The organism is Archangium violaceum Cb vi76 (genome assembly GCF_000733295.1).
GTDB lineage: Bacteria > Myxococcota > Myxococcia > Myxococcales > Myxococcaceae > Archangium > Archangium violaceum.
Window position 1 is genome coordinate 1 of record NZ_JPMI01000004.1, and the last position, 104,085, is coordinate 104,085.

The window sequence follows — 104,085 nt, forward strand, 5'->3', positions numbered from 1 at the left end:
TGCCACGCATCCCAGGTTGAACCCCCTGTCCCCAGGGTGGGCCACGGATTGAAGAACGGGCACGGATACCCTCACCCTGACCCTCTCCCGGAGGGCGAGGGGACAGTGCTCACACCCCGGGCCACAGCGGGGTCGTGGTGCGCAGCGCTCCATCCTGCTCACGCAGCAGTGCCACCAACCGGCCGCGCTGAAGGGCGAGCACGGGTGCTTCCGGATCCGGGAACCCCTCGGGCAGGCGCCAGTCCGGGGGCCGCACTTCTCCGCTGGGAATGGAGCGCCCGTGCTTGAGGTCGTTCACCTCGTCGCCCGAGATGACACGGGAAGAACACCAGGGCAGCACCGCGGAGCCGTGCAGCCAGACGCGCCCTCCCGGGCCCGGGTCCTCCCAGGGACCGATGTCGGTACGGTGCAGCCGTGACAGGTGCGCCCCACAACCCAGCGACCGGCCGAGGTCCCGCGCGAGCGCTCGCACGTAGTAGCCACCGCGGCAGGTGATGCGCAGGCGGCTGCGGCGGGGCAGTTCATGCGAGAGCCAGCGCGCCTCGTGGAGATAGACGCGCGAGGGAGGAAGCTCCACGGCCTCGCCCCGGTGGGCCTTCTTGTACGCGGGCTCGCCACCTACCTTCTTGGCGCTGGTGGCGGGTGGCACCTGCTCCCTCCAACCAAGGAAGGGAGCGAGCGCGGCGTTTAGAATATTGTCCGACAGGACAGACGTATCACCTTCATGGGTGACCTGGCCGAGCAGGTCTCCGTTGTCCGTCTCCACGCCCCAGATGACCTCGGCCTCGTAGGTCTTCGGCACGGCGTGCAGCAGGTCCATCAGGTGCGTGGCCGGGCCCGCGAGCAGGAGCAGCAGGCCCTCCGCGAATGGATCGAGCGTGCCGCCATGGCAGACGGGAAGTTGTTTGCGCGTGAGGCCCGCCGCCTCCACTTCGCCCATGAATGTCCGCACCAGGGCGAAGCTGGTGGTGCCCACCGGTTTATGGGCCAGATAGAGGCCGGGCTTCATGCGTCGGGGTCCTCGGAAGTGCTTCTGGATGTAGCGCATGCATACCTTTATTTCCGGGGATGACTCGATGGTGGAAATGGGACGGGACAGGGCGGGCGAGTCACGGGCGGAGGTGTGGGGCCGTGCCTTGCTGCTCTTCGCCGCCTTCTGCGGGTTGAAGGCGCTCAGTGCCTTCTTCGTCTTCCCTCCCCTCGAAAGCGCCTCGGTGTGGCTCCCCAGCGGGTTGACGCTCGCCGTCTTCCTGCGCGCGGCCCCGCGCCGCTGGCCCGTGTACCTGGCCGCCGTCTTCGCCGCGGAAGTCATGTTGGTGCCCCTCTATGGGGACCCCTTGGACATGGCCCTGCTCTGGGGACTGGGCAACTGTCTGCGCACGGTGGTGGGAGCCGGGCTGATGCGGCGCTGGTTGGACGGGCCGGTGACGTTCTCCCGGCCCCGGGAAGTGGTCGCGCTGCTCCTCGCGGGAGGGCTGCTCGCTCCCCTGCCTGGTGCCACCCTGGGGATGGGAGCCGTGGCGCTTCTCGGCCCGGGGCCGCTGAGCACCGGGGACTTCTGGCACGGCTGGCTGGGCTGGTACCTCTCGGACGGGCTGGGGGCGGTGCTGTTCGCCCCCCTGCTGCTCACCTGGCGCACTCCGCGCCCCGTGCCCCGCCGCCCACTGGAGGACGTGGAGCTGGTGGGGATGATGCTGCTGTTGGCGCTCGTGGCCCATCTCGCCTTCGGCCTGCCCGAGCCCCGGGGCATCCTCATGTCGCTGCCCTACCTGTGCCTGCCCTTCGCCCTCGCGGCGGCGCTGCGGCTGGGCCCCCGGGGCGCGGCCACCGCCGCCATGGTGCTTGGGCCCCTCGCCGTCTGGCACACCGCGGCCCGGCGCGGGCCCTTCGGGGTGATGGACGCCACGCTCCCGGAGCGGGTCATCTCCGTGCAGCTCTTCCTCGCCGTGGCGGGCCTGTCCACCCTCCTCCTCGCCGCCATGGCCTGTGACCGCCGGCGCGTGGAGCGGGAGCAGCGGCTGCTGGCCGAGTCCGGCGCGGTACTCGCCGAGTCGCTCGAGCCCCGGGAGACGCTGCCGCGTATGGCCCGGCTCCTCGTGCCGGAGCTGTTCTCTGGCTTCGCCGTGTGGCTGTTGGAGCAGGACGGGAGGCTCGTCCCGGTGGCGCGGCTGGGGCTCTCGGAGGAGGCGGAGGGGCGGCTGCGAGAGGACATCCGCCAGCTGTCCGAGCCCTCCCGGCGCCGGCTCGGCCCCGAGGGCGCCTCGGTCCTGGCGCGCATCCAGCACCAGGGCCGCCTCCTGGGGGGGCTGGCGCTGGTGCGGGCCGGGCACACCCACGTGGCCCGCTCGCGGATGATGGCCTTCGCCGAGGACCTGGCCCACCACTGCGCGCTCGCGGTGGAGAACGCGCACCTGCTCGGGCAGTTCCAGTCCGCCATCCACGTACGTGACGAGTTCATCACCGTCGCGGCCCACGAGCTGCGCACCCCGGTCACCGCGCTCAAGCTCCAGCTGCAGAACCTGCAACGCCCGCTGCGCCAGGGGGCCGCCAGTGAGTCCGTCCTCGCGCGCTTCCAGGCGGTGTCCCGGCAGGTGTCGCGCCTGGGGCGGCTGGTGGAGGGCCTGCTGGACGTGGGGCGCCTCAACACCGGCCGGTTGCCGCTGGAGCGCGAGCCGGTGGAGCTCGGTACCCTGGTCCAGGACGTGGTGGAGCGTTTCTCCGAGGAGCTGGGGCGCGCCGGTTGCGAGGTGGTGCTGTCCCTCCAGCCGCACGTCACCGGCATGTGGGACCGGGAGCGGCTGGAGCAGGCCCTGGGCCACCTGTTGGGCAACGCCGTGAAGTTCGGGGGGGGCCGGCCCATCCGGCTCCAGGTGTCCCAGTGGGACGGCACGGCCCGGCTCGTGGTGGAGGACCAGGGCATCGGGGTCTCCCCGGAGGCCCTGGAGCGCATCTTCGGCCGCTTCGAGCGGGCGGTGCCCGCGCGGGAGTATGGCGGCCTGGGGCTCGGCCTCTTCCTCACCCGGCGGATTGTCGAGGCCCATGGCGGCACCCTCCACGCCACCAGCCAGCCGGGCGAGGGGGCCACCTTCGTCCTGGAGCTGCCCGCCTCCCCCCTGGGCACCTACCTGCCCGGCCCCTCCCCCTGGCCCCACCCCCCGCCCGCCGGCTCGTACCCACGTGAAGGACGGTCGACATCGGGGCGGCCGCCCCCTCCCCCCGCTGTCTTCCAGCCAACCGATGTACGGAAATGTTTCCGACCGCAACTGGATGGCATACAATCCGGTGTCGAGCTGTAACCGTGCGATCTTGCTGGGGCGTCGTCTAAAGGCAGGACGTCAGACTTTGAATCTGATCATCAAGGTTCGAATCCTTGCGCCCCAGCCACCCTTCTTCCCTCGAGGACGGTGGACCGATGCCGCAGCCGCAGAAGGTGCTCCTGCTGGTCCCCATGGGGAGCCCGACCCCGGTGCTCCTGAAGGAGCTGGAGGGCCCCATCTCCCTGCAGCTCGGCCTCGCCTCGGTGGTGAGCAAGGCCTTGCTGCCGGCGCCGGCCTACGCCTTCAACAAGGACCGGAGCCAGTACCACTGCAACGCCATCATGCGCCGGCTGGCGGGGATGCTGGAGCCCGGGCAGTCCATGGTGCTGGGCGTCACGGACGTGGACCTCTTCGTGCCGGACACCCCCTTCGTGCTGGGTGAGGCGGACCGGGAGTCCAAGAGCGCGGTGATGAGCCTGTTCCGCCTGCGGCAGGGCGCGGACGGTGAGCAACTGCGGCGCCGGCTCCAGGTGGAGGCCGTGCACCAGGCGGGGCACCTGCTGGGCCTGTCCTACTGCGAGGACGCCCGCTGTGTGATGTTCTTCGCCCAGACGCCACAGGACTGCGATCGCAAGCAGATGTCGCTGTGCAACAACTGCCGCAACGAGCTGAACAAGCTCACCCGCTAGCCTCGCCGGCCGTCCGCGCGCGTCCGCTCCCCACTCGTGTTTGAATGCCGCGCCCGCATGGACGTCTCCATGCGCGGGGCCGGAAGGAACAGGAGCACGAGCGTATGAAGCTGTTGCGGATTCTCGGGTTGGCGGCGGTGGTGGGCCTGTCGGGGTGTGATGGCTTCACGCTGGACCCGGATGGTGGTGGCGGTGGTGGCGCGGGTGGCACCTTCAGCCGTGGCTTCGTCTTCGTGCGCACCGGCACCAGCGGCCGCAACCTGTACGCGGTGGACGACAACGGGGACCCCAACTCCCCGCTGCAACTCACCACCCAGGGCAACGCGTACTACCCCACGGTGTCGCGCAACGGACGCTCGGTGGCCTTCGTGTTCCGCTCCGGCTCCGCGTCGGAGCTTCGCACGGTGCCCACCACGGGCACGGGCCAGCCCTCCACGGTGTTCTCCAGCGCCAGCACCGCCTGCTCGGGTTGCAGCAACTTCCGCTTCCCCGCCTTCAACCCCAGCGGCAGCACCATCGTCTTCACCCTGGACCAGGGCGGCTACGCGAAGCTCGCCCGGGTGAACGCGGACGGCAGCAGCTTCCAGCTCCTCACCAACGGCAGCCCCTACGTCTACGGCGCCGCCTCCTACTACCCGGATGGCCAGTACGTGCTCGCGTCGGCCGGCTACACCGCCAGCCAGCTCAACTTCCTCGTGAAGGTGGGCGTGGCGACCGGCTCCATCGACGTCGTCTCCTTCAACCTGGGCAACACGGCGCAGGTGGTGGCGACGCGCCCCGCGGTGTCTCCGGACGGCACCAAGGTGGCCTTCGATGGGCGCACCAGCAGCGGCACGCAGATCTTCGTGGCGCTGCTCGGGCAGACGCTCACCAACGTGACGCAGCTGTCGTCGCACACGGGGGAGTCCGGCGTCCAGGACACCTGGCCCAGCTGGCGCGGCAACACCGAGGTGGCCTTCCTCTCCAACTCGGGCGGCAATGACAACGTCTACCGCCTCGGCATCGCCTCCACCGGCGCGGGGACCCTCGTGGTTCCGGGCGCCATGGAGCCCTCCTACGGCGGTATCTGAGTTTCTCGTTGGATGAACGAAGGCCCGGGACCCTCTGTCGGGGTCTCCGGGCCTTTGTGTTCCAACTCGGGGTCCTCGACACCCTCACCCCGACCCTCTCCCAGGGGGAGAGGGGATGTTGCTCGGGGTTGTTGATGGGTGCTCGAGTGGGCTGGTGGAGTGGGGCAACTACTCGGGCTTGGCGTTCACGGCGACGCTCGGCGCCACCGTGCCCGTTCCCTGCTTCACCTCCAGCGCATCCGCCACCAGCTCGGTGATGTCCTTCACCTTGATGCGCTCCTCGCGGCCCGTGTCGTTCACCGCGTCGTTCAGCATCGTCGAGCAGAACGGGCACGCCACCGCGACAATCCCCTTGCCGCCCGGCTCCTTGTACTCGCCCACCAGGCCCGGCTTCTTCCTGTCCGTCGCGTCCGGGTACGGCGTGCTGGGGTCCTCCGCGTGCTTGAGCGTCAGCGCCGCCTCGTTCAACCGGTTGTGGTTGATGCGCGTGCCGATGTGCTCCTCCATCCACATCCGCCCGCCACCCGCGCCGCAGCAGAAGCCCTCGCGCCCGCTGCGCTGCATCTCCACCACCTCGAGCCCCGGAATCGCCTTCAGCACCTCGCGCGGCGCGTCGTACACCCCGTTGTGCCGGCCCAGGTAGCACGGGTCGTGGTACGTCAGCTTCTGGTTCATCACCGCGGAGAGCTTGATGCGCTTGTCCTTCAGCAGCTCGTTGATGAGCTGCGTGTGGTTGATGACCCGGTACTCACCGCCGAACTCCGGGTACTCGTTCTTGATGGTGTTGAAGCAGTGCGGGCACTGCGTAATCACCGCCTTGACGCCCATCGCGTTCCAGCTCTCGACGTTCGTCTTGGCCATCGTCTGGTACAGGTACTCGTTGCCCAGGCGGCGCGCCGTGTCGCCGTTGCACATCTCCTGCTTGGACAGCGTCGCGAAGCTCACCCCCGCCTCGCGGAGAATCTTCACCAGCGCCCGGCTCACCTTCTTCTGCTTGTCGTCGTAGCTGCCCGCGCAGCCCACGAAGAAGAGGTACTCGTACGTCCCGCCGTCACCCCACGTGGGCAGCGCCAGGTCCTCCGCCCACTCGTCGCGCCGGTCCTGCCCCAGGCCCCAGGGGTTGCCCTGGCGCTCGATTCCCTCGAACACGCGCTGGATTTCCGCCGGGAACTCCGCCTTCACCTGCACCTGGTAGCGGCGCATGTCGATGAGCCGCGGCACGTTCTCGATGAACACCGGGCACGCCGTCTCGCACCAGCCGCAGCTCGTGCACGCCCACACCGTCTCCGCCTTCAGCGCGCTCCCGATGATTTCAGGCAGCGGCTCCACCGTACCCGACGGGCCCCGGCCCTCCTCCACCCACATCTCGTGCTCCCAGATCCAGTGCTTCAGGTCCTGGTTCACGCCCTTGTGGGTGAGCGGCTTGCCCGTGATGTACGTGGGGCAGTGCGTCTGGCAGCGGCCGCACTCGGTGCAGGAGTACAGGTCCAGGCCCTGCTTCCAGGTGAGGTCCTTCACCGTGGCCGCGCCGAACTCCTCCTTCTCCAGGTTGGGCGTGGGCAGCTTCGCGCTCTGCGTGTTGCGCTGGCCCTGGCCCAGGCGGAGGAAGAAGACGTTGAAGAGGCCGGTAATCACGTGGAAGTGCTTGCCCACGGGCAGGAAGTTGAGGAACGCCAGGACGATGGTGAGGTGGATCCAGAAGCCCGCCACGCCCAGCACGTGCGCCGCGGTCCAGCCCAGCGGCTTCATGGCCATGCCCACCAGGCTGGTGACCGGCTCCCACCACACGAAGTTGCTCGTGGCCAGCGGCATCGTCTGCTCGCGGGGCACCATGTGGCTGCCACCGAAGAGGAACTCCGTCACCATCAGCCCCGAGATGAAGCCGAGGATGAGGTAGGCCTCCCACGAGGGGCTCATGCGGTCCGGCTTCACGCTGGCGCGCATGTAGACGAAGTAGGCCGCGCCCAGCAGCGCGCCGGCCGCCACCAGGTCCTTGAGCAACAGGTAGACACGGTAGAGGCCGAGCAGCGCCGGGTACGCGCCCCAGAAGGGGTCCGTCAGGTCCGTGAGCACCACCAGGGCCGTCTCGGAGAAGCCCATCACGAACAGCATGATGGTGCGCACCGCCAGCACCATGAACGCCGCGAAGATGAACACGTGCATGAGGCCCGGGGTGAATTCCTCCCGGTCCACCATGCGTTTCTGCCCCAGGCCGAAGCTCAGCAGCGCGGTGGCTCGCTGGGGGAGGTTGTCCAGCCGGTTCTCGTGCTTCATCGCCAGCAGGACGCCGATGCGTCCGGCCATGGTCATGACGAAGATGGAGACTCCGACGGTGAGGAGGAGGCCTGTAATGATGGGACTCATGGCGGTTCGGTGAACCTCGCGATGGGGCGCGGTGGGGAGGTCCGGATGCCGCGCTGCGGCACTGCTGTCACCCTGCAACCCTAACAAGGTTGATTCGCGAATCAAGCACCTGTCCGGGACAGGCGTCGCGGTGTTTCTACTCGGGGCGAAGCCCGCACGTACCTCAGGCAGGTCAACGTTGACAGCGCGAACGTGCCTCTCCTCCCGATAGCGGACTCGCGCCGTTCGAGGACCTGCTCCTGCTCGCCTGGCCGTCCCCCGGCCGGGCCCGGATGCGCAGGAGCTGAAAACACGGCCCGCCCGGTCCCTCGAAGGGGGTGCTCCGGGCGGGCTGCCACAAGAGGCTGTGTAAAAGCAAGCAGGCGTGCACTACACGACGTAGTTGGCTGCTTTGAGGCACAAGGGCTTTACAAGACGTCCCACAATGGCCAACCTGGACGGTAAATCGGTCAACGCGTTGAACGGGGCACCACATGGGGTGGGCTCCAGGTGACCGAGAGGGGGGCGCGCGTGTGAGGCGTCGAGCCCACGGGCCGGCGACCTGAGGCCACACGAAGAGCGCCCAGGAGGAGCCATGGTGCACGACGACACGACGTACCTGGACGATGAGGGGCTGGCCTACGTGGTTCCGGGCGGTGAGGACGATGAGTCGGGAACCATCATGCCGGTGAGGGTGACGACCGGCGGACGGTTGTGGGGGGCGGACGAAGCGTACGGCGGGTACGACGCCGAGTAGTGCCATGGCCCCCGCGTCCAGGGGATGAGACGCGGGGGCGCGAGTGTGACGCGGAGGGACGCGTCTCCCTGTCGAGCCGGTGCCTGGCACCCGTTCCGGGGATGGAATCCGCGGCTCCGTGTATCTTCACCCCACGTGGGTTCTCCGAGCCAATCGAGCGCAAGTGAAGCGGTCCCCCCGGTGCATCCCGAGGAGGAGCTCGCGCGCTTCGACCGGCTGCTGCCCGCCCTGAAAGAGGCGTACCAGCTCCACCACGGCAAGGCGTGGACGGCCGCGGAGCTCGGCGCGCTGTCGGGCCTGCCCGCGGTGGAGGTGGCCCGCACGCTGGAGCGGTTCGCCCCGGAGCTGGAGCTCGCGGAGGTGCTCTTCGGGGAGGACGGAGGCCTCGTCGACGCCATCCAGCTCTCGCCGGCCGTGCTGGAGACGGAGCCCTTCGAGGTGGTGCGCGCGCGGCTCGCGGCCCAGGGCCCGCTGGAAGCGCCCCTGCGGCTCACGCACCTGCGCGTGGATGGGTACCGCGTGCTCGAGGGCCTCGACGCGCGGCTCGGCGCCCTGACGGTCCTCACGGGAGAGCCGGGCTCGGGCAAGTCCTCGCTGCTCGACTGCCTGGCGCTGCTCGCTTTCGCGGTGGAGCATCCGCTGCCTCCGGGCGTGGATCCGCGCGGCACCGGCCAGCGGCTGTTCCACGCCGGCGCGCCCGAGCGGCTCCACCTGTCCCTGCGCGTCACCAGCGGCTCCGGCCACGCCTTCCGGTACTCGCTGGGCCTGGGCGGTCCCGAGAGCGCCCCCCGTGTCACCTCCGAGCGCTTCGCCTGCGTGCGGGCGGACGCGAGCGGCCAGGAGTCGGAGTCGTTCACGTTCTTGGATTTCGAGAATGGCCGGGGGACGAGCCGCACGGTGAGCTGGACGACGCCCCGGCCCCGGGTGCTCGCGGCGTCCCACGTGCTGCCTCCGGACAGGCTCGTGCTGCGCGGGGACCTGGAGCCGGCCCTGCGTTCCGTGGCCAGCTTCCGGGCGTTCGTCTCGGGCTGGCGCTTCTACCCGGGCTTCGACGTGTCGAGGAGCGCGGCCCTCCGGCGGCCCGTGCTCTCGGAGCCCGAGCCCCTGCTGGCGGCGGATGGCGCCAACCTGAGCGCCGTGCTCTTCCACCTGATGGTGGAGCACCCCGAGCGCTGGCGCGAGCTCGAGGCCACCCTGCGCGAGGCCTGGCCCTCCTTCCACTCGCTCTCGGTCAAACCCCGGGGCGGGCCGGGCACCGTGCTCGGCGTGTGGCGCGAGGCCGGCGCGGGGGGCGAGCTGACGCTGGCGGATCTCTCGGACGGGACGTTGCGCCTGCTGTGCCTGGCGGCGCTGTGCCTGTCGCCCCGGAAGGCGCCGCTGGTGGGGCTCGACGGGCCCGAGCTGGGACTCCACCCGCGTGTGCTGCCGGTGCTCGCCCGGCTGCTGCGGCGCGCTTCCACCGAGACCCAACTGCTCGTGGCCACGCAGTCGCCCGCGCTCCTGGCGGGGCTGCCCGCCGAGGCGGTGGGCTTGATGAAGCGGGTGGAGGGGCGCGCGGTGTGGGAGCCCGGCGCGGGGCCGGGTGGGGTGGAGGGGACCGGTTCTTGAGGTTTCGCGGAGTGTCCGGGTCCTGCATTCCGGGAGCGGGTCCTCGAGTCCGGCGGACGAGCGTGGGAATGGGCGCGCCTTCGGGTTGCGGCCGTGGGGGCCAGTGGGGCGATACTGAGGGGACGCGGCGGTACCGGGGCACACGAGCGTGCCTCGCACGGAGGATGAAGCAATGAAGCTGACGGCCTGGGCGGTCGAGCGCGATGGTGAGCGCGGCCGGGATGTACATCTGCTCGTCACCGTGGAGGCCGAGTCGGACGCGCCGCGCGCACCCGTGGCGATGAACCTGGTGTTGGACCGGAGTGCCTCCATGCGGGGCGCGCCGTTGGCCGCGGCGGTGGAGGCGGCGCAGTTGCTCGTCGAGCGCGCGGGGCCGAAGGACTACCTGGGGCTGATGGCGTTCGACGGGGCGCCGGAGCAACTGGTGCCGATGAAGCTGATGGACGCGGAGGCGCGCACGGAGCTCTCCGAGAGCCTCTCGGCGTTGCAGGCTGGCGAGGGCACGGCGCTGCACGAGGCGGTGGACTCGGGGGCGGCGGCGGTGCGCCGGCTGTTCATCCCGGGGGCGCGGCCGAAGATGCTGATGCTCACGGATGGCGAGCCCTCGGTGGGCCCGCGCTCGCTGGCGGACTTCCGCACGTTGGGCTCCAAGGTGGCCGAGTCCGGCATCACGCTGCACGCGTTGGGACTGGGGCGGCACTACCTGCCGGAGATTCTCGAGGCGCTCACGGCGCCCGCGGGCACGGGCTTCACGCACGTGGATGATGCCGAGGGCCTGCCGGTGGCGGCGGCGGCGCTGGTGGCCGAGCTGTTCGGCGAGGTGGGGACGGACGCGCGCGTGTTCGTGAAGCCGATGGGCTTCACCGAGCTGCAGTGCCGTCACCGCTACATGGCGCGGGTGGAGGGAGATGCGTTGAACGTGGGGCTGGGCTCGCTCTCGCACGCGTTCGCGCGCCGGGCGCTCTTCACGGGGCGGCTGGAGCTGGCGGACTGGTCGCTCGGGGTGACGACGACGTGGACGGAGAATGGGGACACGCGGCGGGTGGCGGTGCCGGTGCAGCGCGTGTTGCCCGACAGCCCCGAGGGCCGTTTCATCCGCGCGGTGGGGACGGAGTTGGAGCTGGTGGCGGCCGAGTCGTCGGCGTGGAAGTCGCTGGTGCGGCGCAACCCGATCGCCGCCGAGCAGTCGCTGAAGGTGGCGGAGGAAGCGCTGCGCGAGCTGGTGCGGCTGGCGGTGGAGGCGGTGCCGGCGAAGCGACACGTGGAGCGGCTGGCGGACTTGAAGGTCGCGGTGGGCCGGCGCGCGGGCGAGCTGCCGGCGCTGATGGTGCGCCGCGCCCGGGCCGCCGACGCGCACACGGGACTGAGCATCATCCAGCCCGCCATCCCCTTCCGGAAGGCGGGGAACTGAGCGGCTCCTGAACGGGTCATCCGGCGCAACCGCTCCGGCTAATGCATCTCGAGAGCGCGATCCCAGTCATATAACTGCCCGATCAGATCCGCGGTGCATTCGCCGGAGACCCGCGCAGATGCGCGTGCATCGAGCATGGCGAGGCGCTCGCGTTGGAAGGGAGAGATCGGCCAACACCTTCCGGTGCTTCAAGCTGCGCGAAGAGGAGAGTGCGCGTGGCTTCTGCCGGAGGATGGCCTCGATGCAGTCCTCGCGTGTTGCATGCGCCATGCGCTCGGCGGCCCAGCCGCAGGCGGCCATCATCAGTTCATCCAGCGTGTGCGCCGCTCCCAGGTGCTTGAAGAGGTAGCGCACGGACTGGAGCGGCACCCTGAAACGCAGCACTGCCCGCAGTCGCACCGCCGTGTGCTCCGCGCTCTCCGGGCCCGTTGAGCGAATGGCGAAGTACAGCGCGCCCCAAGCAGCTTCACGGAAGAACGCTTCATAGGCATCCCAGTGCCCTGGCGGTGGGGTGGTAACGCGCGGGGAGGTATCAACACACGCGCGCAGCGTCTTCGGTGACAGGCTCGTAGCGCTCCCCCTGAGGGCCCCTTGGGGTTCGAGTGAGGTCGGCTAAGTTCTTGAGATTACTGGGCTGAGGAACTCCTTCGTGTTCACTGGAGACTGACCGATTGCGTACCAATTACGCACTGTGCTTTCCCGATGGGGGAGGTATGGCCGGAACATTGTGAGGTCTCTGCCAGCTCCCCTGTCCTCAGTCTGTTAGTGGCGGACGTCCTACAGACCTTCCTGCAGTGGCTCTGTTTGGATGCCCGGAATCCAACGGAGAAGGGCGGTGGCTGCTTGCCACGAGACAAAGGAAATGGTCGGGGTCCAGGCAGGCGTGCATGAAGTCGTGCTATTTGGCGAAGATGTGCTATTTTCGCACTATGGCAAAGGAGTGGTTGGATACATGGCAAGAGCTGGGGGCGCGCTTGGCGGAAGCGCGGAAGACAGCGCGCCTGAGCCAGGCGGACTTGGCCGCAGCGGTACAGCTCGACCGGACTGCCATCACGAAGGTGGAAGCAGGTGAGCGCAAGCTCGATGCTCTTGAGCTGTCGCGCCTCTCGGAGGTCTTGAAGCGACCCATCGAGTGGTTTCTCACCCCGTCACCTCCCGCGATCTTGAGTCGGCGAAAGGGCCGCGACTTCGAGGGAGATTCACAAGCAGACGTGTTGTTGGAAACCCTTGCTCGTGACGTGAACCTCCTGGTTGAGCTGAAGACCCTCACTCCACCCTCGCCCCCGCGTCCGAGGAAAATCGATTCCGTTGTGAGCGCTGAAGCAGCGGCGCGAGAACTTCGACAGAATCTGGGCCTCGATACTGGACCCATTTGGGATCTCCAAGCCATTGCAGAACAGGTAGGTCTCTACGCCTTCAGCTTGGACCTGCAGGAAGAGTCTCTTCATGGTTCCTACCTGCGACTTGAGCGAGGTGGTGTCGCTGTCGTGAACGGGCGTGCTCAGTCGGGCCGTCGCCGGTTCACCTTGCTCCATGAACTCGGCCACCACGTTTACTCTGACGATGTCTCCTCGGAGTGGATCATCGGATCGGATGGTGATGACCGGGAACGGCTCATCGACGCGTTCGTCATTCACTTCTTGATACCAAGGGAGGCGGTGCGCTCGCGCTGGCCGACGCTCCTTGAACAGGGCGATGAGCGCCAAGCCGCTATCTCGATCGGAGTGCAGTTCGGCGTCAGCTGGACGGCGGTTGTCGGGCACCTTTGTAGCCTCGGATTCATTGATGACGGGATGCGTGCGAGATTGGAGGTGGAGCGCCCCCGCAGAGCGGATTACCTTGAGGGAGGTTTGAGCTTGCGTGAGGAACTGGCGCCCCCCGCTATTCCTCCTCGCTTCACTCAAGCTGTCGTGCGTGCTTACAAGGGGCACAAGGTGAGCGCCGAGAGGGCGCTGCAATTGTTGCGTGGCACTGTTGTTGCCACTGAGCTCCCTCCCGAGGATCAAGTGCCAGTCGAGTCGATGCTCTCGCAATTCGAGCTGGACTGACGCATGGCGGTCTTCGTGTTCGACAGTGCGCCCCTGAGCTGCTTCGCCAGGGCAAAGAAACTCACGTTGCTCGAACAACTCACGTCTGGTCATGAGCGGGTGACGACCCGTGCCGTACTTGAGGAACTCGACGCAGGTGTGCGCGACTATCCCTTGTTGCAAGAGGTGCACACACTGGAGTGGCTCCGGATCGAGCCCGTGGATGGGCTGCCAGAACTGCGGCTCTTCGCTGAGTACGCACGGCCTCTTGGCGCAGGGACGCACAACATTGGCGAGGCCACGGTGCTTGCCTGGGCGGAGTTCCATCGTGCCACCGCGTTCACTGATGACGAGGTCGCGGTCCAACTTGGCCGCAAGCGAGGCGTCACTGTTCGACGAACCTTGGCGCTCGTGGCGGAAGGTGTGAAACGGGGCTTGCTCTCGGAACTTGATGCCCAGGTTCTCGCGGATGAGTTGGTGGGAGCAGGTGCGCGCTTTCCCTTCGGCCCTGGCGCATTCGTTGCCTGGGCCAAACGACACGGCCTATTGTAGGACCAAGGGGAGGAGTTCAGCTCGGCACGGACTTCGTGGGTTTCCTCACTACCGACAGGTGGAGCGCCTACGAGTGGGTGGACCTGGGGCTGCAGCAGTTGTGCTGGGCTCTTCTCACACGCAACTTCCGGGGCTTCATCGACAGGGGGAGAGGCGAGGTGGCCCTCGCGGCGGGCTCAGCCGAGCGGGAACCGCTCGCGCACCGGGCCCTGGCGCCACTCCGCCGCCGTGATGCGGAGGAGGACGTGCGGCAGGTCCGCGTGGGTGATGTCCCGCTCGTAGCGCATGCCCAGCTTCTCCATCACGCGCCGCGAGGCCTTGTTGGTGGTCAGCGTGAAGGCCACCACGTCCTCGAAGCCGAGCCGCTCGAAGCCCACCTCCAGCGAGGCCGCGGCCATCTCCGTGGCGAGCCCCTGTCCCCAGGACTCGAAGCGCAGCGCGTAGAGCAACTCGAGCTCCTCCTGGCCCTCCACCGGGTAGTGCCGGAGACCGCAGTGGCCGATGAGCCGTCCGTCCGCGGGAGCACGCCACATCCAGACGCCGAAGCCATGGCGCGCCCAATGCTCCAGGATGGCGTCGAGATCCCTCCGGAGGCGCTCCTCGGGGCGTAGCCCACCCAGCGTGGCCGCGACCCGGGGGTCCTGGCGGAGCTGGCACCACTCCAGGAAGTCCCCGGGGCCCGGCCGCTCGGCGAGCATTCGAGCCGTACGGAAGGTATCCACCCACATCACCCCAACCCTCCCCCTGTAACCTGGGAATGGCGGCCCGCGTATCACCCGTACCACCAGGGCGGGGCCGTTGGGGAATGCCTGCCCGCCTGGAGGGTTGAGGAGAGCCCATCCACGGGCATCCGGCTGGCGAACGGCGGGCCGGTGGGTTAACGGGAGGCGCATGAAGCAGCGGGTACGACGTTCGAGCTGGGGAGCCCTTCTCTTCCTCGCGGTGCTGGGGCTCTGCCTCGGCGCGGCCGAGGCCCGGGCGCAATTGCCTTCCACGGCCGTGGCCAGTGGCGCGCCGGACGAGGGCAATGACCGGGTGGAAGCCGCCCTCCTGACGGACGTGGCCCAGGTGAAGGCGGGAGACGCCTTCCGCGTGGGCGTGCGCTTCCGGATGGACCCGGGCTGGCACATCTACTGGAAGAACCCGGGCGAGTCGGGCCTGGCCTCCGAGGTGACGTGGGACACGCCGGGCACCACCGTGGGCGAGCTGCAGTGGCCCGCGCCGTCCACCTTCCGCACCTCGGACGGCTACATCACCACCTACGGCTACGCGGAAGAGGTGCTCCTCTTCGCGGATGCCCGTGCCTCCGAGAAGGCCGAGGGCTCGCTGCAACTGTCGGCCGCGGCGGACGTGCTGGTGTGCGAGGTGCACTGTCTGCCCGCGCAGCTCATGCTCACCCGCAACATCTCCGTGGGCCCCGAGACGCGGCCGGACGCCGAGCATGCGCTCGTCTTCGCCGCGGCCCACGCGCGCGTGCCCGTGGCGCCCGAGAGCTCCGGCCACGCGGTGACGCTCGCGCTCGACACGAAGCCGCTCACCGCCGGCCAGCCCTTCACCGGCACGCTCACCGTGACGGGCCCCCGGGGTCAGCCGGTGCCCGCGGTGGACAAGGACTTCTTCGTCCCCGAGCGCATCCCCGGCATCGCGCGCCTGGCGCTGTCTGCCGTGGCGGGCCGTCCCGGCACCTTCAAGCTGGAGGGCCAGGCCGCTCCGGACGTGCCCGCGCAGGAGCCCCGCTTCGCGGGCGTGCTGCACCTGGGTTCCTCCGCGCTGACGGTGAGCCTGCCCATGGCCTCCGTGGTGGCCGCCGCGCCCGGCGCTCCCGTGGCCGCCGCGGCGGGGAAGCCCGTGGCCGCCCAGGCGTCCGCGGTGGCGGCCCCGCCCGTGGCCGCGGAGTCCTCGCTGTCACTGGGACTGGTGCTGCTCTTCGCCTTCCTCGGGGGCGCGCTGCTCAACCTCATGCCGTGCGTCTTCCCGGTGCTGGCCCTCAAGGCCTACGGTTTCACCCGCACCGTGCACGCCGAGCGCGGCCAGGTGGGACTGCACGCGCTGGCGTACGCCGGTGGCATCGTGGGCTCCATGCTGGTGCTCGCGGCGGTGGTGCTGGCCCTGCGCGCTGGCGGCAGCAGCGTGGGCTGGGGCTTCCAGTTCCAGGAGCCGCTCTTCGTGGCCGCCGTGGCCGCGGTGCTGGTGGCCTTCGCGCTCAACCTCTTCGGCGTCTTCAACGTGGGCACGGACGGCACCGCGCTGGTGGAGAAGGTGGACTCGAGCCACGGCTTCGCGCGCAGCGCCGGTGAGGGCGTGCTGGCCGTGGTGCTGGCCACGCCGTGCTCGGCGCCGCTGCTGGGCACCGCGGTGGGCTTCGCGCTCGCGGCGGGCCCGGCCACGGTGCTGGCCACCTTCCTCATGCTGGGCCTCGGTCTGGCGCTGCCCTTCTGCCTGCTGGTGCTCGTGCCCGGGCTGACGAAGCTCCTCCCCAAGCCGGGCGCGTGGATGGAGCGCGGCAAGCAGCTGCTCGGCTTCGCGCTGCTGGGCACCACGGTGTGGCTGGTGTGGGTGATGGGGGGCCTCACGGGCGTGGACGGCATGGCGCGGCTGCTCGCCTTCCTCGCCGTGGTGGGCCTGGGCGCGTGGCTGTACGGCCTGGTGCAGGGAGACTCGGGCGGCCGCAAGGCGGCGGGCGTGGCGGCGGTGGTGGCCATCCTGGTGGTGGGCGGTGTCCTCTCGCTGCGCTTCGAGGAGGCGGGCCCGGCCGTGCGCAAGGCCTCCATGGTGGCCGAGGCTCAGCCGTGGGACGAGACGGCGGTGGCCGCGGCGCTGAAGGCGGGGCAGCCCGTGTTCATCGACTTCACCGCGGACTGGTGCCTCACCTGCAAGTTCAACGAGCGCACGGTGCTCACGCGCGAGGACGTGCGCGCCGCCTTCGCGCAGCACAAGGTGGCCTTCTTCGTGGCGGACTGGACGCGGCGGGACGAGCGCATCAGCGCGAAGCTGGCCGAGTTCGGCCGCGCGGGCGTGCCCATGTACCTGGTGGTGAGCCCCGCGGCGCCCGACAAGCCCGAGGTGCTTCCCGAGCTCCTCACCGCCGATTCCGTCACCGACGCCGTGCGCCGGGCGGCCGAGCGGGTGGCCGACGCGCGATAGCCACCGCCCACGAGTTGTTTCTTCCGCAGTCCCCTCACCAGGAGCGCAGAGCGAATGAAGCCTTTCTTCACCGCAGTGGCCCTCGCTGTGATGTTGCCCGTGGCGGCCCTCGCCGCCGACACCGCCGAGGTGGGCAAGCCCGCTCCGGCCTTCACCCTGAAGGACGAGGCCGGCAAGGAGCACACGCTGTCGCAGTACAAGGGGAAGGTTGTCGTGCTGGAGTGGACCAACCCGGGCTGCCCCTTCGTGCAGCGCCACTACACGGCCGACACCATGCAGAAGACGTTCACGGGCGTGGATGCGAAGAAGGTGGTGTGGCTGGCGGTGGACTCCACCGCGAGCAACACGCCGGACAAGTCCGCGGCCTGGAAGAAGACCGAGGGCTTCACCTACCCGGTGCTGCAGGACGCGAGCGGCACGGTGGGCAAGGCGTATGGCGCCAAGACGACGCCGCACATGTACGTCATCGATGAGCAGGGCGTGGTGCGCTACGCGGGCGCCATCGACGACGACGCTCGCGGCAACAAGAAGGGGGGCACCACCAACCACGTGAAGACGGCGGTGGACGCGCTCCTGTCCGGCAAGCCCGTGCCGACCTCCACCACCGAGCCGTACGGCTGCTCGGTGAAGTACAAGAGCTGAGCCCTTTCGCCGTGACCATGAGGCCCTCGTTCCCGGAAGGGGACGGGGGCCTTGCTATTGGGAGGCTCAGTCGCGGCGCCGGACGTGGGAGATGAGGCGCCTCAACGTCCGCAGCCAGGAGGCACCCAGCTCTCGCACCGAGTGGAGCAGCCGCCTGCTCCGTGACGAATCCCGCTGGGAGGGCGGCGGAGGCATCCACGCGGAGTCGATCCCGAGCAGCTCATTCGAGGGGACATGCAGCACCAGACTCAGGCGCCGCAGGGTGATGATGCTGGGGAGCAGCGACCCTCGCTCGATCCGGCCGTACACCTCCTCGTGAAGCTCGAGGCGCTCGGCCACATCCGATTGTGAGAGACCTGCTCGCAGCCGGGCTTCGCGGGCCGTGTCGCTGAGTGTCTTCGAGAGGAGATTCTGCTCGGTCACGTTCCACCCCAAAGGAGCGATGCTCCACCATGGGTTGCCAGACACATCGGGGAGCGTTGAGGTGGCAACCCGCCTACGTCGTGAGTCCGTATAGGAGCATGACTTTTCCGGTCATGCAAGCGCGCTATGGCCCACGTTGTTTGAGGCGCTCCAGTTCGGCCAGGGACTCCGCGAGGCGCCGCTCCAATCCCTCGCGCCGCTGCGTTTCCTCCTCGCGCCGCCGTGTTTCTTCCGCCAGCCGCTGCTCCGTTTCCTGGCGCAGTCGCTCCGTTTCCTGGCGCAGCTGCTCCGACTCCTCCAGCTGACGGGCATCCGCGTCCGCTCGCTGCTGCAGCCCCTTCATCGTCTCCCGCATCCGGTCGATGAGCTCCTCGTACTCGAGCAGCAGTGCGCTCCCCGCCCAGAAGCGCAACCGCCCCTCCTCCACCTGCAGCTCCAACCCCAGCACCTCCGAGCTGAACCGGCCTCCCTCCGAGGCAATGGGGACGTACTCCCGCGCCTCGGGCGAGGGCAGCCGGTACCCGTACAACCGCTGTCGGGCCCGGTCGTAGATGAAGTATTCGGGAATGCGCACCCGGGCGTAGCGCTTCACGTTGTACTCGGCGTCCTTCTTCCGGTCGCCGCCGACGTGGACCTCCAGCACCCAGTCCAGCCCCTTGCCCTCGTGGCTCACCACCCACTTGCTGCGCAGGTGCGGCTCCGCGTCCAGGACCACCACCAGATCCGGCGCGAAGCGGCGCTCGGCGGGGTAATACACCGGCAGCTCCGAGCCCACGTACACCCGCCGCTGTTGCCGCGAGAAGTACCCCTTGAGTGCCTGCAACGCGCCCATCTTCGCCTGGGAGTGCAGGTCTCCCTCCGGCATCGCCATCTCGTCCCACGTCACCTCCCCGGGCAGCTCCTCCACCACCCGGGCCCTCTCCGCCTCGCTCATCCTCGCCCACTCTTCCCGCGAGGGCGCCCGGGGATGGACGTCCTCTCGCGTCTCGTCGTCGCGTGCCATGTTCCTCAGGGTGCGGCACATGACCTGTCCGGTCAATCTCCCCGACGCAACCCCATGAGCAAGCGGTGGGCCAGATGACACAGGCACACCGCTCCGAGTGAGCGAGGGCTCGGAGCGAGCCGCTTGTCGTCCCTTCCCGGGCCGGTGTGTCTCACACCCTGGATGCTCGAACCCTTGGAGAGCGCAGCTCGTTCCGAGCCCTGCGACCCGGACGCTCCCCGCTCCCTCGTGCTCAGAGCCGCAGCACGGGGATGGGCGAGAAATGAGAGGACAGCGACGGCTCCCCGAGCTGGCCACTGTTGTTGTTCCCCCAGGCCCACAGCGTGCCATCCGCGCGCAGGGCGAGAGCGCCGTTGGAGTCGGCCAGCGCCACCACCCCGCTCAGGCCCGGTACCTGCGTGGGGGCATGCTCGGAAGCCGTTGATGCCGTGATCAACGCCCGGAAGGAGATGGAGGCGGGTTGCCACCTTTACGACAACCAGCTCCTGCTGGATGCGCTCAAGCTCCAGGCCCTCGCGAAGAAGAAGGGCCGGAACAAGCTGCGTCCGCATTACAAGGCGGTGCTCGAGGCGTACGAGGCCGAGTTCGAGCGCGGGCAGGGTCTGCGCAACCGGGAACTCATCGCCTTCTTCGACACCTACGTTCACGACTCCCTGGCGGGGTTCGCCAAGGACGCCACCCTGCCTTCCGATCCGCGGGTCATCTACATGGGCGGGGATGACAAGCTGCAGTACGCCATGAACCCGCCGGCGGGACGGGGTCTGCCGGCCACCGCCCTGGGCTGAGTCCCTGGTGTGGCCGGGCGCGGCGGGCGCCACGTCTGGCCGTGCCATGGCCGAGGGCTGGCCACTCCGCGAGTCAGCTGTCGGAATGAATTCGCGCTTCACAGGTGCATTCCCGCCTGTCTGACCGGCTCTCGGACGAGCGGAGGGCGAGCGGCGGGGCGTGTGCTGGTCCCTTGTCGGGTGGCGGGACGCTTCGGACCTTTGCCTCATCACCGGGCCTCGTGCGGTGGCGCGCGAGGCTCCTCTGAGATGGGAGCGAGCGATGGCGCAGAATCAGGGCCGGCCGGACAAGAGCACCCAGAATCCACGTGCGGACGAGGATGCGGAGAACCTGCGGAAGCAGGCCCGGCACGAAGAGGAGGTTAAGCCGCGTCGTGACGCGGCGGACGCGGAGGTGGGCGCCGACGGCATCCAGAAGAAGGGCGTCGGTGGCTACGGCGCGGATGATTCGAGCGTGAGCAAGCGTGAGTCGCCGCCGCTGAAGGACAACGACTGAGCGCATGCCGACCCCATCCGCGGAGTCCTTCTGGCCCTGGCCCGAGGGAGACACGGCGCATGTACCGTACCGTGTCTTCACGGACCCGGAGCTCTTCCAGCGCGAGCAGGAGCGCATCTTCCAGGGGCCCACGTGGAGTTACGTGGGTCTGGAGGCCGAGGTGCCGGAGGAAGGCTGCTTCCGCACCACGCACATCGGAGACGTACCGGTCATCCTCTCGCGCTCGAAGGACGGGCAGGTGCATGTGCTCATCAACCGCTGCTCGCACCGGGGCGCGCTGGTGTTGCACGAGGCTTGTGGTCAGCACAAACGCTTCAACTGTGTCTACCACCAGTGGGGCTACGACCCGGACGGGACGCTGCGCGCGGTGCCCTTCAAGAATGGGGTGGAGGGCCACGGGGGCTATTGCGGCGTGGACATGGACATGAAGGCGTTGAGCCTGCGGCGCCTGCGGGTGGAGGTGCTCAACGGGCTCGTCTTCGCGAGCTTCCGCGAGGACACGCCGCCGCTGCGCGAGTACCTCGGAGGCGTCTGGCCGCAGCTCACGCGGGTGTTCGATGGGAGGAAGCTGCAGGTGCTCGGCTACCTGCGCCAGCGGGTGCGGGCCAACTGGAAGCTCTATTTCGAGAACGTGAAGGACCCGTACCACGCGGGCCTGCTGCACCTCTTCGTGGCCACGTTCGGGCTGTTCCGCTCGACACAGCGGGGCGAGACGCTGGCGGAGCCGAGCGGCTGCGGACACCTCGTCTCCTACAAGGGCGGCGCGGAGGAGCACCGCGAGGAGTACGAGCAGCAGGGAATCACGACGTACCAGAAGGGCTACCGGCTGCGCGCGCCCGAGCTGATGCGGAAGCTGCCGGACTTCAGGGACGACATCGCGGTCTCCATCCAGACGATCTTCCCGAGCCTGGTCATCCACCGCATCTCCAACAGCATCGCCACGCGGCACGTCCTGCCGAGGGACGTGAACGACTTCGATCTCATCTGGACGCTGCTGGGGTACGCGGATGACACGGTGGAGCTGCGCAACCAGCGCATCCTCCAGGCGAACCTGGTGGGGCCCTCGGGGTACATCTCGCTGGAGGACGTGGAGGCGCTGGAAATCGTGCAGCGGGGCATCCAGGGCGAGCGGGGGGACGCGGCGTTCGTGGCACTCGGGGGGACGCAGGTGCAGTACGGCGAGCCGGAGCGGGACCTGGCCAACGAGACGGCCATCCGAGGCTTCTGGAAGACGTGGCGCACGTTGATGGGAGTGTGACGAGCATGGGGGACCCGACCATCCGCTGCACCGTGGAGGACCTGCTCTACCGCTACGCCGAGGCGCTGGACGATGGCGAGTTGGAGCGCTGGCCGGCGATGTTCCTCGAGAGCGGGCAGTACCGGCTGATACCGCGGGAGAACCACCAGCGGGGGCTGCCGGTGAGCCTCATCCTGTGCACGAGCCGGGCGATGATGGAGGACCGGGTGGTGGCCATCCGCAAGGCCTGTGTCTACACGCCACACGTCTGCCGGCACCTGCACACGAACGTGCGGGTGGGCGAGGTGGAAGCGGGACACGTGGAGACGCGGGCGAACTACGCGGTGTACCGGACGACGGAGGACGGCGAGACGGTGCTGCTGAGCGTGGGGCACGTGGAGGCGCGGGTGGCGCTCGGGCCGGAGCCCCGCTTCGAGCGGATGGACGTGGTGTACGAGACGTTCCGGATACCGGGGCTGCTCGTGTACCCGATTTGAGCGAGGGGGGAGCCGGATGGCGCGGGTGTTCTACGACGCGGATGCGGACCTGGGGCGGCTGAGCGGGTTGACGGTGTCCGTGTATGACTATGGGAGCGTGGGGCGGGCGCAGGCGTTGAACCTGAGGGACTCGGGAGTGCGCGTGGTGGTGAGCGAGCGCCCGGGGACACCGGCGGCGGCGCGTGCGGAGGCGGAGGGCTTCGAAGTGGTGGAGGCGGTGGAGGCGGCGAAGCGCGGGGATGTGTTGGCGCTGCTGGTGGCGGACCTGGCGCAAGCGGAGCTGTTCCACCGGGCGGTGGAGCCGAACCTCACGCCGGGGAAGATGCTGCTCTACTACCACGGCTTCGCCATCCACTACGGGCTGGTGCGGCCGCCGGTGGGGGTGGACGTGGTGATGATCGCGCCGAACGGCCCGGGGGACCTGGTTCGCAGGACGTACGTGGAAGGGCAGGGAGTGCCGTGCCTGGTGGCGGTGAAGCAGGACGCGACGGGGCAGGCGCTGGAGCGGGCGTTGGCGTACGCGAAGGCGATGGGAGCGACGCGGGCGGGGGTCCTCGAGACGAGCTTCCGGGAGGAGACGGAGACGGACCTCTTCGGGGAGCAGGCGGTGCTGTGCGGAGGCGTCACGGAGCTGGTGCACGCGAGCTACGAGACGCTGGTGGATGCGGGCTACTCGGCGGAGGTGGCGTACCTGCAGGTGTTGCACGAGCTGAAGCTGGTGGTGGACCTGATGTACGAGCACGGCATCTCGGGGATGCGAGAGCGCATCAGCGACACGGCGGTATACGGGGACCTGACGAGGGGCCCGCGAGTGGTGGACGAGGCGGTGCGAGCGAGGCTGAAGGACATCCTGGTGGAGATCCAGGACGGCCGCTTCGCGAAGGAGTGGGTCGCGGAGAACGAAGCGGGCCGGCCGAACCACCGGAGGCTGCTCGAGGAAGGCAGACGCCACCCCATCGAGGAAGTAGGCCGCCGCCTGCGAGCGATGATGCCGTGGTTCCAGAAACCCTAGGGTCTTGCCCGTGTGTGTCCCCTCTCCCCCTGGGAGAGGGCTAGGGTGAGGGTATCGAGGCCGTGCACTCGGAGGGCCTCCCGAAAGGAACAGTGCCCATGGCTGGAATCCGCGAGGACTACATCGAGCGAATGATCGAGCGGCTGGTGGCGGCGCTGGCGGCGATCCTCAAGGCGGGCAAGAGCCAGAAGACGGAGGAGGCGCTGGACCTGGTGCACCAGACGAGCCTGTCGCTCTTCGGGATGGAGTACCGGATGCTCATCACCATCGACGCGGGCTCGGTGGCGGGGCTGCTGGAGCATCCGGAGAAGCTCAAGGCGCTGGTGAAGCTGGTGAGCGCGGAGGCGGAACTTCTCCAGCAGCGCGGAGACACGGAGGCAGTGGCCCACCGGCTCGGACACGCGCTCGCGCTGCTCCAGGAGGCGCAGCGCAGGAGGAAGAACCCCGACCCGGAGACGGAGGAACTCCTGCGGGACGTGCGGGACAGACAGACGCGGCTCGATGCGTCGTAACTCGTGGACGACCCTCACCCCAGCCCTCTGCCAGAGGGAGAGGGAGGAAGCGGGGTGTACCGGCTGGTACAGCGGGGTGTCCCGGATGGTGCACGCTCCGGTAGCGGACAGGCTGCCTCCAGGGGGACCCGCGTCCGGCACGGAGAATGCTACGCTCCGGGATGCGCCTTTCCCGGTGCGCGTCGTGGAGGCATGAATGCGCGGGCTCCTCATCCTCGCCGTCTCGTTGTGGGCCGCGGGCGCCATCGCCGAGGAACCGTCGCGCCGTCAGGAGCCCCGGGCCGCCATGCTCGAGGCGCTCGAGGCGCAGGCCACGCTGCCGGCGCAGCTCCCCCGTCTGCCGGATGAGTCCTCTCCGGTGGCCGAGCAGGCCCGGGACACCGCGGCCCAGGGTGCTCGCCGTGACGCGGCGGCCCGTACCCGCGGTGAGGCCGCCGACAAGGCTCGCGGCGAGGCCTCTCGGCAGGCCGCGCGGACGCCTCCGGGGCGGAGCCTCGAGGCCGCCCGGGCCGCCGCGTTGGGCGCCGCGGGCGGAGGCTCGGAGGCGCAGGATGCCGCGGGGCGCTCCCGCTCCGAGCACGTGCGCAAGAACAAGGATCCCAAGCCGGACAGCCCGGGAAACGGCCGGCCGAAGGAGCCGGGAGCCCTCCGCGGTCCGTGATAGAAAGCCTCGCGTGAAGCGTCTCGCGCTTTGCCTCGCCCTGCTCGGGCTCACGGCGGCCACTCCCCCGGATGCGACGCCCCACCTGCTCCAGGGGGCCCGCCACTTTCGCGAGGGCCGCTTCGCCAATGCCCTGGTGGAATTCAAGGTGGCCCAGCGGCTGGGCACCGACGGCGAGGCGGACTGGTACATCGCCGCGTCGCTGGTGAAGCTCGGCCGTGCCGAGGAGGCGCTGGAGGCCTTCTCCACCGCGCGCAAGCAGGCGCCGGACGCGCGGGACGCGCTGCTCGACTACTACCACGCGCTCGCCTGCTACGAGGCGCGGCTCTACCTGTGCGCGGACACGCTGCTGGACGCGGTGGGGGATGCCTCCGGGCCGCGCATCGGCGAGCAGGTGCGCAAGCTGCGCGCGGACATCGCCGTCCTCTTCCGCTCGGCGCCCACGCCGGGCTCCATCGACTGGTACCACGCACGGGCCGCGCAGGTGCGTGCCACGGGGCGTCCTGTGCTCGCCGCGCACTACCTGGAGGAGGCGGTGGGGCTGGCCGGCAAGCGCGAGGACCGGTACCGGCTCGCCGAGGCCCGTGCGGCGCTGGGGAAGCTGTCCGAGCGGCCCGCGCCCCTGGTGGGAGGAGCCAGTCCGTGAACCCGGGCCTGCTGGTGGCCGCGCTGCTCGCCGAGCCTGGCCTCTGCGGGCCGGTGACGCCGCTGGCCTCTCCGGACCCGGCCGCCGCCGCGCCCTACGTGGAGGTGGCCGAGGCCGAGCAGGCCGCGGGAGACACGGAGACGGCGCTCATCGCCTGGCGCGAGGTGCTGCGCAGGGAGCCGCGCCACGCCCGGGCGCGGGCGGCCTTGAAGAAGCTCTGCCAGGGGAACACGGCCGCGGAGGCGGAAGCGGAGGCCGCGGCGGCGTCGCTGCTCTCCGGCCTCTCCCTCCTCGAGCGAGGGGAGGACGTGGCGGCGGCGGCGGCCTTTCGCGAGGCACTCACGGAGCAGGAGTTGGTGGACACGGCCTCCTTCTTCCTCGGGGTGCTGGCGCTGCGCGAGGGCCGCGCGGACGATGCGGGCACCTTCTTCGACGCGGCGGCGACCTCTTCGGACGAGGGACTCGCCAGGCGCGCGGGAGCGCTGCGTCTGCGGGCCGCGCGCGAGGGGCGGGTGTCGCTCACGGGGAGGCTGGGGGGCGAGTACGACTCCAACGTGGACCTCGCGCCGGACGGCACGCGGCGGCAGGGCGGGAGCGGGGATGGCGTGAGCACGGCGCTCGCCGAGCTGAGCGTGCGTCCCTGGGGGCAGCGGGGGCCGTACGCACGCGTCAGCGGGAACTACCGGGGCCACCTGCGCTTCCCCGGCTTCGACCTGGCCGGGGCGGGGGGCGCGCTGGGCTGGGCGCACCTGGGCCCGGTGCTGCAGGGGACGGTGGAGTACGGCCTGGATTACCTGGCGCTCGGAGGGACGCCGTACCTGCTCGCGCACAGGCTGCGAGGAGCCGCGCGTGTGCCGGTGGGCCCGGTGGTGATGGAGGGCTCGGCGGCCGTGCGCCGCGAGGACTTCCTCGTCACCGCCTTCGAGGGCTACTCCGGATGGCGCGGCATGGCGCGGCTGGACGCGGAGTGGAGCCCCACCGAGAGCCTCACCCTGTCCGCGGGCTGGTCTGGCGGCGTGCTGAGGGCGTACGACCTGGCGCTCGGCTTTTTCGAGCACGGCCCGCGTGCCGGACTGAGCCTGGACTTGAACCCCGGGCTGCGCGTGCTGGGCGAGGTGGGCTACTCCCTGCGTGGCTACCAGAACTTCGACAACCCGCTGGGGGCCCGCCGCGAGGACGGCTACCTCGACGCGAGCGCGGTGCTGGAGTGGGACGTGGCGAGGCACTGGAGCATGCAGGCCTCGGTAGGCTGGCGCGGCGCGTCCTCGAACGTCCCCGAGCTCGCGTATGGACGCTTCACCGGTGGGCTGGCGCTGGTGTGGTCCAGGGGGTTGTTCTGATGGCGCGGCTCGCCTCGCGTGCACTGGGCCCGTTGGGGCTCGCGACGCTCGGGCTGGTGGGCGCGTTGGCGGCGACCCTGGCCCTCTACCGCGCGGGGAGCGCGGCGCTGGAGCAGGCGTTGGATGCGCGGTTGCGAGGCGCGGGCGAGTCCGCGGCGCTGTTGCTGACGGATGCACCAGCCTCACCCGAGCGTCTGGAAGCGCTGATGAAGGCCAACGCGCTGGACGGGGTGTACGTGGTGGACCGGAAGCTGGCGGTGCCGGCGGACGCCACGGGGCCGGCGCGCAGACGGGTGGACCTGTTGCGCACGGACCCGGCGGGAGTGGAGGCGGCGCTCGCGGGAGGGACGCGGGTGGGGCCGGGCTACGCGATGGGCGAGCTGCAGGTGACGGTGGGCTACTTCCCGGTGCGCGGGAGTGGGGGGCAGGTGGAGTCGGTGCTGGTGCTGGAGGCGGGGCGGGCCTTCTCCAGTGCGCGGGACTCCCTGCGGCGCGCGCTGTGGGGAGGGGTGGCCCTGTCGGCGGTGGGCGCGTTGGCGCTGGCGCTGGTGGCGGCGCGGTGGCTGCGGGACGAGCGGGCGCGGCGCGAGGCGGCGGCGAAGGCGGCGCGAGGCGAGGTGCTGACGAAGATGGCCGCGATGGCGGCGCATGAAATCCGCAACCCGCTGGGCGTCATCCGCGGCACGGTGGAGCTGATGCGCGAGCGCAGCGGGGCGAAGCTGTCCGAGCGGGACAGGGAGTCGCTGGAGGACGTGCTGGGCGAGGTGGAGCGGCTGCGCCGGCTGACGGAGGACTTGCTGGACCTGAGCGCGGACCGGCCGTTGGCGGCGCAGCGGGTGGAGCTGTCCGAGGTGCTGGAGGAGGCGGCGAGGGCGACGGAGGCGGCCTTCCCGGGAGTGAAGGTGCGCCGGAGCTTCGCGGAGCTGCCGCTGGTGGAGGGGGACGCGGGGCGGCTGAGACAGGTGTTCGCCAACCTGCTGCAGAACGCGGCGCAGGCCCAGGGGGAGGGCGAGGTACGGCTGGCGGCGGAGCCGGACGGGAGCGCGGTGCGGGTGCGCGTGGAGGACGACGGACCGGGAGTGCCGCCGGAAGTCCGCCAGCGGCTCTTCGACCTGTTCGTCACGGGGAAGGCGAACGGAACGGGGCTGGGCCTGGCGCTATGCCGCCGGCTGGTGGAGCGGCACGGAGGCACGGTGACGCTGGTGCCCGAGCAGCGCCAGGGCAGCACCTTCGAGGTGCGGCTGCCCGCGGCGTCCCAGGCTCGTTGAAGTCCGCCCCGTCGTGAGCCCGCCTCCCGGGCGCGCTTCGTATGAACTTGTCCAACTGTTGGACAAGTTCGTGAACAACGTGCCCGGCGGGGGCTTCGAGGCCAGGCTCCGCGCCGAGCGCTTCAGCCGTGCTGGGGCCCGCGAGGAGCGGGGCCTTCCTTCTGGAGGGCGTGGTACTCCTCGTCGGTGAAGACGCGCGAGCGGATGAGGAAGCGCACGCCCTCGGGCGCCTCCACGGAGAAGCCGCTCCCGCGTCCCTTCACCACGTCCACCGTGAGGTGGGTGTGCTGCCAGTACTCGTACTGGGCGCCGCCGATGTAGAAGGGCGTGTCCACGATGGTGCCCAGGAAGACGTCCTCCTGGCCCACCTTGAACTCGCCCCTCGGGAAGCACATGGGCGCGCTGCCGTCGCAGCACCCTCCCGACTGATGGAACAGCAGGGGGCCGTGAATCCCCTGCAGCTTGCGCAGCAGGGTCTCGGCTTCGGGGGTGACGGTCACGCGCTCGATGCTCATCGGCGGCTCCTGGCTTCAGGCCTAGAAGAAGCCCATGGGCTTCGGGTCGTAGCTCACCAGCATGTTCTTCGTCTGCTGGTAGTGCGAGAGCATCATCTTGTGCGTCTCGCGGCCGATGCCCGACTGCTTGTAGCCGCCGAAGGCCGCGTGCGCCGGGTACAGGTGGTAGCAGTTGACCCACACGCGGCCCGCCTGGATGGCGCGGCCCATGCGGTAGGCGGTGTTCGTGTCACGCGACCACACGCCCGCGCCCAGGCCGTACAGCGTGTCATTGGCCACCGCCAGCGCGTCCTCCATGTCCTTGAACTTCGTCACCGACACCACCGGGCCGAAGATCTCCTCCTGGAAGATGCGCATCTTGTTGGTGCCCTCGAAGATGGTGGGCTCCACGTAGTAGCCCTCGGCGAGCGAGCCGGCCAGGTTGGCGCGGCCACCACCGGTGAGCACCTTGGCGCCCTCCTTCTTGCCGATGTCGATGTACGAGAGGATCTTCTCCAACTGGTCGTTGGAGGCCTGCGCGCCGATCATCGTCTGGGTGTCGAGCGGGTTGCCCTGGACGATGCGCCTGGTGCGCTCGATGGCCTTCTGCATGAACTCCTCGTAGAAGCGCTCCTGGACGAGGGCGCGCGAGGGGCAGGTGCAGACCTCGCCCTGGTTGAGGGCGAACATGGCGAAGCCCTCGAGGGCCTTCTGGGCGAAGTCGTCGTTCTGCGAGAACACGTCCGCGAAGAAGATGTTGGGCGACTTGCCGCCCAGCTCCAGCGTCACGGGGATGAGGTTCTCCGAGGCGTACTGCATGATGAGGCGGCCCGTCGTCGTCTCACCGGTGAAGGCCACCTTGGCCACGCGCTTGTTGCTGGCCAGGGGCTTGCCGGCCTCGATGCCGAAGCCGTTGACGATGTTGAGCACGCCGGGAGGCAACAGGTCGCCAATGAGCTCGGCGAACTTGAGGATGGTGACGGGGGTCTGCTCGGCGGGCTTGAGGACCACGCAGTTGCCAGCGGCGAGCGCGGGCGCGAGCTTCCACGCGGCCATCAGCAGCGGGAAGTTCCAGGGGATGATTTGCGCCACGACGCCGAGCGGCTCGTGGAAATGGTACGCGACGGTGTGCTCGTCGAGCTCGGCGAGGCTGCCCTCCTGGGAGCGCAGGCAGCCGGCGAAGTAGCGGAAGTGGTCGATGGCGAGCGGCAGGTCCGCGGCGAGCGTCTCGCGGACGGGCTTGCCGTTGTCCCACGTCTCGGAGACGGCGAGCATCTCCAGGTTGGCCTGCATCCGGTCGGCGATCTTGTTGAGGATGTCGGCGCGGGCGGTGGGAGAGGTGCGGCCCCAGGCGGCCTTGGCCTTGTGGGCGGCGTCGAGTGCCTTCTCGACGTCCTCGGCGGTGGAGCGGGGGACCTCACAGAAGGGCTTGCCGGTGACGGGGGTGATGTTCTCGAAGTACTGCCCCTTCACGGGCGGGACGAACTCCCCGCCAATGTAGTTTCCATAACGGGGGAGGTACTGGACCTTGCTGCCCTTCTGTCCCGGCGCTTCGTAGACGGTCGACATTCGAACCTCGGCGTGAGTCGTGGGTTGAACTGGCAACGGCAGGGGAGAGGGCACGGAAGATAGACAGGTGCCGCTCCGCGTCATCGCCGGAAAGGAACACGGGAACGTTCGAAAATGATCAACCGGGCGGGGAAGGGGGCACTCGGGCACCCGGTCACACCCCGGAGGGAGGGGGTGATCAGCGCGTGAGGGTGGGGGTCCTCGGACGAGTGAGGTGAAGCATGGCGCAGGTGTTGGTGGTGGATGACGAGGTGAAGCTGGGGAAGCTGGTGGCGGAGGCGTTGGAGCTGGACGGGCACGAGGTGGTGCGGGTGACGGGGGGCCGGGCGGCGCTGGTGGAGCTGGCGCGGCGGGGCTTCGACGTGGTGCTGACGGATTTGATGATGCCGGAGGTGGGGGGGCTGGAGGTGTTGAAGGCGGCGCAGGCGCTGCCCACGCCGCCGGCGGTGGTGATGATGACGGCGTACGGCACCGCGGAGAACGCGGTGGCGGCGATGAAGGGAGGGGCGGCGGACTACCTCACCAAGCCCTTCGCGATGGACGAGGTGCGGCTGCGGGTGAGGCGGCTGGCGGAGCAGCGCGCGGCGGAGACGCGGAGCGAGCGGCTGGTGCGGCGGCTGACGCCGGAGCTGGTGGCGGAGAGCCCGCGGATGAAGCAGGTGCTGGCGTCGGCCACGCAGGTGGCGGCGAGCGACGCGAGCGTGGTGTTGTTGGGAGAGAGCGGGACGGGGAAGAGCCAGCTGGCGAGGCTCATCCACTATTCGAGCAAGCGCGCGGCGGGGCCGCTGGTGGAGGTGCACTGCGCGGCGTTGCCGGAGACGCTGCTGGAGGGGGAGCTGTTCGGGCACGAGAAGGGCGCGTTCACGGGGGCGACGGAGCGGAAGGTGGGTCACCTGGCGGCGGCGGACGGGGGGACGCTGTTCCTGGACGAGATTGGCGAGGTGACGCCGGCCACGCAGGTGAAGCTGCTGCGCTTCCTGCAGGAGCGGGAGTTCGTGCCGCTGGGGAGCACGCAGGCGCGCAAGGTGGACGTGCGGGTGATTGCCGCGACGAACCGGGACTTGGCGGCGGCGGTGCGCGAGGGACGTTTCCGGGAAGATTTCTATTACCGGCTGAACGTCTTCAGCATCGAGGTGCCGCCGTTGCGTGAGCGCAAGGAGGACCTGGTGCCATTGGCGCGGGCGGTGCTGGCGAGGAAGGGGTTGCCGGCGTCGAAGCTGTCGAAGGACGCGGAGGCGAGGCTGCTGGGGTACACGTGGCCGGGCAACGTGCGCGAGCTGGAGAACGCGATGGAACGTGCGCTCATCCTGTCGGGGGAGGGAGACATCCAGGCGGAGCACCTGGGAGGGGGAGGCCCGTCGCTGTCACGGGGAGGGGGAAAGGGAGTGCGAGCGGCGGACGTGCTGGGGGAGGGGTTCAACCTGGACGCCTTCGAGCGCGAGCTGTTGTACGCGGCGTTGGAGAGGGCGGGGGGCAACAAGACGGCGGCGGCGAAGCTGCTGGGCATCACGCGCCGGCGCCTCTACTCACGGTTGCAGAGCCTGGGAGAAAAGGTGACGGACCCGGAATCGGATTGAATCCAATCACCACCCAGCCATCCACCACCCAGCCATCCACCACCCAGCCATCACAAACCCAATCACCCCAATATCCCCTCTCCCCTCGGGAGAGGGACGGGGTGAGGGTACCCGGGTCCCAGGTTGAACCCCTGTCACCGAGAGCCCCTCAAGACCCCGAGTGCCACACTTCGGAAGAGGTCTCCGGGTCCCCACTTTCCGTGGATCTGGATCCTCCCACGACGAGGAACACCCCAGGGCCCACGGGGGCGAGCAGATGACCGGCACCCGCCGACGACGAGCACCCGCCCATCCGAGAGCGTCACACCCTTGGCCTCGTCGCGGGGCCGGGTCAGGGGTCCCGACATGCGCCAGGTGCGGCCGTGGGGCTCCCAGATCTCGGTGCCCTGATCCAGGGGAGGCGCGATGTGAACCCCCTCGATGATGGCGAAGCCGGAGCCATTGTCGCGGCCACCGGCGATGATGACGCGCTCGCCGCTCACGCACACGGGTCCGGGATGGAAGACGCGAACGGTCTGTCCGGCGGGCTCCCAGGCGTTGGCTCCGGGGCGGAGCAACTCCGCGCGGGTACCTGGATGGGAGCGGAGGACGAGGGGGCCATCCCCGCCTCGTACCCGCGTCGGAGCACGCATGACTGGTTGGAGTCCAGGCGGCCGGGCGTCCTGGCCGGTGGGGGGCCGCGCGGGTGCCTACCGTTGGGATGCCATCTGTCCCAAGGAGCCCGAATGGACACCACGCACCACGAACCGAAGCATCCGCGAGAGCTGGTTCACGTCCCCGCCTCGGTGAGTGAGCGCAAGGGCCTGTTCGACAAGAGCGCGGCCGCCGGAATCCCCGCGATGCCACTGCTGGGCAAGTTGCCCCTGCGCCGGCGCATCCCCCAGAACCTGCACTCGGTGATGGACTACAAGGGAGCGCTGTCGGTGGCCGGAGTCGGGCTGTTGTCCAACCCGGGGGCGTTCCGGACGGCGAGCCTGGTGCTGGGATGCTCGGGCCTGGGAGTGTCGCTGCTCACCGACTACCGGCTGAGCCTCTTGAAGCTCATCCCCATCGAGGTGCACGAGGCCATCGACTACGTGTGGAGCTTCGGCGTCATCGCCGCGCCCTTCCTCTTTGGAGGCGCGCGCCGCTGGCGGTTGGCCACCTGGGTACACGTCCTCGTGGGGGCGAGCACCATCGTCGCATCCCTCTTCACCGACTACCGGGCGCAGCGGGGCGTGCAATGGGTCCAGGGCCAACCGACGGACCTGGGCCCCGTGGGCGGCTGAAATCCCAGGAGGGCCAGCGCGTGGAACACCCGGCCGGTGGTGCGACCCGGCCGGGGCACATCTCCCTCACGGGCGGCTCATTTCATGGGCCCGTCAGGTTCTTCGCGTCGTTGATCGGCGACAGGTCACCCACGAACCGCAGCATGTCCGCCATGGTGAAGTGGCCGGGCCTGGTCGAGGGCAGCGTGGGCTTCCACTGCGGGTTGCTGGCGAGGAAGGAGCTGGAGTCGTGCTCGAGCAGGCCCACGAAGACCTCGGAGAGGATGCTGCTGCCCACGGGCCCGAGCCGCTTGCCGTCCCCGCGCTGCTCGGCCTCCTTGAGGATGTAGTACCAGAGCGGGGTCTCCAGGTGCAGGTTGTGCTTGGCGGCCACCTGCCCATCGGGCCCCTTGGCGATGTCCTCGGGGGACAGGGGCTTGATGCGCATGCGGCGGGCCACGTTCTGTCCGGAGGGCAGGCCGAGGCTGCGCCCGCGCCGGAGGTTGGCGATGGGCAGGTTGACGCCGGGCAGGACGCCGCCGTCGGGAATCTCGGAGAGGGTGGGCGCGAGGAACGGGTCGAGCCGGCGGCTGAGGCCCGCGGTCACCCCGTCTCCAGCGAACTGGAAGAAGCGCCGCCAGTCGATGATCCAATCGCTGGGGATGGGCACGTTGGTGCCCGAGCGCCCGGAGAAGCGGAACAGCAGCGCGAGTGAAGCCGTGGCCCGCCGGCGGGGCCCCGGCTTGAAGGTGAAGACCTCGTTGTAGTCGTAGCCCTCGCGCACCATGCTGTGGCCCAGGCGATACGCGGCGGCGGAGAACTCCACGGGGATGAAGGCGTCGCGATGCGGGCGGTAGAAGGCGCGGCCCTTCTCGAGCACGTCCTCGAGCACATCCTTGTCCACCAGCCGCTTCAGGAAGTCGTGCAGGACGATCCACTGGTAGTGCCAGATGACGAGCTGGCGGGCCTCCTCGAACAGGGGGCGTCGGGCGGCCGAGGGCGGTTTGACGGTGCCGTCCTTGAGGCCCTCGACGATCTTGTTGTGGAAGCGCATGAACGCCAGGTGCATCTGGGCGACGATGAGGTTCTCGTCGTTGCGCGGGTCTCCGATGACGGCCAGGCCCTGGGGGCCGCGCGGGAGGTCGAAGTCGAGCGACGGCTTGATGGTGGGGTCACCGCCGCCGGGAGTGGGGCTGGTCTTGCCAATGACGAAGAGGGCGTCGTTGGGAGCGAGCTGGTAGAGGAAGGGCTGGTCGGCTGGACCCCTGCCGTAGAGGGAGTCGAGGTCCAACGCGGGGGTGCGGAAGTTGTGGAGGGCGAGGGGGTCGACGAGCACCTCCTGGATGGGGGTGGTGTCGAAGGTGATGTCGTGGTCGATGTACTGGCCGAGGTAGGTGTAGCCAGCGGGGACGTCCTCGTTGTCACCCTTGGGGTCGGCGGGGGTGGCGTCCTTCATCGCGCGGCCGAGCTCCTCCAGGGCCTCGAGCGGTGGCGTCAGGGGTTGGAGCGAGGGGAAGATCCTTCCGAACTTGCCCGTCGGGACATACTGGCCCAACGGGGTCCCTTCCCCATTGCGTAGCAAGAAACCATGAATGGCTGGCATTGTGCTTCCCTCCACGTGGTGGTGCGTTCAGACAGACAGGGCTCGGCGCGTTTGTGAGCGTCACCGCGAGCGCGGCACATGGATTCCAGTTCGGCGCACGCGTCGCAATGCCCTGAAGGGCACGTGTCTGGAAGCGCGCGGGAGGCTCGGACTGGAGGGTGGGGCGGGAGGGAGCGGGCGAGCTCGGGTGAAGCGGAGCTGGGATGCGAGGCGAGCGCGCGCCCGTTAAGGGAAGGGCTCCATACCAACTTCTGCATCTACGATTGCCAGTACTGCATCAATCGCATCTCCAGCGATACGCCCCGGGCGCGCTTCACCCCCGAGGAGGTGGTGGGGCTCACGCTCGACTTCTACAAGCGCAACTACATCGAGGGACTGTTCCTCGGCTCCGGAGTCCTCAAGAGCCCGGACTACACGATGGAGGAGCTCGTCCAGGTGGCGCGGACACTGCGTGAGCAGCACCAGTTCCAGGGCTACATCCACCTCAAGGCCGTGCCGGGCGCTTCCCAGGAGCTCATCGACCAGGCGGGCCGGTACGCGGACCGCTTGAGCGCGAACATCGAGCTGCCCACGGATGCGGACTTGAGCAAGCTCGCGCCGGAGAAGAGCTTCGCCGTCACGGGCGAGACGATGCGGGAGATCCACGTCCGCGTGGGGGCCCGGTTTCCGCATCAACCTGAGCCGGGGGCAGGTGTTCGAGACGCCCTGGGCGAAGGCGTGGATGGCGACGTTCCACCCCTCGGCGCTGCTGCGGATGCCGGACGAGCGGAGCCGCGCCGAGGCTCGGGCTCACTTCGAGGAGGACCTGCGCAGGGTGGTGGACACCCTGCGCGCCCTGCCCGTGACTACTGGCAGGTGATGCCCGGCAGACCGCGGTACGCGCCCTGCGCGGTCCACAGCGAGATGGGGCCGCCGCACGAGCCGGCGTAGGGATCATCGGTTCCCCAGGTCGGATCCCAGAACTCGAAGTGCAGGTGCGGGCCGGTGGAGGCGCCGGACGAGCCCACGCGGGCGATCCAGTTGCCGCAGGGGATGGAGGCGCCGCGGGCGTACTGCTGGGTGCCCTTCTTCAGGTGCCAGTACTTGCTCTTCCGGCCATCCGCGTGCCGCATGATCATGTAGTTGGCCGTGTACAGGCCACAGGCGGCGTACGGGTCGTTCTGGTTCCAGTAGTTGCAGCGGTCGTAGTATCCGTCGACGGAGGACTCCAGCGTGCCGCCCGCGGCGGAGATGACCCACACGCCGTAGTCCATCTTGGTGAAGCCGCCCGCGAGGGCGTAGTCGGTGCCCGTGTGGCCGCCGTAGCGCACGGTGCCGCAGGCGTAGTCCTTGCCCGCGTGGTCCATGTACGCGCTCACCACGCAGCCGCCGTTGGCGCACTGGTCGGAGAGCATGGACATGGGGAAGCGGAACAGCGTTCCGGCCTGCGAGGCCAGCGGGAGCGCGAGCAGCGCGCCGGCCAGCGTGGCGCCGAGGGTCTTCAGCGTGCGATTCACTTTCCACCTCCCAGGTCCGGCGACGCCTCGCCGGTGCGGACGTTGAGCTTCCAGAACTCGCCGCCGCCGGCGTTGTAGCGGAGCGTGTCGTCGTCCACCCACTCCATGGCGTAGTTGGAGACGGGCGGAGGGACGAAGTCGGCGGGCTCGCCCTGGCTCAACAGCCAGGCCGAGAGGCCCTTGTTGGTGAGCTGCACGGGCTCGGCGCCGTCCACGGTGGTGCGGAAGAAGGAGGCCACCGAGGTGCGGCCGGAGACGAACACCACCGTCTCGCCGTCCGGCGAGATGCTGGGCATGGCGTCCACGCCGGGGCCATCGGCGAGCTCCTTCACGCGGCCGGTGAGGTCCACGATGCCGATGGACGTCTCGTGCGCCTCGTTGCCCGTGCGCGTCAGCGTGGCGAGCAGCGCGTCTCCCTTGGGCGTGGGGAAGAGGTCTCCCCCGACGCGTTGGGCCAGCAGCCGCGTGCGTCCGTTGGCCTCGCGCAGACGCAGGTCTCCGTTGGCCTCGAGCAGTGCCACCTGCGTGCCCACGGAGCGCGCCTCGCGGTACTTGAACTCGCGGTCCACCACGCGCACGGCGCCCGTGCGCTCGTTCCAGCCCACGATGGCCAGCAGCGGGATGTCTCCCGTGGCCTCCGAGGGCGGCTCGGCCATGATGCCGGCCAGCGCGTTGGCGCCGTGGCCATACAGGTGGATGAGCCGGGCCTTGGGCCCGAACTCCTTCTCGATGGCGGGGACGAGCTTCTCCCGGGCCGACTGCACGCGCCGGGCATCTGCGGGATTCATGCGGTCCGCCGCCGTGGCACTGGTCGCCGCCAGCACCAGGGTGGTGACTGCCAGGTAGAGCTTCCTCATGTCACCTCAGGGGGGAATGGGGTTGAACCACGTGTAACATTAGCCTTCTTTGAATTCAAGAATGACACGTATTCCAGGTTTGTTGGATTGATGCTGTGTTTTGGCAATGTTCGCGAGAGGACGGCCGGAGCGGCATAGAGTCGGCGGCATGAACCGTGCTCCGCTCCGCTTCTTCTTCGACTACGTGTCGCCGTACTCGTATCTCGCGTGGACGCAGCTCCCGGCGCTGGCCGCGCGTCATGGCCGCGGCGTGGAGCTGCTGCCCGTGCTCTTCGCCGGAGTGCTCAACACGCTCGGGACGACGGGGCCCGCGGAGGTGAAGCAGAAGCGGTTCTACATCTACAAGCACACGCGGCGGATCGCCCACGAGCTCGGGGTGCCCTTCGTCATGCCCGCGGCGCATCCGTTCAACCCGCTGCTCGCGCTCCGGGTGACGGCGGCCGTGCAGGAGGGGGACGCCCGGCACCGGCTCGTCTCCGCGCTCTATGCGGCGGCCTGGGGCGGAGGCGGCGGGTTGCTACAGCCGGAGCGGGTGGGCGAGGTCGTGGCCTCGGTGGGGCTTGATACCCAGGCGCTGCTCGCGGCCGCGCAGACGCCCGCGGTGAAGGACGAGGTGCGCCGCAACACGGAGGAGCTGCTCGCGCTGGATGGCTTCGGTGTCCCCACCATCGTGGCGGATGGGGAGCTCTTCTTCGGTGTCGACTCCCTGAGCCACCTGGAGCGGTTCCTGCGCGGAGAGGATCCCCTGTCCCGCGAGGAGCTGGAGCGCCTGAAGAACCTGCCCGTGGCCGCGTCCCGCATCTGAGGTGCGGAGGTGGCGCCGGGCCGCCAGGCTCCCTACCTTCTTCTCATGCAGTCATCCCGGAACGTTCCCATTGAAGAGCTGCTCCGCTCCGCCGAGGAGCGGGAGGAAGCGGGTGATGCCCTGGGCGCCGAGGCGCTGCTCGGCCGGGTCATCTCGCTCAAGCCGGAGTTCTCGCTGGCCTGGTACCGGCGCGGCATGCTGCGCCTCTTCGAGCAGGAGGCATTCGAGGAGGCACTCGCCGATCTGCGCCGCGCCGAGGAGCTGGGCGTGGACGGTGTCGGCATCCCGGTGTCTCAGCTCCACTATCTGCACGGGGAGTGTCTGTTCGGCCTCGGGCGGTTCGAGGAAGCCGACGCGCGGCTCGCGCAGGGGCTCATCGGCGAGCAGGATGAGGTGCTGAGGGCGGAGATCTACTACCGGCGCGCCGAGTGCGCCGACGAGCTGGAGCGCCCCGAGGCTTTGCGCGAGGCGCTCACGGGCTTCCTGGCGCACAAGGCCGCGTACCTGGACTCGGGCGGTGACGGCGAGCAGATCGAATGGGCGGAGACGCGGCTGGCCGGGCTCTCGGGCGGACGGTGATTCACCGGTAGACGGGCTCGGGGTTCAACTCGAGGGACGAGATACCCTCACCCCGTCCCTCTCCCGAGGGGAGAGGGGAAATCGGGACATGGCCTCACGGTGTTCCGCTGATGTTCGGCGGCGTGTACGTCGCCTTCGGGTCCACCTCGGCCGCGTAGGGGCTCGTCCACGTGTCCTGGAAGAAGCGCTCGAGCTGGTTCGCGAATGCCTCGCCCTCCACGATGACGCCCACGTTGCGGCTCTGTGTGAAGTAGTCCCGCTCCCAGTTGCTCGTGCCCACCCACGCCTGCTCCCCATCCACCACCATGTACTTGGCGTGCACCACGCGCGCGAAGGGGATGAAGCCGCCGGACCACCGCGGAATGGTGACCAGCTTCACCGTCAGCCCAGGCGGTGACTGCAGTGCCTGCAGGCCCTCGATGGTGCCCTTGCGCTTGCCCCAGTCCGCCAGCAGCAGTTCCACCTTCACCCCGCGCCCCGCCGCCCGCTTCAGTGCCTCCTCCAGCTCGGGGAAGGGGCCGCCGTCACGGCTCTTCGCCTTGTACGTGAGCAGCTGCACCCGCACCGAGCGCTTCGCCCCGTCGATGAGCTTCACCAGCTTCGGCAGGTCCCACGTGGCCGGGTCCGGCAGGTGGCCCTCGGGGCTGTGCGCCGGCGTCACCTGCACCGTGCTCCCCGCGTAGCTCGCCGGGAACGGGCCTCCCACCGCTTTCGCCGCGGGCGCCTGTGCTCCCACGGCCAGCGCCCAGTCCTGCTCGAAGATGTCCGCCATGGAGCGCACCACCTCGGGCACGCGGATGCGCAGCCCCAGCTCCTGGATGTGCTCCAGCGCGCGCCAGTCGAAGTTCTGGCTGCCCAGGTACGCCTCGCGCCCGTCCACCACGAAGTACTTCGCGTGCAGCACGCCGCCCCCGAATACCTTCGCCGTGTCCAGCCGGCGCACCTCGATACCTGGCCGCTTCGCCAGCCGCTCCAGCGTCTCCGGGTACTGCGCGTAGAACTTCTCCTCCGCGAGCACCCGCACCTTCACGCCCCGGTCCGCCGCCGCCTCGATGGCTCGAATCACCGGCTCCAGCCGGCTGCCCGGCGCGTTGCTCACGTAGAACTGCGCCACGTCCAGCGTCCGCGTGGCCCCGTTCACCATCTCTGGCCACACCTGCCAGGCGTCTGGAATGTCCGCGTGGTCCAGCGTCGTCTCCACCGGGCTGCTCTCCACCAACTCCAGTCCGGGACGCTCGGAGCCAGAGGCACGCACTCCCGAGCCGGGCGCGGCGCACGCGAGGGACAGCACGAGGGACAGCAGCAGGGCGTTCAATCGCAGGGGCATGGCGGGCACCTCTACAAAAAATCAAGGGCCCCCCGCGATTGCTCGCGGAGGGCCCCGGGTTCGACACCGTGTCAGCTGGCGCTGGTTAGAACACGTACCGCGCGCCGAGCTGGATGCGCCACCGCGACAGCGTGGGGGTGTACACCGTGGTCCGCACCGCCGTGGGCTCGGTGAAGCTGTAGATGGGGCGGTTGTTCGCCGTGTCGTAGCCCACCGCGCGCAGGAACGACGAGCCGTGGTTCTCGAACTGCGCCTCCTGCTCGAAGAGGCCCCACTCCGGGTTGAGCAGGTTCAGGACGTTGAAGATGTCCCCCTGCAGCTCCAGCCGCTGGCCCTTCACGAACTCCGGCGACGTCCAGCCGAGCCGGACGTTGAAGAAGTTCTGCCACGGGTTGCGGCACGCGCCGCGCTGGATGATGCTGCCCTTGGCCTCCCTCAGGCACTGCTGGCTGTTGATGAAGTTGTTCAGCGCCTCGTACTGCGAGGGATCCTGCAGGGAGATCTGGCTCGGGTCCGCCGGGATGAACGCCAGGTCGTTGCCGTTGATGCCGTCCGCGTTGACGTCACCGTTGACGGTCCAGCTGTAGGGCAGACCGGACTGGCCCGTGTAGATGATGCCCGCGTTGAAGCCGAGGGGCAGATTGCTGGTGGCGGTGAGGGTGACGCGGTGGGTGCGGTCGAACGCCGACGGCCGGAGGTTGCGGTTCTCCAGGCTTCCGTCCACCGGGGCGAACTGGAAGTTGGAGTAGGCCTGGGCGCTCGTCATCGAGATGAGATCCTTCGAGTCCGTGTAGCTGTAGGCCACGCTCAAATCCAGCATGTCCTGGATCTCCTTGCGCAGCTGCAGGGTCGCGTTGGCGACCCGCCCGCCGTTCTTGTTGAACACCCGGATGGCCTGGACGAGGTTGGTCGAGTCGCGGCGGGTGGGGCTGGCCCGGAAGCCCGTCGCGGCGAAGGAGCCGTACAGCGAGCGGCCCTCGCCGTTCTGGCCCTGGTTCACCAGGTTCTCGTCGGTGGTGTACCAGCCGTTGACGTCCTGGGTGTAGAGCAGGTCGGCGGTGGCGATGAGGCCCCAGGGCAGGCGGCGGTCCGCGCCGAGCGCCACGCGGAAGTTCTGCGGGTACCGGGTGCCCGGGTCGAAGTAGTCGATCTCCCCCTGGTTGGTGGGCGCCGTGGGCGGATTGGTGCCGCCAAGGCAGTCGAAGGGCTGGGCGTTGGGATCGGCGGTGAACGCCGGCACCTGCCGGGCGCCCGCGGTCCGCGAGCAGGTCAGCTCCACCTGGGAGAGCCCGTTGATGCTGTACGCGTTGGACACCCACACGTACGGCGGCCGGCCCGAGAAGATGCCGACGCCACCGCGCACGATGGTGTTGGAGTTGCCCTCCACGTCCCAGTTCACACCCAGGCGGGGCGACCAGAGGATGTTGCCGCTCGGCATCTTGCCCGTGTCGATGGGGAGCGCCTCGTTGTTCACGAGCCGCTCGTTGGTGTTGGCGGCGGACAGGAACGGCACGTCGATACGGATGCCGGGCGTGAGCGTCAGGTTCTTGAACGGCGTCCAGTTGTCCTGCAGGTAGAAGCCCGGCTGCACCACGGTGAACTCGGCCGTGCCCGGCTCCTGCAGGTCGCTGACGCCGAAGCGGCGCTGGAAGGCGCTCGCGTTGCCAGCCTCGAAGTCGTCCAGGCTGTCGAAGGTCCACACGCCGGTGGCCGCCTGGAGGAAGGCGTTGCGCAGCCGGAAGAACTCGGTGCTGGTTCCGGCGGTGAGCTGGTGGTCACCCAGCGCCAGGGTGAGGCTGTCCTGGATCTGGAAGATGTCCTGGTCCAGCTGGTTGAGCTGGGAGAAGCGCTCGGCGCCCGCCGCCAGCCACGAGTCGTTCGCGCCGAGCGAGCCGGCCTTGACCAGGATGAGCGGGATGTCCTGGGAGGGATCGCGGGCGTCGCGGAGGATGGAGAAGCCCGCCAGGAACTCGTTGGAGAGCTTGCCCTCGAGGAAGGTCGAGGTCAGCTTCGCCCGGGCGGTATGGGTGTTGACCGTCTGGGCGTAGCCGGCGTTGGACAGCTGGTAGCCGTCACGCAGGCGGTTGGGAATGGACGGCGAGGTGGGCGCGCGGGTCAGCGAGTCCTGCAGGGCGCCCACGAAGTTGTAGGAGAGCTCCAGGTAGCTGTTGGGGATGACGCCCGTGCTGATTTTGGCGAAGACGTTGCGGTCCGGGTTGCGCAGCTGCGTGGCCAGGGCCGTGCCCGGGTTGGGGACGCCGTACTTGTTGGTGAGGATGCTGCTGAACCGGTCGGCCTCGGCCTGGGTGAAGCCCGCGCGGGCCCGGTCCTCCTCCGCGTTCACACCGCCGATCTGGAACTGGTTGCCGAACGCCGAGTTGCGCTCCTGCAGGTCGGTGGCGATGAAGAAGTGCGCCTTGTCCTTGACGATGGGACCGCCGAGGCTGCCGCCGAACTGCCAGATGTTGTAGCCGAGGAACGTGGGATCATCCTGGCGGCCCGCGAGGCTCTTGTTCTGCGTGTAGCCGAAGAGCGAGCCGTGGAACTCGTTGGTGCCGCTCTTGGTGACGGCGTTCACCATGCCGCCGGCGAAGTTGCCGTAGCGCACGTCGAACGGGGACACCTGCACCACGAAGGTCTGGATGGCCTCGATGGAGATGGGCTTGGCGCCGGCCTGGCCGCCCGGCGTGCCGGAGCCCGACAGGCCGAAGATGTCATTGTAGGCCGCGCCGTCGACCTGGATGTTGTTGAAGCGGTTGTTCTGCCCGGCCATCGCGGTGCCGCTCACCTGGGGCGTGGTGGAGATGAGGTCCGTGAAGTTGCGGCCCTGGAGCGGCAGACTGGTCATCTGCTCGGACTCCATGGTCATCGAGGGGCCGGTGCGGCCCTGGTCCTGGAGCTCATCCGTCGCCTGGGCGGTGACGACCATCTCCTCCTGGAACTCCTCGAACTGGCGCAGCTTCAGGTCGATGTTGAAGCGCTGGCCCAGCACGAGCTGCATGCCGGTGCGGGTGGCCGGGTAGAAGCCCTCCATGTTGGCCGTGAGGGTGTACGGTCCGCCCGGGGGGAGGTTGTCGAGCAGGTAGTTACCCGACGAGCCGGTCACCGCGGTGAAGGTGGTGCCGGTGGCCGTGTTGCGCAGTTGCACCACGGCGGTGGGCAGCGGCTCGCCTTCCTGGGTGGTCACGGTTCCGGTCACCGCGGAGCCCGTGACTCCCTGCGCCATTGCCCCGGACGCGAGGAGGGTCGTGATGAAGACGGCTATCAGTCTGAGGTGGGATGGACGTACAGGATTCATGGAACCTCGCGAGACCTGCATGGGGGCAGTGCGAGGAGTCCAACCACTCGGAGGCGCCCACTTCTGGTTCGGCTGCTGCACGAGGGCCTCCCTGGGGGGAGAGTGAGGGGTTGGGCTCGCGACACGACGATCGTTGCCTGGCGAACGGCGGCCACTGCCGGGCGGCCGTCTATCAACATTTGAGGGGCCTTTCCAACCGGGGGCTCTATTTTCACCTTGAGTTCACAAAGATGACTCAGGCGGTAGGGGGGGGCCTCCGCCAGGTGGAGCCACCGGAATCCCGGAAAACGCTGACTTCGGGGAGGGCGCTAGCGTCCCTTGAGGTAGCGGCCGGATTGCTTGTCGAGCAGCTCCAGGCCCACGCGGGCCTCGCGGCACTCGGGCAGGAGCTGGAGGGCGCGCTCGAAGCTCTCGCGGGCGCGGTCGAAGAAGCGGGTACTGAGGTACTGGTGGCCGCGGCACACCAGCTCCATGGCCTGGTGGCGGGGTGTGGGGGCCACCTTGGCGGCCTTGGAGAAGAGGTCCAGCGCCTTGGCGTAGTCGAAGGACTCCAGGGCGACCATGCCCAGCTTGTAGAGCTGGAGCGCCACCGCCGCGGGCTGCACGCCGGAGGAGGGCCGGGGCCCGGAGGGGGCACCCGGGGGAGGCGTGGCGACGGGCACGCCGTGGACCGGGGTGAGGGCGGGGCGGGGCGCGACGGGCACGCCGTGCGCGGGCGTGAAAGCGGGGCGGAGCGGCGCCGGGGCGGCTGGGGCCTCGGGGGGCGGCGTCACCGGGGCGGCCGGGGTGCGCGGCTTCGTCCGGGCCATGCGCTCGCTCCACTCGCGCCGCTTGTCCGGCTGGGAGAGCACCTCGAAGGCCTTCTTGGCGCCGAGGAAGAGCTCCAGCGCCTGGGCCTTCTCCTCGGGGGACTTCATCCGGAGCCGGTCCGGGTGGGACTGCGCGGCGATGCGCAGGAAGGCCTTGCGGATGGCGGCCAGGTCCTCGGTGCCTTGCAGTCCGAGCACCTCGAAGGGGTTCCTGTCGTGAGAGGGGTCCTGGGACATGGGAGCACCCTCCTCAGGGCGAGGCGGCGGTGGGCGGGCGCAGCGTCACCTCGGCCTTGCGGCCGGTGGCGGGCTCGCGGGCGGTGACCTGGAGGATGCCATCCGCGTCGATGGTGAAGTCCACCTCCACGCGCACGGTGCCGGCGGCGGCGGCGGGAAGGCCGGCCAGTTGCAGCTCGCCGAGGTAGCGGTTGCCGTCCACGGAGGGGGCCTCGCCCTGGTACACCTCGAGGTCCACGTGGGTCTGCTGGTCGAGGGTGGTGGCGAAGACCTTCGTCTCGCGTGCGGGGATGGTGGTGTTGCGGGGGATGAGGACGCTGAAGCGGCCGCCCTCGGTGCGGATGCCGAGGCTGCGCGAGAGCACGTCCAGCAGCAGCACGCGGGGCAGCTCGGGCGAGGTGCCGGCGATGATGTCCGCCTCGAGCGCGGCGCCGAGGGCCACGGCCTCGTCGGGGTTGACGGAGCGCTCGCCGGGCCGGCCCAGGAGTTTTTCCGCGCGGGCGCGCACCGCGGGCATGCGCGTCATGCCGCCCACGAGGACGACGCGGTGGATGTCCTCCAGCTGGAGGCCGGCGTCCTGGAGGGCCTGCTCGCAGGGGGCGCGCAGCCGCTCCAGCTCGCGGTTGGCCAGGTTCTCCAGGAGGGTGCGCGAGAAGGAGGGGAGGGACAGGTGCAGGGGCCCCTCGGCGCCGGCGCCGAGGAAGGGCAGGTCGATGGCCGTCTGCTCCAGCTCGGAGAGGGCGCGCTTGGTGGACTCGGCGGCGTCCTTGAGGCGCCAGAGGGCCTCGGGGTTGTGGGCCAGGTCCACGCCGGTCTGCTTGAGGAAGATGCGGCGCAGCGCGTCCACCACGAGCTCGTCGATGTTGTCGCCGCCCAGGAAGTTGTCGCCGCTGGTGGCGAGCACCTGCACCACCTCGTCCTCCACGTGGAGGAGGGAGATGTCGAAGGTACCGCCGCCCAGGTCGAAGACGGCGATGTTCTCCGGGCGCGACTCGTCGAAGCGGCAGGCGAGCATGGCCGCGGTGGGCTCGTTGAGGAGCCGGTGCACGGTGAGGCCGGCGCGCTGGCCGGCGGCCTTCGTCTCCTGGCGCTGCACCTCGTCGAAGTAGGCGGGCACGGTGATGACGGCGCCCTCCACGCTCTGGCCCAGTTGGGCCTCGGCGCTCTCCTTGAGGTAGCGCAGCACGTGGGTGGAGACCTCGGACGGGGTCATCACCTGGCCGTGCACGCGCACCGCGGCGTTGCCGGAGGGGTCGGCCACCAGCTCATAGGGCAGCAGGCGGCGCAGCTGCTGCACGGCGGGGTCCGAGAAACGCCGGCCGATGAGGCGCTTCACGCCGAAGACGGTGTCGCGGGGGTGGAGCACGGCCTGGCGGCGGGCGGCGCTGCCCACGGTCACCTTGCCCGAGGCATCGAAGCCGATGACGGACGGAGTGGTGCGCTCGCCCTCGCGGTTGGGCAGGACGCGGGCGTGGCCCGTGGCGGGGTCGGCCACGGCCATGCAGCTATTCGTCGTGCCCAGATCGATTCCGAGAACGAGTCCCATACCACCGTCCCCCCCGCGCGCCTCAAGCCGCCAGGAGCCCTACCTCCGTGAAGAGCAGCGCCACACGGCGCAAGGCTACTTCATCCTCCGGACGCTTGAGTTCCGCAAGCGCGGCGGTGAGGGTATTTCCCGGCTTGTTGAGGAGGGAGGAGGCGCGCAGCTCGGTGGCCGAGAGCGCCAGGTCATTGGCCGAGACGGGAGGAGCCGGGTTGCGGTGGAGGGGCTTGTGGCGAAGGGACTCCTGTTCGCGCACCAGCCGCTCCAGCGGATAGTGCTCGCGCAGGCCCTCATTGAGCAGGGCGAGGCCGCCCAGGCGCTCCTCGGTGCCGTCGGTGATGGGGGTCTCGCCCTCGAAGAAGGCGTAGCGGCCGCCCGTCCAGCCGAGCAGGCTGAGGGCCACGGTGCGCCGGTGCTCGCGCGTCCACTCGGCCAGCTCGGCGGGAGAGAGGACGCGGGCGGCGAGCAGCGCGTCCAGGAGCCGTCCGGAGAAGGGGCGGGTGTGCTCCACGGCGCGCTGCCACTGCTCCACGGACAGCTTGCCCGTCTGGAGCAGGAAGGCGCCGAAGCGGTCCGTGGCGAGGCTGGAGCGCACGGCGATGATCTGCCCCGCCTTGAGGAAGAGCTCCTTGTGGGCGCGGTTCTGCTCGAAGTGGAGCCGGCCGGTGGCCTTGGCGAGCATCAGCCGGGCCATGACGCGCAGGGGGGCCACGCGGCCCACGTTGCCGGCGTAGCGGGGCGGTTTCGCCTTGGCGAGCCGGGCCTCGAGGCGCTCCTGGGCGGCGGCCGCGGTGGCGTTGAGGCCGGGGAAGGCGGAGGGGGGAAGGAAGGGGCCGCCGGACTGGGACACCTGGGCCTGGGGCGACAGCTTCCCGGAGGCGAAGAGCAGCCGCACGTCGTCCTCGGCCAGCTTCGTGAGGGAGAGGCCGCCGCCCGGCTCGCGCACCGCGTAGGTGGAGGCCGTGGGCTGCGGGGGAGCCGGCTCGGCCAGCAGGGCCGGGGGAATGGGCGGCTGCACGGGGGGCGCGCGCACCTCCGGCTCGTAGTAGCTGGCCATCAGCGCGGCCAGGTCGCGCTGGGACACGCGCAGGCCGGCGGACAGCAGGAACTCGTCCAGTGCGTCGAGCACGTCGGCGGCCGACTGGAAGCGCTCGTCCGGGTTGGCGAGGGTGCACCGGTTGACGACGGTGCACAGCGGCTCGGGCAGGAAGGGGGCCGCGTCCTGCAGGCGCAGGGGCCGGGCCTTGAGGGCCACCGTCTGCTTGAGCACGTCCATCACCGCGCCGGGCTTGAAGGCGTGGCGCCGCGACAGCATCTCGTAGAGGGTGATGCCGAGGGCGAAGATGTCGCCGCGCCCGTCCGGCTTCTTGCGGGCGAGCTGCTCGGGGGGGATGTAGCCCGGCTTGCCGCGCACGTTGGTGGCGATGTCTCCGCCGGAGCTGCCCACCAGCGCCACGCCGAAGTCCAGCAGCTTCACCTCTCCCTCGAAGGAGATGATGATGTTGGTGGGGTTGACGTCGCGGTGCACCAGGTGGAGCGGCTCGCCCGCCGCCGAGCGCGCGCGGTGCGCGTAGTCCAGTCCCTTGAGCACCTCCATGGCGATGTAGCAGGCCAGGTGCACGGGGATGCCCTGCCCCCGGGCCGACACCCGCTTCATCAAGTCATACAGGTCGCGGCCATGGATGAACTCCATGGCGATGAAGTACTCGCCGCGCTGCTCTCCGAAGTCGAAGATCTGCGCGATGTTCATGTGCTGGAGGAGCGCCGACAGCCGCGCCTCCTCGATGAACATTTGCACGGCGGACTCCTGCTGGGTGGCCTCCGGGAGCACGCGCTTGACGACCACCTGCTTGGCGAAGCCGCCGGCGCCGAGCGCCACGCCGCGGTAGATGTCCGCCATGCCACCGCGGCCCAGGTGGTTGACGAGCACATACCGGCCGAAGCGGGCGGGCAGCGTGAGGTTGCCGGACGGCGTGCTCATTTCTTACTGGAGTCCTCGATGAGCATCTCGTCGAACATGTCCTCGCTGATGACGAGCGTGCCGGGGCGCACGGCGGCGGGACGGGGCGCCATTCCGGGGATGGGCGCGGGCGTCAGCGCGGGGCCCGTGGGGGGACGCGTGCGCTCGCCTTGGGCATGAGGGCCGCGGCCTTGGCCGCCGCGGGGGACAGGGCCGGCACGGGCGGCACCATTGGCACGGGGGGCGGCAGCGACGGACGAGGCGGCGCCTCCAGATCGTCGAGCGGCTCGAGCATGATCTCCATGCTCGGCACCCGGCTCTCGGGAGCCAGGGGCTGGCTGGACACCGGAGGCGGGGTGAGGGGTGGGGCGTCGATCTCCTCGCCCAGCGTCTCCAGCATGCTGTGGGCCAGCTGCATGGTGCTGTTGCCGAACATGGTATCGGCTGGCTTGGGTTCGGCCGGCCTGGGCTTGGGCGGGACCGGCGCCATGGCCGGCGGAGGTGGAACCTTGGTGGAGAGGTTGACCACGCTGGCGGGCGCCGGGACGGGCTTGGGCGAGGTGGGGGAGGAGGGCGCCGAGGTGGAGGCCGTGTCCCCCGTGAGCAGGACGATCATCCTGCGCAGATCCTCGATGGTCTGCTCCTTGGCCGTGAGCGTCTGCTCCCGGGTGGCGAGGTTCTTCTCGAGCTCGGCCACGCGGTGGGCGAGCCGGTCGCGCTCGGCGCGCAGCTTGGGCATCGCCTCGTTCTCGGCGCGCAGCCGCTGCAGCTCTTCTTGTTGCGCGGGGGCGGCCGCCGTGGGGTCTCCCTGGCCGCGGACCTGCTCGCGCAGGCTGTTGAGCTCCTGCAGCCACATCCGCTTCTCCTCGCGGGTGATGGCCTCCTGCTCCCGTTGCTCCTCCTCGCGGCGCGTCAGCGCGCCCTGGAACTGCTCGCTCAGGCCGCCGACCGCCGTCATCAGCTCCCGGAGGCCGCGGCTGGCGCGCTCCAGGCGCTTGACGCCCTGGGTCTGCTCGTCGATGCGCTCGAGCAACCGGGGCGGCACGCCCTGCTGTGCACCCGTCCGGCGCAGCTCGTCGCGTTGTGCCTCCAGCCGGGCGAGCTCCTGGGTCGCCTGGCGCAGCAGGGGGAGCACCAGCTCGGCGATGCTCTCGGCATGGCGTCCCAGCTCGACGCACCCCTGCCGCACCAGCTGGAGGTCCGCCGAGGAGTCCGCCGATGGCTCCGTGCTGGTTGCGTTCCTCATCGCGCTTCCTCCACTCCCTCCTCGAGGCGTGCCGTCATCGAACCACGCGCTGGGTCATGATACCCCACCACCTCCGGCCGGGCTTCATGGGGTTGCGGGCTCGGTCGTCAGAGCACCAGCCTGCTGGATTGCTCTCATTTCCCCTGCAACTGGGAGGTGGGCGCTCGCTGGGGCAGCGAGGGGAAGGGCTCGAAGTTCTCCAACGCGAGCTTCCCGAGCTCCACGTTCGCCTCCGGCAACCGCTCGATGTCCTCGGCGAACCAGGGGGTCTCGGGGAGGGGAGGAGCGGAGGCCGCCGGAACCGGAGCTGGAGCCGGGGCCGGGGCCTGCACCGGCCGGGCCGTGTCCGCCTCGAGGGGCTCCGTGTCGATCTCCGACTGCGACAGCTCCACGGTGAAGGTGACCCTGGGCTGTACCTCGGCGCGCCGGGGGCCGGAGACCTCCACCATGGGACGGCGGCGGGGGCGGGCTCCCCCCTCGCCGGACGAGGGCGCGGGCGCACGGGGTGGCACCGCGGGCTCCATCGGACGCACGCTCACCTGGAGGGCGGCACCGCATCCCGTACAGCGGACGATCTGGGTGCCCGGGCCCGGGAGGGGCACCGCCGTCCCACAACGTGGGCACAGGGGGCGCGCGGTTGGAGTGGAAGAGGGAGCCTCTGCGGTCATGGGCTCGTCAGAGCTCCGAGCAACACGACAGGGCATCCGCGCGTGCTGAACTCGGCGTTACACCATCGACGCATCATTCCGCAAGCGAACGGGCGGGTCAACGGAGGTCTGGTGCCGGAGGCGCGACCTGAAGGGTGTGTAGGCGGGGGAGCATTCGTACGCGGGGTGAAGCCGATAACGTTTGGCCCCAGGCCCGAGGAGGTGGAGACTTCCGGCGTTCGCCCGCTTCACCCGTCCGGAGTCACCCCCCATGCCTTTCGAGTCGCTGCTGGCTCAGATTCCCATGTTCGAGCACCTCGCGCAGGAGGATCTGACGCACCTGTCGGGGCTGTTGCAGCAGCGGCGCTATAGCAAGAACGAGGTCATCTTCCACCAGGGGGACGTGGGCACGGCCCTCTTCATGGTGCGCCGGGGCGAGGTGGCCATCCGCCTGAGCTCCTCGGAGGGCAAGGAGGTCATCCTGGCGCTGCTGGGCCGGGGGGATGCCTTCGGCGAGCTGGCGCTGCTGGATGGGGAGCCGCGCTCGACGGACGCGGTGGCGCGCGACGAGACGCACCTGCTGAGCCTCCACCAGGAGGACTTCCGGCGCTTCCTGAGCGAGCGCCCGCAGGTGGCCATGGGGCTGCTGGCGGTGCTCAGCCGGATGGTGCGGCGCGTCACCCAGCTGGTGCACGACTCGGCCTTCCTGGATGCGCGGGCGCGGCTGGCGCGGGTGCTGTTGGACCTGGCCAAGTCGCAGGGGCAGCCGGCTTCCGAGGGCGGCATCCTCATCCCCAAGCTGACGCAGGCGGAGCTGGCCAACCTGTGCGGGGTGACGCGCGAGAGCGCCAACAAGTGGTTGCGCTTCTACAACCGCGAGGGGCTGCTCACGTACGAGAACGGGCAGATCACCATCGTGGACCCCGAGCGCCTGCGCCGCGACGTGGACTGAAGGACTACGGGTGGGAGGAGCCCGCGCCCCCCGGCGCGGACTCGACTCCCGGAAAACATGGGCGGAGGCCGCGCCCCCCGGCGCGGCCCCCCATCCCTCGGGACCTGGACGATGCCCTCACGCGCTCTTCCCGAAGTGCGGCGGGCGGAGTCCCCCCAGCGAGGTAACGGCGGCCATCCCCCCCTCAGGACATGGCGGCCTTCGGCGGCCTCGCACAGACATCACTCCGCTCGCACCTCGGGCGCGGCGTTCGGCGACAACGGGGCATCGAGTCCCTGTTCCCGAGAGCATTCATACCGCTCGGGGGGGTCCAGGGCTGTGAATCGACTCACTGCGGGGGTGTGAAGCCGTTCACAGCCAGCGGGGCCGTTTTGTGCGGGGGTCCGGGGATGGCTCCTCAGGGGGCCTGGGCGCTCATCCGGGGTGGCGGGGATACTCCAGGAGCGGAGAACATTCCACCCCCCGTGGAGTCGGCGCGTGGACGGGCCTGGGGGAGATTCCAGTGTGAGACAGTTGGTCCCGGGTTCCTGGATGAAGCCAATCGAGATGACATTGCGCAGCAGGGTGCTGCTCTTCGCGGCGGTGGCGGTGGGGCTCGTCGCGCTGGTGGGCGGTGTGCTGTTCGTCACGGCGAGCCGGGGAGAGCGGGGCCTGGCGCAGATGCTCGCCATCCAGTCGCAGACGGAAATCTATGGCCGGATGACGGACGAGTCCTTCGGCTACCTGTCCACGCTGCTGCACACGCGGGAGACGGGGGGCGACACCCAGGCGGTGCTCGAGGCGCAGGAGAAGCGCTTCGCGGCGGAGTTCGCGCGCCTGGAGGAGCTGGTGCGGGAGGAGCACGCGGGAGAGTCGATGGAGGGGGAGCTCGAGCGCATCGAGCAGCTCCAGCGGGCACTCCAGCGCTGGCTGCGGGGCTCGGAGGAGCGGGTGCGGCTGGCGCCCGGGGGAGGGGAGGCGGCCACGCTGATGCATGAGTCGCTCCAGGTATTTCGCGAGAAGGTGGCGCCGCATCTGAAGGCGGCCTGGGACCAGTCGCGCGCGGACCTGGACGAGCACGAACGCCGGGGCCATCGGTCACTCGGGATTGGCCGGGTGGTGGGCGTGGCCGTGCCGCTGGTGGCCCTGGTGCTCGTGCTGTCGATGGCGTCCATCATCTACCTGAACATGCGCCGCGCGTTGGGGACGCTGCTGGAGCGCGCGCAACGCATGGGCGAGGGGGACCTGGACACCGAGCTGCCGGTGAAGGGGGAGCGTGACGAGTATGACTTGATGGCCCGGGCCATCAACCGCATGGCCACCCAGCTCCGGTCCGCGGCGCAGGAGCGGGAGCGCTACAACGCGCTGTTGGAGCAGACCGTGCGGCAGCGCACCGCCGAGCTGGAGCAGTCCAATGCCCGGCTCACCGACAGCCTCCAGCAGTTGCAGGCGGCCCAGTCCCAGTTGCTCTTCGCGGACCGGCTCGCCACGGTGGGCCAGCTGGCGGCGGGGGTGGGGCATGAGCTGAACAACCCGCTGGCCTTCGTGCTCAGCAACCTCAACTACGCGCAGCAGGTGGTGACGGAGATGGAGGCGGCGCCCACGCCGGTGGAACGGCGGGAGCTGCTGGAGGCCCTCGCGGATGCGCGCGAGGGCGCCGAGCGGGTGCGCCTCATCGTCCGGGACCTCCGGATGCTGTCCCACCCGGATGACCGGGAGATGGGCCCGGTGGACCTGGTGAAGGTGGTGCGCAGCGCGGCGAAGATGGCGGCGCACGAGATTCGCGGCCGCGCCCGGTTGGTGCAGGCGGTGGAGAACGTGCCGCCGGTGCAGGGCAATAGCGCGCGCCTGTGCCAGGTGTTCCTCAACCTGCTCATCAACGCGGCGCACGCGATTGCCCCGGGCGCGGTGGAGCGCCATGAAATCAAGCTCTCCGCCCGGGTGGACGGCGCCCATCGCGTCACGGTGGAGGTGCACGACACGGGCAGCGGCATCCCGAAGGACAAGCTGGAGCGTGTCTTCGAGCCCTTCTTCACCACCAAGCCCGCGGGCGAGGGCAGTGGGCTGGGGCTGTCGGTGTGCAAGAGCATCATCTCCGCGCACGGCGGAGACATCTCCGTCGACAGCGAGCCGGGCCAGGGCACCACCTTCCGCGTGAGCCTGCCGGTGTATGGCGGTGAGACCCGCGCGTGAGGCGGGCGGCCCGGTTCAGCGGCGGGTGCTTACCAGGTGGCGCCGAAGTTGAGGGTGCCCGTGTAGCGGCCACCGCTGCTGAAGGTCGCGTCCCCCGGCAGGTTGATGTCCGACTCGGGGACGGTCAGGGCGAACTCCTGGTCGAAGAGGAGGTTGTAGTTGAGGCGCGCGTCCGCGGTGAAGTTGCCGACGTGCACGCGCAGCCCGGCCCCCAACGGGACGTTGCCCACGGTGTCATCCTGGAAGGCCAGCGCGGAACTGCGGACGTTGTAGCGGCTGAGTCCGACTCCGGCGAGCAGGTAGGGCTGGATCGGCGCGGCGGTGAGGCCCACGGTGGCCACGGCCTGGCCTCCATTGCGCAATACGTCCGGGCCGCTCGTCCTCGCCAGGGGAACCCCGCTATCGAGCTCGTTCGCCGCGCCGGAGTACCCGAGTTCGAGTCCCAACACCTTGGTGGGCTTGAGGACGAGCGTCGCCCCATAGGCGACACCGGGATCGATGTCCTGTCCGAGCTGGTTGGTGTAGCCCTCCACACCACCACCGACCAGCACGCTCAGGCCACGCATGTCCGCGCTGGATTCCTTCCGGTCCTGCGCCAGGGCACTCCCGGCCCAGAGGGTGAGCACCGCCGCACCAGCGAATAGGGTCCGCGTCATTCATTCCTCCAAGTGGTTGGAGTTGGGAAGTTGGGGACCCCGAGGTCTCATGCCAGGGGGCAGGGAGGCGGCCAGGCGGACGCTCGCTCCCGTGGGACTCATGCCGCCTTGCTGTGTTCTCGAGCGGCGGTGCGGGCGCGCAGGGTGCGGCGCCTTCCCTTGCGCAACACCTCCAGGCGGACCTCGGGCTCGGGCGCGAGTGCCAGCAGGCGCTGGACATCGTCCACGCTGGTGACGGGCCGCTCGTCGATGCCGAGCAGCAGGTCTTCCGCCTCGAGGCCCGCGTCGTCCGCGGGAGAGCCCTCGCCCACCTTCATGACGCGCACCGCGCGCGGCTGGCCCGCCTCCTGCGCGCTCTGGGGCGGGAGGTTGATGGCGGTGGCCGCGATGCCGAGGAAGCGCCGCTCCACCTTGCCCCGCTGGATGAGCAGGCTGGCCACCCAGGCCGCCGTGGTGGCGCTCACCGCGAAGCCGATGCCCTGCGCGTAGGGCAGCACCAGCGTGTTGAGGCCCACCACCTGCCCGCGCATGTTGAGCAGTGGCCCGCCCGAGTTGCCCGGGTTGATGGCCGCGTCCGTCTGCAACAGGCCCTCGAGAATCACCCCGTCGGGCAGCGGCAGCGTGCGGTTGATGGCGCTCACCACGCCCATCGACACCGACTGCTCCAGGCGGAAGGGGTTGCCGATGGCCATCACCAGTTGCCCCACACGCACGTCATGCGGGTCCGCCAGCGGCAGCGTGGGGAACTTCGCACCCCCCTCGGCGCGCACCACGGCCAGGTCCGTGGGCTCGTCCCCGCCCACCAGCTCGGCGCGCACCTCGCTTCCGTCGTGCAGCTCGAGCTCGAGCTTGCCCCGGCCGCGCACCACGTGCCGGTTGGTGAGGACATAGCCGTCCGGGGTGAGGAAGAGGCCCGTGCCATGGCCCCGCGGGTGCTGCACGGCCACCACCGCGGGCGCCGCCTTGGAGACGAGCGACTCGAGCTCGTCGGAGAATCGCTGGAGAATCAAGACCGCCTCCCGATGGTGAGGGACACTTCACGCACGTCACCGGCACGCAGCACCTTCGCCCGCACCTGCGTGCCCACCTTCTCGTCGCCGAGGTAGCCGAGCAGCTCCTCGATGCTGTGCAGCGGCTGGCCCCCGAGGCTCACCAGCACGTCGCCCATCACCAGGCCCGCCTGGTCCGCGGGGCCCCCGGGCTCGACGGAGAGGAAGATGAGCCCACCCTCGCTGCCCGCGCGCTCCGCGAGGTGCTTGGGCAGCCGGACGGGGTGGGCGCCCACACCGAGGTAGCCCCGGCGGATGCCTCCGTGCTGCTGGAGGGCCTGGGTGACGCGGCTCAACGTCTCCCCGGGAATGACGACGGCGGCGGTGCGAGACAGGGCCGCCGTGAGCAGGCCCAGGAAGCGGCCCTGCGCATCCACGAGCGCACCCCCCGAGAAGCCGGGAGGCAGGTCCGCGTCGGTCTCGAGGTAGCGGTCGATGCGGCCTCCCGCGAAGGTGCGCCAGCTGTCGCCCAGGGCACTGACGATGCCGAGCGTGGCGCGCGCGGTGCGCCCGGGACGGCCGAGGGCGAGCACGAGGTGACCCACCTTGAGGCCCTCGAGTGGCGCGGGCGCCAGGGGCGTGAGGCCGGGGAGGTCCGCCTTGAGGAGGGCGACATCCGTGGACGGGTCTCGGCCGATGAGCTCGGCGGAGACGGTGCGGCCATCGGCGAGGCCCACGGTGATGGAGCCCTCGTGCTCGATGGCGTGGTGGGTGGTGACGATGTGGCCCTCGGCGCTCCAGACGATGCCGGTGGCGCCATGGCGGCGGCGGGCTTCGACACGGACGATGCCAGGCGCGAAGCGCTCGACGATGGAGGAGAGGGATTGGGACAGGGCGGCGAGGTCGGCGGACATGAGCGATTCCTTTCGCTACAAAAGCTAAAAGGCACGCCCGCGCGGCACATCGGCGAGAGGGACAGCTCCCGACCTACCCGAATGGCTAGTCCCCCTCTCCCTTTGGGAGAGGGTTGGGGTGAGGGTCAGAGCGTCACGAGCCCCATTCTCGCCGCCCGCACCACGGCTTCCGTCCGCCGCTGCACACCGAGCTTGGCGAGCACCGCGTTCACATGGAACTTGGCGGTGTGCTCGCTGATATCGAGCCGTTCGGCGATGGCCTTGTTGGACAACCCCTCGGCGAGCAGCGCGAGCACCTCTCTCTCTCGGGGCGTCAATCCCTCGGGGGCCGAGGCCGAGGCGCCGGCCCGTGGAGTGGCCCGCAGCGCGGACAGTGCCGGGTCGAACACGGAGAGCCCTCGGGCCACGGCCCGGAGCGCGGCCCACAACGGAGCGGGAGCCACGTCCCGGAAGAGCAGCCCCCGCGCACCCGTCGAGAGCGCACCCTCTCCCGCGGATTCATCCGGGACGAGCGCGAGCACGGGGGCGCCGAGCTCGGGGGCCTCCATTCGTCCACCCACCTCAGAGGGGTGCAGGCCCACATCCCACAGCACCACATCGGGCGCGTCCCCGGCGCGCGAGGACTCCACCTCCGCCAGGGTGCCCGAGGCGATGACGGCGATGTCTCCCGCCTGCTCGGAGAGGGCGCGGGAGAGCGCACCCCGGGCGAGCGGGTCCTCGGCGACCAGGGCGAGACGGACGGGTGAGGCATCGGAGTCCAGCACAGTGCCCATGCCTAACGGGCTCCCGCGCGCTTCGCCCGGCGAGCCCCTTATCCGCGCCTGCCGCGTTGCATCAGGCGTCGGGCATCCCACACGGCCACGCCCAGCATCACCAGGGCGACGAGGTCCGTCGGGTCCACGGTGTTGCTCGCCGGACGCCGCAGCAATGCGGTGAGCACCGCTTCGTACAACCGGTCGGCCGGGGGAAACGTCTTGATGGCGGTGAAGAGGACGCCGAAGCCCAGCGCGGCCCACGCCACCCGGCGCGGGGTGACGGAGGCCAGCGGGCTCGGCCTCACGAGCATCCACAGCTCCGCGACGAGAGCAGCAGGACACGGGCAAGAGGACGCATGCGCGGTGACGTTACCGTGAGCCTCGGCCGCCGTCGTGGCCGTCCATGCTATGGAGGAGGGGTGCGTCCCCCTGGCTCGAGAACGTCCATCCACCAGTTCGGTAAGAGGGTCCCGGGCAGAGTCTATATCGAACGGCCCGGCGCCTATGCCGTCATCGTCAATGAGCGGGGTGAAGTGGCGCTGATTCGCGTTCCCCAGGGCTACTTCCTCCCCGGTGGCGGAATCGACCCCCATGAGGATGCGCTCACCGCGTTGGCTCGCGAGGTGCGCGAGGAGACGGGGCACGAGGTGCAGGTGGTGCGCGAGCTCGGCCAGGCCGCGCAGTTCCTCGTGGCCCGTCACGAGGAGCTCTTCCTGAACAAGGTAGGCCAGTTCTTCGTCGCGCGCCTGGGGCCCAAGACGCAGGAGGCTCACGAGGTGGACCACTCGCTCGAGTGGCTTCCCCTGGCCGATGCCAGGAAGCGGCTCCGGCACGAGTTCCAGGTGTGGGCCCTCGAGCAGTTCGAATCGACCCGGGACACGTGAGCGGAACCCATGACCATCCGGACCTTCTCTTCCCGCGAAGTGTACCGAAACCAGTGGATGACGGTCCGGGAGGACTCCATCCAGCGGCAGGACGGCTCGACAGGCCTCTACGGCGTCGTCCTCAAGCCGGACTTCAAGGACTCCGCGACGCTCTCGGCCTATTGCCTGCTGCGCATGCAGCGGCGCATCCCGGGCCTCTGACAGCGGCTCACAGCCGCACGAGCAGCTCGCGGAGGATGGAGAATCCCTGGCGGAAGTCCTCCAGCCGGGCCTGCTCGTTGGGCGCGTGGTAGTACGCCATCTCCCCGAAGCCGGTGATCTGCACGTCGCAACCCTGGCGTTGCAGGTCCTTCACCAGCGGCAGCGAGCCGGTGAGCGAGAAGGGCGTGGGCGCCACGCCGCGCACCGCCTGCATCGCCTCCTTCAGCGCCTGGAGGCCCGGCGAGTCCAACCGGCAGGCGATGCCTTCCATGCCACCCCCCTGGAAACGGAACTCGAGTGAGCCACGCTTGCCCGCCGCCGTGCGGGTGCGCGGGAAACCAGGGATGACCTCGTCGCGTTCGAGGCGGGCATCCAGCTCGCGCATGAAGCCGGTCACCTCCTCGCGCACGGTCCTCAGGTCATAGAAGGGCGTGAGGCGGAGGTCCCCGCGCACGGTGACGTCGGAGGGAATCTTCGTCTCCTTGGTGTTGGAGCCCTCCACCACGGTGGACTTGAGGCTGGACGAGGTGAGGAAGCCGTACTTCTTCTCGTCCTCCGTGGGGGGGAAACGCGCGTGGAACCAGCGGGCCAGCTCCAGCGACGCGGCCATGGCCAGCTCCAGCGCGTTGACGCAGTTCTGCGGCATCCCCGAGTGTCCGCCTACTCCCGATACCTTCAACTCCCACTGCGAGATGCCACCCGTGCCCAGCGTGGGGCCGAAGTTGGCGCTGTCCAGCCAATACACCGGTTGGCCCACGAGTCCCTTCAACCGCCCCTGCTCGGCCACGTAGCCCAGGCCCAGGCCCGGCAGATCCGAGGCCTCCTCGTTGGAGATGAGCACCACCTGGAGGGTCCGGCGCGGGCGCACCCCGTGCTCGGCGAGCTGCGCCAGCAGATCCGTCAGCACCGCCACGTGGCCCAGGCAGTCGGTGACGCCGCGCCCGTAGAGGACGCCACCGGGACCCTCCCACAGCGCGAAGGGGTTTCGCTCCCAGCCCTCGCCCTTCTCGTCCGCGGGGACGACGTCGAAGTGCGCGCCCACGAAGCCGAGCGCGCCCTCTCCCGTGCCCTTCACGGTGAGCACCAGGCTGGGCCGCGACTCCTTGCCCGAAGCCGCCAGCGACTCGGCCTGGATGAAGCCGCTCTGGATGTGCGGCGCCAGCGTCTCCAACACCACCTGCGCGGCGAGCCGCTCCTCGGGCACCAGCCCCGCGCCCGGGTTGTTCTGCAGCTTCGGCGTCAGGGCGATGAGACGCCGGAGCACTTCCAGGAAGCGGTCTTCACGGAGCGAGAGCGTGTTCATGGGGCGCGGATTGGACCCCAGGTCCCTGGAGAAGGCCAGCTATGGCTGCGAGGGCATCAGCAGTGCGTCCCGGACCTCCTCGGCGGGCGGGTGTGCACTGAGCGCCAGATAGATCTCGAACCACGCCAGATAGGCGCGCCAGGAAGGATCTCCCTGGTCGATGAGGGAGCGTTGCGCCTGACCCAGACGCTTGGGCACGTCGAAAGGCACCCGCGTGGTTCCATCCGCGTGCAACTGCGCCGCGAACCAGAGCACATCCAACTGGCCGGTATCGACCGGGGCGTGGGTGCGATTGATCAAGGTATCCGCGTGCTCGAGCGCACTGCCCAACCAGCGGGCCGCCCGCGCCGTGTCCCGGCGATCCACGGCATTCTCGGCCAGCCGCATCTCCGCCAGTGTCACCGCGCGGAGATCCTCATCGCGCTCCGTCTCGGCGAACTGCTCCAGGAACAGCGCGCGCCGTTGTTCGAGTGCCTGGGCGGCGGTATCCAGGTTCCCGAGCCGGCTCTCCGCATTGGCGCGCAGTCCCGCGGCGATGATGCGATAGGAGCGCTGAACGTGCTGGGGGGTGGCGCGGGCCCACGTCAGCGTGGCCTGCACGGCCGGGGTGGCCAGGTCGCGATCCACCTTGTCCAGGTCCTCCAATGCCCGCTGGGGCTGACCCGCCCCCAATGCCGCGGCGCAGCGGGCCAGCCGTACCACCAGCCGGTTGCGCAGACCGTCCGCATCGCTGGGGCTCGCTTCCACGGCGGGCAATGCACGATCATAGAGCGCCAACGCACGCTCGAACCGGCCCGCGGCGAGGTTGTAGAGCGCCGCGCGATCCATGGCCAGGGGGACGAACCTGGCCAGCTTCGGTGCGGCGTCCGCCATGGCCAGGGCCTGATCCGCCGCCTGTGCCGCCTCGTTCTCGCGGCCGACATGCAGGAGCGCCCGGGCCCGGGCGAGGGACACCGCCAGCCCCGCCGCGTTGTCCACGTAGGGCAACTTGTCGCGCTGCTCGAGGTAGCCCAGGGCGATGTGGAAGTTGCCCACCTGCGTGTGCAACTGCCCCAACGCTCCGAGGATCATCGCCCGGTAGCGGACGTTGTTGCGCACCAGGTCCAGGGCGATCAGGTAGTGCCGGTTGGCGCGCTCGGCGGCGGCGGGCGCTCGACCGCGGAGGAAGTCCTCGTGATGAATGGCTCCAGACAGGGCGTGCACCGCGCGCTGGTTCTTGAGCTCCGGCCATGCGGCGCGCAGCTCCTTCACGGCCGACGCCACCGCGTTGGCGTGGGCGCGGTCGTCCTCCAGTTTGGGCAACTGGCGCGCGGTCAGGTAGGCCTTCACGAAGTGCGCGAGCGGCCTGGCCATCTTCGGGGAGGTGGTGGTGACTTCCTTTTCCACCACCTCGGGGCTGACGCCGGCACGTAGACGCAGGTTCATGGACTCGATGGCGCTCTCCAGCGAGCCCGTCCGTTGGGTCACGAGATCGAAGTCGGCACGGGCCTCGTCCAGGCGCTGCCTCCCCAACCGGCGGTAGGCGCGGCCCATCATCGCGCGGCGGAATAACCGGTCGGCCTGGCGGCGGACCTCGGTACCGGGTGGGGTGTCGTCCACGTAGACCGTCGCCAACGCCTCCATTACACCGTCGGCGCCCAGGCCCGCAGCGCGCTCGACGGCGTCTTGCACCAGGACTCGCCGGCGAAGGGGATCCTTCTGCTGCCGGTAGAACGCGAGCAATGCGTCCCGGACGGCGCGAGGGGGACGCTCCTCGTGCAACGCATTGATGTGCCGGCCCAGCTCCAGGGCGAACGCATAGGCCGAGCCGGCGGGAGCCGAGGCGAGTGCCTGGGCCATGACGGCATCCGCCTCGTCGTAGGGGCGGCCCCGGTACAGGGCTCGGACGGCGGCGCGAGCGAAGTCGAGCTGGTCGTCCTCGCGAAACACCTTGTTCATGGAGAGCTGGCGGCCGGCTTCGACCAGGGCCTCCCGATCGTCGAGCGTGCGGTACAGCGCGTCCGCTCGTTCGTACCAGGCTTCCAGCACCGCGCGCGGTGTGGTGTCGGTCACCTGGGCGGCTTCCAGCTCCCGACGCGCCAGCGTGAAGTCTCCGGCGGCCTCCGCCAGCTCGCTGCGCACCACGTGTTGGAAGACGGCGGAGGGCGGGCTGGGCGCGGCGGAGGGATCCAACGCGGCCATGCCTTGCCGGTCGGCCTCATCCAGCTCACCGGACATGCGCCCGTGTTCACGCTCCTTCAGGGCACGCCGGTGAGCGATGAGGAGCCGCAGCGGCTCCGACAGTCCCGCGGTCGGGGGGTCGTCCACCGAACGCATGTGGCGGGCGTAGAACTCCGCCGCATCGAACTCCTCGAAAGCCAGGTGGAGCCGGCTCAGGCGCATCATCAGCAGCCGGCGGAGTTTGGGCCGGTCCTCGCGCAACAGCCGCTGGCGGTAGAGCAGGAGGAGATCGGCGCGCCTGCCCACCATCTTCAATTCCTCGTTGAGACGAGGAACGTCCCAGTTGCTGGGAACCTGTCCATCCAGCGGCAGTTGATACACGTCCAGCGATTGAGCTCGCGAACAGGTCGCGATGAGTGACGTGGCCGCGGGCGCCGGGTACTCGCAGCTCCACGTCTCACTGGTGAGTTGGTCCGGACTGGAGGCGGCGGCCAGCTCGGGCGCGTCGTCGCGCTCGGCGGCGAAGGGCACGCGGAACAGCACGCCCTTGTCGCTGGCGTCGATCACCCCGTCCTCATTGGAGTCGGTGAAGAACTGCACCACGTACAGCGAGCGCCCATCGAGCGCGAACACCGGCTGTCCGGTCTTGCCCGGAAGATCGAGCGCCATCGGGATGGGGGTGGCGCCGGGGAGATCCAGCCGGAGTGCCTCGAGATGGGGCGAGGCGCGCGCGGCGAAACCAGGGCCCACCTGCCGCACGGAGCGTTCGACCGGGACGTACACCAGCCAGCGCCCATCCGGTGAGAGGGTGGGACTGGTCAGGTTGCGCTCGATCAGGGGACTCGCGCTCAACTCGCGTCCCACCGCCACCCGCGACAACCTCAAATCTCCCTGGATGGTCGCCCGGCTCACCAGCGCGACATGCGAGGCATCCATCCACTCCGCCTGCAGCGCGCTGGTTTCCTCCTCGAGGCAGCGGCGGTCTTCCCCACCTGGCAGCTTCCGCACGCACAGTTGGCCGCTGGCCTGGTTCCGGAACGAAATGTAGAGCAGGTGTTTGCCGTCGGGGCTGATCCTCGGCCAGGTCACGTCCGCGCCTTCGTCGAGGAGGCGGCGCTCGCGGCCCTGTTCCACATCCTGGATGTAGATTTCGGTCGCGATGTTGCGGTTGGACACGAAGATCAGCGTGTTCCCATCGGGCGCCAACTGCCCCAGGAATTGATCTCCCATGCCCACGGTGAGCCGTGAGAGCGTGCGCAGGCCTCCGTCGTTCTCATCGTCCTGCGCCCAGGCGCTGCCCACCATGAGCATGAGAACGGCGAGGACCAGGAAGTACCGGACACGGGGCGTCAGCACTTCTTTTCTCCCCAGGTGCCGTCATCGGCTTCCACCCAGCCGCCGCAGATGACCCCCTTCGCGTGCACCTGTTGCCAGCTCTGGCGTACCGCCTCCTCGGTCACGTCGGGCCGGACCGTCCGCATCCATTGCCACAGGTGCAGCCGGGCCTGGTTCACCCGTTCCACCAGGGCCACGTCATCGGCTGTCATGCGTCCGGCCTGGCATTGGCGCCGGGTGTTCACCAGCAACCCGTCCTTCCCTTCACCCACGCAGTGACGCCGCAGCAATTCGTCGACGCGGTCCGCCTGCGTCCTGCCGAGGTTCTCGACCAACGGTGTGGGTTGGATGCCGAGCTCCTCCAATTGGTTGGGCGTGAACGGCACCGGCGTCGGGCTCATGCCCGCGCGAGCGAGACGCCGCTCCACGTCCTTGAAGGAGCCCGAGGCCTGTTCCTCGAGTGCCGTCGCGCGATCGACCATGACGATCTCTGGCGCGCGGATGCACCCGGGAAGGGCGAGGGCGGCGAGAAGCAGCATCCCGCGGCGTTTCATGGCGTGGCCTCCGGAGGGGACATGGATTCGATGGCTCGGTCGAAGATGGGGCCCATGGGGATGCCTCGGATCTCGTCGATGCTGAGAAACCGGGCCAGACCGCCCATGGTGATGCGGATGCGGCCGAAGCCCTGGTTGAAGCTCACTCGCACGTGTTCCGGGTAGCCCACGCTCAAGGCGTAGCGGACGCGGTTGGTGGCGGGATCGGTGTGGTGCGGATCCTCGAGGTCGAGCAGGTCGAGCAGGTGGCGGTTGCCAATGCGCAGGATTTCCGCGCGTCCGTTGACGCTGCGATCCTTGCCGGAGATGACCACCGCGGCGTTTCCGTCAAAGGGCTCGCCCCGGGAGGATTTCACGCCGGTGGCCCGCACGCGGGCCTCCAGCGTGGAGTGCTTTCCCCGCCAGTCCAACACGCACTGTCCGGTGATACGTCCACCCCGGACGCCCATCTCCAGCTGGCTCAGGGAGAACATGTTCTGGTTGATGGACAGGTTTCCGGCCAAGGGAGCGATGGAGATGAGCGGCGTGGTGATGCTGCCCACCGACATGAATCCACTGCGCGAGAGCAAGGGGTGCTGGTCGGCGAAACGAAGCATCGAGTACGGGTTCACCTCGATGTCGTCCAGCAGCTTCACCTGGCCGTCGAGGAGCTCCACGTTCTCGGTCAGCGGCACGTTGCCATCGAGCGCTTCGAGGGTGACTCCTGATTCGGGCAGCCGCAGGTTCACGTTCTGGAGGAGAACGTTGGAGAGGGTCCGGAAGACCACCAGGTTGGGCGAGGCCACCTGGAAATCGAGCGTGACATCGCCGCTGCTCTCGAGGATGCCGGGCCGCGCGAGCTTGGACAGGTCCTGCTTCAACTTCCCCTGGACCGCCAGCCGGCGCCGGTCTTCGCCGAGCTCGAGCCGGCCTTCGGCGTTCAGCTGGGTACTCGTCCCCGCATGGGTCAGTTGCAGGTCGGGGATGTGGATGAGGCCATTGGGCTCACGGCGGGCGGAGAACGACCATTCCAGGTCCTGGACCGGGTAGGGCAGCGCCGGCTTCTGCTCGAGGGAGCGGACCTTCAAGTGTTGTTTCAGCGCGAGCTCGTCCGCTTCCCACTTCTCGGTGAAGGTGGCGGTGGTGTCGCTGGACACCTCGGCGAAGGACAGCCGGCGATCGCTCAGGCCCACGTTGAGTTTTTCTACCGTCAGGTGGCTGTGGACGATTCGCCGTGGCCCCTCGGCGCGCGACTCGACCTGCCAACGCAGCAGTGCGGGGAGGTTGATCGACCGGGCATCCTCCCTCCAGCGGATGCCGCGCGCGTCCACCACCGCCTTTCCCTCGAAGTGGGCGGTCCGTGCCGGGTTGGGGGTCAGGCTCGGGGTGCCGTCGGCGGCGATGTCCGTGAGTACGCCGAGCAGCGTGCCATGCAGGTCGACGTTCAGCTCGAGCTTCGAGGGCTCCAGTTCCCTGGGCACCCCGGCCCTGGCCAGGAGGGGTGTGAGCGCACCGAGGGGAGGAATGGCACTGGTGACATCACAGCGAAGCGAGCGGCTCTTCCGGTCGAACGCCAGTGCGGCATCGAGTGCGAGCTTCAGTCCCGCCTGACTGGTGAGCCCCAGCCGGAGCGACGGCTTCCGGCGATCCAGATCCAACGTCAGGGTCTGGTGCTGTGAACCCGCGTCGTTCTCACCGACGCGCAGCCCTTCGATTCGAAGATCCAGGTCGCCCTTGTGACGCCAGGCATCTCCTCGCGAGCGCATCACGACGGCGACGTTGCTGGCCGACACGTCGTCCCATCCCGGCCGCTGCAGGCGCAGCTCCGTGCGGTGCTCCACCCGTGGCGAGGAGGAGAAGAGCGCCGCCAGTGTGCCCGTGGACGTCAGGTCCACGGCCAGGTGCTTCCAGGGAAGACGTGCGGCGACCGAATCGGGGATGAAGGGCCGGGCAGCGGCGAGGTCCGGGGTCTGGACGGCCAGGGTGTACGCCACCGCGTCGGTTCCCTTGGTGGCATCCACCGACGCGTGCATCGTGCCGACGTCGAGCTCCAGACGGGCGCGGGCCCGGCTCAGCCGCGGCTCGTCCAACCGGGGGAATGCCTCCGACACGCCGAGCTTCACGTGCACGGGACCCTTCAGCACCTCGCGTCCATCCGCGGTGAGCACCTGGAGTGCCTCCACGGGCAGGTCCGCTTTCAGTGCGAAGGGCGGCTCTCCCGTCAGGGGCGCATGGAGCTGGAATCCCAGACGTTGAGCGGTCGCACGGAGCCCGGAGGCACGGACGTCCAAGGCCTCCACCATTCCGGACAGGGCCGCATCCCCCGCGACCTGGATGGGCGAGGAGGAGTCTGGCCGCAGCTGGTGACCCTTCAGTTCGCCAGAGGCCTTCGGAACACGCAGCGCCGTGGGCCCTCCGACATCGAGCCCCTGGAGCCCGAAGGTGAGTCGAGCGGCCAGGCCCTTCTGGGGATCCGGGGTCGCCACCAGGGAGACGCGTCCACCGCCGAGTGCCACCCGGAGCCCGTCTCGAGCGAGCTGGAGCGCCGCGACGTCGACCTCCAGCCCGAGTCTGCCCTGGGCGCCCAGCTGCGGCATGGCGCTGAGCGTGACCTCCTGGGCATCCAGATGCACCTTGCCGCGCTCGAGCGAGAACGGACGCCATTCGGCGGGGAGCCGTTGCAGCAGTTGTCCGAGATCGATCTCCGCCAGGGCCCGAGTCAGGACGGGCGGAACATCCGCCGCATCCGGAAGCACCAATCGGGCCTGCACTTCGGCGCTGTCGGTCAGCTGGGTTCGGTCCAACTCGAGGGCGATGTGCCGCTTCTCGGCATCGAACTTCGCGGAGACCGTGCCGTGCAGCAGGGGGCGGATGGAGAGCCGCGGATCGAAGGTCTGCCGGGTGACATCGAGGTCCACCCGCGCCTGAGCGGCCGATGCCCCTGCCTCCGCGGAGAGGCTCAGCTCCAGCAACGCCTGGGCCGGTTGAATGGCCGGGCCTTCACGGCTCAACTCCAGGGGAAGCGGCGTCCCGGTCTGGCCTGTCTTCGCGAAGAGCTTCCAGCCATCGTCCTGGTGCCTGGCCTCGACCTCGGCCGCGAGCCCACGCAAGGACCAGCGCTCGAGCACTTCACCGTTCCGGACCCGGACGTAACCCAATGACACGCCCGACACTTCGACCTTCCCGACGGGAGGCGCGGAAGCGAGGAGGGCCGCGACCTGCTGCGAGGCTCCGAGTGGCGCTTCCAAGGGCGGTGTCGCGGGGGCTTCCGGGCTCGTCAGGCCAGTGAGGGACGTGGGACCCGCATCGTCGGCCACCAGGACAAAGGCCACGTCCCGCACCGTGACCCGTTCGACCCGGGTGGTCCCGCTAATCAGGGAGCCGGGCGACCATTGCGCCTCCAACGAGCCGACGCGCAGCAGCTCGGGCGCGACGCCTTGGAACGGCGGCGGGGTACGTACCACGAGTCCTTCCAGTCGCAGACCGGAGAGCACGGCGACCTGGGCTGCCTGGTAGTCCAGCTGAAGGCCCGTGGCCGCTTCCACGCTGGAGACGATGCGCTGTTTCAGCCAGGGGTGAGCGAGGTTGTGCAGCGCGGCCACCGCCGTGACCAGCACCACCGCGGGGAGCGCCACGAGAACCAGGAGCGCACCTGCGATGATTCGAACCAACCGCTGGCGAGGTCGTCGACCTCCGGGAGATTCCATGATGTTCGGTGGGGAGCGGGCGCTCACCGGGGTCCTACCATGCGGCGAAATCGGGTTTCAATCGCCGGGACCCGGTTGGAGCGTCCGCTGGCGGCCGGGGCTTCTCATCCAGTGGGGAATCTCTTCCCAGACCTCTGGTGAAGAAGGACGTCCTCGCCGTGCGCGACGCCCTTGCCCACTGTCCGGGTTGGACTGGCGGGGCTATCCCTTCAGGTCAGCCGCAGAGCACGTGGTTTGTGTCGTGGAGCGCTTGGCCCGGCGGTCTACCCCGGAGACACCGCTCGTGCCCATCCCCTCGGTGGGACGCCGCGAACTGACGCGTGGGCCAGCGGAAGACCAGATCGTGCATGGCCTCGGTCAGGGCCTCGCCCGGGCGCCGGCCCTTCTTCTTCAGACCATAGGCATTGAGGATGGCCCGCGCGCCTCGCACCGAGCGGCTGAGCATCAGCGCCGCCAGCCAGCCGGGTATCCCGCGCCGCACCCCCGTTGGTACGAAGTACAGGTTCATCTCCTGGGCGTTCGTGCCGATCAGCAGCTCCACTTCGGCGCCAGCGCCCTTCGCGAGCGCCTCGAGCGGTGGCTCGGGCAGGACGTCGTCGCCATGGACCGGAAGGAAGCGGCTCAAGCCGAACGCGGCATCGAGTCCCCGCTCGTCGCGCAGGTCAAGGAAGGACCAGGGGACGTGAGACCTTGGTGAGCGCGGCGAGGCATTGCTCGACCGTACGGCTACGGAAGCCCCTGGCGAATGGGCAGCACTGCGTTCCAGAGCGGGCACGGGGACCCTTGAGTCCCCGGTCTCCTCTGGCCTGGGCGTCAGTTCCAGAGCCGCTGCCAGGCATCGGGGGCCATTGAGTGAGCGCTCCCTTCCCGTGCGACGGACGGGATGTGGAGAAAGTCCCCCTCTGTGGCGAGCCCGGCGCGCTCCGCGAGCCGGACCAGCGCGAGTCCCTCTACCGCCAGCGCCGCCTCGGTGGCCGCCTCCTCGACGGAGAGCGCGGCCCTCATTCGGCGGTCATCCATCCGCGTGCCGCGCTCCGCCAGGAACAGCCTCATCGCCTCGTTGAAGGCTCGCGAATCGCCCTGGCGCAAAGCCTGGCAGGCAGGCAAGCGCAGGTCCTCGGAACTCTGGAGCGCAGCCTCATACCGCTGGAGCAGCGCCTCTCCCGGGGTTCGTTCCGCCTCCGATGTGAAGTACTGCATGCAGAACGTGACGAAGAGGTAGTCCTCTTCGTACTCCTCGCCTTGCGCCCAGGTGCGGCGTGAGCGGTGGGCAATCTGCGAGGCCCCCTCGAAGTCCCCTGCGGCCACTGCGTCGAAGAAGGGTTGCGCTTTGCTGGTCAACGGGCCTGGGGGCGTCACGGTGCTCAGGAAATGAGCGAAGGCGCGTCCGCTGCACTGCAGGAGTTGCTGGAATGCGCTGGGCTCTCCTCCGAGAAACAGCGTTGCGATTCCTGCGGCACGGAAATTCCGGCAGAACGTGAGGATGCCCTTGAAGTCAATCTGCCCCTTCACCACGCTGGGCAGCAACTCACGATTCTCGTCGAGTGCGTTCGTGATGATGACCGGCAGGAACTCGGATGTCATGGCATCGCTCCAAATAATCGAGCAGCAGCCTCCGCTCCTGCGCCACCAACTGCCGGTAGCAACGCCACACACCCCACGCGCCCATCATCCGAGCAGGAGACCACAACCGCCCCACTTGAGCCCACCCAGGGGCGAAGGAAACCATGGGCAGCCAAGCAGATGCCCAGTGCTCCACTTGCGGCCCCGGTGTCCCCCACCGAGGATGCCGGAGACCGCACCCGCGGAGCCTCCTGGAACCGGGTCCGCACCAACGCGCTGCCCCACAACCGGGCGCGCCATTCCTCGCCAGTCAAGTCGACGAGGATTTCTCCCGCGAAGGGCCTCGTGCCTCCGGTTGGCTCCATCACCTGTTGCAGGCATCCAGCCAGTGCAGCCCCCGAGAAGAGCCGAGGCGTGCGCTCATCCACCAACTCTAGCGCGGTCGCCACGGCACTGACGCGCGCCAGCACCCGTGCATTCCGGCGCCGTGCTCCCACCGCTGTCTCCAGAAGGAATGCCACTCCGGCCTCGCCAGGCTGAAGGCCCACGGGCCGTCCCTGGGACTTGAGGCGCCGCTGCCGCTCAAGCCGCTTCAGGGGGAGTGGCGTCAAGTACGAGTCCGCCGCCACCACCAGGACTCGCTCCAGTCCAGAACCTTCCAGCCACTGGCGAGCCTGCTCGATCGCCACGGCGACGCCCGCATGTCCTCGCGCCACCAACCCTATTCGCTGCTCAGGGATGGCCAGCCGGAGCCGTTTCCGAAGCGCGAGGGCGGTAGGGGCCACCATCGCGCCATCTTCCTGGGGCGCATGGGAGCGGAGGAGGTCCTCCCGGTGGGGCAGCACGGCCACCAGCCCCGTCCGTGACCAGAAGCCCACATCCCCGGCCTTCGGTGCACCGGCACTTCCGAGTAGGCTCTCCACCCCTCCGAGCGCCAGCCGCAGCCAGCGGCCCGTGAGGTCGAAGCCCTCTGTGTAGCCGCGGATGGGATGACCGGTGAGGGGGGCCTCTTCCTGTGTTTCCGCGACCACCTCTCGGAAGTAGGAGAGGGGCGAAGGCCGGGTGATACGGGCCCGTATGGCGGCACACGCGCAGAGCGCATCTCGCCCTACCGAGGTCACCGCCCCCATGCTCGTGATGACCAGTCCCGTCATGGCTCCTGCGCGTTCCCCACAGGGGTCACTCCCCTTCGCTCAGCGTCAGTTCCGTCCACCAGATGTTGGTGAACTTGCGGTTCTTGAACTCGCGCGCCAGGTCCACGCGCAGGACGTAAGACGCGGGATCATGCGCAATACGGAATAGCGGAGGGGCATCCTTCAGCTTATTCCGCTCCAGGACGGGTTCCCTCACGCGCAGGATGGTGCCCGGGTTCTCGTCGTCCCAAAGGATGTCACTGGCCCGGGTGTCCAGACAGTCGAAGGTGCCTAGGGGATTGATGATGAAGTAGTCACGGCTGTGGATACGCTTGCGATGGTCGTAAAGCGTGAAGGGGATGTATTCCACCCCCTGTGGGCAATACGTTTCGACCACCGCCTTGAGTTCGGAGGTGCCGATGAGCATCCCCGATGTGTTCCCGATGAAGGACGACAGCTTGATGCCCGGGTGATCGTCGTCCATGTAGATACGAGGGTCTTTCGGGAGGTGCGGCGCCAGCGGAGCTCCTCGCATCACCCGCCAGGAATGAGGGGCGATGCCTTCGATGAAGTTGTCGAGGACGCACAGACTATCGTCATTGGGGTCGCCCAGGATTCCAAGCATGAAGAATCGCATCATTTCCATCCGGAACCGTGTCCTACCCTAGAACGAAGTGTCCTGACTAGAGCCCAACGTCTGCTTGACCTTCTTCGTAAAGTACGACCCGGACATCTCATCGAGCGCTTTGCTCTCTCCCTGCTGCTGTGACGTCTTACCGGCTTCTTTGATCGCTGGATACAGTTCCTCCGAGAGGTCCTCGAGCAGCTTCTTGCATTTCCGGTATTGAGGCACGCGGTCCTTACATTTTTCCGCAGTCATCTTCATGTCGGCGAAGAAGTCCTTCAGGCGAAAGAAGACGTGATTGTTGTAGCTGGTGTGTGACCAGAGCCAACGGGTCTGTCGGTGGCGTGGCAGGCCGAGCGCCAGTGCCACCTTCCGGTCCATGGGAAGGATGATCATGTTCTTCATGTCATTGAGGTTGTAGCCCTCATCGAGCAGCCCGGCACGCACCATGAGTTTGATCTCCTGCTCCATGGGCTGACCCTTGCCCACGTCCGTGATGGCCTTCTGGAGGGTTCCGTTGGGCACAATGTGGTGCGCCTCATGCCAGTACGGGACGTCCGCACTGTCTCGGAAGTTTTTCTTGCCCTCCGTGGACTCCGACTCCAGGTCCCATTGCCCCTCCTTGGGGGCCGGGGTTATCAGGCTCAGCAGGCGCAGAGTCTCCATGAAGAAGGACGGCGCCTTGTCCCCTTCCTGGACACACAGCGAGGAATAAGCGGGGTAGTTGTACTTGGTGGAATCCCCAAGGGCCTTCTTGTAGGCCTGACCCCGGTAGCTACAAGGGTCGGACTCGCGGTAGGCGGAAAGATGCGCATTGAGGCATCCCTTGCCTCCGTCGGAGATGTGCTTGCCCGGCAGCTTCTCCACGTCCCAGGTGTGTTGGGTATTTCTGAGAGCCATTTGTCTCTCCTCTGGACACCGCTACCGGGGCTCTCCACAGCAGTCGCACGCGTCCTTGGCCGCCTTACCCAGCGCGACGACAGGGGGTTGCATGACCGGAGTTGGCGGCGTGTTCTTGTCGTTGTGCAGCATCAGATCGAGCGCCCTCGCCACATGCTTGCCCTCGAACATCACGTCGAACGAGTAGTTGACGAACTCGGCCTTGCCCTTCGTCTTGCCTGAGGCCACACCACCGCCCGCCGTGCCTGCCTCGTCCCCCGTACTGGTACTGAAGTGTGAGTCCTCCAGGCATAGGGGCTTGCCGTCCGCCGTTACCTCCTTGCTCCCCTTGGTGGTGTCCGACGATTTGGCGATGTTTGGGTAGGGAATCGGAACGGGCCCCGCCGGACTGGGCGTCTTGCAGACATCGGGAAACGCCACGGTGATGCCATTGCTATCTTCCTTGACGACTGACAGCTTATTGACACCGACGGTGTTTGGCATGACCACCTCCGGAACGCATAGGTCTCCAGAAAACTATACCTTCAACCACCGCGGCGGAACAATGCGTCCAAGGATGGCCATCGATATGACTACGGTCGGCTTGCCGCGCGCATACCCGCAGACAACGACCCATGACTGGGCTCCCACTGGCCCTGTCTGCCTCAATTCCTCCCTCGCCTCCTAGCCCGGCGGTACCTTCGTTTCGGCTTACTGCTTGAGTTGAACTTTTGCAAACTCACCGGCTCACGTGTCGTCGCGGCTGGTGTCCCTCAGGTGGTTCACATCGCCCCAGGTCACCAACCGGAAGGCGCCCGGGTGGTAGTCGAACTGGCTCCAGCTGGCGTTGAGCACGGAGAAGGCGCGCGGCACGCCAGGCGGAATCCCCAGGCAGTGCCGGAACAGGCTGCTGAGGACGCCTCCATGGGTGACCACCACGACACGCGTTCCCACGTGGCGGGCTCCGAGCTCCTCCAGACACTCGACCGCATGGCGGAGCCGCTGGGTCGCGCTCTCTCCTCCGGGGATGATGAAGTCCGGCCCGCCCGCCGCGTACTCCGCGAACACCTCGGGGTGGCGCTGGCCCGCCTCGTCCCGCGTGAGCCCTTCCAGGATGCCCAGGCCCCGCTCGCGCAGGCGCATGTCCTCGAGGACGGGATGGCCCGTGCGCGCGGCGATGCGGCGCGCTGTCTCCCGCGCGCGTCCCAGGTCGCTGCAGTAGAGCGCCTGGAAGGGGACGGACGTGAGGCGCACGGCGAGTGCGTCCGCCTGACGCAGGCCCTTGGCGCTCAGTGCGCTGTCCCGGTGTCCCTGAAGACGCCCCAGGGTGTTCCACTCCGTCTCACCGTGGCGGAGCAGGATGAATTCGGTCTTCATGGGGGACAGCTTCGCCGAGTGAGGGCCCGGAGGGGAGGCGTCATTGGACCTGCAGGCTTGTGCCGTGCCGGTCCTGGTGTCACGGTGCCGGGAACCGCACAGGAGGGGAGCCCGTGCCCACCATCATCAGTTCCGACATCGACACCGAGCGCCTCACGATGCGCTGCTCGAGACTCGAGGACTTCGAGGAGTCCCACGCGCTGTGGTCGGACCCTCAGGTCGTCCGGTACATCACCGGCAAGCCGTCCACTTCCGAGGAGACGTGGTTCCGCCTGTTGCGCAACGTGGGCCACTGGCAGTTGCTGGGGTTCGGCTACTGGGTGGTGCGCGAGAAGAGCACGGGCCGGTTCGTCGGCGAGGTGGGGCTCGCGGACTTCCGGCGGGACATCCAGCCCTCGCTCGGCGGCTCCAAGGAGGCCGGATGGGTGCTGGCTCCGTGGGCCCAGGGAAAGGGATTCGCCACGGAGGCCGTGAGCGCGGCGCTGCGGTGGACGGAGGAGCGGTTCGGCCCGGATCGCGTGGTGTGCCTCATCGACCCGAAGAACGAGGCCTCGGTCAAGGTCGCTAACAGGTGCGGGTTCCGCGAGTTCGCACGTGGGACGTACAAGGGCGAGCCGAGCCTGATGCTCGAGCGGCTCCCCGGAAGCGCCCAAAGCCGATAGCTTCTTCCTGCTTCGAGCCAGACGAGGGCCATCCATGGGAATCGCATCATTGCAGGAGATCGCCGCGCCAGAAGGCATCTGCTACGGCTGTGGCTGCGGCAATCCGCACGGCCTGCATATCCAGAGCTACTGGCATGATGACGGTGTCCACGTCATCACCGAGCACACCCCCGAAGACAAGTACACGGGTTGGCCCCAGTTGGTGTACGGCGGCCTCATCGCCATGCTGGTCGACTGCCACTCGAACTGGACCGCGATGGCCTACCACTACCGCGCCGAGGGCCGCGCACCTGGCAGCCTGCCGCGAATCGAATGCGTCACCGGCAGCCTCGGCGTGAAGTTCCTCAAGCCCACGCCCATGGGGGTGAAGCTGACCCTTCGTGCGCGTGTCGAAGGCGAGCTCGGCCGCAAGAGCCGCGTCCTCTGTGAGGTCCATGCCGGCGACGTGCTGACCGCGGTGGGTGATTCGATCTTCGTCCGCGTCGATACCTCGCAACTGACCGCGTCGGCGCACGGGCGCCAGACCTGAGCGCATCGACACACCGCTGCCAGGGGAGCCCGAGCCAGGCGGGCTCCTGGTCAACGCCTCGTGCACCCGGCGGGTGGGGAACCGGATGGCTGGCGGGCTCCCGGATGCCCCCTCTCTACATACAGGACAGACGCTGAACAAACCCTGGAGCGCCTGGGCGAGGGAAACATCCTGCTCCGGTCGCGGTTGAGCCATTCCCGAATGGCAGCCCCCCTTCTCCGACCCGCGTCGCTGGCTCGCTCGACCCTCATCCAGATGGGCGTGCGCATCGGCATCCTCATCGCACTGACCACGCTCGCCAGCTACCTGCACATGTTCCACACGCTGCGAGAGGACGCCGTCCAGCAACTGGCGCGGCATGTGGCGGAGCGCAGCCAGCGAGAGGAGGCCATCTTCCTGCTGGCGCGGGACAATCATGCGCTTCTCGTGAAGGCCCTGGAGGAGCGCATCCGGGTCTGGAGTCAGCAGGATCCGGATCCACGCTTCGACAGTCTGTTCACCCCATGGCCGGATGGCACCGTCCGCTCCCGCGTCGAGGGCTTCGATGGATTGAGGATGGTGGGCCTCTTCGTCCCCCCCGGGGTGAAGCTCGATACGGAGCTGCGCCGCCGCATCCTGGCCGCGCACGACGTCATCACGCAGTACGGGCCCTCCTTCTCCGTCCGCTTCACGGATACCTACATCACCCTGGTGGAGGGACCGGTCCTCACGTTCTGGCCCGAGAGGCCCAGATGGGCCCTGGACCTCCCGGCGGATGACCCGACGCTCGAGTACGAGCTGTTCACCATCACCACTCCCGAGAAGAGCCCACGGCGGCAAACGGTCTGGACTGGCAGCTATCTGTATTCCCCCACCCAGAGCTGGCTGGTCACGGCGAGCACCCCGCTGGACATGGAGGGGCGCCATGTCGCGTCGTTTTCCCATGACATCTGGCTGGATCAGCTGATGGATCGCTCCATCAACGACCACCTGCCCGGCACCTACAACCTGCTCGTGCGGGATGACGGCCAGCTCATCGCGCATCCCGCGCTGGACATGCGGGGCGCCACCATGGGCTACGACATCCTGGGCACCGCTTCGCAAGCCGGAGGGATTCCCCCTCGGCTCGCTTCCGAAGCGGAGCGGGCCCACCTGCGGAGCCTCTTCGAGAAGGTACGCAACCGTCAGCCCGGCGAAGACATCCTGGAGCTGCCCGAGTATGGCGAGTACCTCGCCGTGGCCCGGCTGCGGGGGCCGGGCTGGAACTTCGTCACGGTGTTGCCCAAGAGCATGGTGACCGCCTCCGCCTGGAGATCGGCGCGCTATGTGCTGCTGCTCGGCCTGGCGTCCCTGCTGCTGGAGCTGGTCATCATGTACCTGGTGCTCCAGAGGCAGATCGCCCGACCGCTGCGGGTGCTCACCGAGGCCACCCACCGGGTGGCGTCTGGTGATTTCCAGGTGGCGCTGGACGCCTCGCGCGAGGACGAGCTGGGGCAGCTGGCGGGGGCCTTCCGGCGCATGGCCGACAAGGTCCAGCAGCGGGAGGAGCAGCTGCGGCAGGCCAACGAGGGACTGGAGCATCGTGTCGAGGAGCGCACCCGGGAGCTGAAGACGGTCCACGGACAGCTCGTGCAGACGGCGCGGCAGGCGGGAATGGCGGAGATCGCCACCAACGTGCTGCACAACGTGGGCAATGTGCTCAACAGCGTCTACACCTCCTCCCAACTGGCACGGAGCCGGGTGGGCGAGCTGCGGTTGGAGCACGTGAGCCGGGTGGCCACCCTGCTCGATGAGAACCAGACGGACCTCCAGCGCTTCATCACCGAGGACGAGCGCGGGCGCAACGTGCTGCCCTTCATGAGCAAGCTGGGACAGAACCTGCTGAGGGAGCGCCAGGAGATCTGCACCCTGCTGGAGGACGTGGGCCGGTACACGGAGCACATCGGCGACATCGTCAAGGTGCAGCAGAACCATGCCCGGACCCCGCGGATGAGCGAGCCCGTCCTGCTGGCATCACTGGTGGACGATGCGCTGCGCATCAACGCGGCCGCGCTCACCCGTCACCAGGTGAAGGAGGTCCGGCAACTGTCCTTCCTGCCTCCCGTGATGACGGACAAGCACAAGGTGCTGATGATCCTGGTCAATCTCATCAGCAACGCGAAGTACGCCATGGATGGGACACCGTCGGAGCGGCGCATCCTGACCGTGACGCTGGAGCGCCCCGTGCCCGACCGTGTGCGCATCGCCGTCCAGGACCATGGCATGGGCATCTCCCAGGAGCTGCTCACGCGCATCTTCCAGTACGGCTTCACCACCCGGAAGGAAGGGCACGGTTTCGGTCTGCACTCGAGTGCCGTGGCGGCCCAGGAGCTGGGAGGCTCGCTGACGGTCCACAGTGACGGGCCCGGGCGTGGCGCCACGTTCACGCTGGAACTGCCCTATCAGCCCATCGGGGAGCCCGCTCCGCTCCCTCCAGGGTGAGCCGCCGGGCTACAGCTCCGGTGTTGGCTGCGCGTGAAGCCCCTCATGTGCACGCCACCGCCGGAGAAGCCCTCTCACGACGGCCCAGCCCACCCACCCCAGCGTGACCAGGCCCGAGAGCAGCCCCACGGAATCGCCGATGTGCGAGTAGAGCGTGGGCACCCGTCCCACCGGCAGCTCCGCGCGCAACACCCGCTCCTCCGTCGTGAAGTGGTCCAGCTCGCCATACACGCGCCCGTAACCATCCACCGCCACCGACAGGCCCTGGTTCGCCTGCCGCAACAGGCTGAAGCCCTGCTCCACCGCGCGGAACACCGCCTGCCGCATGTGTGGCGAGCTGATGCCTCGCCAGTCGCTCGCTGGCAGCAGGAGCAGCTCGAGCCCACGCGACGTGGGGTCGGCGAAGTCCGCCGGGAAGTCCCCATCGAAGCAGATGGCGCCCCCCACGCTCCCCACGCTCGAGTCGCGCAGCACCGGCACCTCCTTGCTCCCAGCGATGGAGTGGTCCGCCTCCCACCCCGGGACCGGCCGGGCCTTCACGTAGCGCCAGGCCACCTTCCCATCCGGCCCCACCAGGATGAGCTCATTGCGCAACATGCGCTCCTCCGAGGGCTCGAAGCTCGCCACCGCCATGCCGAGCCACACGCTCCGCTCGCGCGCCAGGGCGCTCCCCCGGGAGAGCAGGGCCGGCAGTTGCCCGGCCAGCACCACCGCGTTGCCCTCGGACCAGAGGATGAGCTTCGCCCCTCGCCCGGCCTCGCGCTCCGACAGGCGCAACAACTCCTCGTTCACCGCCCCCGAGGCCTCGGCGAAGGCACGCCAGTCCTCGTCACCCAGCGTCCCTCCCTGGATGAGCCGGGACAGCCCCGCCTCGCGTCCCGCGGCCACCTCTCCCGCCACCGTGATGCCCGCGACCCGTACGGGCTCGCCCACGCTCCCCGCCCTCGCGAGCCGCAGCGCGCCGAAAGCGAGGATGACCCCGAGCACGCCCGCGAACACCGCGACTCCCGGCAGCACGCGGCGCCCCTCGTCCCGGTGCTCGAAGGCCCAGTTGGCCACGGAGGCGAACCACACCAGGAGGAACGTCAGGCCCCACAGTCCCGTCACCGACACGAGCTGCACCAGCACGGGGGCGCCCGCCTGGGTGTAGGCCAGCGAGCCCCAGGTGCCGAACGGGCTGCCCTGACTGCTGAAGAGCTCCAGCCACGTCATCGCCGCCGGCAGGAAGAGCGTCCCCGCGAAGGACGCCCTCGGCCCCACGATGAGCCGGTCCGCCAGGAACACCAGCGCCATGAAGAGCGCGCCACCCAACGCCATCCCGAAACTGCCCGCGACGGACCCGGGGAACACCTCCAGGTTCGCCAGGCCCGTGGCGAGGGTGCTCACGCAGAGGATGCCAGCGAAACCCACTCCTGGCCGCTGCTGGCGGACGAAGAAGAGAAACAAGGCGCCCATCAACCAGCCGGGCAGCAGCGACCCCCGCGAGTTCAAGAGCATGGACATGCCGGCCCCGCCCACCAGGGCGAGCCATGGCAGGAACACCTGCACGCGCCGCGAGTCTTCTCTCCCGCTCATCCCACTTCCCCCTTCTTCTTCTTCTTCGAATCCTTCGTGTGCGCCAGACGCTGGAGGGTCTCCTGGGCCTCGTCGCACCAGCGCAGGTGCGCCTCCAGGCCGAGCAACCCCGCGCGAATGGACAGGTGCCAGTAGGGCAGCTCCGGGTGGCCCTCGCGCGAGTGGCGGACGTCCTCGTCGATGAGCCGCAGCGTGGCCAGCAACCCCTCTGCCTCCGCCCGGCTGCGCTCCACGTGCGCCAGCGAGTCCTCCGGCCCCACCCGGCCCCCGAAGAAGAGCTTGAGCAGCAGCTCGTTGCGCTCCACGTGGGGCACCACTGGCCGCCGCAGCCACTCCGAGAGCACCCGCCGCCCGTCCGCCGTCACCCGGTACACCTTGCGCACCCGCCCGCCCGGCGAATGCTCCTCCCGATCGAGCGCGACCAGCCCCTCCGCCTCCATCCGCTCCAGCGTCGGGTACAGGTTGCCGTAGCTCTCCTGCCAGAAGTGCCCCACCGTCCGCTCGATGGTCTGGCGCAGGCCGTAGCCGCTCATGGGCTCCCGGCACAGCATCCCCAGGATGGCGAACTGGCAGGTGTTCTCTCGGGCCACGGTGTCCTCCTGTCGCCTATATATCAGTCTGATACAAATGCGCCACGAGGAATGACGCTCCGGGGGGAGCGGGTTCCCCGTATGTTCAAAAGCGGAAAATCTTGTCTATTCAATTTAAGCCGTAAAACTGGTAAGAGGCGTTCAAAGGATTCTCCCCCCCATGACGCCACTCCGCCGTCGCTCCCTTGGCGCATCCGCCGCGTTCGCCGTCTGCCTCAACGTCTCCCTTCCGGCAGGTGCCGCTCCCCGGCCCGTGTACGCGCCGGGCGGTGGGTTCGCCGACCCGTCCGTGGTCAGCCACAACAACCAGTTCTACGGTATGTCGACGGGAAGCCTCGTTCCGTCGGCCCAGGGGAACATCGGCACCGGTCCCTGGGTGGCCGAGGGTCCCGCCCTCACCTCGAAGCCCTCGTGGGCCACGGGCGGCGGCATGTGGGCCCCGGACCTGGAGCGGATCAGCGCGAACGAGTGGGTGCTCTACTTCGCCGCTCCCGTGGATGGGCTGGGCGCCAACCAGCGCTGTATCGGGGCGGCCACCGCCAGCTCGCCGCTCGGGCCGTTCACCCCGGTCGCGGGCGGACCGCTGGTCTGCCCTGGGCTCGCGGACGTCCCCACCGCGGATGACACCGTTCCCAACCGCCCCATCACGAACGCCGGCGTCATCGACCCGTCCGGGTTCAAGGACAGCGACGGGACGCGCTTCCTGCTCTACAAGACGCAGCAACTGCCCTCGTCGCTGCGCATCGTCCGGCTCAACGCCGCCGGCACCCACGTGGCCAGCGGCGCCACCAGCCGTCAGTTGCTGCGCTCGGACCGCATCGTGGAGAACCCGGTCCTGGTGAAGCGCGCCGGGGACTACTTCCTGTTCGCCTCGCGCGGGCCGTACAACAAGTGCACCTACGAGACCATCTGGATGCGGGCCAACGGCGTGGGCACCAACGCCTTCAACGACGTCACGCAGCACACCCTGCTCACGGATGGGAATACTGGCGGCGTGTGCGGCCCCGGCGGCGCGGACATCGCCGAGGCGCTCGACGGCGGGCAGCGGATCTTCTTCCACGGCTGGCTGTGCGGCAGCGGCCCCTGCCCGATCAACTTCGACGCGCAGACCGACGACGGGGGCCGCCGGGGCATGTACCTGGGCGTGCTGGGCTGGGACTCCCAGGACAACCCGGTCGTCAACAAGTTCCTCAGCCCGGAGTAACTCCACCATGTTCGAACTCTTGTCCTCGGCCTTCCTCAGCCTGTTCATCTCCCTGGGCTTCATGCCCTCCACCAGTCCGGAGGAGACGGTGGCACTCGCCGCCACGACGACCACCGTCGCGACCCACAACACCCTTCGCGGGAGCGCGAACTTCAGGCCGCTCGCGGACGTCATCGGCTGGCAGGAGGTGAACACCGACGAGGGCCATTCCAAGCTCGGCGCGCTCGAGTACTACGACCACTACCGTCCTGGTGAGAATCGGCTCGATGCGCGCAACTCCATCGCCATCTCGTGGCGCAAGAACAAGTACGAGAGGACGGGAGGCGGCTCCCGGCTCACGCACGGAGGTGAGGCAGGGGTGACGCCCTCGCGCTTCGTGAACTGGGTGGTGCTGAGGAACCTGGACACCGGCGCGAAGCTGGCGTTCATCAACACCCACTACATCTCCGGCGCCTGGAACGGTGAGCACCCCGAGCGTCAGGAGCGCTGGCGGACGCACAACGCCGTGGTGCACGAGGTCGTCGCGGAGCTGCTCTCGCGGGGGCTGCCCGTCGTCCTGGTGGGCGACTTCAACCGTCAGCTCTCGCAGGACATCCCGGGGATGAACCACCTGCGGACGGCGGGGGTCGACGGCGTGCCCATCGATCAAATCTACGTCACCCGTGGCATCGGCACCGGTCCCGCCGAGCGCCTGGAGAAGTACGGCTCCGACCACTTCGCCTACACCGCGACCGTCCAGTACTGACGCACGGCGAGCTCGCCTCCCGCCCTCTCATCAGGGCGGGTTGCCGAGCGAGCAGGCCTCGACGGCGGTGCCGCCCCTGCTCCGGGTTGATCGCCGTTCTGGCCGGGCCCAGCTTTCCTTCATGAAACTGCCCGTCATGCCTCCGGTGTCGCCCATGCTCGCCAGTCTGGTGCGAGAGCTCCCGGAGGAGGGCGAGGTGCTCTACGAGCCGAAATGGGATGGATTCCGCGCCATCGTCTACCGCGACGGGGACGAGGTCATCCTCGGCAGCCGCAACGAGCGGCCGATGACGCGCTACTTCCCCGAGCTCGTCGAGTCGATCCGCACGCACCTGCCGCGCCGCTGCGTCGTCGACGGTGAAATCGTCATCGTGGGCGGGGACGGCGGGCTCGATTTCGACGCGCTGTTGCAGCGCATCCACCCGGCGGCTTCACGCATCCGGAAGCTCGCCGTGGAGACGCCCGCCTCGTTGGTGGCTTTCGACCTGCTCGCGCTCGACAAGCGGGACTTGCGGCCGCTGCCCTTCCACGAGCGCAGGACGTTGCTCGAGAAAGCGCTCGCGGGTGTCCGCGCGCCCATCCACCTCACGCCCGCCACGCGCAGCCGCGAGGTGGCCGAGGCCTGGTTCAGCCGCTTCGAGGGCGCCGGGCTCGATGGCGTCGTCGTCAAGCCGCTCGCCCTGCCGTACCTCGAGGGCAAGCGCGAGATGTACAAGGTGAAGCACGAGCGCACCGCGGACTGCGTCGTCGGGGGCTTCCGCTGGCACAAGGACGGCCAGGGCATCGGCTCGTTGGTGCTCGGCCTCTACGATGAGCACGGTACGCTGCAGCACGCGGGCGTCGCCACGGGGTTCGCCGCGAAGCAGCGGGTGGAGCTCGCGAAGAAGCTCGAGCCGTACCGGAAGCGGGCGATGGAGACGCACCCCTGGCGCGAGTGGGCGGAGGTGGAGGACGCCACCGTCCGGATGCCGGGGGCCCAGAGCCGCTGGAGCGCGCGGCGCGACCTGAGTTGGGAGCCCGTGCGCCTGGAGCTCGTCGTCGAGGTGGCGTACGACCACATGCAGGGCATGCGCTTCCGTCACGCCACGCACTTCCGAAGGTGGCGCCCGGACCGGACGCCGCGCTCGTGCACCTACGCGCAATTGGAGCGCTCGGTTCCGGCCGAGCTCGCCGAGGTCTTCGCCTCCAAGGGCGAGGCCGCCCCTGCCCATTAGAATGCGTCGTTCCCGGACTCAACGGCTTCCGCCGCGACGCGGCTGTCGCTTCGCACGGGCCGCGAGCGCCGGTTTCGCGCGGAGAGCGCCCTCGCGGGGCGGCGCACGGAGGGGTTCGTCCTTCTGCTTCTCGAAGTGAGGAGGGAAGGGGGCTTCACCGAGCCCCTCGGCCTTCTGCCGCTCGGAGAGCTCGAGCAGGCTGTCGAGCGTGAAGGCACGCGCATCCATCTCCCCCCAGACGTCGCCGAGCTTCTCGTAGCGCCGGGGCACCGTGGCGAGCGTGAGCTCCTCGGGCTCCACGTCCGCGACCTCGTCCCAGCGCAGCGGGCAGGACACGCGCGCCTCGGGGGTGGCCCGCACGGAATAGACAGACGCGATGGTCCGGTCCTTCGCATTCTGGTTGAAGTCCACGAACACCCGCTGGCCGCGCTCCTTCTTCCACCAGGCGCTCGTCGCCTCGCGTGGCATGCGCCGCTCCACCTCCCGAGCGAGCGCGAGCGCGGCGTGGCGGACCTCGGTGAAGTCCCAGTGCGGTGCGAGCCGGACATAGATGTGCATGCCCCGGGACCCGGACGTCTTCGGGTATCCCACGAGCCCGTGCTCCTCGAGCACCTCGCGCACGCACAGGGCCACCTCGCGCACGGAGGAGAAGCGCACGCCCGGCTGCGGGTCGAGGTCGATGCGGAGCTCGTCCGGGAGCGAGAGGTCGCTCCGGCGTACCGGATGCGGGTTGAAGTCCAGACAGCCGAGGTTCACCGCCCATACGAGGTGCGCCAGGTCCACCGGACAGAGCTCGTCCGCGCTGCGGCCGCTGGGAAAAGTCACCTCGGCGGTCTGGAGCCACTCGGGCGCGCCGGCTGGAACCCGCTTCTGGAAGAAGAACGCGCCTTCGGCGCCGTCCGGGTAGCGCTTGAGGGCACACGGGCGCTCGCGGACGCCGCGAAGCACGCCCTCCCCAACGGCGAGGTAGTACTCGATGAGGTCGAGCTTCGTCTCGCCGCGCGCGGAGAAGAAGACCTTGTCCGGCCGGCTGATGCGCACGTGACGGCCCGCGACTTCCAGGTGGGTGAATGCCTCGGACATGTCCACAAGTTAGATACACATTCGAGACGGGTAGCCGGAGTGAGGCGAAGAGCGCCCGGTTGCCCGGCGGCAGAGCGAATCCTGCCGCGCTGTGGAGTGTCCACGAAGACCGTGGATGTCCCCTCTCCCCCTGGGAGAGGGCTAGGGTGAGGGTCAGGCCGGAGTACCGGCGCGACGGCAACGTGCCCGGCCCAGCCACAACGGCAGTCCGAGCGCCGGGAGCGTCAGGAGATCGCCCACGTCCGCGGTATGGGCCACCGGAGCCACGTGAGGGACGTGGGTGCCGCGCCAGAGCGCGCCGAGCGCGCGCACCGGCCACTGCAGGCTCCCGAGCCCCCACTGCCATCCGCGCCCCGCCACGTCCCACACCTGGATCGCGGAGAACACCACGCCCGTGAGGACGACGCAGGTGAGCAGCACGGGGACGGAAGGCAGGAAGGGACGCTCGCGTCTCGTGGTCACCACCTCCCACAGTCCCTGCAACAGCAGGGGAAAGAAGGCGAGGCCCGCCACGTCCGAGAGCTTCCCCGTCCACCACGAGGGGCAGTGAAGCTTGAAGACGTGGTCGTTCACCACGAGCAGCGCCACGGACGCGCACACCAGCGGATGCAGAAGACCATCGCCAGGAAGAATGCGTTGAATGGAGCTCCGGTCTTCCGCCACGGCCTACTCTTCCCTCAACGTCATCGCGACGGTGCTCTCGTCGGGGTCCGTCCAGATGAGACGGGCCTGGGTTCTCCACGTGAGATGGAGCTCACCCGCGGTGGGTGGGCCCTGTCGCTCGAGCTCGAGCACATAGGCCGCCTCGCACCGCTCCTTCCGGGTGCACCCGGAGATGTAGATGTTGTTCAAATAGCCCTCGAAGCCCGGCTCGCCAAGAACCCAGAGGCTTTCGGTCACGAGCCGCCCATCGCTCGCTTGAAGCACACGCGCTCGCAACCAGGGGCGGCCGTGCTCCTCGGAGCCCACCCCCTGCAACGAAGGCTTGATGGAGAGGTCGAGTGAGAGGGATTGGATGTCTCCGCGCTCCTCGTTCGCGGGACGAACATCCACGGTGATCTGGCGGCGAGCCGTGGGAGAAGAGACACCGAGCACCACGGGCGAGCCGTCGAGCACCTTCTCCGCCAGCGCGTTATTCACATCCACACCCTCGTCGCATCCGGCCACCGCACAGGACAGGAGCAACACAGTGGCGGGCAGCGATTTCGAGATGAAGGCTGTCATGGGGTGGGCTCCTCTGCGCGCTCGGTGATCGTGACGGAATAGCCCTGGGGAAGCTCGTCATCGTTCCAGATCTCCATGGACGAGGTCGCGCTCCACTCCAACTCCACGGTGCCCTCGATCCCGCCGTTCTGGAACTCGAACTCGACCGTCACGGGGATTTCGCACACGTCCCCCGTTTTGCAATTCACGTGCAGGGACTCCATCACCTGGAGCGGCACCGGCGCGTCCGCGGTATCGAGCACGGCCGCCGCACTCCTGGGTTCCCCTTCGCCGCTCGAGGCCCGGGCCATCACCCAGGGCTGGCCAGGAGCGGAAGGATTCGCCGGCCTCCATCGTGCGGTGCCTTCGAGGGTCAGCCATCCATCGTTCTCCGTATGTTCGATCTCCCCCATCGAGATGGAGACGACGAGCGTGCGCGACACCTTCGGCGTCTCGTGGGTCAGCACGAAGGGGGTGCCTTGGAACTGCGAGACGAACGAGGGAGAGCTCACCGGAGAGGTCGCGATGGAGCCAACGGCGGCAATCAGCAGCGAGCACTTCACTGCCCAGTGGCGGAGCTTCGAATGCCAGCGGTCGCTGGCATGGATGTGATGGGATTCGGGGGTTCGCATGGGGTGGGCCTGACAGCTTGCCGGGGAAGTGGGAGGCAAGCGTCTGTAAGCGTTAGCAACCCCTATGCCGCCCTCTCTCCAGCCCTCTCTCCAGAGGAGCCGCGCACCCGCCCTGGAGCAAACCGCGACGCCGGTGTCACGGACGATGTCCCGTTGAACCGGGCAAGGATGTCAGGGGGAACCCCTGCCTCAGATGGTGTCGAGATCGATGTCGCAGCCGATCTTCTCGCCGAGCGTCACCAACTCCTCACGCATCTTGCGGACGCTCGTGCCCGCTGGAAGGGTGACCACGCCCTCGAGCACGAAGAGTGGCGTCCCCGCGAAGGGCGCCGATTCGATCCGCGTCGCCAGCTCCTCGACATTGACGGAGTGCTGGCGCAGGAGCGCTGTCACTCGGGCGGCGATGCCAGGCTGATCGTTGCTGTAGACCTTGAGCCGGTAGGGAACGCCGCCGGGAGCACGGGTGGTGGCGGTGTCCGCCTCATACATCTCGAGGCGGAGCCCCATCCGGGTACCGTCGCCCTCGAGCTTGCGCCGGAGCGAGGTGAGCGACTCGGGGGAGCCCTCGATGAGGGCCAGCAGGGCGAAGTGGCCGCGCAGATTGACCATGCGACTGTCGGCGAGGCTGGCGCCGACGTCATACACATGCTGGGTGAGATCGGCGACGAGCCCGGGGCGATCGGGACCGACCGCGGTGACGATGAGCTGAGGCATGGCCGGGACCATAACAGCCCGGCTCGGGGCGCGAACGCGCATTCCGCGCGACGTGGGCTCGTCGACAGTCTTGCACGCGGAGCGGCCATCCCGCCTCAGGCGCGCCAGGCCTTCTCGAGCGCCGCGATGTCGAGCTTGACCATCTTCATGACCGCGTCGGAGACCCGCTTCGACCGGGCCGGGTCCTTGTCGCGCATCATCTCGTCCATGCTCGCGGGGACGATCTGCCACCTCAGACCGAACCGGTCGATGAGCCAGCCGCAGGCCTGCGCCTTGCCGCCTCCTTCCAGCAAGGCGTTCCAATAGCGGTCCAGCTCGGCCTGATCGTCGCACTGCACGACGATGGAGATGGCGTCATTGAACTCGTGATGGGGCCCGGCGGTGATCGCCTGGAAGCGCTGGCCCAGGAGCGTGAAGTCCACGACCTTCACGGAGCCTGGCGGACCGCTCGGCGAGTCGCTGAGCAGTGGCGTCACCTGGTCGACGCGCGAGTCCGGGAAGATGGAAGCGTAGAACCTCGCCGCCTCCTCCGCTTCCTTCGCATACCAGAGGTGCGTGAAAATCTTCGACTTGCCCTTCGACGCCATGGCCGTGCCTCCTTCGGGGTACCTCTCGCTATCAGCGAGCATCTCTTGCCGTGAGCGCAGCGGCATGGGCGAGTCCCCAGGACGTCTGGCAACCGACAATCGCCCGGGCCTGATGAACGGACGCGTCGTCCTCGAGGGCGGACGGGCTGCCTCCCTGAAACCAGACTCATGATGAATCGCCTTTCCGCGCGACAGGTGGGCAACCGCCATGCCCCCTCCGGAGGCCGGTCTGGGTGGGTCCACCCCTGACGGGCCGTGGTTGCCGTGCATCAGTTGTGGCACCACGACCGCGTCCGGCATGTGCGAGGGTGAGCCTGCCCCCGGCGTCACCGGGGCAAGCCCATCATGGAGAACCCGGAGGCGTGAGCTTCCCCTGGGCGGGGAGGTCGTTGAGGACGACCTCTCCCCCCTTCATGACGAAGCGCACGCGCTGAAGCTCCGTGACGTCGCCCAGTGGGTCTCCAGAGACGGCGATGAGGTCGCCGTACCGGCCCTTCTCCAGCGAGCCGACATGCTCCTGGAGGCCGAGCAGCTCCGCGGCCCGCGAGGTGGCCGCCCGGATGGCCTCGAGGGGCGGGAGTCCGGCACGCTGGAGCGCGGCGATCTCCAGCGCGTTGCGTCCCTGGTCCCGAGGGGTGCTCGCATCGAAGCCGGTGGCGATCTTCACTCCCAACGCGTGGGCCTGCTTCACCACCCCCCGAGCGGTCTGGAGCTTCGACTGGAGGCGGCTCCGCGCTCCGTCGTTGGGCGCCTGCTCCACGAGGGCCTCCAGGATGCCAACCGTCGGCACGAGCCAGGCCTTCTTCTTCTTGAGCAACTCGAGCGCGGGGCGATCCGCTTCATGCCCGTGCTCGATGGAGTCCGCACCGGCCTCCAGTGCGTTGCGGATGCCCTCGCTCGAGGTGGCGTGGACGGCGACCTTGCGGCCGGCCTTGTGCGCCTCGTCGATGATGACGCGAAGCTCCTCGAGGGTGAGGGTGGGGCGGTGCCAGTCGGCGTAGACCTTGAGGAGGTCCGCGCCCTGGCCGAGCTGCTCCCGCGCGGCGCGGCGTGCTTCCTCGACACCGCTGATCATCTGCGCGCCCGTGGGGAAGTCCTTCAGGTCGGGGGAGATTCCGAAGGGGTGGTAGCTGCCCACGGCGGCGATGCCCCGGGTCGCCACCAGCATGCGGGGACCCTCGACGAGCCCCTGGCGGATGGCGTTGCGCAGGTCCACGTCCGCGTAGCCGGTCCCCTCGTTCTCCACGTCACGCACGGTGGTGAATCCGGCACGCAGCGTGGCCCGGGCGTTGGCCGCGCCTTCCAGGGTACGGAAGGCCTGGGACTTGGTGAGCAGGTCCTTCTCGTACGCATTGCCGGTGGGCGAATCGGACCAGCGCGCCATCAGGTGGGTGTGGCTGTCGATCAATCCGGGAAGCACCGTGGCGCCGCCGAGGTCGACGAGCTCCGCTCCGGCGGGCACGGGGATACCCGGGCCCACCGCGGAGATGCGGCCCTTCTCGATGAGGATGACGGGATTCGAGACATACGCGCCCCCCTGCACGTCGAGCATCCGCGCGGCTCGGACGACGACGAGCCTGGGCGGAGTGCTCGGAGCACCCTGCTGGGCGCTCGCGCTCGCGCCCAGGACGAGCGCGAGCAGTGACGACAACCTGGTGACGATGGAACGCACGACCCCTCCTGCATCCGGTGGATTCGAAAGGGGCGCAGCGTACGTCAAGCGTCGCGAGCTTTCAGTCAGCTGAAGCTAGCCACCGAGGGCGCCGTTGATGAGCGGCGCGACGATGCCCATTCCTGGGTCTTCCGCGTTGTATCCGTTCACGGGCTCGTAGATGCGGATGCGCTGGTTCTCGTTGAGGAAGCGGTGGAGGAAGGTCTCCATCGGCACGAACTCGCTGTAGCACTTATAGGTCTGCCCCCACGGCCACTCGAGATACTCCCACCAGTTGCGCTTCTTCTCCATCTGCTGGCAGGCGTGCGCGCCGATGAAGGTGATGATCGTGCTGCAGTGGCTGGCGTTGATCGCCCGCTCATGCGGGATGAAGTAGCTGTAGTTGTTGTAGAGCTTCAGCTCCGCGACCAGTTTGTCCTGGTCCTCCTTCCAGTAGTTGAGGACCGTCTCCTTGTCGTTGGGCGAGTAGAAGCGCTCGTAGGAGAAGCGCGAGTAGTTGTAGTCGCGCGAGTAACCCGAATAGGCGAGCTGATCGTTCGGGAACTCCATGGACAGCATGCGGTTGATGGTGCCCATGTTGTTCCGGTCGAAGGAGGCCGGGAGCAGGCCGAGCACCGAGTCGAGGTTCCACGACTGACGGATCTTCTCGTGCAGCGGGCGCGAGCGGTCGTTGACGTTGGGCGCCAGGTGGAGCCCGCAACCATCTCGCGGACCCGCCGGCCGACCCGGTACCCGAAGCTGCCCGTGCGCACGTAGGAGATGCTCGTGGTCTCGTGCAACTCCGTGAAGGGCGCCGCCGAGGGGCCGGCCTCGCACTTGTAGGCCACGATCGTGAGCTGGCCCGTCTTCAGGATTGTCTGTACGGCCATCCGAAACGATGCTACCCGGTGAGCCGGGGCCGAACCTGGACAGTCTTGCTGTTGCGCCAGGGGCCGGTTCACGTGACGGAGTCTCGAGCGGTGCGATGCCCGGAGCGCCCGGGCGGGTGCCGCGGGCCGAGCTTCAGAGGTATTCACGGTGAGTGTTTCACGACGAAGGCAGTCCCGGCTCGCCAGGTATGTGGCGGCCCTGCTCCTGATGTCGGCTCGCATGGCGCATGCGCAACCCACGCCGGAGGAGCCCCGTGCCGCCCCGACGCAGGCGCCGGACGACGCAAGGGCCAGCGGTCCCGGTGGAGCCCAGCTTCCCTTCCTCCCGGAGGAGCCGGGCGACAGGCTGAGACCCGGGCTCTTCCTCGGTGACGAGTTCCGCTATGGGAACATGATGCTCCCCCTGCGAGTGCTCTCCGACCTCGCCGCCATTCCGGCGGGCATGGCGCTCTGGGAGCCTCACGACTGGGGCGCCTTCTCCCTGGTGACGTTGGCGACGGGCGCGTTGATGCTCCCGCTCGACCATCCGCTCGATGCGCACCTCCAGAACGCCATCCACCGTGCGCTCGGGCCGGAGCACTTCAAGATCTGGACGCCGGTGGGGGACGCGATCATCCACACGGCGCTCTGGGCCCCGCTGGTGGGTCTTCTCGCCTGGGGTCTGGCGAATGACGATCGAGGGCCCGTGCAGCTGTTTTCGCTGACCGTGGAAGCCTTCGCGGTGACGCAGGCCTTCCATCTCACCTTCAAGCTGCTGCTGGGCCGCGAGGGTCCGATGGATGGCCAGGGGCTCGGCCGCATCTTCGGCCCCTCCAGGTCGCTCGACCTCTTTCCGGCCGGAACGCCCTCGGGGCACGTGTCCAGCCTCTACGCGATGATGGGCGTGGCGACGGCCTGGCTGGACAACATGCCGCTGACGCTGGCGCTGCATGCCTTCGGGCTGCTCTTCGCGGCCACCATCGTCATGGACGACTACCACTTCCTCTCCGATGTCATCTGGGGCGGAGCCATGGGGTACGCCATCGGCCAATGGGTGGTGAAGCACCGCGCCTCGAGGGGTGGGGTGTCGGCGAAGGGTGGACCCTTGTTCATGGTGATGCCGATGGTGACGCCTCAGGGTGGGGGCGTGTCGGCCGGCTTCCGCTTCTGAGAAGCCTTTTGGAGTGGGAGGGACATGTTGTTCGCTTTGATTCTCATCGCTGTCGCTACATCGCCAGTCTCGTTCGACGCGCCGACAGCAGCGGACATCGCGGTTTCCTTATCGAGCTCGTCGCAGGTGCCGCCGGGAGCGGTCTCTTCCGTGAACACGGATGCTCCCGTCGATACATCGGCCCCCCGGAAGACCGTTGCCAGCTATCTGATTCCTTCCGTTGAAGTCCTCGCGATCTACGGCGGATTCGTCGCGTTCAACAGGCTCGCCTTTCATGACGAGGAGTGGACGCACGTCACGCCAGGCTCCATTCGCGACAATCTCGACGGCCCCTGGGTCATCGACGACGACAACTTCGAGATCAACCAGCTCGGACATCCCTACCAGGGGTCCCTGTACTTCTCGGCCGCTCGGTCGAGCGGACTTTCGTTCTGGGAGTCCTTCCTGTACGTGGCCGCTGGCAGTCTGCTCTGGGAAGTGGGAGGAGAAGCGGAGCCGCCCTCCCTCAACGATCAGATCACCACGAGCTTCGCCGGAGCTCTCTTTGGCGAAGCCTTGTTCCGGGTATGGAACGACCTGATCGGGCATGGAGGTGAGAAGAACAGCATCCTGCGCCACATCGCCGCGGCGCCGTTGTCCCCAGTCGCGAGCTTCAACTACTACGTGTTCAAGCAGCGCGCCCGGTTGGCCGAGTCCAATCTCTTCTATCGAACATGGATCGGATCGAGCTACGGCGGCAGCATCCGCGACCAGACCGGTGAGCGCACGGAGCTCCTCGGCTTTGGTCAGCAGCTCAGCCTGGGCGTCAGTCTGACCCAGGGCTTTCCGGGAACGTCCGGCGACCTCGACTACGGCCCGTTCGATTATTACGACCTGCGATTCGAGCTCTCCCTGCCGAGGACCCCCTACATCGGGTTCTTCCTGCGTGGGCTGCTGTTCGGAAAGGCCTTTCAACCCAAACCCTGGGCGCATGGCCTCATCGGCGTTTTTGGAAGCTACGACTACAGCACGCTCCCTCTCTTGAGGGTCTCGACCAGTGCGGTGGGGCCGGGGCTGGCGATGGACGTGGACATGGGCGCGGGAGTGACGCTTCAGGGCACGGTGTTGGCGGCTCCCATCTTCTTCGGGGGAGCAGGCGCCATCACGGCCACGAGCGGAGAGCGGGACTTCCGCGCCGGAGGCGGTGCGCAGGGCCTTCTCGAGCTGCGATTGCTGCTCCGGGACTCGGGTTCCATCAACGCCGGTGCCCGGAACTACTTCATTCGAGGGTTCACAGGTGAGCCCGGAACGGAGCTCATCTCGTATGGCTGGGTCGGAAGCGAATTGCGAATCGTCGGCGGCCACGTCCTGGGCGTGGAAGTCCAATGGTCGACTCGCGCCGCATCGGACCCGAACCTGGGAAGCCTCAGCCACGGCGGCTCGCTGTTCCGCCTGTACTACGGCTTCGTGAGTGACGCATTTTCAGGCGCGGCGAGCAGTCACGGCGGCGGACTTCGTCAGGTTTCCCGGCCGCGGCTCGAGTGACTACGGGCCGCTGGCGGGAACCGTCTCCGGCGGGCGCGCCATCACCTCGGGGGTGGGCGCCTTCGCGGGCTCGAACAGCGTGAGGTCCGCCACCAGCGGGTAGTGGTCGGACGCATTCACACGCAGCACCTCGCTGCTCTTCGGCGTGAAGTGCTCACACGCCAGCACGTAGTCGATGCGCAGGCCGGAGATGAGCGGCAGCGGATAGGTGATGGCGGGCCCCTTCCCCCGCAGGTCGAACGCGTCCGCCAGCGCGTGCCTGAAGAGCCGCAGCGAGCCCGCGTCGGGCGTGTCATTCATGTCGCCCATCAGCAGCTTGGGCCGGGGATCCGCCGCCATCAGCCGCATGATGGCCGCGCTCTGGCGCACGCGGATGCCACCGGTGAAGGGACGCTGGGTGAGGTGGGTGACGTAGACGCTCACGTCCTGCCCGTTCACCTTCATGAGGGCGCGGGCCACGGTGCGCGGCTCGGTGCCTGGCAACACCGGCAGCGGGTGCTGCTCCACGGACTCCAGCGGGTAGCGAGACAGGAGTGCCACGCCGTAGTCCCCGCCGAAGAGCCGGGTGGTGCGGAAGTGCGCGTAATACTTCAGGCCCGTGAGCCGGGCCAGCTCGGCGGGTTGGTGCAGCCCGCGGGCACGCCACGAGCCGACATCCACTTCCTGGAGCGCGACGATGTCGGGCGAGGCGGAGCGGATGACCTCGGCCACCTTGTCCAGACCGCGAATGGCCGATTGGATGTTGAAGGTCATCACCCGCAGGTCGCCCCCGGTCCGCGTGGACACGAGGTCCGCCAGGGCCCCGGAGTCCGAGAGCGTCTCCGGCGACGGGTCAGCGCGCAGGGATGACGAGGAGGAGGCACACGCAACCGAAGTCGCGAGGAACAGGCCGGCGAGAAGTCGGTCGATTCGCATGTAGGGCTCGAAGGATGCCAGCAATCCGCGCCACCGTCTTTCCGCCTCCCCCCTCGGGGGCAGACCGGAGGGCAGCCAGGCAGTGATGGTCCCCAGGAGCAGTGACGCGATAAGACGCGGGCGATGAGACCGTCCCTCGAGCTGCCCGCTGAACTGCGCCAGTTGCTTCGCTCGCGGTCCGCGGAACTCCTGGCCGACGTCGAGCGCTTCCTCGCCGATGCACCAAGGAGATGCACGTACATCCGGTCGGAACGTGTTGCCCGTGCGGCGCTCCGCCGTTCCTGGTTGGGCCACCTGCTCGTAGGCGACGCCGCGAAACCGGTGCTCGCGCCCGTCGATAGCAAGTTTGGCGGCGTTCCGTACGTCGAGGAGGCGGACCTCGCGGAGAACCGGCTCGACCGTGCCGTCGTGACGCGCGCTTTCTGACGGGGGCAGGCCCCTCGCTCGAACTGCGCAAAACACCTCCAATGGGCTGAATAATCCGGTCCACCGGATTAAAAAGCGCCGGTGGCGCGATTTAGATCCGTTATAAAGGATTATATGGAGCTCCATCTCCAGGCGCTGATCGACGGGTCGTGGCAGCGGGCAGCGCTGCTCGAGTTCCCTACGGTCAGGGAGGGCCGGCGCGGAGGATGCACCTTCGAGTACGAGCACGAGTACCTGATTCGGTGGATCGCCGACCCGCCGCCGCTTGCGGCGGTCAGTCTCAATCTACCGGTCGAGTTCGGCCCCAAGGTCTGGCGCCGTTGGCCGGCGTTCCTCGATGACCTGCGACCGATGGGGAGTGCCCGTGGCTGGTGGCTGCGGCGACTGGGCCTCGCTGATGAGGCGGCGAGTGACTTCGAAATCCTGCGGAGTGGCACGATTGCGCCGGTCGGCAATCTTCGAATCGAGGAGTCGGTTCCCGCGAAGAAGGAACCTCCCAAGCGGTTCCCTCGCCAGGTCGTCATCGACCGCGAGTACGCCTTCATCGAGTACGCCGCCAATGCCGGCGTGCAGGTCGGAGGCGCGACAGGTGCCGGCGGCGATTCGCCGAAGGTCCTGCTCCGCTGCGACGCCGCGGAGCAGGTGTGGATCGACGTCTGGCAGGATGACCCCGCCTGTCCAGATCGGCATTACCTCGTCAAGTTCGCGCGCAGCCGCAACGAACGCGACCGGAACATCCTTCGGTCGGAGTACGTGTATTACAAAGCGCTCGCGGAACTCGGAGTCGAAACCATTCCGCAAGACGGGCTCGCGCTTCACGAAGGCCCCTCGGGCCCGAGCCTCTGGCTTCCCCGCTTTGACGTCGCGCGCCGAGACGGCCGCGAAATCCGGTACGGACTCGAGTCCCTCTACTCGCTGCTCAAGGCTGAGCCAGGCTCTTTCCAGAAGCATCAAGCGGCATTGCGTGCACTGAAAGACGTCATTCCCGCGACGGTCTGGCCGGCGGTGCGCCTCGAGTACCTGAAGCGCGACCTGCTGAATCTGGTGTTCGGCAACTCGGACAACCACTGCAGGAACATCGCCGTGCTCAAGACGGACAGTATTGTCCGCCTCGCGCCCATCTTCGACTTCGCGCCGATGAGGATGGACCTCGAAGGAATCACCCGCACCACGACGTGGGAAGGGTACGAAGCCGGCGGAGATGTCGACTGGGATGGGCTCCTTCGAAGCTTCGGCCCGGCTGAAACGTCGTTGCGCGAGGGTCTCCACGACCTCGCTTCGCGCCTTCGCAATCTCTTCGAGCTCCTCGCGGACCTCGGGCTGCCGGATGAAACGCTGAATTTCGCGGGGCTCGACTTCCGCGGCACCGAGAAGCGCCTCCGCACGTGGGGTCTCCTATGAAGCGCGCCGACGTCGCCCGGTTGACTGCGCTCGAACGCAAGGCGCTGCTGGAAGAGCTCGCCGCCATGGTCGCCACCGGAGAGTTCGGCCTCGGAGACGCCTCGCGCATCCTCCGCAGCACGATGCTGGGGATGGACCGGAAGACCTTCGCAAAAGCCGTGAGGCTCTCCACCAGCGTCGTAGCGACGCTCGAGGACGACCCGAACGCGAACCCGACGCTCGAAACGCTCAACAAGGTCTTCGCGCCGTTCGGCGGAAAGGTCGTGTTGTCGTTTCCCCGCCTCGAAGAGCCACCGCCGCCCGACGATGCAGAGAGGCAGCGGCGAGAGATGCTCCGTGCCGCGCTCGCGAAGAGCAGGCGGCAGAGGCGGCGCTCGACAGAGTCGTAAAACCAGTCACTGGGTCCGACAAGAATCGATTTGGCCCCAGGTGAACCATCGCCACCGTGGATCAGGTGCTTCAAAAGCTGGGTATTGGCCACCACTTTGGGGTGAGCTTGCTTGGAATAAATGGTTGCTATGTAGCGGAGTAGGAGGGAGACGAGGTGTCGGAGCGACTCCTTTGACATCTTCCCCGGCGTACCTGTGAGTAGGGCCCCACCTGACGCACCGGGTACCTCCTGGAAGTAGGGCTCGGTCCATGCGAACAAGAGCATCTGGCCACCCGCGAGGGGGGAGGCCAGGGAGGAGGACGCATGGACGAGGAGAAGAAGTCGGGAGCGAGCGGCAAGGGAGCGGCGCGGGTGGGGCCGTACCTGATTGAGGAGCAGGTGGAGCAGTCCAACGACAGCCAGGAGGAGCTCTATCTGGCCACGCACGAGACGAGCGGGGCCACGGCCCTGGTGCGCAAACACGCCGCCGAGGAGGCCAGCGCTCTGCGGAAGGATTGGCGGGTGTTCCTCGGCTCCTGGGCCTCGCGAGGCTACTCGGTCATGGAAGTGGAGCACACCGACTGGGCCAAGGCCCAGGACAGGCAGACGGCGGAGTCGTTGCTGCACACATTGGAAGGTGCGCTCGAGGAAGTGCGGCGCATGGTCCGCGTCATGTCCGACTCCCACGAGTCCCGCCTGCGGTGGCGTCTGGGCTGGGGCGTGGCGAGCGCCGTCACGGGATGCGCCCTTCTCCTCGTGCTGGTGCGTCTGGCCCCCTTGTCCCAGCCGCCGAGCGCCCCACCAGCGCCCCTGAGCCACGAGGTGCCCACGGCAGTCGAGACGTCGGATTTCGACGCGTGGCTCTCGGACACGACCCCGCCGGGGCAACCCGTGCTCGCCCGACCTCTGCCGAAAGAGCCATTGAAGGGACAGAAGCGCCCGCCCTGTACCCGCTACACCGAGGTCGAGCTGGTGGGCGCCTGCTGGGCACCTCACAAACTCAAGGCCCCGTGCCCGGATACCCTCTTCGAGTACCAGGGGGAGTGTTACCTACCCTCCTTCAGCGCGAAGCCACCGGCTTCGTCGCTCGGGCAGTGAGTGGCGCGGAGCTGCTTGCGTCAGGCCCGGTTTCGCTCGTCCTGTTCTCCGTGCGAGCTTTGGTCGTGCATTCTAATTCGTAGACCAGGAGGGAGGTCAGACGCTTCGTAGGAAACGAGGTGTCGGAATGAGTCTTTGACACCTTCCTTGAGGCGTGGAGGCCGCGCCCCCCTGCTATGCCCTCAAGGGAGGATGGTCTGGCCGGCATGTGCCCCAAGGGAACAGCGCGGCCTCTCCTTCAGCCTTGGGCTCAGCCAGGGGGCACCCGTCTGCGGCCCCGGCCCCTCTGCGCCCTCCCGCTCCCCGCAACTTGCCCCCACCCTTTTACCGCCCCATCCTGCCTCCAGCAGGGTGCACGGGTCGTCATCCTCATGAACAGCAACCCACAGAATGTCTTGTACCCATGATCAAGGTTGTATAAGCCTTGATCATGGGTGCGCTCACGCCAGACCAGCCTGAACTCCTGACCATCAAGGTGGCAGCCGAGGTGCTCGGCGTGAGTGAGCAGACCTTGCGCCGTTGGGACAAGGCAGGGAAGTTTCGCGCGAAGCGCCACCCGATGAACGGATACCGACTGTACTCTCGCGGTCAGGTGCTCGAACTGCGGAGGAAGATCCACGAAGCTGAGGCAGCATCATGAAAGCGGACATCCTCAGGCTGCTGCTTCAGTCCCATGCGAACGGCGACGAAACATCGTTCCGCAAGGCGGCATTGCAGTTGGCTGCATCGGAGAGCGCTGCCGGGCACGTGCGTGTCGCGGAGGACATTCGCGCGATCATCGCGAAGCTGCCAGCAACGAGCGTCCGCAGGACGGGCCCCGTCGTAGACATCGCCGCGCCGCGGGGCGAGCTTGCGGATGTCCTCGAAGGCGGTCATCGCGACGAGCGCCTTCGCGACATCGTGCTGCGCGCTGAGGTACGAGACCTGCTGCTGCGTGTGCTCTCCGAGAATCGCTCACGGGGTCGTCTTGAGCGCTTCGGTGTCTCGCCCCGACGTCGCCTGCTCTTCCACGGCGCGCCGGGCTGCGGGAAGACACTCGCAGCAGCAGTGCTGGCAGGCGAGATGGGTCTGCCGCTCATGACAGTGCGATTCGACGCGCTGTTCTCCCGCTTCCTCGGAGCGACGGCAGTCCAGCTTCGAGCCATCTTCGCCGAGATGCCACGTCGGCCGGGCGTCTACCTGTTCGACGAGTTCGACTCTGTGGCGAAAGCGCGCGGGGACTCGCAGGACGTCGGTGAGATGAACCGGGTCGTGACGGCGTTCCTGCAACTCGTCGATGCGGACGCCAGCGGGAGCATCCTCGTCGCCGCGACAAACCACGTGGAGTTGCTCGACCGTGCGGTGTTTCGCCGGTTTGACGTAATCGTTCCCTTCGATAAGCCGAGCCGTGAGCAGTTGGTCGCACTCCTGCAACTGAGGCTCGGAACACTCGGGCTTGACGAGCAACAGGCGCAACGTCTCGCTGGGAGCGCCGAGGGCTGGAGCTTCGCCGATGTGGCTCGTGCATGTGACGACGCGGTGCGTACGATGGCACTCGACGACCGCGAGCGGATCTCCGAACGTGACGTCGTTGCGGCACTGGCGGAACTGAAGCGGCGTGAGCTCCCAACCAGGAACTGATCGATGGCCGAAAACCGGCTCCCTCTTCTTCGAGGACGTATCACATCGGTGGACACGTACCAAGCACCTCAGCAGGGGGGCTCGCCACCAAAGATTCCTTCGCTCGATCCAAAGGCCCATCGCGCGAAGCTGCTTCAACAGCTCGATGCGATCGGCAATCAAGTGCAAGCGCGTCCCGAGACAGTACGGGACGAACTTGCTTCACGTGAAATCGTTGCCGTGCGACCTGCGCCCGACACGGAATTGGCCGCCACCCAGCTCGATGACTCGCGCTCCGACGCTCGGTTGATCGGAGTGGTTCCCGAGACGGGCACTGTGTTGCTCGACGTCGCAAATGCGGACCTCGACTATCTCCGTAAAAAGCTCGACGCCTTCGCCGACGACGCGAAGGTCGAGGTCAAGACGCACAAGGATGGCACCACGACGACCCACCGTGACAAAGAGCGCGCTATTGCTCCCGTGGATACCATCCGTCTAGCCACGCTCGATGATATGCGTGGTGCACGACTTCGTACGGAAACACTCGTCGCAGACCGTACCTACTGGTTCGAGATTGCATGTCGAGGCGGCTATCGGAGACCGCTCGCTGAGACGACCGGCAGTCGCGCGCAGATCTCGCGGCAACTCCACCGAATCGGAGCGCTACAGAACCTGGATGAGTTCGTTGGACCGGAGCAGGTCTATTTCTTCGTGCGGCTCACGCGCCATCAACTCGACGCACTCCGAGCAGCTACCGACTGCATCTATGAGGTCGAGCTTGCACCGCCACCGCTACGCGACCTCAAACTGCTCGAAGACGTCACGACGAAGGACATCAGGGACTTCGCCCTCCAGCCTCCGGAAGAGGACGCTCCCTCCGTTGTTGTACTCGACACCGGAGTCGCAACGGGGCACCCGCTGCTTAAGCCCGCCATCCTAACTACGACGACGGCAGGCCCCGAGATTCCATCGGCCGAGGACACCTACGGGCACGGCACCAAGATGGCCGGGCTTGCCCTCTACCACGACCTGGGAGCAGCCATCGAGCGCGGCGGGGCGGTGGCACCCCACTGGCTGCAGAGTAGCAGGCTGCTTGTGAAGCCGGGATTTGGAACGGCGTCCGACGAGAACTACGAGAAGTGGCCTGCCCTGACCCAGCGGGCCGTGCGTGCTGCCGAGGATGCCGATCCGCGTCCGCGCAATCGGGTCTTCACGCTGGCGGTGACGCGGACCATGCAGGACGCACCACTCGATGGGCTCGTACCTACCCTGTGGAGCCATGCCGTCGATCAGCTCGCGTTTCATACGGGCCATGGACGGCTGATGGTCGTGTCAGCGGGAAACGCGCGTGACGAACAGTGGCTCGCGCTCGCCGAACAGCATCCGCAGTTGCAGCTTTCGGAGAAGATCCACCAACCAGCGCAGGCGACTAATGCCCTTACCGTGGGCGCGTACACCGAGCGCGTCGAGCTTCCGAGCACAAAGCAATATGCTGAAGCGCGCGTCGTCGCGACGCGACCCGGAGGCATCTCGCCATTCACGAGCACGGGCCTCCCAGGTAACGAGTGGCCGATCAAGCCCGACGTCGTTCTTGAGGGGGGAAACCTGGCACTCTCAGGAACTCTCCCGAACGAAAGCGTACCAACCCTCTGCGCATTGACGACGAGTCACCGGCATACGCTTGGCTGGCCGCTCGGGCAGCTGGCGATGACCAGCGAAGCCACGGCTCGTGCGGCCCACCTTGCCGCGCGCATCTGGGCGCTTGAGCCAAAGCTCCGTCCCGAGACCGTCCGTGGCCTCATCGTCCACTCGGCAAGCTGGACGCCGACGATGCGAGATCAATTCACCGGCATCAATGACCGTCTCCAGGCGTGTGGCTACGGTGTCCCGAATGAGCGTGTCGCCTCCGAATGCGCGGAGGGATGGGCCACGGTCATTGTTGAGGACGTGATGCCAAACGTGGTCGTGGAAGAGGAGCCGAAAAAAGAGGCACCGAAGCGTCCGACGACCAGGACGACGGTGTCGAAGGCGCGGCGCAAGGTAAAGTTGTACCGCCTGCCGCTCCCGGAGAGCCTGCTCTCGGATTCGGATGCGGACGTCGAATTGCGCGTCACGCTCTCGTACTTCGCCGAGCCGAACAAGTTCGGCCGGACCGTGTTTTACGGGCTCGATTTGAAGTGGGACATGCAAGGTCCTCAGGAGTCAGAGGATGAATTTCTACAGCGCATCAACGTCCTGAAGCGTCCGAAGGGACCTAATGGGAAGCCGTTGAAGGTTTCTATGAAGAAGTCCTTCAACTGGGACATTGGCATCCAACCGCGTAGCCGCGGCACCGTCCAGAGCGACCGATGGCGAGGAAGAATGTCCGAACTCGTCGGGGACAAGCTCATAGCCATCGTTCCGGTCCTCGGTTGGTGGGATCAACGACGAACGCTCAAGACGCAGGAGATGCGTTTCTCCCTCGCTGTCTCCGTCTTCGGCCCCGGTGTGTACGCGGCGATTAAGCCCCGGGTCGAAGCAGAAGTACTGGCTCCTGTCGAGGTGTAGCTGAACGATCCATCTGACACCTTTCCCGTGAGTGCACCACCATGGCGCACGGGAATGGGGCGGATAGGGGGCTACATCACCGCGACGGGGCGCCGACGGCGGCCGAAGTCTCCCGGCTTCGCGTCGAAGTGTCCCGGAATCTTCGTTCCGCAGTCCGGGCACTTGCCCTCCTCCGTCAGCCGGTAGCTGAGGATGTCGTGCCAGTCCCGCACGATGAGCTCTCCGCCGCAGTCCGGGCACAGCGTCGTCTCGCCCTCCGAGTTGTGCGTGTTCCCCGTGTACACGTACCGCAGCCCCGCCTTGCGCGCGATCTCCCGCGCCCTCCTCAGCGTCTCCGGTGGCGTCTCCGGGATGTCCCGCAGCTTGTAGTCCGGGTGGAACGCCGTGAAGAACAACGGCACGTCCGGGCCCAGGTGCTTCAGCAGCCACTCACTCATCGCCCCCACTTCCGCGTCCGAGTCGTTCTTCCCCGGAATCAGCAGCGTGGTGATCTCCAGCCACGTCTTCGTCTCGTGCCGCAGGTACTCGAGCGTCTCCAGCACCGGCTTCAGGTGCGCCGCCGTGAGCTTGAAGTAGAAGTCCTCCGTGAACGCCTTCAGGTCCACGTTCGCCGCGTCCATCTTCGCGTAGAACTCGCGGCGCGGCTCGGCGTGCATGTACCCCGCCGTCACCGCCACCGTCTGGATTCCTCGCGCATGGCACGCGTCCGCCACGTCCATGGCGTACTCGGCGAAGATGACCGGATCGTTGTACGTGAAGGCCACGCTCCGGCAGCCGTACTGCTCCGCCGCCCGGGCAATCCCCTCGGGGCTCGCCATGTCGGTGAGCCGGTCCATCTCGCGCGACTTGGAGATGTCCCAGTTCTGGCAGAAGCGGCACGCCAGGTTGCACCCCGCCGTCCCGAACGACAGCACGCTGCTGCCCGGGTGGAAATGCGCCAGCGGCTTCTTCTCGATGGGGTCCACGCAGAACCCCGATGAGCGCCCATACGTCGTCAGCACCATCCGCTCGCCCGTGCGCTGGCGCACGAAACACATGCCCCGCTGGCCCTCGTGCAGCTTGCAGTCGCGCGGGCACAGGTCGCATTGGATGCGCCCGTCCTCCAGCGCATGCCACCAGCGCGCGGGATATTCGCTCTCTCGCATGTCTCCCTCCCCGTGGGGCGGGGGTCTCCCGCCTCCCAACAGATGGAAAAACACGCGAGGGAGCGTGCAACCGTCCCCGTTACCTTCTCATCCCCGGGGCCGGGACGCCGGGCGGCCAGGTGTCCACCGTGGCCGCCCGGGCGCTCCGTGTGCCTACGGCTGCGCCGGCGTCTGCTCCCACATGCGGGTGCGCAGCGCGTTCTCGATGAACGCCAGGTGCCGCTGCTCGTCCGAGTAGTTGCGCTCGATGATGGCGCGCGCCTCGTCGCCCCACTCCACCTCCAGCGCCGCCTGGTAGGTGCGGTTGGTGAGCATCTCGTTGCCCCGCATCGCCTGGAGCGCGGCCTCGTTGCCCATCATCGACGTCACCGCCGTGAAGCCCTTGAGGATGAAGCCCTTGACGTCCGGCTTCGTCCTCGGCGTGCCACCCAGGCTCACCACCACCCGCGTCAGGTCCTGGATGTGGCGCTCATGGTCCCGCTGGAATTCCCTCAGGCTCATGCGCAGCGACTCCACGTCGATGCGGTTGATCGCCGCCTCGTACGCCCCCACCGCGTCGATATCGAGTGCGATCAGGTTATTGAGCCGATCCATCATCTTGTTCAGATCCATCGCCGCCATGCCGTCCTCCTCCTGTGTGACGCGGGAACTCCCACGCCGCGCAAAGCTGGGCAGGCGGGTGGGGCGCCTCAAGCGGCCCTGGAGGACAATTCCCTACTACCCGGACGTACGGCCGCCCGGCGAGCGGGCAGCCTGGGCCTCCCCGGTGTCCTGGCGCACACTCGGGGTATGAGTTCGCTCGGGGGTGGAAACTTCCGGGCGAAACTCTCGATAATTGGAAATCATGAGGATTCAACGCCCGGGGCTCTCCCCCACCCGGACCCAGGCCGCCCAGACGGAGCCCACGGTCGTGCAGAAGAACACCGTCCGCTCGCCGGCCACCGCCTCGCCCGCCGCCCCGGCGCGTCCCAGCGATGCCTTCGAGACCACCACCCGCGCCACGGCCCGGGCGCTCACCCCCGGCCGCACCAACGCCGCCCGGAACCTCCCCGCCGAGATTCCCACCGGCACCCGGGACTACTACAAGAAGCGCTACGACGACTTCGTCCGCCGCAACCCCGGCATGAAGCCGCCCGACTACTACCTGGAGTACGGCCAGAAGTACTGCGACCGCTTCTCCAAGCTCGGGCCCAAGGACCTGACCCCCCAGGGTCTCGAGTGGCGCGACCGCTGCCTCAAGGCCCTCCAGGAGGCCATCGAGACCAGGCGCATGGAGGACCCGGTCGGCTTCGCCCAGCTCGAGCGCGACCCCGAGGCCTTCAAGAAGTTCGCCTACGACTCGCACCCGGACGCCTACGTGCAGTCCGGCCTCTACAACCTGCCCGCGCAGGACCTGATGAAGATCGGCACCACGCCGGACCTCAAGGACCTGTTCACACAGGACGGCGTCCGGCAGATCTTCGTCGCGCTGGGCAAGATGGACGTCGGGGACGCCGCGAACGTGGTCAAGGAGTCCGCCAAGGAGGCGTGGAAGGACGTCAAGAGCACGTTCAGCGACCTCATCAAGCGGCCCAAACTTCCCTGGTAGCGCGAGGGCTGGCATCTTCGCGCCGGATTCGAGCTTCCGAGGTTGACGCGTGCCGGAGAAAGACTGGGAGAAGCTGGGAGAGCTGTCCGAGGGACTGAAGGCCGGAGCGGTGGCCACGAGCCGTGAGGGTTTCGGCCTCATCGGCGCCGTGGCGGAGCCGCCCGGAATCAGCCTGCTGGAGCGGATGAAGGCCCGCCGCGCCCAGATTCATCGCGCCGCCGCCGGGGCCGTGACGAAGACCTGGGAGGGGCCGGGCTGGATTCAGGCCCTGGACTGCCACGGGGCGCTGGGCGTCGCCATTGGCGGCTCGCTCAAGCCCTCGGGCTCGGGCTCGGACTACCACCTGCTGGTGTCCACGGATGGCGGCCAGCAGTGGCAGGGCCGCGGGCTGGTGGGCGCGCCGAGCCTCGGCCAGGTGCTCGCCATCAGCGAGCGGGAAGTCTGGGTGCTGGGGGCCTTCTTCCTCGGGCGAACCACGGACGGCGGTGCCTCGTGGATGGAGCTGGAGCTGGAGGGCGAGCGCAACCCGCACACGGAGCGGCTGCGGCGTGTCGAGGGCGGTGTGGCCCTGCTGGGCAGGACGCTCTCCGTCAGCACGGATGGGGGCTCCACGTGGAGCCAGCTGAACGTGGGCGCGGCGCGCGTGGTGGACGTGGACGGGGCCTTCGTGGCCGCGGTGGTGGACGGCCAGGCCCGCGTGGGCGAGCGCCAGGGCTCCGAGGTGCGTTGGCTGGAGCCGCTGCCCCTGGGCCGTGAGCCGCTGCGGCTCGTGGCCTCCGAGGGCGCGCTGCGCCTGCTCACCCGGGGCGTGGACCCCTCCAAGGGTCCGGATCCGGCGCTCCACGTGAGCGAGGACGGGGGCCGCACGTGGGCGAGCTACTCGCTGCCGCTCGGGCCTCAGGTGGACATCGCCGGCCGCGAGTGGGGCCTCGGCGTGGACATCCGCGGCGGCATCTACGGCCGCGTGGGGTGACGAGGGTCTCCATGCCGGGAGACCCTCACCCCCGCCCCTCTCCCAGCGGGAGAGGGGTGTGCCCTCCCGGCGGGAGGGGAATGAGGTTGGCGGCTAAGCCAAGAGAAGTAATTCCGTTCAGGGGGCCCAGCGCCAAGGCCCGATTTCTCGGCCTCAGCGGTTGTACCCCCTGACCGAACTTAGTTCGGGTGGCTTAGAGCTGCACCTGCTCCCGGCCGGGATCGGTGATGTAGCCGGTGCCCGCGGCCACCAGCTTCGCCATCAGCCGGTCCATGCCGTTGGAGCGCGAGAAGGCCATCTCGTTCTTCGTCACGCCCACCAGAGTGAGCAGCTGCACCTTCCCCGACTCGAGCTGGAAGTGCGTGGGGCGCGAGGGGTCGATCACGAAGACGAAGCCGTTGAGCTTGGACTCACCGCCCGTCAGCGTGCCCTCCACCGGGTAGCGGTGCCCCACCGCGAAGGCGCGCATGCACACCAGGTTGTAGGCCATCATGTCCAGCAGCCGCAGCACCGGCCACTGCGCCTCCTCGGTCGTGTGGATGACCATCTCGTACCCGACGCCGCTGGGGGAGTTGGCGTCCACTTCCTCTCCCGGGGCCAGGGTGATGGGGTTGGACAGGCCACTCGTCACGTACGTCCAGTAGGGGTACTCGGGACTCGGCGGCGCCACGCGCACGCCCATGCCTCCCCAGTTGGGATCCAGCTCCTTCACCTCGGCCAGCTCACTCTCCAGCCAGGCCTCCAACGCACCAGACTGCTCCAGCGTGTAGACCTCTTCGCTGATGGCCCCGAAGAGCTTCGGGTACTCCACCTCGTCACGATCCGCCCAGCAGTCCTCATACCACTGGCAGAAGGCCTCATCCGTCTCAGGCGCTTTCATAGCGAGGGGGACTCTAACGGGTTGTTCCCTCGCGATTCACTTTTCCTTCATGTGGAACTGTCTGGTCCCATGGTGGGTAACCTTCTTCCCACTCCATGGCGCACCGCTTCCCAACCCAGGGCAGGCAGGCAAGCACCCCTGTCGCACGCTGTACCCACGGAGCGACTTGCGGTGGACGAAGTGGGGTGGCGGGTGCCCGGTATGGGTCGTGAATGGGAGTGGAGCGACGAGCAGGCAGGGCGCTCGGGTCCACACCTGGAGGAGCGACATGCAGAGGGGATGGAAGGCCGCGGCCATGGCCGTGGTGCTGGCGGGGGCTGGGGCGGCGAGTGCTCACGAGTTCACCTGTGACAAGCGCGTCCAGGTGATGGGCGAGGGGCAGACCCCGGGTGTGGCGCCCCGGGTGACGAAGTTTCCGGCCACGCTGCGCTTCCACTACAAGCTGAGGAACGTCCACCCCACGGGGGAGTCGGTGGCGGACTTCGTGGAGGATCCGCTGCTGGCGCGCTACGGTTTCGGGACGCCCTTCCCCACGCCCATGGCGGTGGGGGTGGGGGAGTCGCGCGACGCCACCTTCGAGCTGAAGCTGGACACGCCCGAGGCCTGCCAGGCGCTGGCGGCCAGTGATGGGCGGGGGGATGACAGCTTCGACAGCGCGCTCCGGGTGAAGTGGGCCCTGGGCGAGACGCAGTGCGCCGCGCGCGTCACCTGCTGCGAGCCCTTCGTGGACTGCGAGCTGACGTGTCCGCCGGATGATCCGCACTGCGTGGAGACGCCGAGCCCGGTGGCACCGGGGCCCTCGCGCAACGCGGGCTTCTTCAAGGTGCACGAGCAGGCGCTGGGGCAGTGCCTCGCGGGGGGCGCTCTGGACCTGGGCGTGGCGCGGGTGGAGTCGCTGGAGCAGGCGCTGGGCCTGTTGTGGGCGAGCCCCGGCCTGGACCGCAACGGCGGGGTGCGCACCGAGACGGATGTGCTCCGCTTCGAGCTGGCACGCGAGGCACTGGTGGCCACGTGCAACGAGCGGCTCTTCGGCGCCAGTGAGAAGCGGGGCCGGGCGCTGGACGAGGCCCTGCGCACCCTGCGGGGCAGCTCGGGGGAGACGGGGCTGGAGCGGCTGGGGCGGGAGCTGGGCCGCCACAATGACGCGGGGCTCGGCAAGCCGTTGCCCGGGGGCTTCGACGCGGGGCGCGCCACGCCGGCGCACGCGGCCAGCATCGCCGTGGACCCGGTGGAGCCGGGCCGCCGGTAGGGCCACTGCTTTCACACACCTTCCAGGAGAACACTCACCATGAAGAAGCGGATGCTGTCGGTGTTGGGCGCGGTGGCGCTCGGGCTCGGGGGTTGTGGTGGCGCGTCCCGGACGGAGACGACGGGCCCGGGTCAGGACTTCCCCTCGGACGCGCAGGGCCAGCGCTTCGAGCTGCGCCTCAAGGGGGTGAACAACCCCGGGTATGACTCGGCGCTGGTGCAGGTGCGCCGCATCTCCGTCACCACGGTGGCGGGCGAGGCCCTGCCGGTGCGCCTCAAGTCCCGTTTCCCGATGGAGCTCACGCAGGCGGAGCAGGCGCACCTGGTGGGCCTCTTCCTGGTTCCCGAGGGCGTGGAGCGGGTGAAGGTGGAGGTGACGTTCGACGACTTCGGCGGGTATGAGGAGGGCTCGGGCGGTGGAGTCATCGACACGCGGGTGGCGCCGCTGCGCTTCGAGGCGCCGCTGACGTACCTGTCCGAGCGTGGCCGCGCGGTGGTGCACCTGGACCTGAAACAGTCGTTCCAGACGCACGGCGAGGCGAAGCTGCTGCTGCCGAGTCTGGACGTGCGTTACTAGTGTGGTCCGAGGGCCCGTGGATGTCCCCTCTCCCTCTGGGAGAGGGTTAGGGTGAGGGTCTTCCCTCCTGGTTCTTGGAACGCGCGGGTGAAGA

At 68.6% G+C, this 104,085-nt stretch carries 98 protein-coding genes and 1 tRNA gene; 50 read left to right on the forward strand and 49 right to left on the reverse strand.

All coding sequences use genetic code 11. The annotated features are described in order from the left end of the window. Positions 1-109: 109 nt before the first annotated feature. Complete coding sequence (truB, locus tag Q664_RS00580; RefSeq protein WP_043388719.1) at positions 110-1,009, reverse strand: tRNA pseudouridine(55) synthase TruB; 900 nt, start codon at positions 1,007-1,009, stop codon at positions 110-112. Positions 1,010-1,046: 37 nt separating this feature from the next. Between truB and Q664_RS51380 the strand changes: the two genes are divergently transcribed. The 4 genes from Q664_RS51380 to Q664_RS00600 all read left to right on the forward strand — a co-directional run bounded on the left by Q664_RS51380 (position 1,047) and on the right by Q664_RS00600 (position 5,016). Further along, a complete protein-coding gene (locus Q664_RS51380; RefSeq protein ID WP_084609442.1) occupies positions 1,047-3,296 on the forward strand; it encodes a sensor histidine kinase in 2,250 nt (749 codons plus the stop codon). A gap of 14 nt (positions 3,297-3,310) precedes the next feature. Further along, positions 3,311-3,384: transfer RNA gene (locus Q664_RS00590), tRNA-Gln, on the forward strand. 28 nt (positions 3,385-3,412) lie between these two features. Then, positions 3,413-3,946, forward strand: coding sequence for a non-proteolytic archaemetzincin-like protein (locus tag Q664_RS00595; protein ID WP_043388575.1), 534 nt, complete (start codon positions 3,413-3,415; stop codon positions 3,944-3,946). A 104-nt stretch (positions 3,947-4,050) separates the two neighbouring features. Then, positions 4,051-5,016 (forward strand): TolB family protein, encoded by a 966-nt coding sequence (locus Q664_RS00600; RefSeq protein ID WP_052517503.1) that lies wholly within the window; start codon positions 4,051-4,053, stop codon positions 5,014-5,016. A gap of 168 nt (positions 5,017-5,184) precedes the next feature. Here Q664_RS00600 and Q664_RS00605 read toward each other — a convergent pair whose 3' ends face one another. Further along, positions 5,185-7,380, reverse strand: a complete 2,196-nt coding sequence (locus Q664_RS00605; protein WP_043388577.1) for a (Fe-S)-binding protein — start codon at positions 7,378-7,380, stop codon at positions 5,185-5,187. Between the two features lie 574 nt (positions 7,381-7,954). Between Q664_RS00605 and Q664_RS59865 the strand changes: the two genes are divergently transcribed. The 3 genes from Q664_RS59865 to Q664_RS00615 all read left to right on the forward strand — a co-directional run bounded on the left by Q664_RS59865 (position 7,955) and on the right by Q664_RS00615 (position 11,135). Beyond that, a complete protein-coding gene (locus tag Q664_RS59865) occupies positions 7,955-8,116 on the forward strand; it encodes a hypothetical protein (RefSeq protein ID WP_198956278.1) in 162 nt (53 codons plus the stop codon). A gap of 180 nt (positions 8,117-8,296) precedes the next feature. Then, the gene (locus tag Q664_RS00610; RefSeq protein WP_043388578.1) at positions 8,297-9,724 is read left to right on the forward strand and encodes an AAA family ATPase; all 1,428 of its coding nucleotides are present in this window, start codon (positions 8,297-8,299) and stop codon (positions 9,722-9,724) included. A gap of 172 nt (positions 9,725-9,896) precedes the next feature. After that, positions 9,897-11,135, forward strand: a complete 1,239-nt coding sequence (locus tag Q664_RS00615) for a vWA domain-containing protein (RefSeq protein ID WP_043388580.1) — start codon at positions 9,897-9,899, stop codon at positions 11,133-11,135. A 66-nt stretch (positions 11,136-11,201) separates the two neighbouring features. On the opposite strand, the gene Q664_RS57205 is transcribed toward Q664_RS00615, so the two are convergent. Then, positions 11,202-11,534, reverse strand: a complete 333-nt coding sequence (locus Q664_RS57205; protein ID WP_152621827.1) for a hypothetical protein — start codon at positions 11,532-11,534, stop codon at positions 11,202-11,204. 488 nt (positions 11,535-12,022) lie between these two features. On the opposite strand from Q664_RS57205, the gene Q664_RS00620 reads away from it, so the two are divergent. Both Q664_RS00620 and Q664_RS00625 read left to right on the forward strand, forming a co-directional pair. Further along, positions 12,023-13,183 (forward strand): helix-turn-helix domain-containing protein, encoded by a 1,161-nt coding sequence (locus Q664_RS00620; RefSeq protein WP_043388581.1) that lies wholly within the window; start codon positions 12,023-12,025, stop codon positions 13,181-13,183. A 3-nt stretch (positions 13,184-13,186) separates the two neighbouring features. Continuing rightward, the gene (locus tag Q664_RS00625) at positions 13,187-13,714 is read left to right on the forward strand and encodes a PIN domain-containing protein (protein ID WP_043388583.1); all 528 of its coding nucleotides are present in this window, start codon (positions 13,187-13,189) and stop codon (positions 13,712-13,714) included. Positions 13,715-13,890: 176 nt separating this feature from the next. Here the strand turns inward: Q664_RS00625 and Q664_RS00630 are convergent, their stop codons facing one another. Beyond that, the gene (locus tag Q664_RS00630) at positions 13,891-14,436 is read right to left on the reverse strand and encodes a GNAT family N-acetyltransferase (protein WP_200883641.1); all 546 of its coding nucleotides are present in this window, start codon (positions 14,434-14,436) and stop codon (positions 13,891-13,893) included. 169 nt (positions 14,437-14,605) lie between these two features. Between Q664_RS00630 and Q664_RS00635 the strand changes: the two genes are divergently transcribed. Beyond that, positions 14,606-16,858: a protein-disulfide reductase DsbD family protein gene (locus tag Q664_RS00635; RefSeq protein WP_084609443.1), complete on the forward strand. Its 2,253-nt coding sequence runs from the start codon at positions 14,606-14,608 to the stop codon at positions 16,856-16,858. Positions 16,859-16,912: 54 nt separating this feature from the next. Then, positions 16,913-17,500: a thioredoxin family protein gene (locus Q664_RS00640; protein ID WP_043388586.1), complete on the forward strand. Its 588-nt coding sequence runs from the start codon at positions 16,913-16,915 to the stop codon at positions 17,498-17,500. Positions 17,501-17,566: 66 nt separating this feature from the next. Here Q664_RS00640 and Q664_RS00645 read toward each other — a convergent pair whose 3' ends face one another. The 3 genes from Q664_RS00645 to Q664_RS55960 form a co-directional block, all read right to left on the reverse strand. Further along, entirely contained in the window at positions 17,567-17,923 is a 357-nt protein-coding gene (locus Q664_RS00645) for a helix-turn-helix transcriptional regulator (RefSeq protein WP_043388731.1), read from the reverse strand. A gap of 124 nt (positions 17,924-18,047) precedes the next feature. After that, a complete protein-coding gene (locus tag Q664_RS00650) occupies positions 18,048-18,926 on the reverse strand; it encodes a Uma2 family endonuclease (protein WP_043388734.1) in 879 nt (292 codons plus the stop codon). A 232-nt stretch (positions 18,927-19,158) separates the two neighbouring features. Then, positions 19,159-19,362, reverse strand: coding sequence for an RCC1 domain-containing protein (locus Q664_RS55960; protein ID WP_235216500.1), 204 nt, complete (start codon positions 19,360-19,362; stop codon positions 19,159-19,161). Here Q664_RS55960 and Q664_RS00655 point away from each other — a divergent pair. From Q664_RS00655 to Q664_RS62000, 10 genes are all read left to right on the forward strand, one after another. Further along, on the forward strand, positions 19,355-19,711 hold the full coding sequence (locus Q664_RS00655; protein ID WP_043388589.1) for a hypothetical protein: 357 nt from the start codon (positions 19,355-19,357) through the stop codon (positions 19,709-19,711). The two genes, Q664_RS55960 and Q664_RS00655, sit on opposite strands and share 8 nt — an antisense overlap. A gap of 262 nt (positions 19,712-19,973) precedes the next feature. After that, a complete protein-coding gene (locus tag Q664_RS00660) occupies positions 19,974-20,207 on the forward strand; it encodes a hypothetical protein (RefSeq protein ID WP_043388592.1) in 234 nt (77 codons plus the stop codon). A 4-nt stretch (positions 20,208-20,211) separates the two neighbouring features. Then, positions 20,212-21,465, forward strand: coding sequence for an aromatic ring-hydroxylating oxygenase subunit alpha (locus Q664_RS00665; RefSeq protein WP_043388593.1), 1,254 nt, complete (start codon positions 20,212-20,214; stop codon positions 21,463-21,465). A gap of 5 nt (positions 21,466-21,470) precedes the next feature. Continuing rightward, complete coding sequence (locus Q664_RS00670; RefSeq protein ID WP_052517520.1) at positions 21,471-21,941, forward strand: aromatic-ring-hydroxylating dioxygenase subunit beta; 471 nt, start codon at positions 21,471-21,473, stop codon at positions 21,939-21,941. Between the two features lie 16 nt (positions 21,942-21,957). Further along, positions 21,958-22,953, forward strand: coding sequence for a ketol-acid reductoisomerase (gene ilvC / locus Q664_RS00675; protein WP_043388595.1), 996 nt, complete (start codon positions 21,958-21,960; stop codon positions 22,951-22,953). 98 nt (positions 22,954-23,051) lie between these two features. Next, positions 23,052-23,465, forward strand: a complete 414-nt coding sequence (locus Q664_RS00680; RefSeq protein WP_052517505.1) for a hypothetical protein — start codon at positions 23,052-23,054, stop codon at positions 23,463-23,465. A gap of 196 nt (positions 23,466-23,661) precedes the next feature. Continuing rightward, entirely contained in the window at positions 23,662-24,126 is a 465-nt protein-coding gene (locus tag Q664_RS00685; RefSeq protein ID WP_043388597.1) for a hypothetical protein, read from the forward strand. 13 nt (positions 24,127-24,139) lie between these two features. Further along, entirely contained in the window at positions 24,140-24,772 is a 633-nt protein-coding gene (locus Q664_RS57215; protein ID WP_052517506.1) for a hypothetical protein, read from the forward strand. After that, positions 24,769-26,112 carry a porin family protein gene (locus tag Q664_RS00695; RefSeq protein WP_043388598.1) on the forward strand — a complete coding sequence of 448 codons (1,344 nt, stop codon included), beginning with the start codon at positions 24,769-24,771 and terminating at the stop codon, positions 26,110-26,112. Before Q664_RS57215 ends, Q664_RS00695 begins: the two co-directional genes overlap by 4 nt. After that, the gene (locus Q664_RS62000; RefSeq protein ID WP_043388601.1) at positions 26,112-27,380 is read left to right on the forward strand and encodes a two-component system sensor histidine kinase NtrB; all 1,269 of its coding nucleotides are present in this window, start codon (positions 26,112-26,114) and stop codon (positions 27,378-27,380) included. The genes Q664_RS00695 and Q664_RS62000 overlap by 1 nt, the downstream gene beginning before the upstream one ends. Before the next feature lie 122 nt (positions 27,381-27,502). Here Q664_RS62000 and Q664_RS00705 read toward each other — a convergent pair whose 3' ends face one another. Next, positions 27,503-27,895 carry a DUF779 domain-containing protein gene (locus tag Q664_RS00705; protein WP_043388603.1) on the reverse strand — a complete coding sequence of 131 codons (393 nt, stop codon included), beginning with the start codon at positions 27,893-27,895 and terminating at the stop codon, positions 27,503-27,505. Positions 27,896-27,916: 21 nt separating this feature from the next. Further along, positions 27,917-29,443 carry an aldehyde dehydrogenase gene (gene adh / locus Q664_RS00710; RefSeq protein ID WP_043388605.1) on the reverse strand — a complete coding sequence of 509 codons (1,527 nt, stop codon included), beginning with the start codon at positions 29,441-29,443 and terminating at the stop codon, positions 27,917-27,919. 221 nt (positions 29,444-29,664) lie between these two features. Here adh and Q664_RS00715 point away from each other — a divergent pair, with 221 nt between their 5' ends. Next, complete coding sequence (locus Q664_RS00715; protein WP_043388607.1) at positions 29,665-31,020, forward strand: sigma-54-dependent transcriptional regulator; 1,356 nt, start codon at positions 29,665-29,667, stop codon at positions 31,018-31,020. Between the two features lie 134 nt (positions 31,021-31,154). On the opposite strand, the gene Q664_RS60405 is transcribed toward Q664_RS00715, so the two are convergent. Further along, positions 31,155-31,652: a Kelch repeat-containing protein gene (locus tag Q664_RS60405; protein WP_235216501.1), complete on the reverse strand. Its 498-nt coding sequence runs from the start codon at positions 31,650-31,652 to the stop codon at positions 31,155-31,157. 93 nt (positions 31,653-31,745) lie between these two features. On the opposite strand from Q664_RS60405, the gene Q664_RS00725 reads away from it, so the two are divergent. Continuing rightward, positions 31,746-32,288 (forward strand): hypothetical protein, encoded by a 543-nt coding sequence (locus tag Q664_RS00725; RefSeq protein WP_043388609.1) that lies wholly within the window; start codon positions 31,746-31,748, stop codon positions 32,286-32,288. Positions 32,289-32,370: 82 nt separating this feature from the next. Here the strand turns inward: Q664_RS00725 and Q664_RS00730 are convergent, their stop codons facing one another. Continuing rightward, positions 32,371-33,822: a peroxidase family protein gene (locus tag Q664_RS00730; RefSeq protein ID WP_235216502.1), complete on the reverse strand. Its 1,452-nt coding sequence runs from the start codon at positions 33,820-33,822 to the stop codon at positions 32,371-32,373. 171 nt (positions 33,823-33,993) lie between these two features. On the opposite strand from Q664_RS00730, the gene Q664_RS60410 reads away from it, so the two are divergent. Further along, positions 33,994-34,800: a radical SAM protein gene (locus Q664_RS60410; RefSeq protein ID WP_235216503.1), complete on the forward strand. Its 807-nt coding sequence runs from the start codon at positions 33,994-33,996 to the stop codon at positions 34,798-34,800. Here Q664_RS60410 and Q664_RS00740 read toward each other — a convergent pair. Further along, complete coding sequence (locus tag Q664_RS00740) at positions 34,716-35,366, reverse strand: M23 family metallopeptidase (protein ID WP_235216504.1); 651 nt, start codon at positions 35,364-35,366, stop codon at positions 34,716-34,718. The two genes, Q664_RS60410 and Q664_RS00740, sit on opposite strands and share 85 nt — an antisense overlap. Then, a complete protein-coding gene (locus Q664_RS00745) occupies positions 35,363-36,223 on the reverse strand; it encodes a TolB family protein (RefSeq protein WP_235216505.1) in 861 nt (286 codons plus the stop codon). Before Q664_RS00745 ends, Q664_RS00740 begins: the two co-directional genes overlap by 4 nt. 148 nt (positions 36,224-36,371) lie before the next feature. Here Q664_RS00745 and Q664_RS00750 point away from each other — a divergent pair, with 148 nt between their 5' ends. Together Q664_RS00750 and Q664_RS00755 are read left to right on the forward strand one after the other, a co-directional pair. Further along, positions 36,372-37,028 carry a 2-hydroxychromene-2-carboxylate isomerase gene (locus Q664_RS00750; RefSeq protein WP_043388614.1) on the forward strand — a complete coding sequence of 219 codons (657 nt, stop codon included), beginning with the start codon at positions 36,372-36,374 and terminating at the stop codon, positions 37,026-37,028. A 45-nt stretch (positions 37,029-37,073) separates the two neighbouring features. Next, entirely contained in the window at positions 37,074-37,607 is a 534-nt protein-coding gene (locus tag Q664_RS00755) for a tetratricopeptide repeat protein (RefSeq protein ID WP_043388619.1), read from the forward strand. Between the two features lie 94 nt (positions 37,608-37,701). Here the strand turns inward: Q664_RS00755 and Q664_RS00760 are convergent, their stop codons facing one another. From Q664_RS00760 to Q664_RS00790, 7 genes are all read right to left on the reverse strand, one after another. Further along, on the reverse strand, positions 37,702-38,934 hold the full coding sequence (locus Q664_RS00760; protein ID WP_052517508.1) for a phospholipase D-like domain-containing protein: 1,233 nt from the start codon (positions 38,932-38,934) through the stop codon (positions 37,702-37,704). A gap of 85 nt (positions 38,935-39,019) precedes the next feature. Further along, on the reverse strand, positions 39,020-42,121 hold the full coding sequence (locus tag Q664_RS00765) for a TonB-dependent receptor (RefSeq protein WP_160174299.1): 3,102 nt from the start codon (positions 42,119-42,121) through the stop codon (positions 39,020-39,022). Positions 42,122-42,540: 419 nt separating this feature from the next. Further along, complete coding sequence (locus Q664_RS00770) at positions 42,541-43,278, reverse strand: DnaJ domain-containing protein (protein WP_043388625.1); 738 nt, start codon at positions 43,276-43,278, stop codon at positions 42,541-42,543. A 13-nt stretch (positions 43,279-43,291) separates the two neighbouring features. Further along, positions 43,292-44,824: an Hsp70 family protein gene (locus tag Q664_RS00775; protein WP_075207276.1), complete on the reverse strand. Its 1,533-nt coding sequence runs from the start codon at positions 44,822-44,824 to the stop codon at positions 43,292-43,294. Between the two features lie 22 nt (positions 44,825-44,846). Next, the gene (locus tag Q664_RS51385) at positions 44,847-46,802 is read right to left on the reverse strand and encodes a serine/threonine-protein kinase (protein ID WP_052517510.1); all 1,956 of its coding nucleotides are present in this window, start codon (positions 46,800-46,802) and stop codon (positions 44,847-44,849) included. 112 nt (positions 46,803-46,914) lie between these two features. Further along, positions 46,915-48,027, reverse strand: coding sequence for a hypothetical protein (locus tag Q664_RS00785; protein WP_043388627.1), 1,113 nt, complete (start codon positions 48,025-48,027; stop codon positions 46,915-46,917). A 134-nt stretch (positions 48,028-48,161) separates the two neighbouring features. After that, a complete protein-coding gene (locus Q664_RS00790; RefSeq protein ID WP_152621830.1) occupies positions 48,162-48,539 on the reverse strand; it encodes a hypothetical protein in 378 nt (125 codons plus the stop codon). 406 nt (positions 48,540-48,945) lie between these two features. Here Q664_RS00790 and Q664_RS00795 point away from each other — a divergent pair, with 406 nt between their 5' ends. Both Q664_RS00795 and Q664_RS60415 read left to right on the forward strand, forming a co-directional pair. Next, complete coding sequence (locus Q664_RS00795; protein WP_043388632.1) at positions 48,946-49,626, forward strand: Crp/Fnr family transcriptional regulator; 681 nt, start codon at positions 48,946-48,948, stop codon at positions 49,624-49,626. 531 nt (positions 49,627-50,157) lie between these two features. After that, entirely contained in the window at positions 50,158-51,798 is a 1,641-nt protein-coding gene (locus tag Q664_RS60415; RefSeq protein ID WP_152621831.1) for a sensor histidine kinase, read from the forward strand. A 29-nt stretch (positions 51,799-51,827) separates the two neighbouring features. On the opposite strand, the gene Q664_RS00805 is transcribed toward Q664_RS60415, so the two are convergent. From Q664_RS00805 to Q664_RS00825, 5 genes are all read right to left on the reverse strand, one after another. Next, positions 51,828-52,454 carry an outer membrane beta-barrel protein gene (locus Q664_RS00805; RefSeq protein WP_043388637.1) on the reverse strand — a complete coding sequence of 209 codons (627 nt, stop codon included), beginning with the start codon at positions 52,452-52,454 and terminating at the stop codon, positions 51,828-51,830. A gap of 98 nt (positions 52,455-52,552) precedes the next feature. Then, a complete protein-coding gene (locus Q664_RS00810; RefSeq protein ID WP_043388639.1) occupies positions 52,553-53,464 on the reverse strand; it encodes a S1C family serine protease in 912 nt (303 codons plus the stop codon). Beyond that, entirely contained in the window at positions 53,461-54,357 is an 897-nt protein-coding gene (locus tag Q664_RS00815; RefSeq protein WP_043388641.1) for a S1C family serine protease, read from the reverse strand. The genes Q664_RS00810 and Q664_RS00815 overlap by 4 nt, the downstream gene beginning before the upstream one ends. Before the next feature lie 125 nt (positions 54,358-54,482). Then, positions 54,483-55,121, reverse strand: a complete 639-nt coding sequence (locus Q664_RS00820) for a response regulator transcription factor (protein ID WP_043388758.1) — start codon at positions 55,119-55,121, stop codon at positions 54,483-54,485. Positions 55,122-55,168: 47 nt separating this feature from the next. Then, on the reverse strand, positions 55,169-55,423 hold the full coding sequence (locus tag Q664_RS00825) for a hypothetical protein (protein ID WP_052517511.1): 255 nt from the start codon (positions 55,421-55,423) through the stop codon (positions 55,169-55,171). 108 nt (positions 55,424-55,531) lie between these two features. On the opposite strand from Q664_RS00825, the gene Q664_RS00830 reads away from it, so the two are divergent. Together Q664_RS00830 and Q664_RS00835 are read left to right on the forward strand one after the other, a co-directional pair. After that, positions 55,532-55,996 (forward strand): NUDIX domain-containing protein, encoded by a 465-nt coding sequence (locus tag Q664_RS00830; protein WP_160174300.1) that lies wholly within the window; start codon positions 55,532-55,534, stop codon positions 55,994-55,996. Positions 55,997-56,005: 9 nt separating this feature from the next. Beyond that, positions 56,006-56,197 carry a hypothetical protein gene (locus Q664_RS00835; protein WP_043388644.1) on the forward strand — a complete coding sequence of 64 codons (192 nt, stop codon included), beginning with the start codon at positions 56,006-56,008 and terminating at the stop codon, positions 56,195-56,197. 7 nt (positions 56,198-56,204) lie between these two features. Here the strand turns inward: Q664_RS00835 and Q664_RS00840 are convergent, their stop codons facing one another. From Q664_RS00840 to Q664_RS00865, 6 genes are all read right to left on the reverse strand, one after another. Further along, positions 56,205-57,500 (reverse strand): M20/M25/M40 family metallo-hydrolase, encoded by a 1,296-nt coding sequence (locus Q664_RS00840; protein ID WP_043388646.1) that lies wholly within the window; start codon positions 57,498-57,500, stop codon positions 56,205-56,207. Between the two features lie 39 nt (positions 57,501-57,539). Continuing rightward, positions 57,540-61,016, reverse strand: coding sequence for a TolB-like translocation protein (locus Q664_RS00845; RefSeq protein WP_043388649.1), 3,477 nt, complete (start codon positions 61,014-61,016; stop codon positions 57,540-57,542). After that, positions 61,010-61,549, reverse strand: a complete 540-nt coding sequence (locus tag Q664_RS00850) for a DUF1318 domain-containing protein (protein ID WP_043388651.1) — start codon at positions 61,547-61,549, stop codon at positions 61,010-61,012. The genes Q664_RS00845 and Q664_RS00850 overlap by 7 nt, the downstream gene beginning before the upstream one ends. Beyond that, positions 61,546-65,235, reverse strand: coding sequence for a hypothetical protein (locus tag Q664_RS00855; protein WP_043388766.1), 3,690 nt, complete (start codon positions 65,233-65,235; stop codon positions 61,546-61,548). Before Q664_RS00855 ends, Q664_RS00850 begins: the two co-directional genes overlap by 4 nt. A 214-nt stretch (positions 65,236-65,449) precedes the next feature. Further along, positions 65,450-65,860, reverse strand: a complete 411-nt coding sequence (locus Q664_RS00860; protein WP_043388653.1) for a carboxylesterase/lipase family protein — start codon at positions 65,858-65,860, stop codon at positions 65,450-65,452. 188 nt (positions 65,861-66,048) lie between these two features. Further along, positions 66,049-66,762, reverse strand: coding sequence for an Imm49 family immunity protein (locus Q664_RS00865; protein WP_160174301.1), 714 nt, complete (start codon positions 66,760-66,762; stop codon positions 66,049-66,051). A 737-nt stretch (positions 66,763-67,499) separates the two neighbouring features. On the opposite strand from Q664_RS00865, the gene Q664_RS58785 reads away from it, so the two are divergent. Next, positions 67,500-67,664 (forward strand): hypothetical protein, encoded by a 165-nt coding sequence (locus tag Q664_RS58785; RefSeq protein ID WP_160174302.1) that lies wholly within the window; start codon positions 67,500-67,502, stop codon positions 67,662-67,664. A gap of 313 nt (positions 67,665-67,977) precedes the next feature. Here Q664_RS58785 and Q664_RS54015 read toward each other — a convergent pair whose 3' ends face one another. From Q664_RS54015 to Q664_RS00890, 4 genes are all read right to left on the reverse strand, one after another. Further along, the gene (locus tag Q664_RS54015) at positions 67,978-68,577 is read right to left on the reverse strand and encodes an imm11 family protein (protein WP_152621833.1); all 600 of its coding nucleotides are present in this window, start codon (positions 68,575-68,577) and stop codon (positions 67,978-67,980) included. An 18-nt stretch (positions 68,578-68,595) separates the two neighbouring features. Beyond that, positions 68,596-69,456, reverse strand: coding sequence for an AHH domain-containing protein (locus tag Q664_RS00880; RefSeq protein WP_043388659.1), 861 nt, complete (start codon positions 69,454-69,456; stop codon positions 68,596-68,598). A gap of 21 nt (positions 69,457-69,477) precedes the next feature. Then, entirely contained in the window at positions 69,478-69,939 is a 462-nt protein-coding gene (locus Q664_RS00885; RefSeq protein WP_043388661.1) for a DUF4150 domain-containing protein, read from the reverse strand. A 243-nt stretch (positions 69,940-70,182) separates the two neighbouring features. After that, positions 70,183-70,812: a histidine phosphatase family protein gene (locus tag Q664_RS00890; RefSeq protein WP_043388663.1), complete on the reverse strand. Its 630-nt coding sequence runs from the start codon at positions 70,810-70,812 to the stop codon at positions 70,183-70,185. Between the two features lie 113 nt (positions 70,813-70,925). Here Q664_RS00890 and Q664_RS00895 point away from each other — a divergent pair, with 113 nt between their 5' ends. The 3 genes from Q664_RS00895 (at position 70,926) to Q664_RS00905 (ending at position 74,463) form a co-directional block, all read left to right on the forward strand. Further along, entirely contained in the window at positions 70,926-71,474 is a 549-nt protein-coding gene (locus Q664_RS00895) for a GNAT family N-acetyltransferase (protein ID WP_235216506.1), read from the forward strand. Between the two features lie 34 nt (positions 71,475-71,508). Continuing rightward, complete coding sequence (locus Q664_RS00900) at positions 71,509-72,003, forward strand: PaaI family thioesterase (RefSeq protein WP_043388666.1); 495 nt, start codon at positions 71,509-71,511, stop codon at positions 72,001-72,003. A 201-nt stretch (positions 72,004-72,204) separates the two neighbouring features. Further along, entirely contained in the window at positions 72,205-74,463 is a 2,259-nt protein-coding gene (locus Q664_RS00905; protein WP_084609448.1) for a sensor histidine kinase, read from the forward strand. A 9-nt stretch (positions 74,464-74,472) separates the two neighbouring features. Here Q664_RS00905 and Q664_RS00910 read toward each other — a convergent pair whose 3' ends face one another. After that, positions 74,473-76,038, reverse strand: coding sequence for a nitrilase-related carbon-nitrogen hydrolase (locus Q664_RS00910; protein WP_043388669.1), 1,566 nt, complete (start codon positions 76,036-76,038; stop codon positions 74,473-74,475). Continuing rightward, positions 76,035-76,628, reverse strand: a complete 594-nt coding sequence (locus tag Q664_RS00915; RefSeq protein WP_043388671.1) for a PadR family transcriptional regulator — start codon at positions 76,626-76,628, stop codon at positions 76,035-76,037. The genes Q664_RS00910 and Q664_RS00915 overlap by 4 nt, the downstream gene beginning before the upstream one ends. A gap of 160 nt (positions 76,629-76,788) precedes the next feature. On the opposite strand from Q664_RS00915, the gene Q664_RS00920 reads away from it, so the two are divergent. The 3 genes from Q664_RS00920 (at position 76,789) to Q664_RS00930 (ending at position 79,790) form a co-directional block, all read left to right on the forward strand. After that, entirely contained in the window at positions 76,789-77,832 is a 1,044-nt protein-coding gene (locus tag Q664_RS00920) for a glycoside hydrolase family 43 protein (RefSeq protein WP_084609449.1), read from the forward strand. A 7-nt stretch (positions 77,833-77,839) separates the two neighbouring features. Next, on the forward strand, positions 77,840-78,577 hold the full coding sequence (locus Q664_RS00925) for an endonuclease/exonuclease/phosphatase family protein (RefSeq protein ID WP_043388676.1): 738 nt from the start codon (positions 77,840-77,842) through the stop codon (positions 78,575-78,577). A 121-nt stretch (positions 78,578-78,698) separates the two neighbouring features. Then, a complete protein-coding gene (locus Q664_RS00930) occupies positions 78,699-79,790 on the forward strand; it encodes an ATP-dependent DNA ligase (RefSeq protein ID WP_200883642.1) in 1,092 nt (363 codons plus the stop codon). 18 nt (positions 79,791-79,808) lie between these two features. Here Q664_RS00930 and ligD read toward each other — a convergent pair whose 3' ends face one another. The 8 genes from ligD to Q664_RS00970 form a co-directional block, all read right to left on the reverse strand. Next, positions 79,809-80,873 carry a non-homologous end-joining DNA ligase gene (gene ligD, locus Q664_RS00935; protein ID WP_043388681.1) on the reverse strand — a complete coding sequence of 355 codons (1,065 nt, stop codon included), beginning with the start codon at positions 80,871-80,873 and terminating at the stop codon, positions 79,809-79,811. Positions 80,874-81,026: 153 nt separating this feature from the next. Further along, positions 81,027-81,536, reverse strand: a complete 510-nt coding sequence (locus Q664_RS00940; protein ID WP_052517514.1) for a hypothetical protein — start codon at positions 81,534-81,536, stop codon at positions 81,027-81,029. A 3-nt stretch (positions 81,537-81,539) separates the two neighbouring features. Then, entirely contained in the window at positions 81,540-82,097 is a 558-nt protein-coding gene (locus Q664_RS00945) for a hypothetical protein (protein WP_043388684.1), read from the reverse strand. Beyond that, positions 82,094-82,708 carry a hypothetical protein gene (locus Q664_RS00950; RefSeq protein ID WP_152621834.1) on the reverse strand — a complete coding sequence of 205 codons (615 nt, stop codon included), beginning with the start codon at positions 82,706-82,708 and terminating at the stop codon, positions 82,094-82,096. Before Q664_RS00950 ends, Q664_RS00945 begins: the two co-directional genes overlap by 4 nt. Positions 82,709-82,897: 189 nt before the next feature. Next, positions 82,898-83,422, reverse strand: coding sequence for a glycine cleavage system transcriptional repressor (locus tag Q664_RS00955; RefSeq protein ID WP_160174303.1), 525 nt, complete (start codon positions 83,420-83,422; stop codon positions 82,898-82,900). 95 nt (positions 83,423-83,517) lie between these two features. Continuing rightward, a complete protein-coding gene (locus tag Q664_RS00960) occupies positions 83,518-84,009 on the reverse strand; it encodes a VOC family protein (protein WP_043388692.1) in 492 nt (163 codons plus the stop codon). Positions 84,010-84,352: 343 nt separating this feature from the next. Further along, positions 84,353-85,681 (reverse strand): amidohydrolase family protein, encoded by a 1,329-nt coding sequence (locus Q664_RS00965; protein WP_052517515.1) that lies wholly within the window; start codon positions 85,679-85,681, stop codon positions 84,353-84,355. A gap of 75 nt (positions 85,682-85,756) precedes the next feature. After that, entirely contained in the window at positions 85,757-86,296 is a 540-nt protein-coding gene (locus tag Q664_RS00970; RefSeq protein WP_235216507.1) for a hypothetical protein, read from the reverse strand. Between the two features lie 444 nt (positions 86,297-86,740). Here Q664_RS00970 and Q664_RS00975 point away from each other — a divergent pair, with 444 nt between their 5' ends. Together Q664_RS00975 and Q664_RS00980 are read left to right on the forward strand one after the other, a co-directional pair. Next, the gene (locus tag Q664_RS00975; RefSeq protein ID WP_052517516.1) at positions 86,741-87,700 is read left to right on the forward strand and encodes a phosphatase PAP2 family protein; all 960 of its coding nucleotides are present in this window, start codon (positions 86,741-86,743) and stop codon (positions 87,698-87,700) included. A gap of 24 nt (positions 87,701-87,724) precedes the next feature. After that, positions 87,725-89,224: a DUF3943 domain-containing protein gene (locus Q664_RS00980; protein WP_043388695.1), complete on the forward strand. Its 1,500-nt coding sequence runs from the start codon at positions 87,725-87,727 to the stop codon at positions 89,222-89,224. Here Q664_RS00980 and Q664_RS00985 read toward each other — a convergent pair whose 3' ends face one another. Beyond that, positions 89,225-90,139: an endonuclease/exonuclease/phosphatase family protein gene (locus Q664_RS00985; RefSeq protein ID WP_052517523.1), complete on the reverse strand. Its 915-nt coding sequence runs from the start codon at positions 90,137-90,139 to the stop codon at positions 89,225-89,227. A gap of 123 nt (positions 90,140-90,262) precedes the next feature. Here Q664_RS00985 and Q664_RS00990 point away from each other — a divergent pair, with 123 nt between their 5' ends. The 7 genes from Q664_RS00990 (at position 90,263) to Q664_RS01020 (ending at position 97,580) form a co-directional block, all read left to right on the forward strand. Next, positions 90,263-90,565, forward strand: coding sequence for a hypothetical protein (locus Q664_RS00990; protein WP_043388698.1), 303 nt, complete (start codon positions 90,263-90,265; stop codon positions 90,563-90,565). 114 nt (positions 90,566-90,679) lie between these two features. Beyond that, positions 90,680-91,966: a type II toxin-antitoxin system HipA family toxin gene (locus Q664_RS00995; RefSeq protein ID WP_043388700.1), complete on the forward strand. Its 1,287-nt coding sequence runs from the start codon at positions 90,680-90,682 to the stop codon at positions 91,964-91,966. Beyond that, a complete protein-coding gene (locus tag Q664_RS01000) occupies positions 91,963-92,355 on the forward strand; it encodes a hypothetical protein (RefSeq protein ID WP_052517517.1) in 393 nt (130 codons plus the stop codon). The genes Q664_RS00995 and Q664_RS01000 overlap by 4 nt, the downstream gene beginning before the upstream one ends. Before the next feature lie 305 nt (positions 92,356-92,660). Beyond that, complete coding sequence (locus Q664_RS01005) at positions 92,661-93,434, forward strand: hypothetical protein (protein WP_043388703.1); 774 nt, start codon at positions 92,661-92,663, stop codon at positions 93,432-93,434. Between the two features lie 430 nt (positions 93,435-93,864). Beyond that, positions 93,865-94,074: a MerR family DNA-binding transcriptional regulator gene (locus Q664_RS54355; protein WP_043388790.1), complete on the forward strand. Its 210-nt coding sequence runs from the start codon at positions 93,865-93,867 to the stop codon at positions 94,072-94,074. Then, the gene (locus Q664_RS01015; protein ID WP_043388705.1) at positions 94,071-95,054 is read left to right on the forward strand and encodes an AAA family ATPase; all 984 of its coding nucleotides are present in this window, start codon (positions 94,071-94,073) and stop codon (positions 95,052-95,054) included. Before Q664_RS54355 ends, Q664_RS01015 begins: the two co-directional genes overlap by 4 nt. A gap of 3 nt (positions 95,055-95,057) precedes the next feature. Continuing rightward, a complete protein-coding gene (locus tag Q664_RS01020) occupies positions 95,058-97,580 on the forward strand; it encodes a S8 family peptidase (RefSeq protein WP_084609451.1) in 2,523 nt (840 codons plus the stop codon). 71 nt (positions 97,581-97,651) lie between these two features. Here the strand turns inward: Q664_RS01020 and amrS are convergent, their stop codons facing one another. Both amrS and Q664_RS01030 read right to left on the reverse strand, forming a co-directional pair. Continuing rightward, entirely contained in the window at positions 97,652-98,725 is a 1,074-nt protein-coding gene (gene amrS / locus Q664_RS01025) for an AmmeMemoRadiSam system radical SAM enzyme (protein ID WP_043388708.1), read from the reverse strand. Between the two features lie 153 nt (positions 98,726-98,878). After that, positions 98,879-99,346 (reverse strand): ferritin-like domain-containing protein, encoded by a 468-nt coding sequence (locus Q664_RS01030; RefSeq protein ID WP_052517518.1) that lies wholly within the window; start codon positions 99,344-99,346, stop codon positions 98,879-98,881. Positions 99,347-99,569: 223 nt separating this feature from the next. Here Q664_RS01030 and Q664_RS51395 point away from each other — a divergent pair, with 223 nt between their 5' ends. Beyond that, positions 99,570-100,313: a hypothetical protein gene (locus tag Q664_RS51395; protein ID WP_052517519.1), complete on the forward strand. Its 744-nt coding sequence runs from the start codon at positions 99,570-99,572 to the stop codon at positions 100,311-100,313. A gap of 49 nt (positions 100,314-100,362) precedes the next feature. Then, complete coding sequence (locus Q664_RS01040; protein ID WP_043388710.1) at positions 100,363-101,286, forward strand: WD40/YVTN/BNR-like repeat-containing protein; 924 nt, start codon at positions 100,363-100,365, stop codon at positions 101,284-101,286. Positions 101,287-101,479: 193 nt separating this feature from the next. Here Q664_RS01040 and Q664_RS01045 read toward each other — a convergent pair whose 3' ends face one another. Beyond that, the gene (locus Q664_RS01045; protein ID WP_043388712.1) at positions 101,480-102,166 is read right to left on the reverse strand and encodes a suppressor of fused domain protein; all 687 of its coding nucleotides are present in this window, start codon (positions 102,164-102,166) and stop codon (positions 101,480-101,482) included. Between the two features lie 268 nt (positions 102,167-102,434). On the opposite strand from Q664_RS01045, the gene Q664_RS01050 reads away from it, so the two are divergent. Then, positions 102,435-103,415 carry a hypothetical protein gene (locus Q664_RS01050; RefSeq protein ID WP_043388714.1) on the forward strand — a complete coding sequence of 327 codons (981 nt, stop codon included), beginning with the start codon at positions 102,435-102,437 and terminating at the stop codon, positions 103,413-103,415. Positions 103,416-103,454: 39 nt separating this feature from the next. Next, a complete protein-coding gene (locus Q664_RS01055; protein ID WP_043388716.1) occupies positions 103,455-103,991 on the forward strand; it encodes a hypothetical protein in 537 nt (178 codons plus the stop codon). The last annotated feature ends 94 nt before the right edge of the window (positions 103,992-104,085 follow it).

Bases quoted from the DNA above. Each gene is read 5' to 3' on its own strand.
- Q664_RS00925 (WP_043388676.1), top strand. From the start codon at position 77,840: ATGTTCGAACTCTTGTCCTCGGCCTTCCTCAGCCTGTTCATCTCCCTG.
- Q664_RS00660 (WP_043388592.1), top strand. From the start codon at position 19,974: ATGGCGCAGAATCAGGGCCGGCCGGACAAGAGCACCCAGAATCCACGT.
- Q664_RS00670 (WP_052517520.1), top strand. From the start codon at position 21,471: ATGGGGGACCCGACCATCCGCTGCACCGTGGAGGACCTGCTCTACCGC.
- Q664_RS01055 (WP_043388716.1), top strand. From the start codon at position 103,455: ATGAAGAAGCGGATGCTGTCGGTGTTGGGCGCGGTGGCGCTCGGGCTC.
- Q664_RS00595 (WP_043388575.1), top strand. From the start codon at position 3,413: ATGCCGCAGCCGCAGAAGGTGCTCCTGCTGGTCCCCATGGGGAGCCCG.
- Q664_RS00600 (WP_052517503.1), top strand. From the start codon at position 4,051: ATGAAGCTGTTGCGGATTCTCGGGTTGGCGGCGGTGGTGGGCCTGTCG.
- Q664_RS00835 (WP_043388644.1), top strand. From the start codon at position 56,006: ATGACCATCCGGACCTTCTCTTCCCGCGAAGTGTACCGAAACCAGTGG.
- Q664_RS00665 (WP_043388593.1), top strand. From the start codon at position 20,212: ATGCCGACCCCATCCGCGGAGTCCTTCTGGCCCTGGCCCGAGGGAGAC.
- Q664_RS01045 (WP_043388712.1), bottom strand. From the start codon at position 102,166: ATGAAAGCGCCTGAGACGGATGAGGCCTTCTGCCAGTGGTATGAGGAC.
- Q664_RS01015 (WP_043388705.1), top strand. From the start codon at position 94,071: ATGAAAGCGGACATCCTCAGGCTGCTGCTTCAGTCCCATGCGAACGGC.
- Q664_RS51395 (WP_052517519.1), top strand. From the start codon at position 99,570: ATGAGGATTCAACGCCCGGGGCTCTCCCCCACCCGGACCCAGGCCGCC.
- Q664_RS00750 (WP_043388614.1), top strand. From the start codon at position 36,372: ATGAACCGTGCTCCGCTCCGCTTCTTCTTCGACTACGTGTCGCCGTAC.
- Q664_RS00995 (WP_043388700.1), top strand. From the start codon at position 90,680: ATGGAGCTCCATCTCCAGGCGCTGATCGACGGGTCGTGGCAGCGGGCA.
- Q664_RS01020 (WP_084609451.1), top strand. From the start codon at position 95,058: ATGGCCGAAAACCGGCTCCCTCTTCTTCGAGGACGTATCACATCGGTG.
- Q664_RS00795 (WP_043388632.1), top strand. From the start codon at position 48,946: ATGCCTTTCGAGTCGCTGCTGGCTCAGATTCCCATGTTCGAGCACCTC.
- Q664_RS00960 (WP_043388692.1), bottom strand. From the start codon at position 84,009: ATGGCGTCGAAGGGCAAGTCGAAGATTTTCACGCACCTCTGGTATGCG.
- Q664_RS60415 (WP_152621831.1), top strand. From the start codon at position 50,158: ATGAAGCCAATCGAGATGACATTGCGCAGCAGGGTGCTGCTCTTCGCG.
- Q664_RS00605 (WP_043388577.1), bottom strand. From the start codon at position 7,380: ATGAGTCCCATCATTACAGGCCTCCTCCTCACCGTCGGAGTCTCCATC.
- Q664_RS00955 (WP_160174303.1), bottom strand. From the start codon at position 83,422: ATGCCTCAGCTCATCGTCACCGCGGTCGGTCCCGATCGCCCCGGGCTC.
- Q664_RS00625 (WP_043388583.1), top strand. From the start codon at position 13,187: ATGGCGGTCTTCGTGTTCGACAGTGCGCCCCTGAGCTGCTTCGCCAGG.
- Q664_RS00950 (WP_152621834.1), bottom strand. From the start codon at position 82,708: ATGCGAACCCCCGAATCCCATCACATCCATGCCAGCGACCGCTGGCAT.
- Q664_RS00770 (WP_043388625.1), bottom strand. From the start codon at position 43,278: ATGTCCCAGGACCCCTCTCACGACAGGAACCCCTTCGAGGTGCTCGGA.
- Q664_RS00885 (WP_043388661.1), bottom strand. From the start codon at position 69,939: ATGCCAAACACCGTCGGTGTCAATAAGCTGTCAGTCGTCAAGGAAGAT.
- Q664_RS00900 (WP_043388666.1), top strand. From the start codon at position 71,509: ATGGGAATCGCATCATTGCAGGAGATCGCCGCGCCAGAAGGCATCTGC.
- Q664_RS00855 (WP_043388766.1), bottom strand. From the start codon at position 65,235: ATGGAATCTCCCGGAGGTCGACGACCTCGCCAGCGGTTGGTTCGAATC.
- Q664_RS58785 (WP_160174302.1), top strand. From the start codon at position 67,500: ATGTCCTCGCGCCACCAACCCTATTCGCTGCTCAGGGATGGCCAGCCG.
- Q664_RS00620 (WP_043388581.1), top strand. From the start codon at position 12,023: ATGAAGTCGTGCTATTTGGCGAAGATGTGCTATTTTCGCACTATGGCA.
- Q664_RS00745 (WP_235216505.1), bottom strand. From the start codon at position 36,223: ATGAGGAAGCTCTACCTGGCAGTCACCACCCTGGTGCTGGCGGCGACC.
- Q664_RS54015 (WP_152621833.1), bottom strand. From the start codon at position 68,577: ATGGAAATGATGCGATTCTTCATGCTTGGAATCCTGGGCGACCCCAAT.
- Q664_RS00945 (WP_043388684.1), bottom strand. From the start codon at position 82,097: ATGACAGCCTTCATCTCGAAATCGCTGCCCGCCACTGTGTTGCTCCTG.
- Q664_RS54355 (WP_043388790.1), top strand. From the start codon at position 93,865: ATGGGTGCGCTCACGCCAGACCAGCCTGAACTCCTGACCATCAAGGTG.
- ilvC (WP_043388595.1), top strand. From the start codon at position 21,958: ATGGCGCGGGTGTTCTACGACGCGGATGCGGACCTGGGGCGGCTGAGC.
- amrS (WP_043388708.1), bottom strand. From the start codon at position 98,725: ATGCGAGAGAGCGAATATCCCGCGCGCTGGTGGCATGCGCTGGAGGAC.
- Q664_RS01050 (WP_043388714.1), top strand. From the start codon at position 102,435: ATGCAGAGGGGATGGAAGGCCGCGGCCATGGCCGTGGTGCTGGCGGGG.
- Q664_RS00850 (WP_043388651.1), bottom strand. From the start codon at position 61,549: ATGAAACGCCGCGGGATGCTGCTTCTCGCCGCCCTCGCCCTTCCCGGG.
- Q664_RS01005 (WP_043388703.1), top strand. From the start codon at position 92,661: ATGGACGAGGAGAAGAAGTCGGGAGCGAGCGGCAAGGGAGCGGCGCGG.
- Q664_RS00775 (WP_075207276.1), bottom strand. From the start codon at position 44,824: ATGGGACTCGTTCTCGGAATCGATCTGGGCACGACGAATAGCTGCATG.
- Q664_RS00890 (WP_043388663.1), bottom strand. From the start codon at position 70,812: ATGAAGACCGAATTCATCCTGCTCCGCCACGGTGAGACGGAGTGGAAC.
- Q664_RS00910 (WP_043388669.1), bottom strand. From the start codon at position 76,038: ATGAGCGGGAGAGAAGACTCGCGGCGCGTGCAGGTGTTCCTGCCATGG.
- Q664_RS00985 (WP_052517523.1), bottom strand. From the start codon at position 90,139: ATGCGAATCGACCGACTTCTCGCCGGCCTGTTCCTCGCGACTTCGGTT.
- Q664_RS00980 (WP_043388695.1), top strand. From the start codon at position 87,725: ATGTTGTTCGCTTTGATTCTCATCGCTGTCGCTACATCGCCAGTCTCG.
- Q664_RS00615 (WP_043388580.1), top strand. From the start codon at position 9,897: ATGAAGCTGACGGCCTGGGCGGTCGAGCGCGATGGTGAGCGCGGCCGG.
- Q664_RS00650 (WP_043388734.1), bottom strand. From the start codon at position 18,926: ATGGCACGCGACGACGAGACGCGAGAGGACGTCCATCCCCGGGCGCCC.
- Q664_RS00760 (WP_052517508.1), bottom strand. From the start codon at position 38,934: ATGCCCCTGCGATTGAACGCCCTGCTGCTGTCCCTCGTGCTGTCCCTC.
- Q664_RS51380 (WP_084609442.1), top strand. From the start codon at position 1,047: ATGCATACCTTTATTTCCGGGGATGACTCGATGGTGGAAATGGGACGG.
- Q664_RS00815 (WP_043388641.1), bottom strand. From the start codon at position 54,357: ATGTCCGCCGACCTCGCCGCCCTGTCCCAATCCCTCTCCTCCATCGTC.
- Q664_RS00715 (WP_043388607.1), top strand. From the start codon at position 29,665: ATGGCGCAGGTGTTGGTGGTGGATGACGAGGTGAAGCTGGGGAAGCTG.
- ligD (WP_043388681.1), bottom strand. From the start codon at position 80,873: ATGTCCGAGGCATTCACCCACCTGGAAGTCGCGGGCCGTCACGTGCGC.
- Q664_RS00725 (WP_043388609.1), top strand. From the start codon at position 31,746: ATGGACACCACGCACCACGAACCGAAGCATCCGCGAGAGCTGGTTCAC.
- Q664_RS00755 (WP_043388619.1), top strand. From the start codon at position 37,074: ATGCAGTCATCCCGGAACGTTCCCATTGAAGAGCTGCTCCGCTCCGCC.
- Q664_RS00685 (WP_043388597.1), top strand. From the start codon at position 23,662: ATGCGCGGGCTCCTCATCCTCGCCGTCTCGTTGTGGGCCGCGGGCGCC.
- Q664_RS01000 (WP_052517517.1), top strand. From the start codon at position 91,963: ATGAAGCGCGCCGACGTCGCCCGGTTGACTGCGCTCGAACGCAAGGCG.
- Q664_RS60405 (WP_235216501.1), bottom strand. From the start codon at position 31,652: ATGCGTGCTCCGACGCGGGTACGAGGCGGGGATGGCCCCCTCGTCCTC.
- Q664_RS00920 (WP_084609449.1), top strand. From the start codon at position 76,789: ATGACGCCACTCCGCCGTCGCTCCCTTGGCGCATCCGCCGCGTTCGCC.
- Q664_RS00840 (WP_043388646.1), bottom strand. From the start codon at position 57,500: ATGAACACGCTCTCGCTCCGTGAAGACCGCTTCCTGGAAGTGCTCCGG.
- Q664_RS00705 (WP_043388603.1), bottom strand. From the start codon at position 27,895: ATGAGCATCGAGCGCGTGACCGTCACCCCCGAAGCCGAGACCCTGCTG.
- Q664_RS62000 (WP_043388601.1), top strand. From the start codon at position 26,112: ATGGCGCGGCTCGCCTCGCGTGCACTGGGCCCGTTGGGGCTCGCGACG.
- adh (WP_043388605.1), bottom strand. From the start codon at position 29,443: ATGTCGACCGTCTACGAAGCGCCGGGACAGAAGGGCAGCAAGGTCCAG.
- Q664_RS00640 (WP_043388586.1), top strand. From the start codon at position 16,913: ATGAAGCCTTTCTTCACCGCAGTGGCCCTCGCTGTGATGTTGCCCGTG.
- Q664_RS00635 (WP_084609443.1), top strand. From the start codon at position 14,606: ATGAAGCAGCGGGTACGACGTTCGAGCTGGGGAGCCCTTCTCTTCCTC.
- Q664_RS00805 (WP_043388637.1), bottom strand. From the start codon at position 52,454: ATGACGCGGACCCTATTCGCTGGTGCGGCGGTGCTCACCCTCTGGGCC.
- Q664_RS00825 (WP_052517511.1), bottom strand. From the start codon at position 55,423: ATGCTCGTGAGGCCGAGCCCGCTGGCCTCCGTCACCCCGCGCCGGGTG.
- Q664_RS01030 (WP_052517518.1), bottom strand. From the start codon at position 99,346: ATGGCGGCGATGGATCTGAACAAGATGATGGATCGGCTCAATAACCTG.
- Q664_RS51385 (WP_052517510.1), bottom strand. From the start codon at position 46,802: ATGAGCACGCCGTCCGGCAACCTCACGCTGCCCGCCCGCTTCGGCCGG.
- Q664_RS59865 (WP_198956278.1), top strand. From the start codon at position 7,955: ATGGTGCACGACGACACGACGTACCTGGACGATGAGGGGCTGGCCTAC.
- Q664_RS00905 (WP_084609448.1), top strand. From the start codon at position 72,205: ATGGCAGCCCCCCTTCTCCGACCCGCGTCGCTGGCTCGCTCGACCCTC.
- truB (WP_043388719.1), bottom strand. From the start codon at position 1,009: ATGAAGCCCGGCCTCTATCTGGCCCATAAACCGGTGGGCACCACCAGC.
- Q664_RS00680 (WP_052517505.1), top strand. From the start codon at position 23,052: ATGGCTGGAATCCGCGAGGACTACATCGAGCGAATGATCGAGCGGCTG.
- Q664_RS00990 (WP_043388698.1), top strand. From the start codon at position 90,263: ATGAGACCGTCCCTCGAGCTGCCCGCTGAACTGCGCCAGTTGCTTCGC.
- Q664_RS00930 (WP_200883642.1), top strand. From the start codon at position 78,699: ATGAAACTGCCCGTCATGCCTCCGGTGTCGCCCATGCTCGCCAGTCTG.
- Q664_RS00785 (WP_043388627.1), bottom strand. From the start codon at position 48,027: ATGAGGAACGCAACCAGCACGGAGCCATCGGCGGACTCCTCGGCGGAC.
- Q664_RS00880 (WP_043388659.1), bottom strand. From the start codon at position 69,456: ATGGCTCTCAGAAATACCCAACACACCTGGGACGTGGAGAAGCTGCCG.